Origin of the sequence: Winogradskyella psychrotolerans, assembly GCF_018860545.1 — a bacterium.
Lineage (GTDB): Bacteria > Bacteroidota > Bacteroidia > Flavobacteriales > Flavobacteriaceae > Winogradskyella > Winogradskyella psychrotolerans_A.
Window position 1 is genome coordinate 288358 of record NZ_JAHKPN010000011.1, and the last position, 115343, is coordinate 403700.

Here is a 115343-nt window from a genome sequence, read left to right on the forward strand (position 1 = left end):
TTCGTATAAATGAGAACGCATCGGTGCCATTCCTGCTCCACCACCAACGTATAACATTTCTGAGTCAGAGTCATTGATAAAGAACTCACCATACGGTCCTGAAATAGTCACTTTATCACCAACTTTCTGATTAAAAATATAAGACGAAGCTACACCTGGATTAACGTCCATCCAACCGCCTTTAGCGCGATCAAAAGGTGGTGTTGCCACACGTACGTTAAGCATGATTCGTCTTCCTTCAGCAGGATAAGAAGCCATAGAATACGCTCTTTCCACAAGTTCGTCGTTCTTCATCACTAAAGGCCACAAACCAAATTTTTCCCAGTCTGGTTTAAACTTATCTGGTTCACCTGGATGATCTTCAGGGTGAGCAGATACGTCCATATCTGCATATTTTATTTCACATGGTGGAATTTCAATTTGGATATAACCACCTGCTTTATAGTTCATGTCTTCAGGAATTTCAACAACAAATTCCTTAATAAATGTTGCTACGTTATAGTTAGAAACTACTGTTGCTTCCCATTTTTTAATACCAAAAACTTCTTCAGGAATAGTAATTTCCATATCCTGCTTCACTTTTACTTGGCAAGATAATCGTGCGCCATGTGCTAGTTCTTTTCTTGAAAAGTGCGGTGTTTCTGTAGGCAATGCTTCACCTCCACCTGATAACACGTGACATTCACATTGAATACACGTTCCACCTCCACCACAGGCCGATGGTAAGAATATTTTCTGGCTTCCTAATGTAGATAACAAAGTTCCTCCTGAATCAACTTCTATTTCACGTTCTCCATTAATAGTGATTTTTACTGGTCCTGATGGAGACAGTTTTTGTTTCACTACAAGTAAAAGCGCTACCAATAATAAAGTAACTACTAAAAACGCGACCACTGTAGTGATGACCGTTCCTATTGTGCTTGCTGCTAATACCATAATCCTTATTAATTTTTATCCGTATCGTTAGTTGTTTCCATAATGAGACTAGCTGTCTCATCCTTTGCATTATCGGTTGTAGTAGGCATTACCATACCAACAGTGTCTTTTTTAGTTTCTTCAGTCGCTTCTTCTTCACCTCCGGTTAGCATGCCACCAAAACTCATAAAACCAATGGCCATTAAGCCTGTAATTATAAATGTAATTCCCAACCCTCTCAACGGTGCTGGTACATTACTGTATCTAATTTTTTCTCTAATAGCTGCAATCGCTACAATGGCTAAAAACCATCCAATTCCTGAACCAATACCATAGTTAAGAGCTAAACCTAAGGTTTCTATTTCTCTTGATTGCATAAATAAAGACCCACCTAAAATCGCACAGTTTACTGCAATTAATGGTAAAAAAATACCGAGTGAATTATATAATGATGGAGAAAACTTCTCTACAATGATTTCAACTAACTGAACCATGGTTGCAATAGTCGCAATAAACATAATGAACGATAAGAAACCTAAGTCATAATCCGCATATTCAGGACCTAACCACGTTAAAGCTCCTTCTTGTAGTAGATATTGATCTAATAGCCAGTTTAAAGGTACTGTAATTGCTAATACAAAAATTACTGCAGCTCCTAAACCTACTGCTGTAGATACTTTTTTAGAGACAGCCAAGTAAGAACACATACCTAAGAAGTATGCAAAAACCATGTTGTCTACAAATATCGATTTGAAAAATAATTCTATATGTTCCATATATTTTGTTTTTAGTTGTTAGTCTTTAGTTGTTGGATATTGCTATCGACAAACAACTAGTAACTATAAACTAATTTAGTCTTCTATTAATTCTTTATTTCTACTACGTTGTACCCAAATAATTAAACCCACTACTATTAAGGCCATCGGAGGTAAAACCATAAATCCATTGTTTTCATAGCCAATAGCATATAATCCGGTTTTTTCTACAGAATCACCAAGGACTTTAAATCCAAATAAAGTTCCTGAACCTAATAACTCTCTAAAGAAACCAACGATTATAAGAATTAAACCATAACCTGCAGCATTACCAATACCATCTAAGAATGATTTCCATGGGCCATTACCTAAAGCAAACGCTTCAAATCGTCCCATAATAATACAGTTGGTAATAATTAAACCAATAAATACTGAAAGCTCTTTACTTAAACTATAAGCAAATGCTTTTAACACTTGATCTACTATAATTACTAAGGTTGCCACAACGATTAGTTGCACAATAATTCTAATTTTAGAAGGAATGATATTTCTCATTAAAGAGATAACGACGTTACCTACACTCAATACAAAGACTACAGAAATTGCCATTACAATTGAAGGCTTTAACTGTGCTGTAATCGCTAAAGCAGAACAAATACCTAATACCTGAATGGTAATTGGGTTATTATCCGCTAAAGGATCTAATATTAGTTTACTATCTTTTTTTGATAAAAGTCCCATACATTTATTAGTTTAATGTCTTAAAATAAGGCACGTACATTTTTAAATCTTTCTTAATCATTGCGGTTACACCATCACCTGTAATTGTTGCTCCTGCAATGGCATCTACTGCATTGTCGTCTTTCCTTTCGTTCTTAGGATCTGCATTCCCTTTAGCTACATTTATGCCTCCATAAACACCTGCATCATTCAATAAATGCTCTCCTGCGAAATCATCCATAAAGTAACGTTGCTTAATTTCTGCACCTAAACCAGGTGTTTCACCTGCGTGATCAAAAAAGACACCTTGTACTGTCATAGATTTATCAACTGCAACAAATCCCCAAATGGCATCCCATAATCCTTTACCTCTAATTGGAATAACATAGATTGGCTGACCATCTTTTTCACCTTCAAACAATGGTAATTTTCTTGTATAACTAGGATCTTTTGCTTTAGCTTCCTCTTTCTTAATGTCTATTAAATAAGCCTCAGAAACTTCAGAAACTTTAGTTCCTTCAATAACATATTGCTTAGTAATAGTACTGGTAAATTCGTCTTCTACTTTATCCGTAGAAATAAAAGCAACATCACTTGTACCTTCATTGGCATTAATACCCATGGCATACAATATATTCTGTTGTTTTTCAAAACGTTTATTAGCATCCACTAAAGGTTTTAAGCCTGAAGCAAGTCCTGCAAGTATAGATCCCACAACCACTACCATAACAATGGCAAAAATAATGGTATAACTATTTTTATCTGTATCGATTGCCATAATTTAAGCTGTTTTTATTTTTGCTCTTTTTAATCTTCCTTTCACATTGCCCTGCACCACATAATGATCTATGGTTGGTGCAAATACATTCATTAACAATATTGCTAACATGACTCCTTCTGGATATGCTGGGTTAAATACACGAATCATAATTGATACGAAACCAATTAAGAAACCATAAATCCATTTACCTTTGTTAGTTTGAGATGCTGTAACAGGATCCGTTGCCATATAAACAATACCAAATGCTATACCACCAATTAATAAATGATGCCAGAACTCAGTACTCATTAAACCGTAAAATTTACTTGTATCTGTAATCCATCCTGCAGCTACGACTAGGTTAAAAATATAACCCATTACTAACGCTCCTATCACAGAACTTAACATGATTCTCCAACTTCCTATTTTTGTGAAGATGAGGAATAAACCTCCTAGTAAAATTAATAGTGTCGATGTCTCTCCAATTGAACCAGGAATAAAGCCGAAAAACATATCCATAACCGAATAATCAACTCCATGCGACTGGGCTAAACTACCTAAAATAGTTTCACCAGAAATAGCATCAGCAGTTGAGCCATTTGCAATTTCTCTAGTTCTTTCTACAGCTCCTTCTACCCATACTTTATCACCACTCATCCATGTTGGATATGCGAAGAACAAGAATGCTCTAATGGTTAAGGCCGGATTTAGAATATTCATTCCTGTACCACCAAAAACTTCTTTACCGATAACAACACCGAAAACAACAGCAACCACTAACATCCATAATGGAATATCAATTGGTACAATTAATGGCACTAACATACCAGTTACTAAATAACCTTCTTCAACTTCGTGGCCTTTGATAACTGCGAATAAAAATTCAACACCTAAACCAACACCGTAAGAAATAGCTAGTATTGGAAGTACTTTCCAAAACCCTAAAGAAAAATTCTGTAAGGTCCAGAATTCACTACTAAAGAAACCGCTAGTTACAGCTTCAATTTCTCCTGCTGCTACATAATGCTGATAACCTGCATTAAACATACCGAAGATCAAACACGGAATTAAGGCCATAATGACCGTATTCATTGTTCGTTTTAAATCATCCGCTGCCTTAATATGTGTACCACCATGTGCGGTATCATTAGGCGTATAAAGAAAAGTATGTAAGGCGTTGAAGGCCGGAGCCATCTTGGTCCCTTTGTATTTTTCTCTTAAGCTATGTAAGTTTTGTTTTAAACCCATTATCTATTTTTTAACCGATTTCTTCTAACATTAAATCCAATCCTGCTCTAATAATTTGCTGATGTGGCTGTTTTGACACACATACAAATTCTGTTAAAGCAAAATCTTCAGGTGCCACTTCATACATACCCAAAGCTTCCATTTCATCAAGGTCTTTATACAAACAAGATTTTAAGATTTGCATTGGATAAATATCTAATGGAAACACTTGCTCATAGTTACCTGTAAGCACAAAATTTCTATGCTCACCATTCATATTAGTGCTTAGGTCGTATTTCTTATTTGGTGTCAACCATGAAAATGTTAAAGCTCTAGTGTTAGACACTTTATCAAAAACTGGTTTATTCCATCCAAATAATTCGTAATCATTACCTTCTGGAATTACAGAGATTACATTACTGTAATAATCTAAGTAACCATCGGGTTGAACACGTTTTCCAGACAATACATTTCCAGAAATAAAACGGTCGTTACTATCTCTTTCAACTCCATTATCGTAAACCATAGTTGAAATTTCAGAACCTAATTTTGTTCTAAAATAACGAGGCTTTTTAACCGAAGATCCTGCAAGCGCAATAATACGTTCCGCATTAAACTTCCCTGTTAAAAGCAATTCTCCGATAATTACTAAATCTTGAGCATTCACCGTCCAAACCGTTTCACCTTTATTAATAGGATCAACCTTATTAATTAAAGTCCCAACATTCCCTGACGGATGTGGCCCAGACACTTTATGAGTAATAGCGTTTTGTAAATTTGCTAAAGGTGAATTAGAATTTGCACCGACAGAAATATGAACACCACCCTCTGTACATTTAGACAAGGCTGTAACCGCAGCTTGCAATTCAGCTTCTTTACCTTTTAAAGTAAAATCTAAATCTGCAGCTAAAGGGGCACTTGCATAACCCGATATAAAAATAGCTTTTGGAGTTCTATCAGCTTTTGCAACAACATCGTAAGGACGTTGTTTAATAAATGCCCAACACCCTGAAGCCAACAAATGCGCTTTAGTTGTTTCAGCATCCGAAGCTAAATCAAACGTACCATGATCTACATAAGCTTGTTCTTTGTCTGCTGTTATTTTTATAGCGTCTATACGACGTCTTGGTCCACGCTGTACTTCAGTTATCTCACCAGAAACAGGTGAAACAAACTTCATTGCTTCGTTATCCTTATTGTAAAATAAAGTCTCACCCGCTTTAACACGCGTTCCTTCTTTAGCGACAAGTTTTGGAATAATACTGTGGAAATCCTCAGGTTTAATAGTATAGAAATTACTAACAATAGCATTCTCTAAAGTTTGCTCGGCTTCACCAACCAACTTTATATCTAAACCCTTTTTAATTTTGATGTCTTTTGACATATCTTTTAAAGATTAGTTATCTAAAAATCGGTGCAAATCTACAAATTAATGCTTAATTAAGGCTCAAAATAGAGCAACTTTTTTATTTGTAACCATTATAAATAACAAGCTTGTGTTAAGGCATAGATTTTGATTATCTTTATACGCTAAGATTCCGAACAAAATGAAAAACAGTTTTTTTACCTTTTTACTTCTTATACTAATTCCTACAATTCTTTTTTCTCAAGTCGCTGTAGAGCTAAACCCACCAGACTTCATAAAAACGATTACCTTTAAAAGTAACACCACCGAAGGCCAATTGCCGGTACTAAGTATAGGAGAATCTTTATCCTTAGAATTTGATGCTTTAACAGGTGATGAAGAAGACTTTTACTACGTTATTGAGCATTTTAATTTTGATTGGACCCCTTCAAACCTGGTAAAATCAGAATACCTCAGCGGCTTAGACAATCAACGAATATTAGACTATGAGAACTCTTTTAACACCTATCAAATTTATTCTCATTATAATTTAACCATCCCAAACACACAAACTAGAGGTTTGTTAAAAAGTGGAAATTATATGATTTCTATCTATGATGACTATGACGAACTTATGTTCAGCAGAAAATTCATGGTTTATGAAGACGGAGCTAACGTAGGAATTAGTATTAAACGCTCTAGAGACGTGAAAGTGATTGCAGAAAAACAGTCCGTGGATTTAGTTATCACAACGAACGGCACCAACTTAAACAATCCATTGGAGACTATTAAAACAGTTATTATTCAAAACAACAACCTGAATACCGCAATCACCAATCTTAAACCACAGTACACTTTGGGCAACGAACTTATTTATCGCTATGATACTGAATCTGCTTTTTGGGGAGGTAACGAATATCTATTTTTCGAAAATAAAGATGTTAGAGCTGCCAATGTTGGTGTGCAATTTATTGAATTAAAAGACTTATACCATAACTATTTATACACTAACATTGTTCGAAAAGATAGACCATACACTTACAATCCAGATATTAATGGAAATTTTTTAGTCACGGCAATTGACCGAGACAATCCAGATATTGAAGCGGATTACGTTATCGTTCACTTCTCATTACAACAAGATGAATTAAAAGATAAAAATATTCACATTTATGGTAATTTCAATTATTTCACTATCGAACCATTAACTCAGATGGTTTATATTCCTGAAAGCAAACGCTACGAAACAACCATGTTAATGAAGCAAGGGTTTTATAATTACAAATTTGTGGCAGTCGACAAAAAAACTGGTGAAATTGACGAAGGAGCTATAAGTGGCAATTTTTGGCAAACTGAAAACAATTACAAAGTACTAGTGTATTACAGGGATTTAGGTGCTCGTTATGACAGACTTATAGGATTTGGAGAAGCTTCTTCGGTAGACATTACGAATTAAACTATTACTATAATATCAAAATAGCAGTCTAAATTTATTATTTCTCAATTTAAAACAACTTAGTATTAGCGAACTGTTAAAAATTCCAACGGCTCACCGTAATTATAATGCTTCATTGAAAAATTATGTTATTTTAGCATAGACTAATTTCAAACTTATGGTACAACAAGTTACAAGCGGCATAAAAATCACTGTGGAAACCAATTTTGAAGGCACATTTTATAAAAATTATAAGGTGCACTTTGCTTTTGGTTATAAAGTAACTATTGAAAACCAAAGTAAAGATTCTGTTCAGTTAAATTCTAGACACTGGAAAATACTTGATGCCTTAAATAATGAAGAAATTATTGAAGGAGAAGGTGTTATCGGTAAAAAACCAGTTTTAAAGCCAGGTGAATCTCACACCTATAATTCTGGATGTTTACTAACATCTCCTTTTGGAGCTATGAGAGGGCATTACAATATGATTAACTTAACGAAGACCAATAAATTTAAAGTTTATATTCCTTCATTTAAGCTAAGCGCTCCTTTTGCTCTTAATTAAGACGTAAAACCTAAATGCTCTTCGCTTCGGCCTACTTTTCAAGCAACATCATCTCAGAATTTAATGAGCCTTGCACATAATCATAAATGGGTTCACCGCTACCTTGTAGATTCTTTACAATGTATAGCATAATTCATTACCGATATCATTTCCTAATATCCAACATATTTTCGTTTCTACTTTCAATAGGAATAATCGGAAGAATTTCAACGGTATGTCCTAAAATCATTATTTCTAATCTTCACACAACTATAACGTTTGAAGGAACAATTCTCTTATAAAAATTGTAACTTTACACTTTCAAAATTCAAACTAAAAAAAACAAATATATTATGGGAAAAGGATTCTTTAATGTACCTGTAGCGGTTAACGAACCAGTTATGTCTTACGCACCTGGCTCAGCAGAACGCAAAGCTGTTGCTGAAGCATACAAATCAATGTTTAACTCAAAGGTTGAAGTTCCTATGTACATAAATGGAAAAGACGTAAAAACTGGAAACACCAGAACAATGTCTCCTCCACACGATCATGCACACATTGTAGGCGAATATCATATAGCAGAAAAACAACATGTAGAGGACGCAATTTCTACAGCATTAGAAGCGCGTAAAACTTGGTCTCAATTACCATGGGAACAACGTGCTGGTATTTTCTTAAAAGCTGCTGAATTAATTGCGGGCCCTTATAGAGCGAAGATTAATGCAGCAACTATGATTGCACAGTCTAAAACAATTCACCAAGCTGAAATTGATGCGGCATGTGAGTTGATTGATTTCTTACGATTTAATGTTCAATTTATGACTGACATTTACATGGAACAACCCGAAAGCACAAGCGACGCTTGGAATCGCGTAGAATACAGACCGCTTGAAGGTTTCACCTATGCTGTTACTCCTTTTAACTTTACAGCGATTGCAGGAAATTTACCTGCATGTATGGCATTAATGGGTAATGTTGTGGTATGGAAACCTAGCGATAGCCAAGTGTACTCTGCTAAAGTAATTATGGATATTTTCAAAGAAGCTGGTGTTCCTGATGGTGTCATTAATGTTGTTTTTGGAGACCCAGTCATGATTACTGAAACGGTATTAGCAAGTCCTGATTTTTCTGGCTTACACTTTACAGGTTCTACATTCGTTTTTAAAGAATTATGGAAACAAATTGGAAATAACATTCACAACTACAAAACCTATCCAAAAATTGTTGGAGAAACAGGAGGAAAAGATTTCATTGTTGCTCACAAATCTGCAAACGCTAAACAAGTAGCCACTGCAATTTCTCGTGGCGCTTTTGAATTCCAAGGCCAAAAGTGTAGTGCTGCATCTAGAGCCTACATTCCAAGTAACTTGTGGGACGATGTTAAGAAATTCGTCATAGAAGACGTTAATTCTTTTAAGCAAGGTTCTCCTGAAGACATGAGCAACTTTGTTACTGCCGTAATTCATGAAGGCTCATTTGATAAATTAGCAAAATATATTGATGAAGCCAAAGCTGCTACTGACGCAGAGATTGTTGTTGGTGGAGGTTACGACAAATCTAAAGGTTATTTTATTGAACCAACAGTTATTGTTACGACCAACCCAAAATATGACACGATGTCTACAGAATTATTTGGTCCTGTAATAACCATTTACGTTTATGAAGAAGACAAATTTTCTGAAACATTAAAATTGATTGACGAAACTAGTGAATATGCATTAACAGGGGCAATTTTATCAACGTGTCGTTATGCTGTTGAAGAAGCTACAATAGCATTACAAAATTCAGCAGGGAACTTCTATATTAATGATAAACCAACTGGTGCTGTTGTAGGTCAGCAACCATTTGGTGGTGCAAGAGCATCTGGAACAAATGACAAGGCTGGTAGTGCCCAAAACTTAATGCGTTGGGTGTCTCCAAGATTAATTAAAGAAACCTTTGTAACTCCTGTGGATTACAGATACCCTTTCTTAGGCTAATCACTTATAATAAATTGAAATACAAATCCTTAGAAGCTGAATGCTTTTAAGGATTTTTTTTGCTTTTAATAGAAATAGTATTAAAAAAAAGAAATAGCTTGGGTAAAGTTTGTATCTTTTCGGGAAATTAACTCAAAATTAGCGACTTATGAAAAAACTTTACATTACTATTTTATTATGCTTCCCGTTTCTAAGTTTTGCCCAAACTTCTATAACTTCCGAAATTATTCCGGATTTATCAGATTATGGAGAATCTACAAATTATGCTGGCGAAGGTGAATATGAAATATTTTTAAGTCCAGATAACATTTTAGATAAACCTATTATTGTCGTTGATGGTTTTGACCCTGGAGACACCAGAGATATCACTGGATTATATGATTCATTAGACTATGTGGGAACGGAAGGAGATCAAAATTTAGCTGACCTACTAAGAACTGAAGGCTTTGACATTGTTTTTCTAAATTTCCCTACATATACAAGGGTAGCCGATGATATAACTATAGATGGAGGCGCAGATTTTATGGAACGTAATGCTATGGTTTTAATTGAACTTATAGAAACTATAAATGAAGACAAAGCTGGCAATAGCCCAGAACAAAATGTAATTATTGGCCCTAGTATGGGAGGAGTGATTGCAAGATATGCTTTAAATTATATGGAAGCGAATTCGTTAGATGCAGACACTAGACTTTATATCTCTTTTGACTCTCCGCATCTTGGAGCAAATGTCCCTATTGGTTTACAACATCAATTAAACTTTTTGGCTTATAATGAAACTAATGGCGTTACAGAGGTAGAACCTTTAATTAACGGCCTATTAAAATCCGCAGCTGCAAGACAGCTGTTAACGGATCATTTAGAAGCTCATTTGTCTGGATCCGATTTAGTATCCTTTGACCCAACACTTACGTTACCTGTCGCACACCCGTTTAGAAGCATCTTTGAAACGAATATTAACGCCTTAACCTCATCTGGGTTTCCAGAGATGACTAGAAACGTTTCCATAATTAATGGTAGTGGCACTAATGCCCCGTATTTCGCCATGGGAGATTCTGGACCTACGGTCACAAATAGTTATCCTGTAATTAGTACTACACTAAGCATTCCTGTATCTGTTTTCACAGCAAACGTCCTAATTGATGTTAATTTCACTCCAGAAGCCGGAACAACAAACACCGTAAGTAGTATTTCTATACAAGTATTTGGAGGGGAAATTGATGGCTCTACAGCAGAAAGTGAATCCTTTAGTCATTCTGATGGTGTTGATGCCGCTCCTGGTGGTCTATTTGATTTATCTGAAATTACCGATGTGCTAGGCGCTGATGCTGGTATAGCTAGCGACTTTGTAAATGCCATCGCTATAGATAAATTTAACTTTATTCCTTCTGTTAGTGCATTAGCTGTAGAGTTTCCAAATGATGAAATAAACTGGCATCATGCAATAGACTTAGGAAGTCCTAACCCAACGACCAATACACCATTCGCCAATACATTTACGCCAAATGAGAACGAACCTCACGTTCAACTGACCGAAGCAAATGTTGCTTTTGCGTTATACGAAATATTAAATCCACCTTTAAATATTTCTAATGCCGAAGTGATAACTATTCTATTAGAAAAAAATCCAATACAAAATGAACTCGTCTTACACTCTAATACACACAGTAATGCTAATATCACTATTATTGATGTTACTGGTAAAACAGTTTTTAACACCATAACAGCGTTAAATGATAGAACTACTATCCCTGTTGATTTAGCTACTGGTTTTTATATCTTAAATGTCACAACCGAGGACAACCAAAGATTTACGACTAAGCTTGTAGCACAATAATTACAACTTGTACTCAAACAAAAAAACCTCCTGTAAAGTAATTTACAGGATTTTTTTATTAATACATTTAAGTTCTATTATAACTCTTCAATAGTTTGAGTATCACCAAAACTAGCTGACCTTGCATTATAGACTCCGTTATTACCACCATTAGTAACAAAAGCAACAACTCTCATTTTAGAGGTATTAGTAACATTGCTAGGCACATCTGCTGTTATCGTTTGTGAGTATTCATTTTCTGCAAACACTTCCGCTGACGGTATACTACTACCTAATAAATCCGTAATTGATGCTCTTAACACGTTATCATGCTCAAAATTAGACAGCGTAGCTCCACCACCATAATAACTCGTGTAATTAGTTTGATCATGAAACAAATCGTCTTCTAATATATAAACAACAAGCTTAGGATTACTAACCGATAACGAACCGAACTTGATTTTCACATCAATTGAAATTGTAGTTCCATCCAACGTAGGTGTCAATGCTAAACCAACATCAGCATCCGTATCCGCCAAATCAACAATTTGACTTACATTACTAGGCTCTGGATAAGTCCATGTTGTCGTTCTATTTAGCATGGCTGTTGGATAACCTGATAAGCCAATCATATTCTCTAACGCAGAAGCTTCATAAGTATAAGGGTCATAATAACCACTAGATTGATCCGTAGTTACGCGGTGTATTGCAACAGTAACTGATTGATCCGTAGTCGCGTCTACTTGCTCAATACCATAAGATACTCTAGGACACCATCCACACCAAGTTCCTGTATAGTCTTCTATCAAAACATTGCGTTTAAATTTGGTTGGTAATTCTAACACTGTAACTTCTAAAGGCTCACTCGTTAAACCATTGTAAGTAGCTACAACACTTAACACACCTGCTGTTTGTGGCGTATAATTAATTCCACTTATACCAACACTATTTACAGATAGACTAGCCGAATTAGATACTACAGCACCTGTATCCGTAATGACGTTAAAAAATATAGCATCACCCACATAAACATCGCTGCTAGATTGTCTAGTTACTGTAATACTTGTAGCTTGTTCACCACCACCACCTGAATCATCACTACTATCACTACTGCAGCTTGTAAAAATTAATGTTAAGGCAAAGAATAAAGATTTAAAAAGGTAATTTGTTTTCATGAAGGATTTTTTTTTAATTCATTAGCGAATATAAACTAATTTTAATTTTTTGGTAGTATTATTGTAGGATTACTAATAAAAATAATTTATTCAAATGAAAAACAGCTTTATTTTATTAATATGTTTAATCATATTTAAATTCAGTGACGCTCAAGAATTACCGAATATCACATTAAAAAGTACTGATGACGAATCTGTCTCTATTCAAGAGTTAGCAAACACCGACACTATTAAAGTGTTTAGCTTTTGGGCGACTTGGTGTGTCCCATGCATTAACGAACTAGATGCAATTAGTGAAGTGTATGATGAATGGCAAGATGAAACTGATGTAGAAATTATAGCTATTTCTACTGACGATTCTAGAACTAAAAAACGTGTTATTCCACTAGTAAATGGAAAAGGGTGGGAGTATCAGATTTTACTTGACGATAACCAAGACCTCAAACGTGCTTTAAACATTGCAGTATTACCATATCTTATTGTTGTTAAAAATGGAGAAATCGTATATCAACATACGGGTTATACACCAGGAAGCGAGGACGCCCTCTTTGAAGTGATTAAAAAACACTCTAATTAACAACAAAAAACTACCAACCACTAGCTAAAACCACTACTATGAAAAGACTGATGTTACTATTAGTTTTTTGTCTATCAGGACAATTTATTTTTGCACAATTATTAGATAACTTAAGAATAGGATTTGAATCCAATTCGGCATGGTATAATGACGATAAAAAAACAGGATCTTTTTACGACAATGAAAATCAGGATGGCGATAAACACCTGCGCTTTAACAACTATCTAAAATTAGATTATACATTTTTAAAGAACTTTACGGCTACAGTTCAAATAGAATCTTATGAGCCTTTTGCATTAATTAACTACTCACCAAATTTTGAAGGTACCAATGTAGGTACGTATGCCTTAAACTATCGAAATTCTAAATTAAACATTACTGCAGGTCATTATTATGCACAATTTGGTAGTGGCTTAATCTTAAGAACCTGGGAAGACAGACAACTAGGTCTTAACAATGCTTTATTAGGTGGTAAAGTTGAATATAAACCAATAGAATTTGTTTCGTTAACAGGTTTATACGGTAAACAACGTTATGGTTTTGAAACATCGGAAGGTGAAATATTTGGTGCAAACGCTGAAGTTGATTTATCTACTATTATGAATTTTGAAACCTCATCTTTAAGCCTTGGGTTAAGTTATGTAGGACGAAAGGAGGCGATTGAACTAGAAGTTCCTGATTTTAATGAATTGACGAATGCGTTTTCAGGTCGGTTGGATTTTTCAGAAGGTAATTTTTACTCGAGTTTAGAATATGTTTCTAAAAGTGAAGATGCTATTGTTCAGTTAAGTCAGCTGTCTAATACTTTTGTCAAACCAGGAAATGCCATGCTATTAAATACTGGTTTTTCTAAAAAAGGCTTTGGCTTAGACGCGACATTTAGAAGACTCGAAAACATGACGTTTTATTCAGAACGCAAAAAAGATGGTAACCTTTTTCTAGAAAATATCGTTAACTATACTCCCGGTTTAACCAAACAACACGATTACTTATTAACTAATATTTTTGTGTATCAAGCGCAATCTCAAGTTTCATTTTTAGACCCAGGGATTTTAAAAGCTGGAGAAATCGGTGGTCAAATAGATCTATTTTATAAGATTAATAAAGACACACCTCTAGGAGGAAAATATGGCACAAAACTAGCATTCAATGTATCGTATTGGGCTGGCTTAAAAGGAGATTTTGATTATGGAAATCAAGACTATAGCACAGAAGTTTTCGGTTTTGGAAATAAATACTTCTCGGATATTAATTTTGAAATTCGAAAAAAATGGAGTTCAAAATGGAGCACTATATTTTACTACGTCAATCAGTACTACAATAAAAAAGAGATTGAAGGGAACTTTGGAGCTGACCCTATTAAAACTAATATTTTTGTAGCAGAAGCAACACACAAACTAGGAGGAGGAAAATCGTTTAGATTTGAAGCACAGAAATTATGGTCAGATTCCGAATCACATGATTGGACAGGCGGAACTTTAGAATTTAATTTAAACTCTAAATATTCATTCTATGTTAATGACATCTATAATAGTGGAGATGATGGTGACACATCAGAAACGCATTATTTTAATGTCGGTGGTAGTTACACAAAAGGTGCTACTCGGTTAGGATTAAATTATGGAAGACAGCGCGCCGGACTTATTTGTGTTGGTGGAGTTTGTCGTTATGCTGCTGAAGCAACAGGTGTTAGTGCTAACCTAACCATGTCTTTTTAGAAACCTTATACAAAAGTATTTTTCACCTGTCTTTTATTTAAATTTTAAAGGCAGGTAAATAACTTTCTTAGTTTCAAAGAATGCTTCTTCAAAATAGTCGGAAAGCAAGAATGCCTTAACATTTTTATATTGTTTTAATTCTTCAGTTAAATCACCTCCTTTTAAATATAAAATGCCATTTTTTAGCTCATTTTTTTGAGTTTTAGCAACCTTCCCTTTCACCCAAGTTGTAAATTCTGGCATCGTCGTCACTGCTCTACTTACAATAAAATCGAAAGTGTCATCAATGGCCTCTACTCTACTATGCGTTGTTTTCACATTAGTTAATTCCAAATCTTCAACGACAGCATTAATAACTTTTAGTTTTTTATTAATACTATCTACCAAATGAAACTGACATTCTGGAAATAAAATAGCCAAAGGCACCCCCGGAAATCCTCCACCTGTACCAACATCTAAAATTGAAGTTCCTGGAGCAAAATTGGTCACTTTTGCAATCCCCAAAGAATGTAAAACATGTCTTAAATACAACTCATCAATATCCTTACGAGAGATGACATTAATTTTACTATTCCAATCTTTATATAAGTCCTCCAAAGCTTCAAATTGTTGAATCTGAGTTTCAGTTAAATCTGGAAAGTATTTTAGAATGAGCTTCATGTTTTAAATTTTTACAAAAATACTTAAATTTAATCTTCATAATTAAACGTTAATCGATTAAGGCTGCTTTTTATTTATTAACTATCTTTGCATTGTTATAATGTTTTACAATCCCTGACGTTATAATTTTAAAAAACTGATTAAATGGCACAACAAACCGTCAAATTCTCTCGAACTGACTCTGCAAAGTTCTTTAGAACCCTTAACAAACGCGTTAATAATTACTTTAAAGACAACAACATTAAAAAAACAGGTAACTGGAAACTCTACACAAAAGCTATCGTAATGTTTACCCTATTACTAGGACCATTAGTAGTATTGCTTACAGTTGATAACATTCCTTCATGGGTTCAAATCATTTGCATGGTCGTTATTGGCATTGGAATAGCAGGTGTTGGTATGAATGTAATGCACGATGCTAACCATGGTTCTTTTTCTAGTAAAGCATGGGTAAATAAACTGATGGGAAGTAGCATTCACATCTTAGCGGGTAACGATTACAATTGGAAAGTACAGCACAATGTTTTACATCATACATATACTAATATTCAAGGTCACGATGAAGACATTGACGCCGGACGAATTATTCGTTTTTCAAAACATGCGAAATGGCTGAAAATCCATAAATATCAAAGATATTACGCCTTCTTATTATATGGATTACTAACTGTTAATTGGGCAATTACTACAGATTTTAAACAAACCTACCAATACCTTAAAAGAAAATTATCTTATGGTGACTTTCCTAATCCTGCAACACAATGGACCAAGTTAATTATTGGTAAAATTTTATATTATTCTATTTGGGTGGTTTTACCATTGGTTTTAGGCTACACTTGGTGGCAAGTATTAATTGGATTTTTCATTATGCATTATACCGCTGGTATAATTCTAAGTGTTGTTTTTCAATTAGCTCACGTTATGCCCAACACTGAAATGCCATTACCAGATGAAAATGGTACTATGAAAAACACTTGGGCAATCCATCAATTGTTTACAACGTCTAACTTTTCACCTAAAAGTTGGATTGTAGAGTTTTATACTGGTGGTCTAAACAGACAAGTTGAACATCATTTGTTTTCTAACATAAGCCATGTTCATTATAAAAACATTGCAAAAATTGTAAGAGAAACTGCTCATGAATTTAGTTTACCTTATAACGAATACAATACTATTTGGAAAGCTATTTCCGAACATTATCAACAATTAAAAGAGTTAGGTAGAAAGCCGAGTTTGGCTTAATACAATGTCTAGTTTAAAAACCACCAATTACAATGAATCAACTATCGGATAGAATTAATAATCTAGCCACATCAGCTACGCTGGCCATGGCAGCAAAAGCTAGAGAACTAAGAGCTGAAGGAAAAGATATTATTGGATTAAGTTTGGGTGAGCCAGACTTTAATACACCAGATTTTATAAAAGATGCTGCTATTGAAGCTATAAATCAAAACTACAATAGCTATACTCCTGTAGATGGCTATGTAGAATTGAAAGAAGCTATTATCAATAAGTTTAAGCGTGATAATAACCTCAGCTATACATTACCACAGATAGTCGTTTCAACTGGAGCAAAACAATCCTTGGCGAATATTGCCTCGGTAATGCTTAACGCTGGAGACGAAGTTATTTTACCTTGTCCGTATTGGGTAAGTTACAGTGATATTGTTAAGCTAAGCGATGGTATACCTGTAGAAGTTCAAACGTCTATAGATACCGACTTTAAAATGACAGCCGACCAACTAGAAGCTGCCATTACTCCAAAAACTAAAATGATTTGGTACAGTTCTCCTTGTAACCCAAGTGGATCTGTTTACAGTAAAGAAGAATTAAGAGCGTTAGCTGATGTACTTCAGAAGCATCCTAACATTTATGTTGTTTCTGATGAAATATACGAGCATATCAATTTTAAAGGAGGTCATTTTAGTATGGCTGAATTTGAAGACATGTATGATAGAACAATAACCGTAAACGGTGTGTCTAAAGCATTTGCCATGACAGGTTGGAGAATCGGTTATATCGGAGCACCAGATTGGATTGCAAGAGCTTGTAACAAAATGCAAGGTCAAATTACTAGTGGTGCCAATTGTATTGCACAACGTGCAGTAATTACGGCTTTAGAAGCAGAGCCATCTAGTATAAAATATATGGTTGATGAGTTTAAGGAAAGACGTAAACTCATCCTGAATTTATTAAGTGAAATTGAAGGCTTTAAAACGAACGAGCCAGAAGGAGCATTTTATGTATTCCCTAATGTATCTTCATACTTTGGAAAAACTATAAAAGGAAAAACAATAAATAATGCCTCTGATTTTTCTCTATTCTTACTGGAGGAAGCTTTAGTAGCCACTGTAACAGGTGAAGCTTTTGGTAATCCAGATTGTATTAGAATTTCTTATGCAGCGTCTCAAGAAGAAATTAAGGAAGCTATAAAACGTATTAAGACGGCTTTAAGTTAAATTATAATTGTCATATTTTTCATAAAAAAAGTTGCAACATTAATTGTTGCAACTTTTTTTGTGATTAATGTTTATTAGAAAAACCCTTACATTATAGAGATGTAATCTTAGAAATAATTTAAACTAAGAGCGCGAAACTAACAACAAATACCGATATTTTTAAAATCATAGATGTTCTATTTCCTAGTTTGCTTAACTGAGGAGATTTCGCACGCTGTTTAATACCAAATATGGATTTCTTACGGGCCTTTTTGAAATTATATTTTACAATACGTTTATACCTGGTATTCAGCAAGCCTCTAGAAGTGAAATGAACTTTTTTAGCACGTGCTATCTTATGTCCTAAACTTTGTTTAATTGCGGGTGTCATAAGCTGAATTTTAGAGGGATGAATTAAATAATATTCATTAAAAGTACAAAATTATTATTCAAATCCTTAAAAAAAATCTAAAAATTATCATTTTGACATTATAAACCTTAAATAATTTAAGTATTAGCATTTCCCAAAAACATCAAAAACTCAACGTCATTTATATTAAACTAGCTCCAGAATATCCAAAGCAAACTTCCAAGACATAAAAGTGACACACTAATCACTTTGCCCCATAGTATTTGATTTTCTTTTTTCAACTTTTGCCTTAACTGCTCTAAGTGTTCTGGAGTTGCTTTTGGAAAATTATATTCGGTTTTTCTTTGCTTATCATAACCGCCAAGAGTCTTTCTAAATCGTTTGGATTTATTAAGCATAATGACCTTATTACTTCTTAAGGTACTCATCATGGATTCTGCAAAGGGCATGAATTCTATTTTTTAATAATTAGACATTACAATGAAATTAACGCGATGATATAATCTGTCGCATAAATGAACACCCCTAAAAGCACAAAAAACAAAATCACCGTAAGTAAAATTACTTTTAGCATTCTAACGTCCCGTTCTTCTTTTAAACGCTTCCGAATAGCCTTTAACTGCTTAGTCGTAGCTTTAGGTAGATTATATTCCGTTTTAAGATTAGGATCATAACCACCAAGAACATTCTTAAACTTATCGCGTTGCGGCAACTGCCTTCTGTTATAGTTAATAACATTCATTGAGTTAGATGGCATAATTTCTAGGGTTTTAAATGAACAATATGGGATCAGATCAACCTATTTTTAAATATGTGATTTCAGTTTTAAAAGACACAACTTATGCATCAGATAAAAGTTCAGAGTGAGATAACTAACTCTATTCGAATACTAATTATTTGTAATTTGAGTATACCGAACCTTGGGTCTTAAAATGAGTTACCGCAATGGGTTCTGGTTCAAATTCTGATGTTTTATTGAATACTGATTTCATGATTGAAAATTTAATTGGTTATACAAATAAGACGTACAATCATTTCAAATGTTACAACCTGTAGATCAAATCTTAACCAAAATAAAACAGTAAAAACCACAGAAATAATAGTGAGAATATAGGCTAGCTCTGTTTGATAAAATCTTTAAAATAATTTAAGTATTAACGATTTTGTTTAACTAAAACATGTAAAAACAGCACCAAGCCAATTACTTTTAAGATAAGAATTAATGGACTAAAATTGAAGTCGTTTAGAAGAAGCAAAACAGAACTGGTAATTATAAATCCTGCAGCTAATAATTTGGTTTTATTAACACTCATAGACCAAGGCTTGTAATTACCGATTTCTCCAAAAGAAAGGAGTTAATAATATGAGAACCGTAAACAATTCCAATCGACCTATAAGCATTAAAAAAGACGCCCACCATTTTCCTAAAGGCGGTAAAGCAGCATAATTATTTACAGGTCCAAAGTCACCCAACGCAGGCCCAACATTTCCTAAACTAGATGCTGACAATCCGACGGCAGATGTAAAATCTATTTCAAACATAGAGAATACTAATGCTCCAACGATAAATGACAACATATAAAGAATAAAAAAGCCTAGCACATTAAATACAATATCTTTAGATACTGATCTTCCATTATATCGTACAGGTATAATAGCATTAGGATGTAAAGCGCGTTTAAATTCCAAAAAACTGTTTTTAATTAAAATTAATTGACGCATTACTTTTACACCACCCGAAGTACTACCAGCAGAACCACCTAAAAACATCATTCCAAAAAAGAAAACGGTTAAAAACGGGGTCCACAACGTATAATCTGCACTAATAAAACCTGTTGTTGTTATTACCGTTAATACTTGAAATAACGCATGTCTCAATGCACTTTCTGCCTCACCTAAAACCATGGGGTGCACAATAGTTGACTGCGATATGTCTGCTCTAAAATAGATTAAAACCGCAGAAATTAGAGTAAATATAATAATGAATTTAAAGTAGAGTGTAAACTCTTCATCTTTTAAAACCTTAGAAATTTTCCCTTTAAATAAATAGTAACTCAGCACAAAATTGGTACCAGCCAAAAACATGAAGAATATAATAATATACTGTATCGCAGGATTATCATTCCAATACGCTACACTTGCATTTTTAGTAGAAAATCCTCCGGTAGACACCGTACTTAACGCATGATTTATAGCATCGAAAAACGACATACCAGCAATCTGTAGTAAAATTGTTTCAGCAGCCGTATAACCCACATAAATAAGCCATAATCGTTTTGCTGTATCTGTAATTCTAGGATGTAATTTATCGGCACTTGGTCCTGGTGCTTCAGCCGCAAATAATTGCATACCTCCTACTCCAAGTAATGGTAAAATAGCAATCGCTAAAACAATAATTCCCATACCACCAATCCAATGCGTGGTACTTCTCCAGAACAATACTCCTTCCGGAATGACTTCAATATCATTTAAAATACTAGCACCAGTCGTCGTATAACCAGAAATCGTTTCAAAAAAGGCGTCCGTAAATGAAGGAATAGCTTCCGTAGCAAGATAGGGTAAAGTTCCTGTAAGAGACATCACAATCCATCCAAAGGCCACAACAATATAACCTTCGCGCTTATTCATTTCTTTGCGATGATCTTTTGTTCTGTACATCGCTAAGACTCCAATTAATAGTGTTACAAGACCCGCTAAAAAAAGTTGAAATGTGACACCATCTTTATAAATAAAACTTATTAACGTCGCAATAAGCATAAAACCACCATTAAACAATAATAGCAATCCAAAAAAGTGAAAGATAATTTTATAATTAAGTTTTATACGAGACATAATATCTATTATGAGAAAAATCGTTCTACTTCAGAAATAGATCGCGGTAAACAGCAAACCACTACCCTGTCTCCTGCTTCAATCTTAAAACTACCTAGCGGAATAGATCCTTGTCCTTCTCTTATGACACCTCCAATAATAGCAGATTTAGGAAATTTCACATCCTTTATAACCTTATTCGTTATCTTAGATTTAGGCTTAACCACGAATTCTAAAAGTTCCGCATTCATGTTGGTTAATTTTGTCATCGCAACCACCTCGCCTTTTCTAATGTATCTAAAAATATTATTTGCCGCTAATAATTTTTTATTGATCAACGTATCAATCCCTATAGATTGCGATAATTGATAATAATCCATATTTTCAACCAAAGCAATAGTTTTCTTCACCCCTTTTGATTTCGCCAATAAACAAGACATTATATTAGTTTCAGAATTACCTGTTACGGCAATAAAGGCATCCATATCCGAAATGTTTTCTTCATCAAGAATATCTACATTTCTACCATCACCACAGATAATTAAAGCATTAGGAATTTCTTCAGCTAAATCTTCTGCTTTACCTCTACGACTCTCTACCAATTTAACATTAAACTTACTTGAACACAAATCTTTAGCTGTTTGAAAACCAATTTGACTTCCTCCAAGAATCATAACGTTTTTAATGAGAACTTTAACCTTTCCTGATAATTTAAATAATTCTTCATCCCCATTTTTAGATGTTATAAAAACAACTTTATCTCCTTCTTTAAAAATAGTATCACCACGAGGTATTATAGTGTATTGTGTGCCTAAGCGTTGAATTGCAATAGGAATAAAATTCAATTCAGGATATATCTCTGCGGCTTCTTTAACTGTTTTATCTACAAAAGTTGCCGTTCTAGATAAGCGCAGACCTAACATGGTTAATGCACCTTCTTCAAACTCATAAGTATCGTTAAACCCATATTGATTTAATAATAATTCAATTTCTGAAGCCGCTAAGGATTCAGGTGAAATTAACTCATCAATTCCAAATTTCGAAAATCCAACGGTTTCTTTATTATCAATAAACTCGGTATTTGAAATACGTGCAATAGTACGTTTAGCACCTAACTGTTTTGCTAAAACGCAAGCTGTAATATTTGTAGTTTCAGAGGATGTAACGGCAATAAATAAAGCTGCAGTATCAATTCGTCCTTCTCTTAAAATGGAAATTGACGTAGCATCACCTTTAATAGTTCTAATATCCAAATGCTCGCCAGCATATGCTAAACTATCTTTTTTGGTATCTATTAAAGTAATTTCTTGAGATTCGTATGATAAAAGCTTCGCCAAATGAAATCCGACTTCACCTGCACCTGCGATAATAATTTTCATGTGTCAACATTTATTTATTTTTCAAAGGTCATACTTCGACTTCGCTTCGTATAAGCAAGCTGTTCGCAATTAATCATTTGATTGGCTGATAAAATCTTGAATATGCTCCCTTCATTGTATTTCCCTGAAATAAGCATACAAATATACTTATAAGTTACAAGTAATAAAGAGCCTATGGGATTTAAAGTTATATACACCTAAAAAAACAAAAATTCACAAGGCTCAAAAGGCGTATATTTTTAATGCGTATAACATCACAAATTTTTATTTTTAACTTTAAATACTTCCAACTTTAACTACTTATAACTTATCCATATATTTGCTAAAAATTTTTATGGCGGAAAAAGTAAACCCATACAAAGACAGTGACGCATCTAAAAAGAAACAGGTTACTCAAATGTTCGATACTATTTCTAATGAATACGATGGTTTAAACCGAGTAATTTCTTTTGGAATAGATGTAAAATGGCGCAATAAGGTTGTAGAAATGGTCGCCAAAACCAAACCTGAAAATATCTTAGACATTGCTACAGGGACAGGAGATTTAGCAATTAGCTTAACCTCTACAAACGCTAAAGAAATTATTGGTTTAGATATTAGCGATGGGATGTTAGAGGTTGGTCGAAAAAAAATTAACTCTAAAAACTTAGACGGCATTATTTCAATGGTGATTGGAGATTCTGAAGATTTACCTTTTGAAGACAACACTTTTGACGCTATCACCGTAGCCTTTGGAGTCCGAAATTTTGAGCATTTAGAAAAAGGACTTGCCGAAATTTTACGAGTGCTAAAACCAAATGGTATTTTTGTTATTCTTGAAACCTCCGTTCCTACAAATCCTATTTATAAAGCGGGTTATAACGTGCATACCAAACTGATTATGCCAACCATAGGAAAGCTCTTTTCTAAAGATAAAGTGGCTTATAATTATTTGAGCGAATCAGCTTCTTTGTTTCCTTATGGAGAAGCGTTAAACAATATTTTAAGAAAAATTGGGTTTATTAATGTCATAGACCTGCCACAAACCATGGGAGTGGCAACAATTTATTCAGCATCTAAAGCATAATATGAAGCATTTTTTTATCATTTTCGTCTTTTTATTCGCGTTCCAAAGCTCTTATGCTCAACTTTTTACAAAAGAAAAAGTTACAAATTCCGTAGATAATATAGATCAAAAGTTTTTGACTTGGGGTTATTTTATTGGCTTCAATCAATATGACTTTAATTTTGACTACAACGAAAATTTAAAAGATATTCTTGTTGAAAAAACGACTGGATTTCATTTAGGTCTTGTTGGAGACATGCGAATTAATAATTTCATGAATCTAAGACTTGAGCCTGGTGTATTTTTTACGACTCGAAATTTAGAATATAACGAAAGCTATTTTCAAGGCACAGAATATAATGATTCTGATTTGCTTAGAGAGGTAAAATCTACATATGTACACATTCCGCTTTTGTTAAAAATATCAACGAAACGTATTAATAATTTTAAACCGTTTATTGTTGGTGGTGTTTCTACAGCTTTAAATCTATCTAGCAATGAAGACAACCCAAATGACAATAGTTCTGGTGAGTTTAGAATGACTAAAAACACCTACTTCTATGAACTTGGATTTGGTATAGATTTTTATTTGCTATACTTTAAATTTACACCGTCTATACGTGGTGTTTTTGCTATGAATAATGAGATTATTCCAGATGTTGATCCCAATAGTCCGTGGACAGGAAACATCTCAAAAATGCAAACGCGAGGTGTATTTATTAATTTTACTTTTCAATAGTTCTTCTGCGAAATTCACTTAAAAGAATGGCAGTAGCATTAGCTACATTTAAGCTTTCCGTTTCTTTAATGGCACCAAACTGAGGAATGGTTATTTTACGAGACACTGTTTTCTCAATAGCTTCAGAAATCCCATTAGCTTCATTACCGAGAATTATAATGCCTTGCTCAGGTAAGGTTGCGCTATAGATGTTTTCACCTTCTAAAAAAGTTCCAAATATATCAATCCTAGTAAATTCTAAGTAATCGTATAAATCTACATATTGCACATTAACACGAGTTAAAGACCCCATCGTTGCTTGTACAACTTTAGCGTTATAGCAATCTACAGTATTTAAACTACACACTAAATCTTTAATGCCATACCAGTCACAAAGTCTAATTATAGTACCTAAATTTCCAGGATCTCTTACATCATCTAAAGCCACAATTAAACCATCATCTTGAGGGGGATTTCCCTTTGGAATCTCAAAAATTGCTAAGGCTGTATTCGGGTTTTTAAGTGCTGATATTTTTTTTAATTCAACTTCTGATATTTCAACTATTAAATCCTGAGGAGCATCAAATATGAGTTTTGTGGAATAGAGATTTTTTAAGGTATAATCTGACTTTAAGAATTCTGAAATTCCTTTTATACCTTCAACTATAAAAGAACGCTGCTGTTGGCGTCCTTTTTTTTGACTTAAACTTTTAATTAACTTTATTTGATTCTTTGATAACATTAAAATGTCTTTACATTTGTTAGATGAAACGCTTCATTATACAAAGTAAACCCTTTTTGATTTAATAACGTTTCGAAATTAAAGTGACTATACTATTTCTATAGAGGAAATGGTATTATTTTTGTTTCATTAAACATATTTTAATAATTCACCAAATTTAACTTTGCAACAGACCACTTTAACATCATTTAGTAACCAAAGTTACGTATCTCGCTTCACATTGCTTTTAGTAAGTGTAGCGATGCTAAGTTCTTGTAATGTTGTAAAACGTGTTAAAGATGGCGAACATCTTGTTATTAGTAATTCAATTATAGCTGATAGTGTTCATGTCTCTAACGAGCGGATTAATAATATCATCGATCAAAAAGTCAACTCTGGTATACGAAAATATTTTAGCACACCTTTAAAACTTCATATTTATAATTTAGCTAGACCAAACATCGATTCCATTTTGAATGCTAATATTTTAAGTGATTCGTCTAAAGTTAATCGAAACATCGCTATACTTTCTAAAAAACAATTTGATAAGCATATAGAAGCGCGACGTAATTTTAATGCGTGGTTAAAACGAACAGGTGAACCTCCAGTTATTTACGATGAAGATAAAACCATTAAAACGGCGAAAAATCTTCGAAAATACTATTATAGCAAAGGTTGGTTTAATAACAACGTTACTTACGACGTAGAAAAGGACAGTAATAAACTTGCTAAAGTAACCTACAAAGTCACAAAAAAGAAACCCTATATTTTAGATTCTTTAAGGCCGCTAATTAGTAGTAGTGCTATTGACTCTGTTTATCCAAAATTCATAAGTGCTACATTATTAAAAAAGGGAGAACAATATGATGAGCAAAATTATGAAAACGAGCGCGAACGCATTAACACGTATTTGCGAAATACTGGTTTTTATCATTTTGGACAAGATTATATTCGTTTTGAATTGGATACAACTAAAACCAACCACAAAGTACATACCGATTTAATTATTGCAAACCGAACCATTAGAGGTGATGATTCTACCACTACAGAACCTTTTAAAATCTATAAAATTAAGCAAGTCAATATTTACACCGACGACAATTTTGACAATCGCTTTAAAGTTATTACAGACACCGCAACCTACAAGGATATAAATCTTTATAGCAAGGAAAAGTTAAAGTTTAGACCTAAGGCATTAACAGATGCTGTTTTTATTAATAAGGGTGATCATTATAGTGATTTAGCTCGAAGTAGAACATCGCGTTACCTCAACGATTTACAAATGTTTCGTTATCCCAATATCGATTTTGTGGAAAATGAAGCCGATACAACCCTAACCGCAAATATATTTTTAGAGCCCAAAAAGAAATACAGTTTAAGTTTTGACCCTGAAATTAATACGAGTAACATTCAAACCATTGGATTTTCATTTAGTACAGGTTTAAAAATTAGAAATATATTTAGAGGTGCAGAAACCTTAGAGATTTCAGGAATTGCGGCAATTGGAGCATCTAAAACACGAAATGACTCTGAAGCCTCTTTTTTTGATATCAATGAATTTGGTGGAAACATACGTTTAACGATTCCGAGATTATTCAGTCCGTTTAATACCGATAAGATTATTCCTAAATACATGTCGCCTAGCACCATTATAAATGTATCGGCCACAAGCCAGCAAAATATTGGACTTGACAAACAAGCCATATCTGGTGTTTTTAGTTATAACTGGTTCCCTTCAAACACAGTAACAAATACCTTAGAATTGTTCAATGTCAATTTTGTAAAAAACCTAAATACGAGTAACTACTTTGGTGTATACACCAATTCCTTCTCTAGTCTGAACTCCATAGCACAAGACATCAATTATATTGATAGTGACGAGACTTTATATGATTCTAGCCTATCAAATTCTTACGCTCCAGCTGATACTTTTATCAATGATGTTTTAACTGGTAATACGAGTTTAACCTCTTCCGATGATGATTATTTAACCGTTAATACTATTGAAGAACGAAAAGAGCGTCTTACGGAGAATAACCTTATCATTTCTACGAGCTTTGATTACAAAAAAGACAAAAGAAAAAACATATTTGATAATGATTTCTCAGTTTTCAAATGGCGTGTTGAATTAGCTGGAAATCTATTATCAACAATTTCTAGTATTGCTGGTCTTTCAAAAAATGAAGATGACAACTATGATGTCTTCGGAGTGACTTTCTCTCAATATTTTAAAACCGAAATCGATTATATAAAGTATGTTGATTTAGGCAATAAGAATGTCTTGGCTTTGAGAAGTTATGCAGGTATTGCAATTCCATATGGCAACTCTAACAGTATTCCGTTTGCAGAGAGTTTCTTTGCTGGTGGACCCAATGACAATAGAGCATGGACAGCCTATAATTTAGGTCCAGGAAGTTCTAAATCGACCAACGAATTTAATGAAGCTAATTTTAAAATTCATTTAAGTGCAGAACAACGCTTTAGCTTGTTTGGTGCATTTCAAGGGGCCATTTTTGTTGATGCTGGCAACATTTGGAATGTTTTAGATAACGTTACGGACGACGATGCGACATTCACTAATTTCAATTCTTTAAAAGATATCGCAGTTGGTTCCGGATTTGGTATTCGTTATGATTTTGACTTCTTCGTGCTTCGCTTTGATATTGGTTTAAAAACCTATGACCCTTCACAAAGCGATAACAACCGATGGTTTAGAGACTACAACTTTAGAAATGCAGTTTATAATATTGGGATTAACTATCCGTTTTAATTTTTTATTACTTTTTATTTGACTCATGTTAGATACACTATCCGAGGATAGCCAGTTTATTTTCAAATTTATCACACCAACTGGACTATAACGTTTTCGACATTTTATAACCGATTAGACCATGTAAATTCTCAAAATTTACGTACTTTTGGTAACATAAATTATCAATTTTATAATTATGAGTCATAATATCAAACCTGGCGTTGCCACAGGAAAAGAAGTTCAAAATATTTTTAACCATGCTAAAGAAAATGGCTATGCTTTACCAGCAGTAAATGTCATTGGCTCTAACACAATTAACGCAGTTTTAGAAACCGCTAAAGCACTTAATGCACCAGTCATTATTCAATTCTCTAATGGAGGAGCGCAATTTAATGCCGGTAAGAGCTTAAGTAATGAAGATCAAAAAGCAGCTATTGCAGGATCTATTGCAGGCGCTAAGCATGTTCACCTTATGGCAGAAGCCTATGGTGTGCCTGTAATTTTACATACAGACCATTGTGCTAAAAAATTATTGCCTTGGATTGATGGTTTATTGGATGCAAGTGAGCAGCATTTTAAGGAAACAGGAAAATCACTTTATAGTTCTCACATGATTGATTTATCTGAAGAACCAATTGAAGAAAACATAGAAATCTGTAAAACATATCTTGAGCGTATGAGCAAAATGGGTATGACCTTAGAGATTGAATTAGGAATTACAGGTGGTGAAGAAGATGGTGTAGATAATACAGATGTAGATGATTCTAAATTATACACGCAACCGGAAGAAGTTGCTTATGCTTACGAAGAATTAAGTAAAGTAAGCGACCAATTTACCATTGCAGCTGCTTTTGGTAATGTACACGGAGTGTATAAACCAGGTAACGTAAAGTTAACACCAAAAATTTTAAAGAACTCTCAAGAGTTTTTATCTAAAAAACATAACCTACCTAACAATCATATTGATTTTGTGTTCCATGGTGGATCAGGTTCTACTGTAGAAGAAATTAAAGAAGCTATAGGATACGGAGTCATTAAAATGAATATTGATACTGATATGCAATATGCATTCTTAAGTGGTGTTAGAGATTATATACAAGATAATAAGGACTACTTGCAAACTCAAATAGGAAATCCAGATGGTGACGATGTACCAAACAAAAAGTACTACGATCCTCGCGTTTGGTTACGTAAAGGTGAAGATGCTTTTGTGGAAAGACTTAAAAAAGCATTCGAAGATTTAAATAATGTAAACACGTTATAAGTTTATTTTATTAAATATTTATAGACCCATTAAAACTCATAATCAGAGTTTTAATGGGTTTTTATTTGATTCATAAAACTCAAATATTGAGATACTTTTCTCTATTTTTGAGTTATATTTAATAAAATAGTAATTTTGTACGCTTTCTAATAGCAAAACAGAACTAACTAAAAAACGATTTGAGATCACATCAATAATCGCAAACCCTTCCTGAGTATTACAATGCATAGCGCTTATGCTGATTAGAACCAAAGCGACTAAGTAATAGTAGTCAAAGGATTAAAACAGCAACCTAATATGGCTTGGTTTAAAAGAAAAGATAAAGGTATTCATACTTCTACGGAAGAAAAAAAAGACACCCCTAAAGGACTTTGGTACAAATCTCCAACAGGTAAGATTATAGACACAAAAGAACTTGAACAAAATTTTTATGTAAGTCCAGAAGATGGTTATCACGTAAGAATTGGAAGCAACGAATATTTTCAAATTCTGTTTGATGATAATAAATTTAAGGAATTAGATGCCAATTTAACGTCAAAAGATCCTCTTAAATTTGAAGACACAAAAAAATATCCAGACCGTTTAAAAGCGGCACAAGCGAAAACAAAACTTAATGATGCCGTACGCACAGCTGTTGGAAAATCTAACGGACAAGATTTGGTGATTGCTTGTATGGATTTCAGTTTTATTGGAGGTTCAATGGGATCTGTTGTAGGAGAAAAAATAGCGCGCGCTGCAGACTATGCAATCAAGAAGAAAACTCCTTTAATGATTATTAGTAAATCTGGAGGTGCACGTATGATGGAGGCTGCATTATCATTAATGCAATTAGCTAAAACATCGGTAAAGTTAGCGCAAATGGCTGACGCTGGCATTCCTTATATCTCATTATGTACAGATCCAACTACAGGTGGTACCACAGCATCTTTTGCTATGCTTGGAGATATTAATATTGCAGAACCTGGAGCTTTAATTGGTTTTGCAGGACCTAGAATTGTTAGAGATACCACTGGTAAAGAATTGCCTGAAGGATTTCAAACTTCTGAATTTTTATTAGAGCATGGCTTCCTAGATTTCATTACACATCGTAAGGATTTAAAAAAACGTGTTAATTTATATATCGACTTGATAAAAAATCAACCGGTAAGAGCTTAAACAACAGTAGAAAAAGAGGTGTAAAAACCTCTTTTTTTTGCTTTAATGTATTAGAATTAAGATATTAATCAATTCTTATTATACCATATTTTCCACTGCATTTAAGGCACTTAAAAAATAAATAGAAAAGCAAGTTCCTTTATTTACTTTGCTTTCCACTTCTATTTTTCCACCTATACTTTCAATGTGGTTCTTCGTAATATACAAACCCACTCCTCTAGAGTCTGGATGTTCATGAAATGTACCATTCAAAGTAAACAACTTATTATAATTAGACTCTAAATCTATTCCTAAACCGTTATCTTTTACTTTAAGCACTACGAATTCATCTTTTGAACTACTTGAAAGTTCAATAGTTGCACGTCTTTCGTCTGATTTATATTTTATTGAATTGGTAAGAAAGTTGAGAATAATACTATCAATATACGCCTCAATTCCCATTATATAGCACCCTTTATCTACCTTATTTATAATTTCGCAGTTTTCCCTTTTTGCAATAGCACTAACATTATAAATAGAATTTTCGATATAATTATACAAGGACAGCTTGTTTAAAATATTGAATTTTTTAGGTTTATTTAACCGCATTAAATTAAGGTGATTTATAGTATCATCGAGATTACCTAAAGAATCCTTTAACATCTTATAATTCTCATTAGATGTTAAGGTCTCTTTTAATTCTTCTTCCAGAAATTCAGTGATAGAACATAAATTTCCAACATGTGTTCTAATATCATGAGTTGCAATATGAGCAAAATCTTTCAACGATTCATTTTGACCTTTAATTACATTCATTAAAAATTCCAAATGCCATGTCGCTGATTTTTGAGTTGAGATATCTGCTAATTGACTTATAAAATAGACAGGCTCATCATTTTCATCTCTCACCAATGACACGGATAACAGTGTCCAAACGACATAACCTTTTTTGTGAAAATATCGTTTTTCAATCTGATAGTTATCAATTTCACCATCTAATAATTGTTGCATATGAGCCAAATCAGACTCAATATCATCACGATGCGTAATATCTCTAAAATTCAGCTTATAAAGTTCTGCTTCCTCATACCCTAATAGATTCACAATGCTTTGATTGACCTTAATCCACACACCGTCTAGGCTTACAATAGAAATTCCTCCGTTAGCATTCTCAAAAATATTTTGAAACACTTTGTTCTTTAATCGCTTGAGATTTTTTGGCATGAGCTAACATTAAGTATTAAAAACAAAATTAAATTATACCATTAATTAGTTTAACTCAATAAATTATTAAGTTGCCATAATTACTTAAGTTCTAAAGATGGCTGTTGGAACAACTTGTAAAATACATTCAACTTAGGCCTTCTTAAAAAAGACTTTAAATGTGGTCCCTTCGTCCACTATACTCTCTACTTCAACTTTTCCACCTAAAGATTCAATCTGATTTTTAGTGATAAAAAGCCCAATACCAATAGCATCCTTATTACAATGAAAGGTGTTATACATCTGAAATAGTTTATCCCCAAATTTTTCCAAATCTATTCCTAATCCATTATCTTTAATTTTAAGCACTACAAAATCATTTTGACATTCAGAACTCAGTTCTATAATAGGTTTTCGCTTCTCAGATTTATATTTAATAGCATTCGTAATAAAATTGAGAATAATGCTATCCAAATACGCTGGTATACCTTTTATAAAAACCTCTTCATCAATAAGGTTATAAATAGTAGCCTCAGCATTCTGTGCTAAGGCGATAATATTGTATGTTGCCTTTTCTATATAATCATATAAATTCAGGGTTTCCATTTTAGAATCCTCAATTTCTCTAATTTTAGCAACTTCAGTTAAGTGAGATACGGTTTCTTGAAGATTACCGATGGCTTGTTTCAACAATTGGTAATTCTCATTCGCTTTCAAATTTGCATAATCCTCTTCTAAGAAATCAGTTAAAGACGCTAAATTCCCCGCATGAGATCTTAAATTATGAGTAACAATATTGGCAAACGATGTGAGTCTTTCGTTCTGTTCTTTAGCGACACTTAGCATTGTTAAAAATTTGTCTTCACTTTTCTTCCGATTGGTAATATCTGTAAATTGCCAAATCATGTGAGCTCTACCTTCCTTGAAATAAACTAATGACACAGAGATGAGCATCCAAAGGATAGAACCATTTTTATGAAAATAGCGCTGCTTTACACGATACTTGTTAATTTTACCGCTTATAAGATTTTCGAATTTCTCTGCATGAACACCAAGGTCTTGGGCATGAACAATATTATTAATGTCCATATTAAAGAGTTCCCATCTGGTATATCCAAAAATATCGCAGACGCTCTCATTAACTTTTAACCAATTTCCATCTAAATTTACAATAGCAATACCATTATAGGTATTATTAAAGGTGCGTTCTAAAACGTCGTAAGCGTTTGAGAAATTCCGTAAATGATTTGAAACTTTCATACCTAATTATTTTACAAGGGGTAATCTATTGAAAGCTATTTTAGTGTTAGGGAAATTTGTAGTTAGGACATAATTATATTCTTTAGGATATCAAAAAGTTACGAAAAAAATTTCAAATCACAAAAAAGTAGTATATTTGCCGCTCGAAAGAGAGGCTTTCGTGTACATAAAAATCATTTACAATAATATTAGCATGTATTTAGATCAAAAAGGAAAAGAGGAAATCTTTAAAAAACATGGTGGTGATGCAAAAAACACTGGTTCTGCAGAAGGACAGATTGCATTATTTACTGCAAGAATTAATCACTTAACTGAGCACTTAAAAAAGAATCGTAAAGATTTTAACACTGAGCGTTCATTAGTAAAGTTAGTAGGTAAAAGAAGAAGCTTACTAGATTACTTAACTAAGAAAGATATCTTAAGATATCGTGCGATAGTAAAAGAATTAGGATTAAGAAAATAATCTCAATATTAAGGCCACGCATTTAGCGTGGCTTTTTGTTTTTATATAACTCAAACGTAAGAGTAAAACAATCGTAAAAAAAATAGCAGAAAATCCTAAAGTGAAGTTTAGGATCCGCGGTTTTTCATTGGTCACAGACAACAACTACACACAACAACACAACGACCATTGTTTAATTAGAATTAAAAAATTTATGATTCCAAAAGTTTTTAGAGAGGTCATTGACCTTGGTGATGGTAGAGAAATTTCTATCGAAACCGGAAAATTAGCAAAACAGGCACATGGTTCTGTTGTTGTTCAGTCAGGAAAATGTATGTTATTATGTACAGTTGTTTCTAACTACGAACAAAAAGATGTAGACTTCCTTCCACTAACTGTAGATTACAGAGAAAAATTTGCTGCCGCTGGGCGTTATCCAGGTGGTTTCTTCAAAAGAGAAGCAAGACCTAGTGATGGAGAAGTATTAACAATGCGTTTAGTAGACCGTGTATTACGTCCATTATTTCCAAAAGATTACCATTCTGAAACTCAGGTAATGATTCAGTTAATGTCTCATGACCCAGAAGTTATGCCAGATGCAATGGCAGGTTTAGCCGCTTCGGCAGCGATTCAATTATCAGACTTCCCATTTGAATGTGCGATTTCTGAAGCTAGAGTTGGACGTATTAATGGTGAATTCATCATTAACCCAACATTAGCGCAATTAGAAGCGTCTGACATTGATATGATGATTGGTGCTTCTGCCGATTCTGTGATGATGGTAGAAGGTGAAATGGATGAGATTTCTGAAGAAGAAATGGCAGATGCTATTAAGTTTGCACACGAGCATATTAAAATACAATGTGCTGCGCAACTAAAATTAGCAGAGGCATTTGGCAAGAAACCGACGCGTGAATACCAACCAGAAAGAAAAGACGAAGATTTAGAGAAGAAAGTACATGACATGGCGTACGATAAAGTGTATGCTATTGCAAAAGCTGGATCTTCTAAGCATGAAAGAAGTGCTGCTTTTCAACAAATAAAAGAAGATATTAAAGCGACGTTTTCTGAAGAAGAATTAGCAGATTACGGAGGTTTAGTTTCTGACTATTACCGTAAAGCTGAAAAAGCAGCTATTAGAGATTTAACCTTAGATGAAGGTTTACGTTTAGATGGTCGTAAGACAGACGAAATTAGACCAATCTGGTGTGAGGTAGATTACTTACCATCAACACATGGGTCTTCAATCTTTACACGTGGAGAAACACAAGCTTTAGCAACGGTAACTTTAGGTACCTCTAGAGATGCTAACCAAATTGATATGCCATCTCAAGAAGGAGAAGAGCGTTTCTATTTACACTATAACTTCCCACCGTTTTGTACTGGTGAGGCAAGACCAATCCGTGGAACATCTCGTAGAGAAGTTGGTCATGGTAACTTAGCACAACGTGCCTTAAAAGGTATGATTCCTGCAGATTGTCCTTACACAGTACGTGTTGTTTCTGAAGTATTAGAATCTAATGGTTCATCGTCTATGGCAACAGTTTGTTCTGGTACGATGGCACTTATGGATGCTGGTGTGCAAATGAAAAAACCAGTTTCTGGTATTGCCATGGGGTTAATTTCTGATGCAGACTCTGGAAAATACGCTGTATTATCTGATATTTTAGGTGATGAAGATCACTTAGGTGATATGGACTTTAAAGTGACAGGTACTGCAGATGGTATTACCGCTTGCCAGATGGATATTAAAGTAAAAGGATTATCATACGAAATCCTTGTGAATGCTTTACAACAAGCACGTGCTGGTCGTTTACATATCTTAGAAAAATTAACTTCTACTATTGCTGAGCCAAATGTAGATGTTAAAGATCATGCACCTACAATGGTGACAAGACGTGTACCAAACGAATTCATTGGAGCCTTAATTGGACCTGGTGGAAAAGTAATTCAAGAAATGCAAAAGGAAACTGAGACCACTATCGTTATTAACGAAGATCCAGTGACTGAAGAAGGTATTGTTGAAATTATGGGTGTTGGTAAAACAGGTATCAATGCTGTAATGGCAAAAATTGATGCTATTTTATTTAAGCCAGAAGTTGGTAGCGTTTACGAAGTAAAAGTAATCAAGATGTTAGATTTTGGTGCTGTTGTTGAGTATATGGATGCACCAGGTAACGAAGTGTTATTACACGTATCTGAATTAGCTTGGGAACGTACAGAAAATGTATCCGATGTGGTAAACATGGGAGATGTTTTTGATGTGAAGTACTTCGGAATTGATTCTAGAACACGTAAAGAGAAAGTATCTCGTAAAGCATTGTTACCAAAACCAGAAGGTTATGTAGCAAGACCACCAAGAGATGATAAACGTTCTGGTGGACGTGATAACAATAGAGGAAGAGATAATCGCGGACGTGATAACAGACGTGATGATCGTAAGCCAAGACAAGATAAAAAGGAAGATTAATTTCTTTTCAAATCTTAATATATTAAAAAGCCTATCAACATTTGATAGGCTTTTTTTTATATCCTTATATTCAACACTTTATCGTAACCATTATCAATTCCATTACTTTAGAGCCATGTCTTCATAACTAAAAAATTGTATTGCTATTAAGTTTGCATATCATTTTAAGACTAAAGAAACATGTTAGCCAAAATAAGACTTCCGAAAAAATGATACTAACATAGTATTATAACCTTATCACTATTCCTATTTATGGCTTACGGACTTTACAAGGGAATTGGATTGATTGATAATTTCCCGAAATTTCAGTGTTTTAAACGGGGAAATTTAATAGGAAATGCTACACCGACTTTTGAAACTCCATCAATTGATGGTGGCGACGTCATTAGTGGATTAGTTTTATCAATAGTATTGTGGATTGGGATGACAATCTTACTCGTTGTTTTACTAATCATTTTAGAAGCTGTATTTTGGTTTTCGCTTTTTATACTATTAGCAATGTTGTATTGGATTTTTTTCAGAGCATTAAAATTCGTTTTTAATAAATCAAAAGACACAAAAGGGGAAATTGCAATTTCAGTAGTTTACGCCATAACCTACACTTTACTTTATGTTGGATGGATTTTCGGCATCGTATATTTGACTGAAATGATAAAATAACAATCACTTATTTAGTTATCCTACCCTATGAATTCATCATTGACTTCAGCGTTGGTTTATACCACCGAAACTAAATTTGTGAATGTTAAATAAAACTCAAAAAAAATCTAAATTGTAATATTAAACGTACATCTGTTTTAATCGATCACATCAAAAACTAAATGTATGACATCAAAATCAACCTCCTCAAAAAATAACATTTCAACCTCTAAAAATCGAACCAAAAAATTATCTAATCAATTTAACTTATTTCTTACTAGCACATCAATAACAGAAAATCCATATAACAAAATTGTTCTATTTAGTACGTTTTTACTTCTCATTTTAGGAGTCTATTTCCTCTCTGTTTTTTATAATGATTTTGAACAATTTAATGCCGACAAAATGAGTACTACCGTTGGCTACACTTTTATAGTTTTAGCGACAACACTTTTAGCTTTTAAAGCATTATTCTTCATTTACAAAGCCTATAATTATTTTAAATACAAGCCTATTGCTTCTGTTTCAGACCATGAATTACCAACGGTTACAGTTATTGTTCCTGCTTATAACGAGGGCAAGCAAGTTTATGACACCTTAGTAAGTTTAGATAATAGCAACTATCCAAAGCAAAAATTACAAATTATTTCTATCGATGATGGTAGTAAAGACGACACTTGGGAATGGATGCTTGATGCTAAAAAAATTCTAGGTGATCGGTTAGAAATTTACCAACAACCAGAAAACCAAGGGAAACGTCATGCCCTTTACCGTGGATTCAATTTAGGCACAGGTAATATTTATGTGACAGTAGATAGTGATTCTATCGTTACAGAAGATACATTAAGAAACTTAGTTAGCCCTTTTGTAAAAGATGACAACTGTGGTGCCGTCGCTGGAAACATAAGAGTGTTAAACAATAAAAAGGAAATGCTTCCAAAAATGCTTGACGTTAGTTTTGTATTGAGTTTTGAATTTGTACGTTCTGCAGAAAGCAATCTAAACTCCGTATTGTGTACACCAGGTGCATTGGCTGCGTATAGAAGTACCGCTGTACATCAATGTTTACCCCAATGGATTAACCAAACATTTATGGGGAAACCTTCCGATATCGGTGAAGACAGAGCTATGACTAATATGATCTTAAAACAAGGAAAGCACGTCTTGTTTCAGAAGAATGCTGTGGCTTTTACCAACGTACCCGATCAATATATGGGTCTATATAAAATGTTTATTCGTTGGGGAAGAAGTAATGTGAGAGAAAATCTAGAAATGGCAAAATATGTTTTTACGAACTTTAGAGCTAAAGGTAAATCTGGAACTAGAATCTTATTTATTAGTCAATTCGTAAAATTATTAATGAGTTACCCGCTATTAATTTCAATGTTGTTTTTCGTAGTTGTACATCCATTATTATTTTTAGGATCAACATTAGTTAGCATATTGATAGCATCCACATTTTCAGTTTTATTTTTTACAAGTCAATATAAAACCACGCAAGGCTTTTGGGCATACTCATACAGTATATTATTTACATTCGCTTTGTTTTGGATTACACCTTATGCGATTGCAACGGCGAGTAGAAGAGGATGGCTAACTCGCGAATTAGTTGAGGTATAATATAAAATCTTTTTAAAACAATATGAGCCTATGAAATTCTAATTTCATAGGCTTTTTATATTTAATTTTCCAATTTGTCACCGACAGTCTGTCACAATTACACTTTTAACTTTTTTTAGCAATTACGACATTACAAACAATTACCCTCTAAACATTTCAATTTCTTAACTATTTACATAAAAGCTTTAGGATATCAAAATTCTTTAAATCATAATTTCATTTTGGCACTATCGCATAGTAGTTGTGGTTATTAAGACAACTGACAGTTAACTTATTAACTAAATAAAATATGAAAGTACTAGTAATTGGAGCCGGAAACATGGGCTTTACCTATGCTGAAGGGATGGCTGAATCGCCACTAATCAGTAAACATAAATTAAGAATTTATGATACCGATCCAAAAAAAATAGAAAGCCTGAGTAAAGATTCTAGATTTATCGTTTATGATAATTTAGATGATTGTTTACCAAAAGCAGATATCGTTTTTATCGCGGTAAAACCCTATCATAGTGATGGGTTATTTCAACAAATGAAAACCATGATTAATGATAACCAAATTTTTGTATCCTTAATGGCTGGTGTCACTATTGACACTATTCAACAAAAATTAGACGTTAATAAAGTCATACGAACAATGCCTAATCTACCAGCACAAGTTGGTAAAGGAGTAACATCCTATACAGCATCCAAAACGGTTTCTAATGTAGAACTCATAATGGTTAGAAACCTATTAGATACCACGGGAACATCAATACATGTAAAAACTGAAAATTTCATTGATGCATCCACAGGGATTTCAGGTAGTGGACCAGCGTATGTTTTTTACTTCATGCAATCTATGTTAGAAGCTGCACAAAAAATGGGCTTTTCAGATTATGATTCCAAAATTTTAGTAAGTAGTACGTTTGAAGGTGCCATTGAGCTCTTCAATCAAAATAATATTTCACCAAAATCTTGGATAAATAAAGTAGCATCAAAAGGAGGTACAACCCAAGCCGCTATTGATTCTATGGATGATAATAACGTAAAACAGTTAATTCAGGATGCCGCTTATGCCGCTTTTGATCGTGCTGTAGAATTGGGTAAAGACAAATAAAATGATGAATACAGAGATAAAACGTGTGGTCGTAAAAGTAGGAACCAACGTATTAACAAATAAAGATAACAGAATTTTAGGACCAGTACTTCGCGAATTGGTAAGGCAAATATCTGTGCTATATGAAGAAGATATTATGGTTATTCTTGTGTCTTCTGGATCCGCAATGGCAGGCATGGAAATATTAGGTGAAACAACCATTAAAGACAAGTCGATAAGACGACAGGTCTACTCTTCTGTTGGGCAACCACGAATGATGAGACATTACTATAGTCTTTTTAATGACTACGGTATGAGATGCGCTCAAGTCTTAGCGACAAAACGCGATTTTGATATAGGTAAACACCGTGAAAATATGATAAATTGTTACGAAGGGTTACTCTCAGAAGGGGTCATTCCTATTGCTAATGAAGATGATGCCGTTTCATTGACCATGTCCATGTTTTCGGATAATGACGAATTAGCAAGTTTAGTTGCCGAACTGATAGATGCCGATCGATTAATTATTTTGTCTGATACGGACGGACTATATAATGGTCATCCAGATGATGATGATTCAAAACTATTAAACACTGTGGTCACCAATCAGAATGTAGAAAAATATGTTCAAGCTTCCGATAAGAAAGAAGGAGAAGGACGTGGTGGTATGGCTTCAAAATTAAAAATTGCGAAGGGAACCGCCAATAAAAACATTCCGACGTATATCGCCAATGGCAAAAGAGAAAATGTTATTGTAGATATCATAAATAATAAAAAAGTAGGAACTAAATTCATTAGTGCCTAAATAACTTTTAGTTAAAAACATACACATGAAACTTTTAAATACAGACATAAAAAACAACGTCTTAAAATCAATGCTTCAGATTTTAGATCGTGAACGAAACACTATTATTGAAGCCAATAAAAAAGACTTAAATGCTTTTAAAAAAGAAGACCAAGCCTTATATGACCGTCTTATTGTAAATGATAAAAAGGTAGATGAGATGATGGCAGCGGTAAAAGCTGTAATGCTTCAAGAGGACCCTGTTGGAAAAGAAATTTCTAACACAACCTTAAAGAACAAACTCAACATCGTTAATACAACGGCCCCTTTTGGTACCATTTTAATAATTTACGAATCACGACCAGATGTAACCATCGAAGCCGCCGTTTTAGCGTTTAAAGCCAATAATAAGATTTTATTAAAAGGCGGAAAAGAAGCTTTAAATAGTAACCTTATTTTAGAACAATGCTGGCATGAAGCTTTAGAAGACAACGGTCTGTCTAAAGATTGGATTAAACTACTACATTTAAAGCGCGAAGAAACTCAAGAATTTTTAAAAAACCCAACAGAGCCTCTAGATTTAATAGTTCCTCGTGGTGGTGAGCGACTCATTCATTTTGTAAAAACACATGCCACTTGTGCTGTCTTAGTCAGCGGACGCGGTAACAACTTTTTGTACGTATCTGAACACGCCGATTGGAGTAAAGCTGTAAATGTAATTATTAATGCAAAAACAGATAAAATATCTGGATGCAATGCTTTAGATAAAGTACTTATCAATAAAAATTTACCACAATACGAAACAAAATTAAACATGCTGCAGCAAAAATTAGAACAACATAAGGTTGAAATTCTAGTTGATAATAAGGTAGCTGATATTTTACCGCAAAATGAGACCATTTCAAATCATGACATATGGTATGAAGAATTTTTAGCTTTAAAATTACTTATTGGAGAAGTCGCGTCATTAGAGGACGCCATTGAGACTATAAATAAGTATTCTGGTAAGCATTCGGCATCCATTATTACGGAAGAAAAAGCAGAAGCTATGACTTTTATGCACAACGTGGATAGTGCTGCTGTATATCATAATGCATCTACCAGGTTTACCGATGGAGGTCAAATGGGAGTTGGCGCAGAGTTAGCCATTAGTACAGACAAATTACATCATCGCGGACCATTAGGATTAAACCAATTAGTCACTAACAAATATTATGTTTACGGAGATGGACAGGTTAGAGTATAGCTTTGAATAACCGATTCAGAAGCTACTCATTTTTAAATTAATAGCTGATAATTAGGATTTTACAATAAAATTTCTTATACTATAGGTTATGATTACACAAGACAAAATAAAATACGCGGAAGAACTAAGCAATTCAATATCTTATTTAGAAAATTTAGGATTTTCTAATATTAAGGCAGACCTAAAAGGTTATGAGACTCCTAAATCCTATCATAAAAAAGGAAGCGATATAGATGTAACACCAGATATTGTTGCTGAAAAAGAAGGACGTAAACATATATTTGACTTAAGTTTAAAATCTGAAAAGCCGAGATTATTAAAATCAAAATGGTTATTTTTAAATACCTTAAGTCAGATTAAAGCTTATCGGTTTAGGCTAATAACCATGAGAGGTCATTATAAATTTACCAATGACACTGTCGACTCTATAAATCTAGAAACTGTAAAACTTCTAAAGATTTAAAAAAAAATTTATTAGTATTGTGTAACATTTTATTGTTTTAGCACGTATAATAAAAGCAACCGTTGTTGTAAAATTGCACAAATCTTAAAATATAAATGAGACAGCTTAAAATTACCAAGCAGGTTACCAATAGGGAAACTGCATCATTAGATAAGTATTTACAAGAAATTGGTAAAGTAGATCTTATTACAGCCGACGAAGAGGTAGAATTAGCTCAACGTATCAAAGCTGGAGATCAACTTGCTTTAGAAAAGTTAACCAAAGCTAACCTGCGTTTTGTGGTATCTGTTGCAAAACAATATCAAAATCAAGGTTTAACCCTACCCGATTTAATTAATGAAGGTAATTTAGGATTAATAAAAGCTGCACAACGTTTTGATGAAACGCGTGGGTTTAAATTTATATCCTATGCGGTTTGGTGGATTCGTCAATCAATTCTGCAAGCCTTAGCTGAACAATCTCGTATTGTACGTTTACCATTAAATAAGATTGGTTCTATTAATAAAATCAATAAGACGTTTGCCTTTTTAGAGCAAAGTCATGAGCGCCCACCTTCTGCAGAAGAAATTGCAAAAGAATTAGACATGACGATTAACGATGTTAAGGAGTCTATGAAAAATTCTGGTCGTCACGTCAGTATGGATGCTCCTTTAGTAGAAGGTGAAGATTCTAACTTATATGATGTATTACGAAGTGGTGAATCACCAAATCCAGATAAAGATTTATTACACGAATCTTTAAGAACTGAAATAGAACGTGCTTTAGAAACATTAACACCGCGTGAAGCTGACGTGATTCGTTTGTATTTTGGATTAGCTAGTCAACACCCTATGACCCTAGAAGAAATAGGAGAAACGTTTGATTTAACTCGTGAACGTGTAAGACAGATAAAAGAAAAAGCAATTAGACGTTTAAAGCATACGTCTAGAAGTAAAATATTAAAAACATATTTAGGTTAGGTATTCGTCTTTTTAACGACCAACCTAAAGAAGGTAACAACAGTTACAAACATAACTGTTCGTTTTTTGATTGATGAAAGAACCCACGGCTGATTACCGTGGGTTCACTTTTTTTATGAATCACGGTTCTTAGCTAAAATTTCAACCATCCTCTTCACAATATTTCTACAAAACCCACTCGTACAAAAATCCATTTACTCCTAAAAGGAAGATATAATCCTGACTTTTTAAGTACCTTTGCCGAAACATTAAAAAAAGATATAAAATGGCTTCGAAATTAATTGCTCCATCAATGCTAGCTGCCGATTTTGGCAATCTTCAACGCGACACTGAAATGGTAAATAATAGCGATGCAGATTGGTTTCATATAGATGTGATGGACGGCCACTTTGTACCCAACATATCTTATGGCATGCCCGTTATTGCTGCGATAAAAAAACATGCAACAAAACCCTTAGACGTTCATTTAATGATTGAAAAACCAGAACGTTACATTGAAGAATTCGCGAAGGTAGGAGCTGATATTATTACGGTGCATTACGAATCTACGGTCCATTTACATAGAACTTTAAGACAAATTAAAGATGCCGGTTGCAAAGCTGGAATTGTTCTTAATATCACGACTCCACTAACTGTTTTAGAAGACATTTTACCTGAATGTTACATGATATTATTGATGTCTATAAACCCAGGGTTTGGTGGACAAAAATTTGAAGATATCACCTACAAACGTGTAAAAAACTTACGCAAAATGATAGACGAGCAAGGTCTAGATACACGCATTGAAATAGACGGAGGAGTTACCGATAAAAATATTCAGAAATTAGTAGCAGCAGGAGCGGACACGTTTGTTGCAGGCAGCCATGTTTTTAAAAGTAATAACCCAACAGCAACTATTACAACCTTAAAGGATTTAGCTAATTCATAAAACAGGGCATTGAGCACTTTTTATAGGTGGTTTAACATGTACTTAATTAAATCGGTAGTGGTAACAATGCCAACTAGGCGACCATGATCTACAACTGGTAACGCATGAAATTCCTTTTGAGCTAAAATTACTGCAACTTCCTTTATAGTCGTATCTGATTTTACGGTGACTACATTTTTAGCCATAACTTGCTCAATCGTAAACATATTATAAACTAAGGTTTCAATATTCGTTTCCGTCTCATCTACGGCATCAGCAAAGCTTATTCTGAGCAGATCGGTATAACTTAGCATACCAATAACAATCTTTCCTTTAACTACCGGAATATGTCTAATTTTATACCTTTTAAATAAAAGTTCAGCTGTCTCAAGTTCATCATCCTTCTTCAGCGTAATGATATTGGTAGACATAATGGTAGACACTGGCTCTATATTTTTCATGACTTCTATGTTTTATAATTCACTTTTAAAAGTAATTTATAAAACGTTCATAAAGTATGACAAATGTCACGAATAAAGCAAATAGAATAGGCGTTGTAGATTACTTTTGATTCCCATAACCGTAGTTATAGCCATAGTTGTAACCGTAACCATAAGATTTACTCGCTCCAACACTATTAATCACGTACGCCATGTTTTTTAATTTACCTGTTTCAGCGAGGTCTTTAGAGTACTTTAAAAGATTCTTGTCTGTATAGTTGGCTCTAGCTAAATACACTGTGGCATCCGCTAGTTGAGAAATTAGCATCGTATCGGTTACTAAAATAGTTGGAGCCGTATCAACTATAATATAGTCAAATTCCTCTTTAGCTTCTTCTATTAACTTAGTGAAACGACCATTAGTTAGAAGTTGTGCTGGATTGGGAGGAATACTTCCAGATAACATAATACTATGATTAGGATGCTTTTCAAAACCTTTGATTAAAGAATCTCTCCAGTCATAATTACCATCATGAAGATAATTAGATAAGCCTGGCTTGTGCTTGTCTTCATTAATACGATTATGAATCTGTGGGTTTCTTAAATCCGCACCGATTAAAAGTACTTTTTTGTTTATACTAGACAAGGCTAAAGATAAATTAAGACTAATAAATGTTTTTCCTTCACCTTTAATGGTTGATGTACAGTAAATCACCTTTGCTTTTCCATCGTCCCTAACCGGTAAAATAAAATCTACATTAGAACTTAAAATCCTGAAGGATTCAGCTAAAGCTGTTCGAGCATTAGGGTCATCAAAGATGTCTTCTTCTTTCGTTTTTACATCTGGAATTTCACCTATAATTGGTGTTTTTGAATTTATTTTAATGATATCCTCTTTACCATGCAACTTAGTATCTAGCATAAAGACGAGATATAATAGTCCAAACGGAATTAGCAATCCGCCTAAAATGGCGACAGCATAAATAACCTTAGACTTTGGAGAGATAGGTATAGATCCAGACAAAGCGTATTCAACCACCTTTATAGAAGGTTCTGTAATTGCTAAATTTATGGCGGCTTCTTCCCGTTTTTGTAATAATAAAAGATATAAACTCTCTTTAATATGTTGTTGACGATTAATAGCCCTCAGGAGTTTCTCTTTTTGTGGAATTTGAGATACTTTACCAATAAACCGTTGATTTCGAATATTGAGCTTCTGACTAGAGGCTTCTAATTGACTCACATACGATTTTAAAGATCTATTAATATTAGCCTTTAGGCTTTCTACTTGAGATACTGCTTGCTTTACCAAAGGGTTATTAACCCCCCCACTATTTAAAATCTTATCTCTATTAATTACGGCATTATTATACTCAGCAATAAGTATATTGATACTAGAATTATCAACACCAATATTAGAGGGTAATAAATCTGATTCCGAATTTTCATTTAAAGACGTTTCTAATAAACGAGATAATTCAAGTTGACTTTCTATTTGAAACACTTCTTGTTCAGACTTTGTCCGCTGTTCTAAACCCAATTCAGCATCGACAGTAATATCTACTAAATTATTGCGCTGTTTAAAATCTTGTCTATCAACTTCTATTGAATCTAACTCTTCTGCTAAAAACACAAAACGGCCATCAATAAAATCCAAGGTACGCTTAGATACCAACTGGCGATCACTAATACCATCTTTATCAAAGACATCCATCAATGTATTTAATATACTTTCAGAAAGTACTTTACTCTCTCCTTTGATACTCAACTTAAGCAAATCACTTTGCTCACCTATAGCTCCAATATTAATTTTAGACTTAAGATCTAGTGTAGCGCTTTTAACAGGAATAAATTGAACTATATATGATTTACCTATTATTAATTGCGTATAATCTGCAGTAAGTGACCTTATATTAAATGGTAAGTGATGCTCGGTATTAAAAGTACTAAACTCAGAAAAAGTCAATAATTCTTCTGTTCCTAAATTTATGACTTCAAAGCCTTTACTCTTAACATTAATCTTGTAAGATGAGCTTTCTTCGATACTATCAGGCTCTATAATCTGATGAAAATCTAAAGGTAAATTGTCTATCTGAGATGTGACAACAGTTCCATCCTCATAAAACCTTGTTGACAAATTTAATTCTCTAACAACGCGATCTATAATTAAATACGATGTTAGAATTTCACTCTCATTTTCTAAGTTAATGTTAGAACGATTGAAGACAAACGCCGAAGAAGGTAATTCTAAGCCCTCAGATTCATCTAAAATTTTAATCTTAGAACTTGTTTCATATATGCGATGGGAATACCGTAAGTACGTAAATGCACTTATTAAAGCAATTACTAACGCTAATGCAAACCAAGGCCAATAGCGTAGATAACGAAACACTTCCTGTTTTACATCTAAGTTGTTCTCCTCACCTTCTTTGTAGTTAATTAAATTATCCATATATCTATTATCGGGCCAGTAAAATCGTTATAGTTAAAGCTAAAGAGGCTATTGTAAGAACCGTCCCTATATTTCCAATGAATCCTGACTCTTTAACCTTAGTATCATTAGGGTTAACGACTATTAAATCATTAGGTTTAATATAATAAAACTCACTATTCATAAACTCGGCAGACGTCAAATCAATATGGGCTACTTTACGCATCCCATCGGCTTCTCTTGTAATTAAAACGTCATTTCTTTTTCCGTTTATTGTTAAATCCTTTGCATATCCTATTGCTTGTAAAATAGTCATATTTTGTTCCATATACTGAAAAGTACCAGGATTATTTACCTCACCCAATACTGTGACCTTAGCATTAATCAACCTCACATTTACGGTCGGATTAGACAAATGCCCACCAGAAATTAAACTGGCTTTTATAAATTCACTTAATTGTATAGTCGTCTTATTGAGCGTGGAAATCTCACCCAAAACCGGAAAATTAATGGTGTTATTAATGGATACCAAGTAGCCATCTAATTGAATTAATTCTACACTTTGTGATACTGCGCCTTGTAAAGCGTTTTTATTGTAAGGAATAGCTGCTTCCGGCACAACACTCTCCACCGTTATTTTTAATATATCATTGGGCTGAATTGTTGCATCTTGATAATTGATTGCATTTTGAGCTGCGCTATCTGCGTCTTGTAAATATAAAATATCTTTTTTCGACGCACAGGAACCTAAAAAGAGAAGACAAACTATAACAAAAAATTTTTCTAACATTGTTTAATTTTAAACGATCTGGCAAATATAAGGGCAATATCGCTAGCAACAAAGGATTAATTTACAACCTAATTAATTGTTATTTAGAGCCTCTGGCTTTTTATTATCTGACTTTAACCAATCATAGATAAAATAAAGAGAATACAAAATAGTACCCACAGCTAAAAGTATACAAAGTTGAACGTGGATTTCACAGTTTCTAAATAAATAGGTAGACACGATTAATAACGCATTTACAAAAACAATCATTGCCGTTGTCTGTTTGTGAGAAAATCCTAAAAATAAAAAGCGATGGTGTAAATGATTCTTATCTGCGGAAAAGGGACTTTTTTTATGGATGACTAAGCGAATAAAGAAGATTCTTAACGTATCTAACAATGGAAAAAACAAAAAGGACAAAACTAATATCGGCGATGAATTATGATAATTACTTGTTGCTGACATTTCAGAACTGCCAATAAAACGCACAGCAAAGACCCCAATTATAAACCCAATAATCATAGATCCCGTATCTCCCATAAACATTTTTTTGCGTTTCGAAAAGTTTAAGCGCAAGAATGGAATGAGAGCTCCTACTAACGCTGCTGCCAAGACCACCATACTAATATCCTTGTATCTAAAAAACACATAGCCAAAAGCCAAACACGCCATCAACGCTAATGAACCCGCTAAACCGTCTACACCATCAATAAGATTGAAAGCATTAATAACCAATACATATACAAATAGTGTAAACAGTACGGATAACGTATAAGGTAAAATGGTAATCCCCAAAATCCCTGACAATCCCAATATACGCGTATCTGTAAAAACTATTAATAATAATGCTGCAAGTAACTGGCCTGTAAATTTCTTAAGGGGTGATAATACTAAAATATCATCTTTAAGCCCTAAAAAAAATAGTATGGTTATACTACCTAAAACAAGTAACAAACTTTTAGTATCTAATAAAGCTCCTACAATAGTTATAGTAACAACAATACCCAAATAAATACCTATACCCCCTAAATTCGGTACACTTCCTGAGTGACTACTCCTTGAATCGGAGGTCGCAATTAAATTTTTTGCTTTGGCTACATTTAGAATAGCAGGATAACTCGTTGCCGAAACAATCAGTGCTACTAAAGCAGAGACTAAAGCCAACCAGCCGATATAGTTACTAGGATTAAAATTATCAAGAAGTTCTTTTACCATAAATTTGGGATTGTAGATAATTAAATGTCAAATTTGCAATAAAAATTACAAACCTATATGTCTTTATTGTTAAGGACGATTAAACCTCAGTTCTTTGATTTAAATTGTTTTAGCTTTGTAACATTTTTCAGAAAAATAGTTCCAAAACCTCCTATATCATTACCTCGAACAGCCTTCAAATCTTCCTTAGTTTTTTTTATAATATTCTTTATACTGTTATTACTAACTCCACCCACGCGCATCTTAATAATCGTTTTATTTAAGTAGAAAAACCTTAAGTCAGCTTGCTTAAAAATTCTTAAAATAAAGTCGTAATCGGCAGCGATTTTATAATTAATATTAAAGCTACCATAGGTGTCATAGATATGTTTTTTCAAAAATAAGGTCGGATGTGCAGGCATCCAGCCTTGTTTTAATAATTTTTTAGTAAAGGGTTGACTCACCCAATTACGAATAATCTTATCCGTATCATCAAAGGCTACATAATGTAAATCTCCGTAAACTCCATCCACCCCTTCTGTAGTAAATTGTTCAACGATATCAGCTATAATATTTGGATTCGCAAGAAAGTCATCAGAATGTACAAATCCAATTACATCTCCTGTAGCACGCTGAACTCCTTTATTGAGAGCGTCATAAATCCCTTGATCTGGTTCCGATTTAAAAACAACATTTGTATTGGATGTTGTTGCTTTCTTGATAACTTCAATTGTAGCATCTTTAGATCCACCATCTACAATGATATATTCAATATTAGAATAAGTTTGATTTAATACTGATGCCATACACACAGCTATGGTCTCAGCACTATTATATGTTGCTGTAATTATGGAAACTTTCATTGCCTATATGTTCGCTTTTAAACTAATAATACCTTTATCATTCTATTAGTAAACTTTATTATCATGCTTAAAATCAATGCAAATTTAACAATTAAATCTCCAATTTTAACATAATATTACAATATACTTAAACTAATGTTCGAAAACAAGTCTAATCCTAATGATCAGGGTTTTAAATAAATAAGACTAGAGTGTTATAACTTTATAACACTCTAGTCTTAATAATTAGTCTTTTGGTTGATTATGATTTTAATAAATTATCAAAATATTTAATAGTATGTCCTAGACCTTCTCGCAGTTGTACTTTTGGTTCCCATCCGTTCAACTCTTTATGTGCTAAACTGATATCTGGCTTACGCTGCATAGGGTCGTCTTGAGGCAAAGGCATATGGGTAATCTTAGACTTAGAATTGGTAAGATCAACCACTTCTTGTGCCAATTCTAACATGGTAAATTCTACTGGATTTCCAATATTCACAGGCCCTTTAAAACCATCTCTACTCCCCATCATGCGAATCGTTCCTTCAACCAAATCATCGACATACTGAAAACTTCTAGTTTGGGTTCCGTCTCCGTAAATAGTAATAGCATCACCTTTAAGCGCTTGAACTATAAAATTAGACACAACTCTACCATCTTGAGGATGCATTCTTGGTCCGTAGGTATTAAAAATTCTTATAATTTTGATATCAACCTCATTTTGATTGTGATAATCCATAAACAGCGTTTCCGCACATCGTTTACCTTCATCATAACACGATCTTAAGCCTATAGGATTAACATGTCCCCAATAACTCTCTGGTTGTGGGTGAACGTTAGGGTCACCATAAACCTCACTGGTAGAAGCTTGAAGTATTTTTGCATTTACACGTTTTGCTAAGCCTAACATGTTTATGGCTCCCATAACCGAAGTCTTTATCGTTTTTATGGGATTGTATTGATAATGTACTGGTGATGCTGGACAAGCCAAATTATAGATCTCATCAACTTCAATCATATACGGATTTATAATATCATGACGCACCAATTCAAAGTAATGATGATCCATTAAATGTTCTATATTGCCTTTAGAACCTGTGAAGTAATTGTCTAAACAAATAACTTCATTCCCTTCGTTTAGCAAGCGTTCACATAAATGTGAACCTACAAAACCTGCCCCTCCTGTAACTAATATTTTCTTCATTGGTTGGATTTTAATTCTTTGATTTTAGTTTGTATTTGTAAAAAATAATTGGCTTTATACTTGGCCAAATAATATCCTGATTTGCCGTCAAATATACCTAGTTTTATAAAATAAGAATAGAAAAAATAAACAAAAGGTAATAAACCTGTATTTATTAAATTATATTTTACTTTTTGTCGCTTCGTAAAACTCTCTAAATTATTTGCTTCTAAAGACATAAAACGTTTAGCTTCCCAAGAGGAGTAGGCATTATGTTTAGCGATATAATGTTCTAAACCTTTATAATCGTTGTGTATAATAGGACTTTTTATGTGCCCCGAACTTCCCTCAATAATCGGGTGTTCATGAATTTCCATATCTAAATGAGACCAACTATCTTCTTCTATTTTTTCATATTCACCACAACCTTTCTTAAACAAAGCCAACTTTTTCATTTTATCACCATACTTCAATTCATGGCCCATAAAAAAGTTATTATAGTTTAGCCAAAACGAATTGTGTGTAGTATTAGCGATGGTTGTTTTAAGTTCATCAATAAAGCTTAGTGTCAACATTTCATCTGCATCTAAAAATAACAACCAGTCATTTTTAAGCGCTACGTTTCTCAAGGTCCAGTTTCTTTTTTTAGGAAATTTACCGTTCCATTCAAAATTAACCAACTGGTGGTTGTGTGAACGCACAATTTCTGGAGTTTTATCAGTACTCATAGAATCTACTACAATAACTTCAGAAAAAGAAGTTAGCTTATCCAAACAATCCGGGAGATTCAGTTCTTCGTTTTTAACAGAGATAATTACGGTAACAGGAATTTTACTATCCATTAAGCTTTCTTTCTTTTATGAATTTTGCAGGATTGCCGCCTACAATAACCCAGGGTTCAATATTCTTATAAACTGATGCTGTTGCACCAACTACGGCACCCTCACCAATTTCAACCCCCATATTGATATATGCCCCAGCACCAACCCAAGCTTGATCTTTAATAATAATTGGTTTTGTAATTAATGGGTAGTCACTTTTCTGAACATCATGAGACGCGGTACACAAATACGATTTTTGAGATACAATGGCATGCGCTCCAATGACTATTTTATCAACATTATAGCAATCAACCTCTGGAGCCATACACGCGTGTTCTTTCATTTCTAAATTCCAAGGTGCATAGATTTTTACAGAAGAATACACTACAGCAGTTTTATGAACTTTAGCTCCAAAACCCCTTAGTAGAAAGAGTTTCCAGCTATTAGCAAAACGTCGCGGAAAAGGTTTTGCTAATAAAAACCAAACTATTGTCCATAGTAAGCGTTTTAGCTTGTTCAGGAAGCTAAACTTATTATTGTAGGTTGAAAGGTCTATAGTATTCAAAATCTAATCTAACTTTATAAAATCTGGTATCTCATTTGGGTTCAATAACCAATGGTACAAACTTAAGGTTTGGTTTGCAATATTACCCCAAGTAAATTTATTTTTTACCAAATTATAACCATTTTCACCATAACGAGTAAGATCGTATTCAGAATTTAGAACCTGTTTTATAATTTTTGTAGTATGCTCTAGATTGTGATTAATCTGAATACTCGCCTCATTTTCGAAACCTTCTGGAATATTACATTCTGGCGTCATCAATACCGGAAGTTTATAAGACCACGCTTCCAAGACCGACATGGGCAAACCTTCGCTATAAGACGGCAAAATAAAAGCATCCGCATGTAACAACTCTTTTTCCTTGGCCTCACCATACACTGGTCCAATAAATTTTACAAAATTGCTTAACTTATACTCCTTGCATTTTTCTTCAAGTGCTTCTTGATGCCCATTTTGAGACCATCCTGCAATTCTAAATTCCCAGTTAGACAATAAATGAGGTGCTGTTTCCTGAATATTCTTAAAAACCTCAAGACTAAACTCTAAGCCTTTTTTAGGGTGGACTCGACTAATAAAGAGCAATACTTTTTTGTCTTCAACCCCTTTAATATGGTGTTTTTGTTTGATTTCTAAATCCTCTGGTAAATAAATTCCATTAGGAATGATGGCTACAGGATTCTTTAGGCCTAAATTACGAATAGACTGGTATTCCGATTCACAAAGCGCATGGATACAATCTGCACCTTTAAGATTGGCATATTCAAACCAATGCCCTACAAGCTTCTTCTTTAGTTTAGAATTATTAATAGCCCAAGGATCTAACATGCCTCTTGGTGTAATAATGGTTTTGGTATGCGATTGTCTTTTTTGAGCTAATGCACAATGTGACGCATAAGTCCATATCCCCTGCTGATGTATAATATCTGGATTATTACTTTTTAAAACACCTTTTAAATCTTTAGAATAGGCAAAATTCTTAGGCCCTATGACGTTATAAATAGGCATTTTTAAGTCACCCCAAGACGCTAAGTCTTCTTCAGTGTATTCGTCGTTATGCGAAATGACACTTAGGTCCAAAGCATCATCTGCAGCTACAATACTTTTCGCTAAGCTTTTTACACTATTAAAAAGACCTCCCGCATTTCTCGAATTCGTACCAGTTAAAAGGGCTACTTTAGTCATTAATTTCTTTTCTGTATTTGATTAGTTTAGCTGGATTACCAGCATATATGGCCCAGTCTGGCACATCTTTAGTAACAATGCTACCAGAGCCAATAATGGAGTGACTTCCAATCTTAACACCTGGCAAAATAATAGTTCTGGTACCTATCCATACATCGTTTCCTATAATTACAGGTAACCTTGGAGGAGCTCCCTGCTGCGTCATTGGGATATCTGTTCTATCAAAATTATGACTACCGGAGAGTATGGACACTTCTGGCCCCATCATTACATCATCTCCTATGACGGTATCATTACCTATCCAAGCCCCTCTATTTAAAGATGAATTGTTGCCAATTTCAACATTAATACCACTTCCAAAATCAACATCGGCATGCACTTTAAAATAGCCTTTATAAGATTTAAATATGCGCTTACATAGAAAAGCTCTAAATCGCATGGCCAAACCACTACCAGGTAACGGAGTATCTATTAAATGCTTTGCTACAGTGTAATACATTAAAATAAAAACGCTCTTTTTAAATGAGATTTTTTGATTTTTTAAGACCCCTATAGACTCTTGACTTTTATCAGTTGTCATAATAATTCTTTTACTAATTTTTTTTCATATTCTCCATGAGTAAATTCTTCACTTCGTTTAAGAGCATTAAAGGCCATCGTTCTCCTCAAATCTTTATCGGCAATCATATTTTTTAAGCCCGTTGTCATTTCTGCAACCTCACCAGCTTTATAGATATAACCTTCCTGTCCACTTTTAATAACGGAACCAGACTCATTAGTTGTTAAAGTCGGTAATCCCCAACTTAATGCTTCTAAGCCAACCATAGCTAATCCTTCCAAGTAAGAAGGAAAGAAAAAGACATCTGCTGTTTTGTATTCTATATTTAACTTTTCTTTATTCAATTTCCCCAAAAATGTAATATTATCAGATTTATTAGCATTTAGCCAGTCTATGGCATCAGTCTCAATATTACCAATAACAAAAAATTCACAGTTTTCTTCAGAGCAGGCTTTGGCTACATTGATAAAATCATGAATACCTTTTCTAAATCCAGCATTTCCAACGAAAATGATTTTCAAAGGTTTTTCTGTTTCGAACTTAGAAGTAAGATTTGCCTCTCTTACAGCAAACTCAACCTTATTTTGGTAACCATAAGGTACTATAGTTAGCTTTTCTTTATCTGCGCCCGCTCTAATTAGCTCATCATAGACATATAAAGAAGGGGCTAATATCTTATTTGCAAGCGCCCATTCACTTTCTTCCCTTTCTTTAAGAATTTTTAAGGTGGGTAAAATGTGATCTATATGAATTCCAAATTCTTTTTTTAAATATTCAAAGGTTTCAATTTGGGCGCGCCTCGGAACTATACATTGTTCTAAAACCACGTAAACATTTTTAGTACGATTATTATTTATCCACTGCAGAGTTTCTATACATCCAGAATCATACCCATAAAAGGCATTGATTGCCTTATGTTGAGACAATAATCTAATCGCTTTTTTATTTAATAACCTGTACGCAAACAATAGTGATACATATTTCTTTTTTGCGGATAACTTTTTTAATAATAGCTTGAACATTAATCCTACATACCAAGAACTTTCAACTTTATCATAGTCAATACCTGTTCTATAAGACATATATGCTTTTTGTTCCTTTTTAAAATTAATAATGTCCAAAAGTTTACTAAAGTTCGACTTTCTATCGTAATAAGCATCCGTATTTAGATATAGCAGTGCATCCGATTCATCCAATATTTTGGCGACGTCATATTGACGCCTAGAGGTTAGTACTGATAGTAGATATTTTTTATTCATTTTTCGTTACTAATTAAAATTTACTCATGTACATATTTTATTATTTACAGCTATTTAATTTAATTTTCATATCAATACTTTAATTAAGGTAACAAATAAATTAAAAATATAAACTCTAAAAAAACTATTCTACCTAAGATTTAGTTTAAAGAACTAATTTTAGTTAACAACACCTATCTTCTTCAAAAAAAACTTAAAGAGAACAAGGTACCATATAATCTTTAATACAGGTCTTAATCCGCTATGAGATGATAATACCAAAGCAATTAATAAAAACACATATGTAAGAACTAATATAAATTGATTTTGATTCAATGCATTCCTTTCGAAATAAGAAAATAAATATCCTATACAAAAAACTAATACAACCCCGAAATAATTCATAACGTAGTATATTTCGGCAAGTGCAGGTGTAGTAATTCCGTAATCAACACCTATCATATCCTTTAAGTCTTTACCTATGGGATATGGTTTCATAATGAATTGAGGAAAGGGATTTAAATTATATAATAATTTGAAAAGCAACGAAAATGACGTTTCCTGATCATTATGCTTGTCATCAACCTTAACTGTAAAACTTGGGAGTGCATCAATCGAAGCAAAAACAGGCTTAAATTCCTCTTTAAAAATTGTACGACTTTGATCATCAAATTTAGGTTGAAACACGGCATAAATATAATTAGCAACACCGCCTTTATAATATTTTCTTTGTGTAAAACCTATGAAAGACAAATACATAGATATAGTGAATAATAAAATGAATTTTGATAATTTAATTTTTTTATTAATCAGATAATCTGCAATAGGGATAAGCATGAAAAAAATCCCAGAACCTCTGCTGAATTCATACCAGAAAGTAATGGATGCTGCAGCTCCTATACAATATAACAAAACTTTAGATTTAGGCTTCAAGACAATACCTGTTGCTGCATACAAAATTATTATAGGAAATATAATAGTACTTGCAACCATTAACGTACTAACAACAACAGGGCTGAAAGCAAATAACATATTATTCCAATCACCTCTATCATATATACTAAATAATGCATTTTGAATACCACCTAAGATAACTAAAGTAAAAATTAGTGTAAATATTAAAACCAAATATAAAATCCTATTACTAAATAAATTAATACTAAAATCGATAGATGAGTTTAATCTAAATTTCTCCTTCTTTAAATTAAAACCAATAAAAAAGGCTAGAATCGAAAGTAATGCAAATGTCAGACCTACCTCAATATTATAACTTCTTAATATATTTGATTCATATTTATGACCTTTTAATATGCTCTCAAAATAACTAGCGAAATATTGCAAAAATATTATTAACGGTCCTATAAATGAAAATGAAAAATATTTAAGTTTTCTTTTCTTTTTACTATAAAAAAAAACAAATATTAAGAAGGCCAATGATATATAAAAATAATCCTGCACGTTTATTTGGTTTTAATAGGTGTAACTAGAAATTCATAAAAAAATCTATTTGTTACGATTAAGTAATTATTCATAGCTGACCCCAACAATGTTGCAGTATCGTTTAAGAAATTTAAACATTTTAACATATCATTCTAACTAAATGCAAAAAAAAAGCTAGAATCAAAACAATAATTAATAATCCCAATTTCATACTTCTATTTTTTCAGGGATTTAATTTTATCAGCAACTGTAAAATAATACTGTTTATGAAATAATCTTAGCATAATCACAAAGAACAACAGACCAATTACTGATGTTATAACTAACTTTATAACAAGTAAAAGCTTTGTTGATCCATCAATTATATATTCTGCCAAAAAATGAGATCCATAAAACGCAATAAGGCTAAACCCTAAGAGCATATTGGTCTTTAAAAATAATGAAAGCAAGTTAATTTCATAGTTCTTTAAGGATTTGTACAATTGATAAAACGATATCACAAAATAATAGATGGATACTCCGTAAGCGATACCCAAAGCTTTGTAAAAATAAGCTAAAGGAAATAATAAGGCGACCATCACGACTAATGAGATGGCAGCTATTCTTGCCAGTTTATCAAATTCTCCATTGAGTTTAAGTGGCACCACCCATTGTGAAGAAAGGATTCTAAAAAACATCCCTAATGATAGAATTTGTATTAAATTAACTATAGAAAACCATTTTTCACTTAAGAATAGATGCACCAAATACTCCGCACAAAAAAATTGCCAACTTGTTAAAATGGCACCAAAAATAGAAAGTACAATAATTAATGTTTGTAATTTTAAACCTAATTCAATATTTGTAAGTTTAATTTTATTTAACGTAGGAAATATCACCGAGGGTAAATTAGCCGCCAACAAACCAATCGCTTGAACCGCAATCGTGAAGGCCATAAAATATAAACCGACCTCTGCTTGCGTTGCAAAGAAACCAAGAATAATATAATCAATTTGGAAAGACGTTCTACTCGCTAAGGCAAAATAGAAGCCATACAGACTGTCATTAAAGAGTATGCGCCACTTTCTTAAATGCAATTTAAAATTAAATTGAATATTTGTTTTATAATAGAGGTACAGACAGTTTATAATAGCGACGAATAAAACAGGATACACAAAACTATACACACCAAAATCTAATAGTGCTAGCAAAATAATGCCCACTTGAATGGATAATAATTCAACAACCTTAATCTGTGCTAAGAACTTAAATTCCAGATTAATTCTCAACTTTGAATTAGGAAGAATAGACAAGGCTTGAAAGGGTAAACTGAAAGATAAAATAAGTACTAAGAGAGATATTTCAAGATCATTTGTAAAATAGCCGTAGAGCCAACCAATAAGCAAACTGATGACGAACGCTATTATGGACACAAAAAGGGTTAATGACTTAGCCGTTTCATACCAAAGCCCAAAAGCCTTACCTCTTCTGATTAAAACATCCTGAATTCCAAACTGTTGCGTTATAAATGTAATATTAGTAATCGCAGTGACTAAGGCTACTTTACCAAAGACTTCTGGCATTAGAATAAGTGCTAAAAGAATTTGGCTAAAAAAAGAAATCACTTTTAGCGAAACCGTTTGTAGCATCATCCAAAAAGAACCTGAAATTATACTTTTTGTAGAATCACTTACCATGCACTTTTGCTTCTTATTGTAGTTATTATGTTAACTGTAAAATTTTAATAAAATACTGAACGTTTTTTACGCGCCAGAATGTATTATGTTAGATTTGTTGTATCCATTTTAAAATTAAAGTATTCAATATCTTCTTTAAACACTTCACTGACAATAGCGAATGATTCATCGCAATAAAACTCTTGATACTTTTTCTTATCTCTCTGTTTACCTATATGAGGCATTTCATCTACTTTTAAATTATATTTATCTTTAAAACGCTTGAAATCTTCATTAAGGTTTTCGAATCTTAAAATATTATCGACCACAATTTCACCTTTCTTATTTCTTAAATAATCTAGTTGTGTTCTTTTATGGGCTAAATCATTATGATCTCGACCTTCCGTAGTGTAATACGTTTTAACGAAATCTTTAAAAGAGAGATCACCACCCATATGTAAATACGATGATACCGCTCTATCATAGGAATTTCTAACGATAGCAACTTTAATAGCATTCTCCATGGTATTCTGGCCTAATAAACCTAACAATTCAATTTCGGTATAGGTTAAATGTTGCAAGGCAATACTTATATCAAAAGTTCCCCAAAGACGTGACAAACTATTTTTATCTCTCGTTTGAGTTAACATATATTTTGAAGCTCTATTAAAAAATGATCGCCATTTATATTTTTGACTTTCACTTTTTGAAATCATACCCACCGCGACTTCAAATGATTTACCAGCACATTTCGGTATATGAACAAATAATGTATTTAATTTTTTAGAATATGGCATAATGTCTTATATATAATTCACTTTTTAAGATTTGAAGAACAACAACATCCTCTGCTTAATTTAACATTCTACAAACCATTAGATTAAGATGTATGTCCTAAATTTTCAATAACCTCTAATATACGTTCAGTAGCCTTCCCATCCCAAAACTGAGGGACAGCACTGTCTTTATACCTGTTTTGGTCTATAGTTTCTATATGTTCCATTATTTCGGCGATATCAAAATCTAATAAGGTATTGGAACCTTCTGTAATTGTAATCGGACGCTCTGTATTTGGCCGTAGTGTTAAACATGGTTTTAGTTTAAAGGTGGTTTCTTCTTGTATACCTCCACTATCAGTTAAGACCATTTTGCAATGGTGAATTAGATTTTGAAAACTAAAGTAATCTAAAGGTCCAGTGATGACCAATTGCTTTAAATTGTCAAAATCAGCCTTTAAATCAAACTTTGTAATGTTGTTTAAAGTTCTTGGATGCATCGGAAAAACAACTGTATGCTTCTGAGTTATCGCCTTAAGCAAAGTATACAATTGTTCTAAGCCTTCCTTATGATCTACTGTTGCAGGTCTATGTATGGTCATTAGAATAAATGCATTCGCTACTAACTCATAATCCTCTATAACAGATTGAGATTTTATAGCATCTTCAAAAGCTACCAAAGTATCAATCATAGTATTTCCAACAAAATGAATCTGATTTTGTGGTTTACCTTCTTTAATTAAATTATCGATACCGCTTTGTTCGGTTACAAAGAAATAATCAGTAATCTCATCAACTAATAATCGATTAATTTCTTCTGGCATGGTTCTATCGCAGCTCCTTAGTCCACTCTCTAAATGTCCTAAAGGAATCCCCATCTTATTTGCGGTTATGGCAGCTGCTAGAGTAGAATTGACGTCTCCTGGAACAAGAATAAGATGTGGTTGAAACGTATTTATAACTTCTTCTAACCTAATCATAATTTCACCAATTTGATTATTGGCAGAATTCCTTGGAATATTTAAAGAAAAATCGGGATAAATATCTAGTTGTCTAAAAAAATCGTCAGCCATCGCCTTATCAAAATGCTGGCCTGTATGCACAATTTTTATATCAAACTTCGTTTTAAACTTTTCCTCAGCAACTTTCTTAAACCGCGTTACTTTGATGTAGTTTGGTCTGGTACCTACAACTATTAATAATCGAATCATTTATTTTTTATTGTTTCTCTAATTTTTTTTTAATTAGATATACCGTTACGGATTGCATTATGACTTAAGTTCTATTTGTATTGCCTGGCCTTAACTTTTTAACTTTGGTACACTTACTTCACCAAAAACCAATGGTTTAATAACTCCTCTCTGTTATATAACATAGTTTTTTTAGTGTCCCAATCTATAACATCGAAGCCAGCGTGTTCGCAAATCGCTTGACCTGCTGCTGTATCCCATTCCATGGTTGGTGCAAATCTAGGGTAACAGTCGGCTTGTCCTTCTGCTACCATACATAATTTTAATGAGCTGCCCTTAGATATTAATTTTACGTCACCATGTTTTTGGCGCATTTCATTAACATAGTCTTCTGTTTCAGGAGACATATGAGAACGACTTGCCACAACAGTGAACGTTTTATCTGCTCTCTCTAATGGTAATTTTTGGCCTTGTTGTACTAAAGCATCTACATTATAATCTTCAAGATTTACTTTCGCTTTAAAAGCTCCCATTTCTGAAGTTGAAAAATATAAATCGTTTAAAACCGGGACATAAATCACTCCAATAACCGTTTTCTGATTTTCAATCAACGCAATATTTACTGTAAACTCTCCATTGCGCTTTATAAACTCTTTTGTTCCATCAATGGGATCTACGATCCATAATTGATTCCAATCTTTACGTTCGGCATACGGCATGGCTTTTCCTTCTTCAGAGAGCACAGGAATATCTGTTGCGCTTAGGTGCTCCATAATAACATTATGTGATGCCACATCGGCTTTGGTTAACGGTGAGTTATCCCCTTTAATTTCTACTCCAAAATCATCGGAATTATAGATGTCAAGAATTACTTTACCGGCTTCAAGCGCTGCGGCGATACTTTCATGTAGTAATTCAGTGAGGCGGTGATTCGCTAGATTGGAGCTTTTATTATTCATTTTACTTACTTAGTTTTTTTATTAAAGCCTGTTTTAAACGGTATAGCATTTTTCTAATGGTAATGATATTGTCTTGTAATGCATTATCGAACGCTATATACCAAATTCGTTCTGCTATGACTAACTGCGTTTCTATTTCCGCCAGTGATCCCGATGCTATATTTAAAAATCGAATCAAATCCTTTGTAGAACCTCTACTCGATCCCTCAGCTATATTTGAAGGCAACGAAACAGCTGCTCTTCTAAGTTGAGAGGTTAATCCAACGTTTTCAGATGCAGGAAAACCCTTCGTACGTTTATAAATATCCTCTACTAAATTTAAACCTAATTTATAAACTTCTAAATCTTTATGAGTCATTTTTAAAATTTTAAAATTCCTATTCTAAAGATTCACCGCATCACCCCATCACCGCATCACTGCATCACCGCATCACTGCATCACTGCATCATCATTAAATAATCATCCCAGCACCAATAGTTTCATTGGTTTGTTCATCGATAATAATAATACTTCCCGTTTGGCGGTTCTTTTTATAAGCGTCAAAAAAGATAGGTTTCGCCGTTCTAATTGAAAGTCGAGCAATATCATTCATTTCTACCTTATCGATACCTTCAATACGATGTAAGGTATTAATATCAATCTTATATTTTAATTCTTTAATCATCCCAACCGTTTCATTAGTTGTGTGCTTAATCACCACTTTAGTACGTGCTTGCATTGGAGTTGTACTCATCCAAGATACTAAGACTTCTAAATCCTGACCAATTTGAGGGACGTTATTTTCACGAACAATCATATCGCCACGGCTATTATCAATTTCATCCTCTAAGGTCATCGTCACAGACATCGGCGCAAAAGCTTCTGCTATTTCTTCTCCATTAAGTTCAATGGTTTTAATAGTCGTCACAAAACCAGAAGGCAGTGATTTCACCTTATCTCCAGGCTTAAAAATACCTCCATCTATACGACCAGCAAAACCGCGATAATCTTGGTAATCTAAAGTATGTGGACGAATAACAGATTGAATTGGGAAACGGCAGTCTACCAAATTATGATCGCTTGAAATATGAACCGTTTCTAAATGATACATTAACGTGCTGCCATCATACCAATCCATATTCTCCGATCGATTTACTACATTATCTCCATTTAAAGCTGAGATTGGAATAAACTGAATATCCTTAATATCTAATTTAGACGAAAACGCTTTAAAGTCTGCCACAATATTAGTGTACACCTCTTCACTATAATCCACTAAATCCATTTTATTCACACAAACAATAGCATGTGGTATACGTAACAACGAAGCAATAAATGCATGACGGTGCGTTTGCTCTAACATCCCTTTACGCGCATCAACAAGGATAATCGCTAAGTTAGCCGTAGACGCTCCAGTCACCATATTTCGGGTATACTGAATATGTCCTGGTGTATCTGCAATGATAAATTTACGTTTTGGTGTGGCGAAATAACGATACGCAACATCTATGGTAATGCCTTGCTCTCGTTCAGATTTTAAACCATCCGTCAATAAAGATAAATCTACATAATCAAAACCTTTACTTTTACTAGACGCTTCAACCGCATCTAACTGATCTTGAAAAATTGACTTACTATCGTAAAGCAAACGCCCTATTAATGTACTCTTTCCATCATCTACACTTCCCGCTGTTGTAAAACGTAATAATTCTATATCTTGATAATCCATTTTTAATCCGTGTTAGTTGTTAGTTGTCAGCCTTTAGTTCTCTAATCGTATTTATTTCGATTTCTAAAGTCTCAACCTAATTTCTATTTGTTTTTTTAAAAGTAACCTTGTTTTTTACGATCTTCCATTGCTGTTTCAGCGCGCTTATCATCAGCACGACCTCCACGTTCGGTTGTACGCGTTGTTGCAATTTCTTCTATGATTTTATCTAAATCATCTGCGGTAGACTCAACAGCACCAGTAATTGGCATATCACCACAAGTTCGGTATCGCACCGTCATAGTCTCAACAGCTTCACCTTCTTTTAATGTTATAAATTCAGAATTTGCTAAAATCACACCATCTCTAACCACACAATCCCGTTGGTGAGAGAAATACAATGATGGTAATTCTATATTTTCTAATTTAATATATTCCCAAACGTCCATTTCTGTCCAATTAGAAATTGGAAACACTCTAAAATGTTCTCCATAGTTTTTGCGACCATTGAATAAGTTCCATAATTCTGGTCTTTGGTTTTTTGGATCCCATTGTCCAAACTCATCTCGATGTGAAAAGAAACGTTCTTTTGCTCGTGCTTTTTCTTCATCACGTCTTGCACCACCCATGGCTGCATCAACTTTGTGTTCTTCCAATGTATCTAAAAGAGACACAATCTGAAGGGAATTACGAGAGGCATCAGCACCTGTTTCTTCCTTCGCACGACCTTTATCAATTGCTTCTTGAACTGAACCAACTATAAGTGTCACACCTAATTTTTCAACTAATTCATCTCTAAACGCAATCGTTTCAGGAAAATTATGACCCGTATCAATATGAATTAATGGAAACGGTATCTTTGCTGGAAAGAAAGCTTTCTTCGCCAAATGGGTTAATAAGATTGAATCTTTTCCTCCTGAAAATAGTAATACTGGGTTTTCAAATTGCGCAGCAATCTCTCTAATTACAAAGATGGCTTCAGATTCTAATTCTCTTAGGTGATTAATAATATAATTGCTCATTATTCAATTTTTAATTTTTCAACAATAACGTCTAATATAGTTTTTACCGATGCTTCTATCGGTTGATCATCTGTAATAATTTCAATATCGGGTTGGATTGGCGCTTCGTAAGGTGCCGAAATTCCAGTCATATTTTTTATTTCTCCTGCGCGCGCTTTTTTATACAAGCCTTTTACATCTCTACGTTCACATTCTTCTAGAGAGGTATTGATATAGATTTCAATAAAGTTTTCCGCACCAACAATCGTCTTAATATTTTCTCTATCCTTAATATATGGGGAAACAAAAGCCGCCAAAGTGACTATACCTGCATTGACCATTAAGTTACCAACTTCTGCTATTCTTCTAATATTTTCGGTACGATCTTCTGGAGCAAAACTAAGGTCTTTATTTATACCCTGCCTAATATTATCCCCATCTAAACTAAAGGTGGAAATGCCTTTTTTATAAAGCTCCATTTCTACCAAATTAGCAAGCGTAGATTTTCCAGACCCAGATAACCCAGTAAACCATAGAAGAAATGAGCGATGACCGTGGTGTTTTTCCCGATCCATTTTACTAATTTTATAATCGTGCCTAACCGTGTTTAAGCTCATAGTTCTTTAGATTTTTTCAATTGGTTTAATCGTTTTCTTCTATTTCTTTTGTCCAATCCAAAATCAATACGGTACCAGAGTTTCTCATGTCCAAAATACAATACCATTTTTGTAAGCACCTCAGCACCTCCAATTTTTAAACCCGTTAAAGGGTTTCCTGTAACGATCCATCCTAAAACAAAAGTATCAATTGTTCCGACAGCACGCCATGAAAACGTCTTTAAAATATGACGCTTGTTAGACGATTCTATTTTCGATTTAAACCAAGCCCGCTCATGTAAGTAATAAAGAACCATCTTAGTGATAAGTTCCATAAACGCTATCTGCGAACCTAGTTTAACATTTCCAGATATAAACCACGACAACAGGAAAGTATCCAATGTCCCTATAATACGCCAAGTAATAGTTTTAGCAAAATGTCGTTTACTGAATTTCAAACTATTATAGTTTTAATGTTTTATAATCCTCTTGATGCGATTGAAACCAATGATAAGCATCCTCAATACCTTTTTCTAAAGAGTACTTAGGCTCCCAACCTAAAGCTCTTAATTTAGAACTATCCATTAATTTTCTTGGTGTTCCGTCTGGCTTTGTACTATCCCAAACTATTGAACCTTTATGCCCTACAATTTTTTGTATCGTTTCCGCTAAGGTCTTAATAGTAACATCTGTACCTGTGCCCACATTATACAAATGCTCTGGCAGTACATTATTTACAGCAAATAAAACCGCTTGAGCCAAATCGTCAACATGTAAAAACTCGCGCATCGGTGTTCCGCTACCCCAAAGTCCAACAGGACTACTAGTGTCCTTTGCTTCGTGAAATTTACGAATCATAGCAGGCATAACATGAGAACTCTCTAAATCAAAATTATCATGAGGCCCATATAAATTGGTGGGCATTAAGCTTACAAAATCTTTCCCAAATTGCTTTCTTATGGCTTCACAAGCTTTAACTCCCGCAATTTTTGCGATAGCATACCACTCATTAGTAGGCTCTAAACTATCCGTTAAGAGATACTCTTCCTTTAAGGGTTGTGGTGCAAATTTTGGATAGATACAAGAACTCCCCAAAAAAATAAATTTCTTAACATCTAAATGATGAGCGGCATCAATTAGATTATTTTGTATTTGTAGGTTTTCCATTAAAAATGGATAAGGAAAATTGTTGTTCGCTAAAATCCCTCCTACTTTGGCTGCCGCATCAATGATGATATCTGGTTGTTCAGCTGCAATAAATGCGTTAACCGCCTGCTGATTTCTTAAATCGAGCTCAGCACTTGTTCTACCAATTAAATTAGTATACCCTTGGGCTGTTAAGGCCCTCCAGATTGCAGATCCTACCATACCTCTATGGCCTGCGATGTATATTTTTGAAGTCGTAGCCATAGTATTACTCAAAATAGTTCATGGTTGTATAACCGCCTTTTTCAAGATACTGTTGTTGTTTCATCAGTTTTATATCGCTCTGCATCATATCCTTTACTAAATCATTTAAATCGTACTGACACTCCCAGCCTAATTTTTCTTTAGCTTTTGAAGCATCACCAATTAACAACTCAACCTCAGTTGGTCTAAAGTAACGTGGATCTACAGCTAAGACCTCTTTACCAATTTCTAATTGATAATCTGGATTATTACATTTAGTAACGTAAGCTTTTTCATGTTCACCTTCTCCTTTAAACTCAAGCTCTACACCAACTTCTGCAAAACTCATATGTACAAAATCTCGAATTCTTGTCGTTTTACCAGTGGCAATCACCCAGTCTTCAGCTTCTTCAGCTTGAAGTATCATCCACATCATACGCACATAATCCTTAGCGTGTCCCCAATCTCGTTGTGCATCCAAATTACCTAAGTAAAATTTATCTTGTAACCCTAAAGCGATACGAGACACCGCTCTTGTAATTTTTCTGGTCACAAACGTCTCCCCTCTAATTGGAGATTCATGGTTAAATAAAATCCCATTACAAGCATACATATCATAAGCCTCACGATAGTTCACAGTAATCCAATAGGCATACATTTTTGCTACAGCATATGGTGAACGCGGGTAAAACGGTGTGGTTTCAGATTGTGGTACTTCCTGAACTTTACCATATAATTCTGATGTTGATGCTTGATAAATACGTGTTTTTTTCTCTAAACCTAATAAGCGAACCGCATCTAAAATACGTAAGGTACCCAAACCATCTGCGTTCCCAGTATATTCAGGAATCTCAAAAGACACTGCCACATGACTCATAGCCGCTAGGTTATAAATCTCATCAGGTTGAATTTCTTTAATTAAACGAATCAGATTCGTACTATCCGTCATATCACCATAATGCAAAAAGAAATTTTTATGATCGACATGCGGATCTTGATATAAATGATCTATTCTATCGGTATTAAATAAGGAAGAACGACGCTTTAAACCATGAACCTCATAGCCTTTTTTCAATAAAAACTCACTTAAATAGGCACCGTCTTGGCCCGTAACTCCTGTTATAAATGCAACTTTACTCATACAAAACAAACTAAACCTTTGTGGTTTATTAATTTAAATTTGCCACAAATTTAAAAGAAATCAAGCATTATACTAGTTTATATTAAAGAATTAAAGAAAATGATTATTTAAAACCTTTAACTTATTAAATACTTTTAACACCTAAAGTGAACGAAAAAACAGACAAACACAACACCACAAAAAAAATTAGATACGACAATCAATACCATCTCGCTTATATTTCTGCTCCCCTTTACAGCGACCGTCATTAAAACAAGACTTAAAGATTCTATATTTCACTACAGAATTCAATGAACTCTTACCCGCAGATTATGAGTTGACCATGCCTATTCAGATTTTTACGTATTGAAACATTTATGTTATGCACAAAACATTTTACAAAATTGGTTAAACTTAACTAAAACAAACTAAGTTACTGACAACCCGTAAGTTAAGCGTAAATAACTCAAATCCTTAATGTAAGGTTAATCGTTTCGTAATACTTAAATTTTATTGTTAAAAAAATCTTTCACTATATTTGCAACCCCCTATATCTACAGTACTTATGGCTTATTTTGGCATTTTAACTTTTAACAACATTTTATATAGTTGTACAGTTGTAATTTGTAAGTATTTTCTTGAAAATATTCTATTTACAACCTACATTTCACCCTAAAAATTAAAACAAATTAACACATGAAACACATTTACTTATTATTAATTACTCTTTTTATTGGGAGTATTGGATATTCTCAAACTACAGTATCCTATGATTTTTCTGACGGAGGGGCTGAAAGTGGACTCAATGAATCATCGCCTGGAATTACAGTAGATTCAAATATTGGTTTTGGTAGTTTCAAAAACTCTGGAACATCTAATCCAGGAATATATAGTAATCAGTTACGTCTTTATCAAAACGACACTCAAGGAGGGTCTATAAAGATTTACGCCAACAACGGTGTTACCATAACCGATGTTACAATCTATGCATCAAGTAGAACAGGTCCTGCTGAATATACTGTAGACGGAGGCAGTGCTACAGCAATTACTATTAGTGGAGGTGCGTATACTATGAGTTCGCTAGGGGGAATATCCACTATTGAACTAACACAAAAAGATAGTAATTCTAGTAATCGAATTTACATCGACAGTTTTGATGTAACATACTCCTCCCCTTCAACTTGTACTTCCCCTACCAGTGAAGCTACAGCTTTTTCAGCATCTAGTATTACAACAGATGCCGCGACGATATCTTGGACAAGAGGTACCGATGGTGACAATGTAATTGTTATTATGAAAGAAGGATCTGCCGTTGATTTTAGTCCTGAAAGCGAAACCTCTTATCCTGATAATGCCAACTTTTCATCTGGAACTGAACTAGGAACAGGAAACTATGTTGTTTATAATGGTTCTGGCACATCAGTAGACGTTACAGAATTATCATCTAACACAACTTACTATATTGCTATCTACGAATATAATGACACAGATACGTGTTATATGAGCACGGCTTTAACTGATAATTTTACTACACTAATAAGTACAACTGTTGAATTCAATGGAAGTACGGCATCTGTTTCTGAAGGTGTAGGCACTTATGAATTAGAATTCACCATAGCTAATGAAGATGCCGTAAATGATACGACGTTTGATGTAGTTCTGACAGGTGGAGATGGTGACGCTACAGATATAGATGGTTATACTACTCAAACGGTAACATTTCCTGGAGGGTCTGCTGCAGACCAAGTAGTTATATTAACGGTAACTGATGATACTGATTTAGAAACCGATGAAACCTTAACCTTTGAAATACAAAATGTATCAGGTGGCGATAATGCAGTTGCAGGTTTAAATAGCACATTTACACTTACTATTACTAATAACGATGTAGCGCCTCCAATTGCATTACCTTATAGTGAAGATTTTTCTGATTGTGGCGCTGTAGAATGGACTGCATTTGATGAAGCCGGAGGTAACTCATGGACTTGTGGTAGTGATGAGTATGCTATGAATGGCTATGGGAGTACAAACGTTGATTGGTTAATTTCAGATTTCTCAATAGATTTTGATGCGTATGCATCAGTAAACATTGATGTCACCACTCAAGAACGTTATGGCGACACAACTAATACACCAGGTGAATTTGAATTACTATATTCTATAGATTACACAGGTGGCGATCCAACAACGGCAACATGGACAGCAATTACGTTTGACCCAAATAACACAGCTAGTTCCGGCACTCTATCTACAGCTTCTGTTACTTCTGTAGATGCTTCAAGCATTACAGGCACAGCGTATTTAGCATTTAAATATGATATGAATTTTGGAAGTGGAGCTGAAGATTGGCGCGTACAAAATATTGATATATATGAAGTTTTATCATCGACTACCGTTGAATTTGTTAGCTCTAGTGCCACAGTTGGGGAAGATGTAGGAACCTATGATTTAGAATTTTCTATTAGTAATGAAGACGCTACAAATGACACAACGTTTGACGTGGTATTAGTTACTGGAGATACTGCAGATATAGATGGTTATACGACTCAAACGGTAACCTTTGCTGCGGGTACTAGCACAAATCAAACCGTAACTATAACTGTAACGGATGATCTTATTGATGAAGGCGATGAAACCTTAACATTTGAAATACAGAACGTAGCAGGCGGTAACTCTGCTGCTGTTGGTTTTGCAAGTTCATTTGACTTAACTATTTCAGTTAGCGACACACCAATACCTGCTGCAGGATGGCAAATTACTTCTGAAAACACGGCTTTTGTTATTGATTTTGATACCACAGTAACAGATGTAAATAATGGTGCTTTTGACGGTTCTGGTTTTACTGATACTCCTGCGAGTGGTCAATTAGATTCTGATGCATGGGAAGCAACAGGAATGTCTGATGGTTCTCTAAGCTATGGCGGTTCTCAAACCTCAGGTGATTATATAAAAGGATCAAGTACAGGAGGTGTTAGTAGTGGTGGTTTTTATGCCTTTGACACAGGTAGTAGTAATAGTAGCTTAGGATTTCAAGCTACTGGTAGTGACTTTACACCAGGAACGATTACGTTGAGAGCTCAAAACCAAACAGGAACTACGGTTACAACAGCTGATCTAGCATACTTAATATATGTTTATAATGACCAGGGACGATCAACTACGTTCGACTTCTCTTACAGTACAGATGATTTAAGCTATACCGATGTTGCAGCTTCAAATTTAACAAGTGATGCAACCGCTGATGGTAGTCTTATTTGGGTTTCTAACTCAAAAGCTACAAGCATTACAGGTTTATCTATTGCAGATGGGGAGTACTTATATTTACGTTGGTCTACAGCCGACAATGGAGGTAGCGGAAGTAGAGATGAATTTGCTTTAGATGATATTAGCTTAAGTTTTAATCCAATACCACCCGTAACCTATACCTACAACGGCACATGGTCTCCAAGCGATCCAAATGGCACAGCTACTGCTAATGATGACATCATAATCACTTCTGGTAACGCAACGATTACAGCAAATACAACTGCAAATTCCGTGACCGTTAACCCAGGAGCCGCAATCACAGTAGATGACATTGCAACGCTAAACGCTACCAACGGTTTAGTTTTAGAATCGACATCGTCTAGTTTTTCGAGTTTAATATTAAATGGTACAATTACAGGTACCATTACTTACGAGCGTTTTGCTAATGCCTTTAACGGTAGTGCTGCTGGAGGTAACGACCTTATTACCCCTCCACTTTCAGGGCAATCTTGGTCAGACTTTTTAACTACTGGTACTAACAGTACCGATCTATTAGATAATGGAGCCACATCACCTACAACCTATGCTTTTGCACCGTTTGATAAATCGGCAAGTGCTTACGTTAACTATACCGATGCTACGTCTGCTACATTAGACAGTGGTACGGGCTACAGAGTTGCTACGGATTCAGGAGCAAATTTAACATTTACGGGTTCTGCAGCAGACGATACTGTTATTATAGGCATTGAGAATTCAGGCTCTAGTTATGCCTCATGGAATCTTATTGGAAATCCTTATCCGTCATATTTAGATATGGAAGCCTTTTTAGAGTATGCAAGTATTCCAGAGCAACGAAATATTGATATTATTGGTGATGCTACTGGTATTTACGGTTACGATGGCACTAGCAATGTTTGGGCAACCTATACACTTGCCAACGCAAACGAAGTGTTAATTGCTCCAGGACAAGGGTTCTTTGTATCCTCTGATTCTGCTAGTTCTAACTTGTACTTTACAACAGATATGAGAACAACAGGTACATCTGATGACTTCATTACCGGCCGAAACGCTAATGTCTTAACGTATTTAAAACTTAAAGCTAGCACATTAAACAACAGTTATAGTACTGATTTCTATTTCAACACAAACTCTAGTTTAGGTTTAGATTTAGGTTACGATGCTAAAATCTGGGGAGGAACAGCTCCTTCATTCGCTTTATACTCGCATTTAGTGGAAGACAATACAGGCCTACCTATTGCTTTACAGTCTTTAAACACTACGGATTTAAGTGACGTATCAATTCCTTTAGGGGTTAACGCCAACCAAGGTGAGCAATTAACCTTTAGCATCGCAGATTCTACATTAGGAAGTGATGTTAATGTTTATTTAGATGATAACGTATTAAATACATCAACCTTATTAAATACTGGAGATTATGTAATAACGCCTAATGCAGATTTATCTGGAACAGGAAGGTTCTACCTTAGAGCTACCGTGACGACATTATCTACAATAGATAATAACTTTGATCATTTAAATATATACACTAATAAAGCAGCTAAAACTATTGTTATTGCTGGTCAGTTAGTAGAATCTACAACAGCTTCTGTGTATGATGTTCAAGGACGTTTAGTCGTTTCAACCTTATTAGAAACTACAAACAGAACTCAAACTATAGACGTGAGTCAATTAAATGATGGTGTATATGTTGTAAAACTGCATAATGCAGCTCAAAATAAAACTCAAAAAGTGATTATTAGATAATACGCTTTAATATATAAATTAAAAGAGGCTTGCTTAATACGCAAGCCTCTTTTTTTTTTTAGATTGACCAAAAGGTCTAAATTATTGATAATTAACATATTTAGACCACTCTAAATATGAATATTACATTCTAAACAAATTTTTGACTCTGTTTTTTAGCAATCTCATAAGTCACGAGTAGAACTCGAAATACCGGGTTTTAACAATATCCCATCTTTTTAACATAATTTTAATTGAAAGTTCAATATTTTTCTATATTTGCTGTTCAGCTATCCAAGAACCCCTTCTATTTCTTGTTTATCTAAGCGCCAAATTCTACTTTTTTATTTTATTTCTATTTTGTTAATAATGGTATTAATCATCAACTGATACATTATTTATGAAAAAAATTACGTTATTTATTTTAGCCTTAGGAACCATTTTTGCAGGATTCTCCCAAGTAACACAAAATTTTAGTGCAACAGGACAAGATGATGGCCCCACAGTCATCACCATCAACAATACCGATGTTACAGTCAACGGAGGAAATCCTATTACGTTGATTACCTTAAATAACTTTAGCGGTGTTACTTCTTCTTATGGAAGTAATTATTGTGGTGATTGGTACAGTTTTGATTTGTCAGTTACAGGAGGTACTTCTGACGGTCTGTCTCTAACGGCATCATGTTCTGAAGATTTTGAAGGACTAGATGTAACAAACTTTACTACCCTTGAATTTTCTTCTAATGACGAGGATAATTATACAGATAGTATCACTATCGATGTAGAATTATCTGTAACTTTTACAGCTATTACTCCACCCAATTGTGATTCAAGCTTAACATCTTCAACGGCTGATTTTCCTATCGACGGAACATTAACATGGTCTGCAGCAACCGGAATCCCTACAGGTTATAAAATTACGATGGGTTCTACTACGGGAGGAACTGACATAGCCAACAATGTAGATTTAGGAACTACAATATCCTACACACCAACAGGTTTAGCATATAGCACTACGTATTATACAACGATTACACCTTACAATGCCAATGGTGATGCTACCGGCTGTACTGAACAATCATTTTTAGTTGAAGACGCACCACCTGCAGGTACAGATTGTGCTAACCCGTTAGATGTAGGCACTCTTCCGTACACAGCTATCGCTCAAACGACTGCTGGTTTTGGTGATGATTATTCAGGATCACCAGGTAGCACTGGTTGTACTACGACTAGTGCTTATTTAAATGGGGATGACATTGTTTATTCATATACTTCGGATGAAGATGGCTCAATTGATGTTGATTTAACTAATATCACAGATACTTACACAGGCATATTTATCTATAGTGATTGTGCTGACATTGGCACCACTTGCGCGACAGGAGATTTCAATAACTACTCTAGTGGCACTTTAGATTTAAATATTACTAACTTCCCTGTTTTAAATGGGACAACATACTACATCGTAGTTTCTACTTGGGCATCTCCACAAGACACAACCTACGACCTCTCTGTAACTAAAGGTGCAACTTGCTTACCAGTAACCGGACTAACAATAGACAGTTTTACAGCCGAAGAAGTACAAGTGAGTTGGACGGCGAGTTCTTCTGGCGAGAGTAATTGGGAAGTTTTAGTTCAAGCCGATGGCACAGGGTCACCTACATCTGGAACTGCATCAGCAACTAATCCATACACAGAAAGCGGCTTAACTGAACTCACGGCATACGAAGTCTACGTAAGAGCAGATTGTGGTGGTGGAGATTATGGTGACTGGGTTGGCCCTGTAGATTTTACAACTTCAGCCTTATGTCCTGATGTATCTGATATAACTATTGATAGTTTCACTGCTGATTCGGTAACCGTTAGCTGGACTAATGGCGGAACAGAAGACGATTGGGAAGTTTTAGTGCAAGCAGATGGTACAGGATCTCCTGCATCTGGAACTGCAACAACAACTAATCCATATACTGAAGCAGGCTTAACTGAATTAACAGCTTACGAAGTCTATGTAAGAGCGGATTGTAATGATGCTAGTAATGGCTATAGTGAATGGGTTGGCCCTATAGATTTTACAACTACAGCCTTATGCCCTGATGTATCTGATATAACTATTGATAGTTTCACTGCTGAATCGGTAACTGTTAGCTGGACTAATGGCGGAACTGAAGACGATTGGGAAGTTTTAGTTCAAGCAGATGGTACAGGATCTCCTACTTCCGGAACTGCAACAGCAACTAATCCATATACTGAAAGCGGCTTAACTGGAAATACAGCTTACGAAGTCTATATTAGAGCAAACTGTAGTGATGCCATTAATGGGTATAGTGAATGGGTAGGACCTATTGATTTTACGACAGCATGTGCTGCAATTGTTCCAGACTATACGGCGGACATGTCAACAAATGTACCTGATACATGTTGGAACGAAGCTGGAGATGGTGAAGTGGCTACTGGTCCTGCAGGACTTGGGTCTTCTGCATGGGATGATGGAAACACATATACTCAGGGCTCTAGTAATGCCATTAATATATATGGTACAACTGCTCAAAGAGAATGGTTACTATCTCCTACTTTTAATTTATCAACAGGTGGCCCTTACCAATTAGAAGTAAATGTTGCTGTTTCAAACTGGAATGATGGCTTTACTGCTGATGCAATGGGAGCTGATGATGAAGTACAACTATTATCAAGCACTGATGGCGGCACAACTTGGGTAAACCTTACTACTTGGAATACTGGAAATGAGCCTACACTTGAAGGAACAGACTACACAGAAGATTTAACATCGTATTCTGGTGACGTGCAATTCGCTATTTGGGCATCAAATGGAACTACATCTGGTACAGATTATGATTTTCATGTTGGAAAATTTGTAGTAAGAGCAATTCCTACATGCCCTGACCTTACCGGTTTAACAATAGACAGTTTTGCTGCTGAAACCGCTGAGATTAGCTGGACCGCTGGCGGCTCTGAAACCGATTGGGAAGTTTTAGTTCAAGCCGATGGTACTGGTTCACCAGAATTGGGAACTCCTTCTACTACATCTAGTAACCCGTATAGTGCAACAGGATTAACCGAACTAACCGCTTATGAAGTTTACGTAAGAGCTGATTGCGGTGGTACATATGGCGCATGGCTAGGCCCTGTTGATTTTACAACTACAGCCTTATGTCCTGATGTAACTGATATAACTATTGATAGTTTCACTGCGGATTCGGTAACCGTTAGCTGGACTAATGGCGGATCTGAAGACGATTGGGAAGTTTTAGTTCAAGCAGATGGTACAGGATCTCCTACTTCCGGAACTGCAACTACAACTAATCCTTATACTGAAAGCGGCTTAACTGGAAATACCGCTTACGAAGTTTATGTTAGAGCAGACTGTAGTGATGCCATTAATGGGTATAGTGAATGGGTAGGCCCTATTGATTTTACGACAGCATGTGCAACTTATACACCTGACTACACAGAAGATTTCACTACATTCTTAGATGCGTGCTGGAACGAAGCTACTGGCGGAGATTTAACTGCCGGACCATCGACATTGGATACTGGTGCGTGGACTGCAGATGGGTTTGCTAATAGTGGAGCAACAGGTGCCGCGAGAATTAATTACTTTGGTGCGGGACCTGATGTTGACTGGTTATTATCTCCAACCTTCGACTTATCCGCTGATGGCTATGAATTAGTATTTGATAGTTCTATTGTAGATTGGAACGGAACGGCATTAACAGACACTTTTAATACTGGTGATACTGTACAATTGGTATATTCTACAGACGGTACAAACTGGCTTGTGCTGTATGATTTAATTACAAATACGCCCGCTGCGGCTGGAGAAACTATTATAGTGGATCTTACAGGAATTACGTCAAGTACTGTTCAATTTGCAATTTTCACAGATGACGACACAACCAATACGAGTGGAAGAGATCTTGATATTTTTATAGATAATTTTACTGTGAGAACACCTTGGACTTGTACTCAAGCAGTTATAGATGGTGTGCCAACAGTAAATGAAGATTGCGGAGCAGGCACCTTTACTATTGATATAGATTTTACAGCTGTAGGTGATGCAACAGGTATAACAGATGGAACAGATACATTTGCTATTTCTGGAACTAGTGTAATCGCTGGACCATATACTATTGGTACAATTGTAAACTTAGAGGTTATACACGCTGAAGGAACTTGTGACTTTACAATTACAGGTGACTTTACAGATAACTGTCCGCCAGCAAACGATGATTTTTCTAATGCCATTGCCATCAGTTGTGGTGATACAGTGTTTGGTAACACAGCGGAAGCAACTCTTGATGAAGATGATGCACCAGATGGACCTAATTCTGACATGGATGCACCCAACCTATGGTATTCATTTTATGGAACAGGTCAAGATATATTGTTAGACACTTGTTTGGACGGTACTTATTATGATACTGAAATATTAGTATATGCAGGAACTTCAGGTAATTTATCTTATGTAGCTGAAGGCTATGATGACTGTACTGGTACAAACTCTAACTGGCTGGCTCAAGCAACATTCACAGCCGAAGCTGGTATACAATATTGGATTTCAGTAGGTGGTTATAACTCTTCAAGTACTGGTCTATTTGAGATGTCAATAACATGCACAGGCACTGAATCATTTGTTTATGATGGTGGTACTTGGATTCCAAGTAACCCAGTAGGAACAACAACACTTAACGATATCGTAATTTTCGCTGGTGATGCTGTCATGACTGGTGATACAGATTGTAACTCATTTACGATATTACCTGGAGCAGGAGTAACCATTCCTACAGGTGCTACGGTTACCACAGCTGTTGCTATGACCTTAGAATCGTCTTCAACTAGCTACTCAAGTTTAATACTTGATGGAACAGTAAGTGGTACTATAAATTACAAACGTCATGTAAATAGCAATGCTTCAGGAAGCACAGGAGATAATGACTTAATATCTGCACCGTTAACTGGTCAAGCATTTAATACTTTTGTCACCGAAAATCCAAATATTTATAATAATGGGACATTATATGCATTTGGTCCTTTTGAAAAAGTGACCAATAGTTACGTCACTTGGGCTGGCACAGAAACATCTACACTCAATGCTGGTGTTGGTTATAGAGCAGCTTCATCTGATAATGATACGTTTACATTTACAGGAGTTGCAAATTCTGGCACTGTACCTATTACGATAGAAAGTAGTGGAGCTTCATATGCAGATTGGAACCTCGTTGGAAATCCTTACCCATCTTATATAACCTTAGCAGATTTCTTAGCTGAGAATAACAGTTTATTTTCAGATTCAACTAGTGGTGTTTACGGGTATGATGGTAATGCTTCCGATGGATGGGAAATTTGGAACCAAGCCTATTCTGATGCAAATGATAATGCATTAATTACTCCAGGTCAAGGTTTCTTTGTGTCCTCAAAAAATGCAACAGGCACTCTCAACTTTACAAACCCTATGCGTTCCACAGGTACAACTGACGATTTCATCGTTGGTAGAAGTAATAATAATAATATTTCTTACCTAAGGTTAAAAGCAACGAATAGCACCAAGGCTTATCATACTGATTTTTATTTTAATGATTCTGCAACTTTAGGGCTCGATCCAGGATACGATTCTGGTATTTTTGGTTCAGCGGGTGAGTTTACACTTTACTCACATTTAGTAGAAGATAATACTGGTAAAGCTATAGGGGTTCAGACTATAAACAATACAAACCTTGGCTCTGAAGTCATAATTCCGTTAGGAGTAAATGCAACACAAGGCCAACAGCTAACGTTTACTATTGCTGAATCTACACTTTCAAGTAGTGTCAATCTATACTTAGAAGATAACGTAGCTAATACATCTACCCTATTAAACAGTAATGATTATGTCTTAACACCAAACACGGACTTAAATGGAACCGGTCGTTTCTATCTACGCTTCTCAAATAGCACATTATCTACATTAGATAACACCTTAGATTTGTTAAGTATATACAGTAATAAGAGTGATAAAACAATAGTGATCTCAGGTCAGTTAACGGAAGGAACAACAGCTAAGATTTATGATATTCAAGGCCGAGTTGTAATGACATCACTTTTAGAGAACACGAGCCGGACACAATCCATAAACGTGAGCAAATTAAATGCAGGAGTTTATGTTGTACAACTTAGTAATGGATCACAAAATAAAACTCAAAAAGTGATTATCCATTAAAAACAAATAGAATTACCATTAGGTTAGAAATCACACCATAAAACTAGTGTGATTTCTAACTTTATAGTGTATATTAACAGCATATTTAAGAGTATAATATATAAGGTGCAAGCTTTATTACTATAAGAACACAACCGATATCCGTTTATATGAAATAAAGTAGAAATGTCACGGTATACTTTTTAAAATTAAATCGATGTCATTTGACCGAGAACACTATTATTTCATAGAGTATATTTGAATTAAATATAAACCTTTTCGTATTATTACTTTTTTAAATAGATAATTTTATTATTTTTGAACTTAAATTTAGGGCAAGAGCCATGAAGAAAGAAAACAATTCAGACAAAATCACTCGTAAAGAAGCTATTTCTAAAATGGGTAAATATGCTGCAATAACTGCAGTAGGAACATTCGTGATCCTAAATCCACTTAAATCCCAAGCTCAATCACCACCAAGTCCAGGAGGTCCAGTTTTCCCAGGATTAGAAGACTAGGGATACTAATCTATTGTGAATACAAATTTATTACCAACCCACTCTAGGTTACTTGGTGAACACTGGGTATTATGGTATGATATTTCCAATAGTTATAGTGTTGTTACCAAAGAATTTAAATTCGTTTTAGAAGCCTATTTTAAAGCTAAAACTAAAGCTGAGTTTTTTAATATACTTAGCTCGGATTTTGATGATACTGATATTGATAAACTTCATCAGCGCATATCCGATTATTTACAGCAATGTAATATCTTAAGTACCTTACCAATTCTAAAACCAACTATTTTAGAGGTAACTAAAAGACGTGTTCTAAAGAAATATAAGTTTAAGGATAAAACGATTCAGGTCTATTTTAGTTCCGAATCAGTTTCAAAAATTATTCATCCAGCACTTGCTCAATATTATAATACGACAAGTAATGTTGTAGATGTCACCTTTGATATTCACTTAAAGGATGAATTCCTATATTTATTTAAAGATGAAGAATTAATCTCTTGCGTTCCAATGCAGGAGTATCATAAAACACAAGGTAAATTTATAATGTTACTCCTTTGTGCTTTACATGATAAAGAAGAAGGGGATTGGATAGGAACTTTACATGGTTCAACAATCACTGATGGAAACTCTTCTATTTTATTTGTTGGTAAATCTGGCAAGGGAAAAAGTACACTGTGCGCATTATTAGCACAAAACGGACTTGACTTATTAGCAGATGATGTCTCCCCTTTACTGTCTGAAGATCAACATCTATACTACAATCCATCCGCCATATCTATTAAAGCAGGTGCTTTTAATCTATTAAAACCAATTGTAACTAATTTTAATAAATTACCTATAGTAGAGTTCAACAAAACAAAAGGCCAACTCAAGTATATACCATCTCTTAAGCCCAAAAAAGAGCACTATCCTTGTGGCGCGATTGTTTCAGTTAATTATCAAGCTGAATCAGAAACCAAACTTGAACAAATTTCAGCTAAACTGATTCTAGAAACACTAATTGAAGATTCTTGGTTATCACCAAAATCAAAACATGCGGAACAATTTTTAAATTGGTTAGAGACGAAACAACTTTATCAAATAACTTATAGTAATACCAATAGCGTAACTTCAGAAATCAAAAAATTATTTAAACTTCACCAAAACGCTTAATAATAACTTACCTTAGGCACGAGTTTAAACTAATGAATATTATACAATTAACACATCTTCACATTGCAGCTATCTTAAGTTTTGAAACTTCTAAAGAGGCATTAGAAACCACAATTAATGACCCTAAATTTGATTGGGACATTATGGTTATTGAGGCTAGTAAGCATTTAGTATTACCAACGCTATACTGTAGGCTAAAAGCCAAAGAACTACTCCATATCTTACCAAAAGATTTAGTTGTTTATTTGAAAGAAATAACCACTATTAACAGACAGAGAAATCTAAGGCTACTACAACAAGTTAATTCTATTACTCATATTTTAAATAAACATAATATCTCTCATGTATTTTTAAAAGGTTCAGCCCTACTTGCTTCAGGCCATTATCTTGACAAAGGAGAACGAATGATTGGAGATATTGATATTTTAATAGAAAAAAAAGACCTAAGTAAGACATTTGACATTCTAAAAAACTCAGGATACTCTAAAACTATAGGTTTTGCGTACACAGAAAAAGACCATAGACACCTAGACCGTTTAATATCAGACCAAGAGTTAGCAGCTATAGAGCTCCATTCAGATTTATTTCACAAAAAAAATAGATCAATACTAACTATGGATAATATCCTTAAATCAAAACGTATTATAAATAATATTGCCATACCAAATACGAAATATTTCAGTCTACACATCATGCTGAATTGGCAATTAAATGACCGAGGTCACTATTACAATACAATAAGTTTAAAATCTATTTATGATTTCATAATTTTAAACTCTGACAAATCCCAAGAGTCCATAAAAAGCATAATGTCCTTAAAATATGGTCAATCTTATTTAGCACTAGCGTCCTACTATTTTCAAGATTATTCTAATATCACTTGCAATCGGTACATGAGCTACAGAATAGGAATACATAAACTCTTATCCAAATACAAATGGTTGAATATTTTGGTGTATTTTCTTAAATATAATACTAATTATATTGGAAATCGATTATATCTAATAGCGACTAACAAGAGTTATAGGAAACATCTTATTCAAAAAAAAATCAAGTTGATTCGTTGATTATAAATGTTCTATTTTTGATTTTTAATTCTCGAATTAAAAATACTTAGCTTTTATCTCTATTCATCAAGAAGTGCAATTTTAATTTTATAACAAATACCAATATAAAAACGAACAAGAAAATGCGTTAAATACTGATTTTAAGTCCTTATTTGTTTTTTTTAACAAAAATTATAATAACTTTACACCTATATTTGTTTTATATAACAGAAAGATTACCTTTGACAAAAACCTATCATAGTATGAAGAAAATACTTTTACTAGCATTAATAATAACTTTTAGTTTATCCTCTTATGCCCAAAGGTATGATTGGTCTCTGAGTGTAGGATTTAACGCTATCAATAGTTTAGGGACTCAATCCCCAATTAATAGTCCAGATGAATGGAGTTTTAAAAATCCATTTTCAGTTGCTGCTGAGTTTGGTTGGGCTGATAATTTTGCTATTGAACAATCTATAACTTTTAACGGCTTTGACGAAGACTCTCGTGTTGATTTCGGTGATTTAGAAGAAACATACACGTATATCTCTTTTGACACTAATGCAAAGTATTATTTTAGAGAATTACTTTTTGGACGCAGTAGAAACACAGATTGGTTTGACATATATGCAAGCGCAGGTGTAGGTTTCTTTCATATCGACGAAACAAATATTTCTGCAAACTTAGGTGGTGGTGTTTTATTTTGGTTAAACAGAAACAGAACTTTTGGACTAAGAGCACAAACAATTGCCAAATTAGCTTTTAACAACTCGGAAAGTGGTTATGACAATAATCATTACCAATATCACTTACAAGCTGTATTTAGGTTATAATAAAGTTTACCCCATAAAAAAAGGCTCACAATTATTTGTGAGCCTTTTTTATGTATTGAAAGAAACTTAAACCATCTATATTAAACTTATGAGATGATACTTTCTCATTTTAGAGTTTATCGCAAAACCCTCAATTTGAAATTGTGATAAGCTAATATTAGGATGCATGACTTTAAGATACCACGCGTCGATTCAAATAGATTATAAAATTAATTTAGATGCTTATGTTTACTTCTTATACCCATTTAATACTTAGTAAACTTAAAATTAAGCATCTGTTTTATTAGAGTATAGAGTTTTGGGAATTGAGATTTAAACGCTAGAGGCGTTTCAATAAAATTTTCTAACAATACAGCGAAAAACTCATAGTGATTGGTATAAGCATACTCCCTAAAGTATTTTGAAGCAATTAAATCTTGTCGCACGGATTCATTTTCCTGCAAATACGCGGTTAACTTTTGAAATCCTTTATTAAAAATTAAACTACTGATGTCATTTTTTCGAGACGCATTGAGATGTATGGCATGCCCAAATTCGTGAATGCCTAAATTGAGGTTATCATCACCTATTTGATATCCTTGTAAAAAATGTTCCCAAGAAAAGACAATAGTCTTTAACCGTGGGTTTACCTCACCTTTATGATACATATTATTAATTTGAGAATAATAAGCATTGGGGTAAATGATAACCGTTTCTACAATATCTAACTCATAAGTTTTAAATCCAAAACATAGCATAGTTGCAGTAGCTGCAATCATAACTTTCATCTGCTCGGTCACTTCGAGATTCTCTCTACCTATAAATTCATTAGTTTCAATGAATTCAGAAACCCTATGTTCAAATTGACGTTGATGCTTATAGGGCAGTCTTCGGAAAAAAGTATGCTCATTTTTTAAAATTTCTCTTTGTCTCGGAGATAAATTGTTAAGCTTAAAAAAACGATATATAAACAATGGTTTGTTAAATATTGAAGCGTAGTAAAATTGAAAAATCTTCATGAGCCGGTATATTATAAAAAGTACTATTATAACAATGCCAATAGGAATTACATAATTTGAAATTAATTCCATTTCAAAGATTTCTTGTTCTGTTTTTGATACCATTAATAAAACCATCTATTACTTGTGAACTCAAAATTGCGCTTCAAAACACGGACTCCAGTCATTAAAATGTAAATCATTCTTAAATATAACAGAACATATCTATTCAAGATATTAAGAACCCATTTTATTTTAAAAACAATAGAATTGATATTTGAGAATATTAATTTTTATAGTCGCAAAAAGACTAAAACAACAACAAACATATAGTATCGTATAATTCAATTTTTACTGCATTTAGAATTTGAAACTCATCAAACAATAAGCTCTTTATTACTCCAAAAAAAAAAGTAAGCATGGTTATACACCTATACTTACTTTTCTAATATTAATTTTCTACTTTTTTATAAAGTCTATGGAAAAATCCCTCGTTGTATGTATGCTTTTTCTATGCGTTTAATTGCAATACAAAAGGCAGCGGTTCTCATATCTACACCTTCACTTTCAGAATAGTCATGAACTTTATCAAAAGAAACTTTTAGCTTTTTACGTAACTTATCTAAAACTTCTTCTAGATGCCAAATCTCACCACTTCTATTTTGCAACCACTCATAATAACTTCCAATTACACCACCCGAATTACATAAAATATCTGGTATAATGACGATACCTCTTTCAAGTAAGATATTCTCACCCTCAACATTTGTAGGACCATTAGCGCCTTCTGCAATTAGTTTTGCTTTTATTTTTGACGCATTCTTTTTAGTAATTTGATTTCCTAATGCTGCAGGAATACAAATATCACAATCTATGGCAAAGAATTCACTTTTTTCAACAGGCGAACAATCTGGATAATTGATAATCGTACCTTTATTTTCATGGTTATACTTAAAAAGTGCTTCAACATTTAAGCCGTCTTGATTTTCAATACCTCCCTGAGCATCTTGAACACCTACCAATTTAGCACCATCTTTTTCTAAAAAATGTGATGCCCAATATCCAACATTACCAAAACCTTGGACAATAAACTTTTTACCGTTTAAATCCATATCATTGTTATCTGCCCAAAATTTAATAGTTAAATAAACACCAAACCCTGTAGCTCTATCTCTACCTTCTAGTCCTCCACTGCCGTCTGGCTTCCCGGTAACAACATGCTGATTTGCGGAACGTTGCGCTGGTGGCCTAGAACTCATATAGGTATCAGCAATCCAAGCCATTGTTTGACTGTTAGTATTAACATCTGGCGCCGGAATATCGTGTTCTGGGCCAATATTATCCGCTAAAGCATAAGTAAAACGTCTTGTAATACGTTCTAATTCTGATTCCGAATATAACGCTGGATCAATCTTAATTCCACCTTTTGCGCCACCATAAGGCAAACCCGCTAAAGATGTTTTCCATGTCATCCACATGGCCAAGGCTCTGGCTGCATCCAAATCTACCGTAGCGTGGTAACGTAAGCCACCTTTATACGGTCCTAAGGCACCATTGTGTTGTACTCGGTAACCCGTAAAAACTTCAACATCTCCGTTGTCCATTTTCACAGGAAAGTTGACTAAAATCTCATTATTAGTGATACTCAGTATTTTCCGAATATTAGGATGAAGGTTAATATGATTGGCAGCACTATTAAACTGCTCCATCACATTATCCATCATACCTTTTAAAGGCACTTTTTTAACTTTTGGTTTTAAGTCTTTTTTTGAATTTCCCATTTATATGCGTTATTTTTTTGAATATTATATTTTTGAACCGCAAAAATAACACTTTCAATAATATAAAGGGATTATATTATCAAATAACTAAATTAGATTCTAAACAAATATTCTTTCTTTGAAAATCTTTACCGTACACTAAATAAAAATGAAAGACTCTAACCGATCTATACAAAACAAAAAGCACTATAATGAAAACACCGATTGGTACAAAGTCATTAAAACTTAGTTCTAATTCAATTTTTTAGCCCTCAGTTTGCAGCATCGTATATAAGTGGTGTAAGTAATTTTAGATCCCTTCTATTTTATGAAATTTTAATGCAAAGCTGAGCGACTTACTAGACTGTTGATCAACAAGTGTTTTTAAGAACTAATATACCACCTGTCTAGTCATTAATTGTAGTGCTTCTATTGTTTTATAATAATGGTTAAGATAAATTAACACCTAAAAAATGTCACTTAAAAAACTTATAGCTAACTAAAAATCAAAAAAATATACAATCATTTTTTGAAATTCACTTTAGATTCTCTATTTGAATAAATAGAAAAGTTTCAAGGTCTTTTTATGAAAAAAATAATTTGTCATGAAATAGTAAAAAAAACATTTTTACTTCGTAGATTTTAGACGATTTGTATTTTCTAGTTTCCACTTTTAAAACATCTAAAACCAAGTCCTTGATAAGGTTGGTATACTGTTTTTTCTTTTTTTCCTAAAATCTCAACGTTTTCATGATGCAATATTTGATTAACAAAGTTTATAACCTGCAGGAGACACAGAATTGCACGCTTTAAAAATCTATAGATTTATAAAAAATTCAAGAATATTATGTCATAATATTTTTAACTCGTATATCCTACTAAACTTTATCTAAATATTTTAATACCTATAGAATTCCTAGTATATTTGTTTTTTTAGTCAAAACTATATGCTCATAGCTATACTCTCAGGTTTTTTATTTTCTTTTTTTATGGTGTTTGTCGGCAAATATATGAAAGGCAAATTAGCCTTTTTATCTGCCTTGATTCCTTTGGGTCTTTTTATATATTTTTTGCAGTTTGCAGGACGTATTTCAAATGGTGAAATCATAAGTCAAACCTATGCGTGGGTACCTTCACTTGGTATTGATTTTGGATTAACTCTAGATGGACTTTCGCTCATTTTCTGTTTAATGATCACCGGTATAGGCTTCCTTGTCTTTGCCTACACCGCAGCTTATCTTAAAGGCCACCATTACTTAGATCGTTTTTATGGTTATTTAGGAATTTTTATGGCAGCAATGCTAGGCGTGGTACTCTCAGATAATGTTATTTCTTTATTTACATTTTGGGAGCTTACAAGTATTAGTTCTTTTTTCTTAATCGGCTTTAACAACAATGAGGAGGCTTCGAGAAAATCTGCAGTTTTGGCTCTGGCAATCACTGGTATGGGGGGATTGTTATTATTTGCAGGAGTTGTAATTTTAGGTAATGTTGTAGGTACTTACAGTATTTCGGAAATGTTGAGTTCCAAGGAATTCATTGCCAATAGCCCGCAATACACCTTAATTGTTGCTTTAATTTTTGGTGCAGCATTTACGAAATCTGCACAATTTCCTTTTCATTTTTGGCTTCCGGGCGCAATGAAAGCACCTACACCAGTTTCTACATATCTGCATTCTGCAACCATGGTAAAAGCAGGGGTGTACTTGTTAATGCGTTTTACCCCTATTTTGGGCAGTACGGAATTTTGGAATTCTACTTTAATTATTGTGGGAAGTATTACAATGCTTTATGCGGCAATTCATACACTTTTTAGAACTGATTTAAAAGGGATTTTAGCTTATTCTACCATTTCAGCTCTTGGTATTTTAGTCTTTCTAATCGGGCTTGGAACAGAAGCGGCACTTTTAGCAGCTTGTGTCTTTATTCTAGTCCATGCGTTATATAAAGCCACATTGTTCCTAATCACCGGAATTATTGATCATGAAACCGGAACCAGGGATGTCACCGTACTTTCTGGTCTAAGAAAAGTACTTTTCCCAGTTGCTATTGCTGGCTTTTTAGCTGCAATTTCCAATGCTGGTATTCCTCCAAGTTTTGGTTTTTTAGGAAAAGATTTAATTTATGAAGCCACTTTGCATTTTGGCAATTCTGCTATTTTATTGACCGTTTTAGCCATTATCACCAATATTTTATTACTATATGCTGGCTTTTTAGCTGGAATAAAACCCTTCACAGGAAAACTTCCCCATACGTTTTCTAAAGTACATTTACCCAGTTTTTTAATGTGGACACCTCCATTGATTCTTGCAATTTTAGGAATTTTAATTGGGGTTTTTCCATCCATAATTCAAGGTAGCTTAATTCAACCTGCTGTTAACGCCTTAGGAGAAACCGGTAGTGCGGTAGAATTAAAATTATGGCATGGTTTCAATACTATTCTAGCCTTAAGTGCCACAACTATTGGCATTGGTTTGCTATTTTATTTTTTTATAAAACCTTCTGTAAAAATTGAAGCTGCCATAAAAAAACTTGAATATCTATCCCCAAAAACTATGATAGAAGGATTCGGGATTGCTTTCGGGCATTTCTCAAAAATCTGGACCACTTTTTTTCAAAACGGTTTCTTAAGGCACTATGTTTCCACCATTATTCTATTTTTGGTACTGGTTATGGGATACACCTTGATAAATAATACAAATTATGTATTGAATTTTAGTTCTTTGACTCAACTAACCATATATGAAGTAATTACTGTGATTATAATGATTGGAGGTATTTTATATACGGTATTCTCAAAATCCCGTTTGGCTGCTGTTGCGGCAATGGGAGTTGTGGGTTTAACCATCAGTTTGATATTTGTATATTATAGTGCGCCAGACCTTGCTATGACACAGTTTGCAATTGATACACTTACGGTTATTTTATTTGTACTGGTACTGTACAGGCTTCCAAAATATTTAAAATTATCCAATTATAAATCAAGAATTAAAGATGGTATTTTATCCATTACTTTTGGGACATTAATTACAATTCTTGCCTTAGAAGTATTGAACGAGCCTCAAAACTCAGAGATTTCTGAATTTTATGCAGCTAACGCTTATCTTCTTGCAAAAGGAAAAAATGTTGTAAATGTTATTTTGGTGGACTTCAGAGGAATTGACACTTTTATGGAAATTACTGTTTTAACCATTGCCGCCATTGGAGTGTTCGGGCTTTTAAAGTTAAGATTGACCACGAAAGATAGAGCAATTGTAAAAGATAAAAATAAAATATAAACTCATAACACCTTGAAATCAATAATTTTAAAAACCGCATCTAATTACCTACTGCCACTTTTGTTGCTGTTTTCCTTATTTATATTGTTAAGAGGTCATTATTTGCCCGGAGGTGGTTTTGTAGGTGGTCTTATAGCATCCATAGCATTTGTTTTACATGCATTCGCAAATGGACTACAAACCACCAAACACTTATTACGTATTCACCCTGGATTTTTAATGCCTATAGGGCTATCAGTGGCATTTTTAGCTGGAATATCCCCTATGTTTCTTAGCGGATTACCTTTTATGACAGGTATTTGGTTTCCCGAACCTATAAGTGTTGTAGGTATGATTGGGTCCGCCTTGTTTTTTGATATTGGTGTCTATTTGGTGGTCATAGGAATATCGTTAACTATAATTTTTACTATAACAGAATCCAAATAAACTATGGAGTTATTATTAGCTATACTTATTGGTCTGCTTTATGCCGCAGGATTATATATGATGCTGCGCAGAAGTTTGGTAAAGCTCATTATTGGCTTAATACTATTAGGAAATGGTGCAAATTTGTTAATCTTTCTATTGGGGAGAATTACAAAGGGACTTCCTCCCATTATACCAGAAGAATCTAGCGTATTTACATCTGCTTATGCCGATCCTGTTCCTCAAGCTCTAATATTAACGGCAATCGTAATTAGTTTTGGTTTGCAGTCTTTTGCAATAATACTCGTTAAAAGAGCCTATAAAGTAGTGAAAACAGACGATTTAGATCAAATGAATTCAACAGACCGATAATAATGATGGCACAAATAGTTTTCTTACCAATTATTGTACAGTTGCTTTTAGCAATTAGTCTTCTTTTTAGCTGGAAATGGATAAAATGGCAAAAAATTATAAGTAACGTTGGTAGCGTTTTAAGCTTGGTAATAGCTATTTGGTTATTTTCAACAACTTGGACAGAAGGTACACTTACTGTACAAGCAGGAAACTGGCAAGCTCCTTTCGGTATTAGTTTTGTATCCGACACCTTTGCTGCTACTTTAGTGCTCCTTACAGCAATAAGTGGCATGGCTGTTTCTTTTTTTTCAGTAGGTACCATAATGCCAGCACGATTAAAATTTGGATTCCTACCCATTTTTCATTTTTTGTTGTTGGGATTAAATGGGGCTTTTCTTACCGGAGATATTTTTAACTTGTATGTTTGGTTTGAAATCATCATAATCAGCTCTTTCGTTTTAATAACCCTTGGTGGTGAAAAAACACAAATCGAAGGTGCCATAAAATATTTTACGCTCAATATTTTTGCATCTGTTATTTTTTTAACAGCCATTGCCGTTTTGTATGGTTTAACGGGTTCACTAAATATGGCCGATTTAGCATTAAAAGTTGCAGAGATCCAAAATAGAGGATTGGTAGAAGTTACTGCTATTTTATTTTTAATAGGTTTTGGGATAAAAGCCGCCTTATTTCCACTATATTTTTGGTTACCCGCTTCTTATCACACTCCTCCTCCTGCAGTTTCCGCTATTTTTGGAGGCTTGTTAACTAAAGTCGGTGTTTATGCCCTTATTAGAGTGTTTACCTTAATTTTTGTAGGAGATGTTTTTTTGGGAAATATTATTTTAGTCTTAGCGGGTTTAACTTTATTTAGCGGTGCTTTAGGTGCATTGACCCAGAATAATATTTCAAAAGTTTTTTCATACCTTATTATATGCCATATAGGATACATGATTCTCGGCTTAGGTATGTACACCGAAATGGCTATAACTGGAGTGGTTTTTTACCTTATACACGATATTATTGCTAAAACCAACCTCTTTATGATTGGCGGATTAATATACAGAATTACAGGAACTTATAGTATGCGAGATTCAGGAGGTTTGTATGCTAAATACCCGCTTATATCATTACTAATTATCATTCCTTTTTTCTCTTTGGTTGGAGTCCCTCCTCTTTCTGGATTCTGGGCAAAATTAACATTGATATCAGAAAGTTTTAAATCCGGAAATTACTGGCTAATTGCAGCCATTTTATTTGCTACATTTATTACCCTATTTGTGATAGCAAGAATATGGGCTGAAGTTTTTTGGAAAGAAAGCAAACCATTGCCTAAATTACAAAATTTTAGGTATTTTGAGAAATTGAAACTTGAAAAGAAAATACTTATCGTTGGTCCTATAGTTTTTCTTACACTAATATCCTTATATATAGGTTTTGGAGCAGAATATATCCAACGCCTTGCAACAAGGGTTGCCAACGAGTTAATGGATAATCAACAATATATTCAGGCGGTGTTGGGAGTCAATACCACAAATTAAGAAAAATATAAACCAATAATGAAAGGTAAATTTTTAAGCAATATTCTTTTAACCTTTGTCTGGGTTGCCTTAACAGGAAGCTTCGCTTTTCTGAACTTTTTGTTTGGTTTTGCAATCGCTTTTGTCATTTTATGGGTTATAAACATAAAGAGAGAAGACACAAAATACTTTAAAATTGTACCTAAAATAATTGCATTCTTTTTTTTCTTTTCATACGAACTTATTAAAGCAAATATTCAAGTAGCATATGATGTCATTACCCCAAAATTTTACATGACTCCTGGCATTGTAAAAGTACCTCTCGATGTTAAAACGGATATAGGAATAACCCTTTTGGCAAATTTAATTTCGCTGACACCCGGCACTTTAAGTTTAGATGTTTCTGATGACAAAAAAGTGCTGTATGTACATTCTATGTATATTTCAGATAAAGAAAAATTTATAAAGAGCATTAAAAAAGGGTTTGAAGCACGATTATTAGAAATTTTGAGATGACACTATACGACTATTTATATTATTTACTTCTGCCAATTCTAGCTATATCGATATTATTGCTTTTTATTCGGTTTTTAATTGGACCAAGCATTGTCGATAGGGTTATTGCATTAGATTTATTGATCACTACAAGTGTAGGAATTATAACGGTATATAGTATTGTATATGATCAGCCCACATTTTTAGATATTGCAATGATTTTAGCATTGATTGCATTTTTAGGAACGGTCGCGTTCTCTTACTATTTAGAAAAAAGAAACAAAAATGAGTGATATATTAGTAGGTATTTTAGCAACCTTTGGGACCGTGTTTGTACTTCTAGCCGCAGTTGGCTTAGTACGTATGCCAGACACCTATTTAAGGATTTCAGTGACCACAAAAGCTGCAACCTTGGGAATAGGGCTGATATTGATTGCCGCTGCCGTTTATTTTAATGACTTATCTATTACTTCAAGAGTGCTCGCCATTATATTATTTATTGTACTTACTGCTCCTATTGCTGCGCATCTTATAGGTAGAGCTTCTTATTTTATTGGAATTAAATTATGGGATAAATCGATTATGGACGATCTTAAAGGAAAATATAAAAAAAGAACGCATGAATTGTCTAGTGAAGACGATGATGACAGCTCTAATAATGAGGATCAACCTAACAAATAAAGTTTAGCAGGAAATAAAGCAAAATTCAAATGCTTGGTTGGGTTTACAATGCCGACATCTCATTTCGCTATATAAGTCTCTAAATGGCAAATTTGACTAATCTAAAGTTTCTACTGTGGTAAGCAAGAGGAAAATACCACTAAAACTTTCAATTCCATAAATTTTTGAAATGGTGATAGAAATTATTCTTAATCATATAAGTTGAATTTTTTTAATATAAGATAGCTTCAAAGTCACTTTCAACTTTATAATTACTCAACCTAATTAGGCATCATAATAACTATTTATACTTGAACCTTCAATATGATTTAAAAATAAGCAGTTTTTTTTCTATTAAAACCCCTATTATTTCAGTTTTACTATTTAAATATGCAACACTATAAATTAATAGAATTAACATAAAAAACACCTTCATCTTGTATAGTTACATTATTTGTTTCTACGTCTCAAAAAAGCGTCAATAGAAAACTTACCTGGTCCTGTCAGTAAAATAGTGATATAACCTATTCCATAAAGCAACGCTTTTTCCATTACACCAAAACCATCTGAAATATGTACAATGAATACAGCGACCAACATCGTAATTATTAATGGCACTAATACCCATCGAGTTAATAAACCTAAAGCTAAAAGCATACTACAAATAACTTCAGCAAAAACAGCCATCGCGAGTGATGGTACTGCACCAATGCCAAAAGGATCTGCAAATTGAATGTCTTCTCCACTAAAAAGCTTTTCCCACTTTCCTATTCCGTGACCGAAACACATCCCCAATCCTAAAAATACTCTTAAAATTAATAATCCAATATCGCTAAGCCTACTATTGGTATAATGACTTGTTCTCATGTTTAATATGTTTTTAAGTTTACAAAGAAACAGATTCTGCTTTAAATTAAAGCGGAATCTGTTTTCTTATGTCTTCATTTTATACTAATACCATACGCAATAAATTATAAGAACGGAGACCATAATTTCACCATTTTTTCCCATAAGTGAATATACTTTGGTCTATTGAGCCAATCTTCCGCATTAATTTTCTGAGAGACTTTTAAATCTTTTTCAAACGCATTGGTGAGTTGTTTGGCGATAATTTCACTGTAAACCATGGCATTCACTTCAAAATTAAGATCAAAACTTCTATAATCCATATTGGCTGAACCTACAATTGCTAAATCACCATCTATAACTATCGTTTTCGCATGAACAAATCCCTTGTGGTATTTATAAATTTTTGCACCATACTGAAGTAATTCCGTATAGTAAGCACTAGCTGCAGCATTTACCATTTTAGAGTCTGAAATCCCCGGAATAATTAGTTTTACATCAACCCCACTTTGTATCGCAATAATCAACGCATCTATTAAACTTTCGCCTGGTATAAAATAAGGGGTCGTAATATAAATACTTTGCTTCGCTGAACTTATCGCTTCTAACAATGAATAGAAAATAACTGGTTGTGTACTATCTGGACCTGAAGCAGCTATTTGAACAACATCCTTTTCTATGGAGCCTTGTTTTGTATGATCTGGAAAATAAACTTCTGAAAACGCCATAGGTTTAATGCTACAAAAATTCCAATCACAAAGAAATAAATACTGTAAACTAGCTGTTGCCTGGCCTTTAATTTGCAAATGTGTGTCTCTCCAAAATAAATGGTTTTCTTTCTGTAAATCGTTTCGGTATCTATCACTGATATTAATACCACCAATGAAACTAACCGAACCATCAACAATTACAATCTTCCTATGATTTCTATAATTGAGTCGGTTAGCCAGTGCGTACCATTTAATTTTATAGAATGGTGCTGTTTGCACGCCTGCATCGTTTAATTTTTTTATGAACGACTTTCCTAAACTATGACTTCCAAAGTCATCATACAAAAAACGGACCTCTACACCTTCATTTGCTTTTTTTATTAAAAGTTCAGCAACGTCATTTCCGGTAATATCATTCTCATAAATATAGTACTCAATGTGAATGTGAGACATCGCATTTTCAATTGCTTCTAATAACGCTGGAAACTTTTCTTCCCCATTTACCAATACTGTTACATCGTTATTTGCCGTAAGTGGGCTACTACTAGAACGACGAATATATTCGATTAAGTTTTTATGTCTGTCTGCAATTATCCCAGAATTATGTATCAATTCAGAATACGCATGCAGCCTATTTCTGATGTCTTCGCGAATTGGTTCATCTAAATTGAGTTTTTTACTGTATAGTTTTCGCTTTCGGTAATTAATTCCAAACGAAAAATAAAAAAACATACCAATAAAAGGAACAAAAATAGTGAATAAGATGTACGCCAAGGTTTTTGTACTACTCCGCGTATCATGCAATACTCTTAAAACAACAAAGATCACTAAAAGTATGTAAGCAATTTCCCCGAGTAAAATCCAATTCATAGTTCAATTCATTTGTGCTTTGTTAAGTTAAGATTATTTATTCAGCTATTAAATACCAATACGTACAACTTTTACATTTGTAGGATTAAATTCTTCAGAGTTCCCGACATTTATAATAAACAACATCGGTTTTATTTGTTCTAGATTTTAAGAAATCTTTAAAATCCATTTTATATAATTATCGATTTAAAAATTAAATTAACCCAAAAAGGCAAACTACACAATTTTAATTTATTATTTGATTGGGTAACCCTATCTTTGCCAATTAATTCATTTTAAAATTACCACTATGAAAGTTCGTGAGTATTTTATTCTAATTTCCACAATAGTAGTTTTAGCGATTGTTGGGATAGCGTTTTTATGGCAACCTATTTTATGGGTATTCCTACTTGTGGGTCCGCTTGTAATTATGGGACTTTTCGATATTTTTCAAACCTCCCATACCATAAGACGAAATTTCCCATTAATAGGACGGTTTAGATATATTTTAGAGTCTATACGTCCAGAGATTATGCAGTATTTTGTTGAAACCGATACTGAAGGCCGACCGCTTAATCGTATTTTACGATCTTTAATTTATAGACGTGCTAAAGGAGAAAATGACACGGAACCTTTTGGGACACAAATGGACCTTTACCATTCTGGTTACGAGTGGTTAGAGCATTCTATGTACGCAAAAACTAACCCAAAAAACATTGGTGAAGTTCCTCGTTTAATCATTGGCGGAAAAGACTGTAAGCAACCCTATTCTTCAAGTTTATTGAATATTTCCGCGATGAGTTTTGGATCTCTAAGTAATAATGCTGTTTTAGCATTAAACAAAGGTGCCAAAATGGGAAAATTTGCGCATAACACAGGGGAAGGAGCTATTAGTGATTATCATTTAGAGCATGGTGGCGATTTAATTTGGCAAATAGGAACCGGTTATTTTGGATGTAGAAATGACGATGGTACGTTTAACGAAGTTACCTTTAGAGAAAATGCTTTGAGACCTGAGGTTAAGATGATTGAGATTAAATTATCTCAAGGTGCAAAACCGGGTCATGGTGGTATCTTACCAGCGTCAAAAAACACCGAAGAAATTGCACGTATCAGACACGTAAAACCTGGAATTGCGGTACACTCGCCTCCATCACACTCTGCATTTTCTGACCCAATTCAGTTTATGTACTTTATAAAAAAGCTCAGAGATCTTTCCGAGGGAAAACCAATTGGTTTTAAGTTATGTCTAGGTAGAAAACAAGAATTTATGGATTTTTGTGAAGCTATGATTTACACAAAAATTCTACCCGATTTTATCACCGTAGATGGTGGTGAAGGTGGAACTGGAGCTGCTCCTGTAGAATTTTCTAACTCCATGGGAATGCCTTTACGTGAAGGCTTAATTTTTGTCCATGACACCTTAGTTGGATTCAACTTACGAAAAGATATTAAAGTCATTGTTGCTGGTAAAATCATTACAGGTTTCCACATGGCAAGAGCATTAGCTTTAGGTGCAGATGGCTGCAATAGCGCACGTGCCATGATGCTTTCAATTGGCTGTATACAAGCATTACAATGTAATACTAATACGTGCCCTGTTGGTGTTGCTACACAAAATCCATCTCTGGTAAAAGGATTAGTAGTTGAAGATAAAGCACCACGAGCAAAACGCTATCACGAAGCTACAATTCATAGTTTCCTTGAGCTTGTTGCTGCAGCAGGACTTAATAGTCCGGCTGAATTAACACGCGATCATATCAGCAAGAGGGTTGGGCTTTATGACGTAAAAACATATCACGATATTTACCCACCAATTGAAGAAGGTTCGTTGTTAAACATTGATACGATACCTCAAGACTACCAAAAGTTTTTTCAATTGACACGTATTATGAAGTAATATAAAGACTTCTTATCTTTTTTAAGCTGTTAATTTTCAATACACTGAAAATTAACAGCTTTTATTTTTATCTGAATTGTTAGGCTTAAAAAAATGCCCTTCCCATTCAAATCGTATCTTTGTCTCTAACTATAAAATCACTAATCCCATTTTAGCTATAATCTCAAAACATGCTAAAGAATTATTAGAATTCTTTAAAAGCACTAGCTTTTCTAAAGCCATTTTAATTGGTATTGCGGTTACTGTGCCAATAGTTTTGGGTATCGCAACTGACCAATTTGAAATTGGACTTGCCCTATGCTTTGGTTCATTTTGGTGCTCACCAAGTGATGTTAGTGGTCGCTTAAAGCACAAGCAAGTTGGAATTCTGTTTTCGGCCATTTTAGTTGTAATAATTAGTTTTATTGGTGGCTACCTCAACATTTCAAATTACTTACTGTTCCCAATATTAGGATTTTTAACGTTTAGTATTGCTTTTATTTCCATCTATGGTTTTAGAGCCTCACTGATTAGTTTTTCAGGGTTATTGGCTTTGGTATTAAGTTTTGCACATACCTCCGAAAACTTAGAAGTCTATCAATATGCATTATTAATAGGTGTTGGTGGTATTTGGTACTTATTGCTCTCTACCTTATGGTTTAAAATTAATCCAAAAGCTCAAACCGAAGAAGCATTACATCAAACCTTTATACGTACAGCCGATTTCTTAGACATCAGAAGACAGCTTATTGGTGAACAACCGAACAGAGAAGATTTGCAAACGCAACTCATGACCTTACAAAGTGAATTAAATGAACACCACCAAACCTTGCGTGAAATCTTAATTTTATCGCGAAAAAGCTCAGGGAAATCGAACTATCAAAGTAGACGCTTATTAGTATTTGTCCAGTTAGTAGAAATTCTAGAAACGGCAGTGGCAAATCCTGTGAATTACACTAAAATGGATGTCCTTTTTGAAAAACATCCAGAATTTAAAAAAGATTTTCAGCAGTTAATAACTGAATTCTCACTTCAATTACGTTGTATAGCTCACAACATTAATAATTCGAAGTTATTTCCATCCAATAAAGTGCTTTCTGACGCTCTTAAAACACTTGAAAACAACATCCTAAAATTCAAAAACGAAGATCACCTTGAAGATTATGAACGCTATTTAATGCTTCAAAATTTATTAGATTATCAAAAAAAACAATTTGAGAAAATAAATAAGATCAAATGGCTATTGGGTAATCCCGAATTATCATCAGACGATTATATCAAAAATGATAAACTAAAGCGCTTTATCAATTCTCAAGATTACAATCCTAAATTAATCCTTAGAAACCTCAGCTTTAGGTCTACTATTTTTAAGCATTCGTTACGATTGGCGGTTGCCGTAATGTTAGGTTATGGCATTGGCTTGTTTTTCGACTTTCAAAATCCGTATTGGATTATACTTACGGTCATTGTGATAATGCGGCCAAGTTACGGACTTACAAAAACGCGCTCACAAGACCGAATAATTGGCACATTGATAGGAGCTGTTTTAGCTGCAGGCTTAGTATTCATTATTAACGACCCCTACATTTATGGTATATTAGGGATACTATCATTAGTTGTTGCATTTTCTATGGTGCAGAAAAACTATAAAGCCTCAGCAACCTTTATTACGCTCAGTGTCATCTTCATTTATGCCATACTACAACCCGATATTTTAAAGGTCATTCAATTTAGAGTCATCGATACGCTAATTGGTGCCGCACTGTCTTATACTACAATGCGTTGGCTTTGGCCGGCTTGGTCCTTTATGGAAATTGGAGACAATATTAAAGATAGTTTAAAAGCCAATACAGCCTTTTTTAAATCTATTTGTACCTATTACCAGAAAAAAGGGAGTGTCCCAACAAGTTTAAAAGTAAATAGAAAAGAAGCCTTTCTGCATATGTCTAATTTAAGTTCTGCGTTTCAGCGAATGGCTCAAGAACCAGAATCTAAACAAAACCATGTAGACGATATTTATGAGCTTGTTGTACTTAACCATACGTTTTTATCGTCGTTAGCCTCTTTAAATACTTTTATTCAAAATCATGTAACGACTGAGGCTTCTGAGGATTTCAGACTCATTACAGAGAAAATTACTGATAACCTAAACAAAGTCTGCGCGCAATTAAAAACAATAAATTTTAAAGACTCTCAAATTAGTGATGCCGTTTTCACACCTGAACCTTTTAATTTTCCTATTAATCGAATGACTAATGATGCTATTTCGCAATATGACAGTGAACATTCACACAAAGAAGCACATTTAATTTGGGAACAATTGTATTGGCTGTTTAGCCTCAGCGAAAAAATGTTGAAATTAACAGCTAAATTCAAAAATGACTAATCACGTTTGAATCAACTTTGAGTTGATGATAAAAAAAACCTTCTTTCACAATTCAATTTTGAAAGAAGGTTTTCATTTCTAACCTAATTTATTTAAGCTGCACTACTTGTTTGTCCTTTTCCAACAACACCGACTTAACTTTTGTTCCCAAAAGCCCACTTATCTTTTCTTGCCATTTTTGACCTAGAGCAATTTCATTATTTAAAGTCATTTCATCGTCATTATTATAAAGTACTAAGTTGGTGACATCTTTTAAATTTTGATGTACAAATGATAATTGAATAGAATCAATAACGTGGTAGCCCTTCGTTTTATCTTTAGTGCGTTTCGTTTCTTTAATAAACTTACAAGACGCTATAGCTTTCAAATTAACAGTCTGTACAAAAGCGGAATCCTCTGTTTCTTTATAAAAAAATAAATTTTCTCCGGTGGTATCCAAACCTAAGGCAAAGTTACTGTGTACCTCTACTTCACTTAATTTACAGTTGTGTTGTGCAGCTTCATCTTGAAGTGCATTGCGTAATTTTCGTTTTCTTTTTTTGCTTCCGTTTATAAATAAGACAAACGGTAAAATAACGATTGCGATTATAACCGCATCGATAATAAATAATCCTGTTCCCATGATATTTGAGTTTTATGATAATAATGTAACGTGTAAAAATTGATACGGCATTTAAAGCCATAAACAGACATCATTTTAAATGATGCGTTATACCATTTCTTGTTAGAAATTGTAGAAAATAAAAATGGTTTTACACTTATTTTACCAAAAAGAGTGAAATGGAAAAAGAATTTCCCTTAAATGAATTTGAATAACATTACGATGTTCTGCTATAACAAATTGCGAACGTAGAAGTGAAATTAGATAATTGCCACGACTTAAAAGACCAGCATTTAATACAGAAATTTCTTCTGATGGTGAAGGTTCTAAATTATTCGTAGATACAATACTCAGTTGTTCCTTTTGAACATCAAAATATTGACGATGTGTTGGTGACAAAGCGTACACTTCACCTTCGGTGTCAACAACCACCTGTTCAGTAGCGCTATTTAATAATTGAAAGTCGTTAGCATGCACAGAAGTAGCAAAGCCAACAACAATTAAAATAATATTAAAAAGCGTTTTAAACATTGTCTATTTAAGAATATCCTACAAATTAAATCTATAATAAGGTAATCTACTACAAAATGAATGTTAAATTATTTTGAATTACAATCTGTGTAATCTAATTCTAAATGAAATAGCTATTGTTCAAAATAAAACAAAGATTAAAGGATTGCTGCGCATCCCTTAAAGCTCCGCTTTGAAAATAGTTTCAACAAAAAAACGCTCAAGCGAGCTTGCAATAGCTCTTATTCATTACAAAACAGAGCTTTAAAGGATTGCTGCGCATCCCTTAAAGCTCCGCTTTGAAAATAGTGTCAACAAAAAAACGCTCAAGCGAGCTTGGCGTTTTTTCTTTTGAAACTATTTATTCGTGACCGCGAAGGGATTCGAACCCCCAACCCTCAGAGCCGAAATCTGATATTCTATCCAGTTGAACTACGCAGCCATATTCCTATATAAACAGGAATCTATTATTATCTTAGGACAATTTAGCCTTAACAATATTAGAAATTGTTTTACCATCGGCTTGTCCTGCTAATTTTCCGCTGACAATACCCATTACTTTACCCATATCTTTCATGCCTTCAGCACCTGTTGCAGCTATTGCCTTCATCACCTCAACTGTAATGTCTTCCTCAGAAAGTTGTGCTGGTAAAAACTGACTAATTATTTCTGCTTGTGCTAGTTCTGGTTCTGCCAAATCATTACGATTTTGCTCCAAAAATATGGCTGCACTGTCTTTACGTTGCTTTACCATTTTTGATAAGATCTTTATTTCCTCATCTTCAGAAATCTCTTCTTTTGATCCCGTTGCAGTTTGTGCTAACAATATTTCTGATTTTACTGCTCGTAAAGCAGCCAAAGCTGTCTGATTCTTTTCTTTCATTGCTGCTTTCATAGCAGTCATTATGTCTACTTGTAAACTCATAATCTTGTTGCTTTAAATAAGACTGCGAAGATAGTAAAAGTTCCTCTTAGCTTACAAAAGAATAACAGATACCTTTAAAAATTTTATGAAACAAAAAGCCCAAAAAGTTAGTACTACTTTTTGGGCTAGTCTTTAGTGATAAATCACAATAAATTCAACTCGCTATTAATCTACATTATCGTGTAAGAATGAATTATTACTTCTTAATTGAATATCGTCGTTCTCATCTGTTCCAACAGACATTCTAGACGCTTTTGTTTCAGATGAATGTTGTGCATCCTCTAAATTAACACCTTGTCTTTTGTAAGCTGGTACTTTTTCGATTTCATTTATTTTAGCATCATTAAACTTATAATTGAAATCTTTCATTCTTTTTCGACGCTCATCAGCTCGAGCTATAAGCATTTCAGAGATTGGACTGTTCATAGGGTCTATCTCTTCTTCTGGCGATACTTTACTATCCTCCATAGGAATTGTTTTCTTTTCGAAAACAATATCTTCCTTTACTTCTGCTTTTTCCTTTTTTGTATTAATAGAAGAGTGAAATGGCTCAAAATCATCTAAGGCATATCGTTTTTCACCTTGCTCATTAACTTCAGTTACAGCTATAATTTCTACAGGCTCATTAACATCAATATCCTTTACATCTTCATCCAAACTAAAGAACATTTTGCCTTCTTCAGCTTTCGGCTCTTCCTCTTTTTCAGGCTCCTTATTTGCAATTGGCAAATCGAATGAAAATGTGATTTGCTCTTCATGAACCTCTTCTATTGGTTCTGCTTTATTGACTATTGGCGTAATAACAAAGTCTTCAGGTTCAATTGTAGCTTCTGGCTTTGTATCTAAAACTTCATCATAAACTACATTCATGTTTTTTAAGAAGTCTGTAGTAGCAATTAAGTTTGTTCCATTAGAATCTTCAGCTTTTGGCTCTTCTTCAACGTCTTCTTCAATTAGTGTATGACGAACAACTGGTGCTTCTTTTTCTTTTTCCAAAACGATATCTGGAGTGATAATAGCAGGCTCCTTTTCTTTAGTGCCGCTATCATTAGTTTCACCTAAAGCATGAATTACTTTTTTAGTCTCCGTATTAGAAATTTCATTTTGTTGATCTAAGTCAAATCCTGTAGCGATAATCGTTACAGAAATAGATTCTTGTAAATCTTCATCTTCACCAACACCCATAATTATATTGGCTCCAAATCCGGCTTCAGTTTGAATATGATCGTTAATTTCACCGATCTCATCAATAGTAATTTCTTGAGAACCTGAAACGATTAGCAACAATACGTTTTTAGCTCCTGTAATTTTATTATCATTGAGTAATGGTGAATCTAAAGCGCTCATAATAGCTTCTTGCGCTCTTGTTTGGCCAGAAGCAGTGGCAGATCCCATAATGGCTGTTCCACTATTACTTAATACCGTTTTCGCATCACGTAAATCAATATTCTGAGTATAGTGATGTGTTATAACTTCCGCAATCCCTCGTGATGCTGTTGATAACACCTCATCTGCTTTAGAGAAACCAGCTTTAAATCCAAGATTCCCATAAACTTCACGAAGTTTATTATTATTAATTACCACTAACGAATCTACATGAGAACGTAATTTTTCGATACCGCGTTGGGCTTGTGCATTACGCATTTTACCTTCAAACTGAAACGGCATCGTTACAATTCCAACAGTAAGAATATCAAGTTCCTTCGCCATTTTTGCGATGACTGGTGCTGCTCCTGTTCCTGTACCACCACCCATTCCGGCAGTAATAAACACCATCTTTGTATTGGTATCTAACATTCTACGAATGTCTTCTAAACTTTCTACAGCGGCTTCTTCTCCTACATCTGGATTCGCTCCTGCACCTAACCCTTCGGTTAAATTAACGCCTAATTGTATTTTATTTGGAACACCACTATTTTGAAGTGCTTGTGAATCTGTATTACAGATTACAAAATCGACTCCTTTTATTCCTTGTTGAAACATGTGATTGATGGCATTACTACCACCTCCACCGACACCAATGACTTTGATGACGTTTGATTGATGTTTTGGCAAATCAAATGAAATGTTTCCAAATTCGTTGCTACTACTCATATATTATGGATTAACTATTATTCTTTTCTTTATAAGTAGGGCCAACTCAAAAGCTGTCCCTACAGTTTTAACTTATTATTTTCTATTCGGCATTATCCAAAAAATCCTTAACACGCTCCGTTAATTTATCTAAAAACGAACGGCGTTCTTTTACAGGCTCTGGTGCCACGACTTCTGGTTCTGACTCTTGCAATTCTTCTGCTTCATTTTCAATGACTATCTCTTCTTCAATAGCCTCAACTTTTTTACGCTCCTGACGTTTTAAACCATCCATGACCAACCCTACTGCTGTAGCGTATAACGGACTTGCAATATCCTCATCACTATCTCCTGCTAAATGCTCATTTGGATAGCCAATTCTGGTATCCATTCCCGTGATATATTCTACTAATTGCTTTAAATGCTTTAATTGAGAGCCTCCACCGGTTAAAACGATACCTCCAATGAGTTTTTTCTTTTGCTCTTCGTGACCGTAATTTTTTATTTCAACATAAACTTGTTCAATGATCTCCACAACTCTGGCGTGAATGATTTTAGACAAATTCTTTAAGGTGATTTCCTTTGGCTCTCTTCCTCTTAACCCAGGAATTGATACAATTTCATTATCCTTATTTTCTCCTGGCCATGCGGATCCAAACTTTACTTTTAAAAGTTCGGCTTGTTTTTCAATAATTGAACACCCTTCCTTTATATCTTCCGTAATGACACCTCCACCAAAAGGAATGACTGCCGTATGACGAATAATACCATCTTTAAAAACGGCTAAATCCGTGGTCCCACCACCTATATCAATCAAAGCAACACCAGCTTCTTTCTCTTCTCTACTCAACACTGCATTAGCAGATGCTAAAGGTTCTAAAGTGATACCTTCTAAATTTAAACCTGCACTTTTTATACAACGACCAACATTTCTAATCGATGATACCTGACCTACGACAACGTGAAAATTCGCTTCTAAACGACCTCCATACATACCAATTGGCTCTGTAATTTCAGCCTGACCATCGATCTTGAATTCTTGAGGTAGTACATGAATAATCTCTTCACCTGGAAGCATTACCAATTTATGCACCTGATTGATTAAACGATCAATATCTTCTTCATCGATAACCATATCCGAATTTGGGCGCGTGATATAATCACTATGTTGCAAACTTCGAATATGCTGACCGGCAATACCAACGGTTACATCTTCAATTTTCTCACCTGATGCCGCTTCAGCTTCTTGAACAGCTTGTTGAATGGATTGAATCGTCTGTGTAATATTATTAACCACACCACGATGCACTCCCATACTTTTAGCTTTGCCTAAACCTAAAATTTCAACTTTATCGTACTCGTTTTTACGACCAATCATGGCCACAATTTTTGTGGTTCCTATATCTAGACCTACCGAAATGTTTTGTTTGTCCATAGTTTACTTTTTGGTGCAAATAACTTGTTTGTCAAATTTTAAATTCACTAATGCATAATGATCTAAAATTTGGTCTTTAAAAGCCTTTTGATAAAATGCCTTAAAATTGTTTATCTTCTTATCGAGTTGTTTTAAAGTTCCTAAATGAACCGTAAAATCACTTTTTCTAATTTTAAAATCAATGGTATCATCGTCGTTCTGACGAATCTCAATGACATGTTTCTTTAAAAAATCATCTTCATCTACAGCTTTTGCAAATTTAAAGACTTTTTCGAGGTTATTTTTGTTAATATTTCCGGTAACAAGTGGCACTCTTGCAGCGTAATTATGAGACAGAGGCATATATCCACCTTCATCATCGATATAATACGACACTTTTGTGTTCACTCTTGCAATAGGTTTTTTTTGTTCAATTTCAGCCGAAAGCGCCCCATTTACTGACATGAACACCTCCGCTTCCTTGATCATTGGATTAGATTTCAGGGCAGATTCTAATTTATTCAAATCTATAATTTCTTTGGATTGCTGCGAAACAGGTTCTTGATTTACTATTAACAATTTACTAACATTCACATCTGTAATAAATAATTTGTTTTCGCCTAAAAATGTGATGTTTGGCCCACTAACTTTTCGTGTCTTATTTCTTTGATTTGAAAACGCGAACAAAAAGCCCACCAAAACAATTAATCCTATGATTTTAATATAGTTGAAATTAATTTTTGACATAAAACGCTTCTTTTATATGTTTAACTTCAGCTCCAATATCTCCTGCTCCAATAGTCAATACAATTTGGGCATTAGATTTTTTTATTTCATCAATTAAATGTGATTTTTGAATTATTTTTTTATTCGGATTTTTAATCTTTTCTAACAACCATTTTGACGTTACTCCTTCTATCGGTAATTCTCTTGCAGGATAGATATCCAATAGCAATAATTCATCGAATTTAGAAAGACTTTCTGCAAACTCATTTACAAAATCTCTGGTTCTACTGAATAAATGCGGTTGAAAAATAGCCAATACCTTTTTACCGGGATACATCTCCCTAACCGCTTGATGTACAGCATTTATTTCTTCGGGGTGATGAGCATAATCATCTATAAATACTAAATCCTCCGTTCTAATGTGATAGGTAAATCTACGTTTCACTCCTTTGTACGTTTCCAGTCCTGTCATCAAATCAGCATACGTACACCCATATTCTACAGCCATTGCTATAGCGATAATAGCATTCGATAAATTGTGTCGTCCTGGCAAACTAAATTTAAAGCCTTTTTGAATACCTTTTGGTGTTTTCACATCAAAGACGTAGCTCCCATTTTCAATAGAAATATTTTGCGCACTATAATCGGCATCATCTTCTATGCCGTAAGTGATTCCCTTTAATGGCAGTCCATTTTTAACAAATAACTTCCCACTTGGTTTTATACATTCTGAAAAATCCTTAAAGGTTTTCACTAACTCTTCCGCATTGCCATAAATATCTAAATGGTCGGCATCCATAGAAGTAATACAAGCTAAATCTGGCGATAAGGTTAAAAATGACCGGTCAAATTCATCAGCTTCAACCACTGTAACATCTGTTCCGTTGATAATTAAATTAGAATTATAATTCTCACTTATGCCTCCTAAAAAAGCTGTAACAGGCACATTACACACATTCAACAAATGTCCTAAAATACTCGTTGTCGTTGTTTTACCATGTGTTCCCGCAATCGCTAAACAAATGGTTTGCTTTGTGATTTCTCCTAAAACTGCAGAACGCTTTAAAACATTAAAATCATTTGCTTTAAAATAATCGAATTCTGAATGCCCCTTTGGAATCGCAGGTGTATAAACAACAAGTGTGTTTTCAGGGTTTAAAAATGCACTTGAAACTTTTTCAATATTATCTTCAAAATGAATATTTACCCCTAAATCTTCAAGCGAATTCGTGATGTCCGTTGGCGTTTTATCATAACCAGCCACTTGCTTACCATTAGCCACAAAATAACGCGCAATCGCACTCATTCCGATGCCACCGATGCCAATAAAATAAACGTTATTTAGGTTATCGAAATTCATTTATTATTTATTAAGTTTTCAACTTCATCAACAATAGCATTAGTAGCATTAACCAAAGCCAAAGCTTGTATATTTTTACTTAATTCTTTTCGTTTGTCTTCGTTAGATATTAAATCGGAAAATTCAGTTTGAAAATCAGCATCTAAATCTTTTTCTCTAATTAAAATCGCAGCATTTTTATCCGCTACGGATTGAGCATTTTTAGTTTGATGATCTTCCGCCACATTTGGTGATGGCACAAAAATCACCGGTTTTCCTACAATACACAATTCTGAAACTGATATCGCTCCGGCTCTAGAAATGATGACATCCGCTGCAGCATAAGCTAAATCCATTTGGTTTAAAAATGCGTGTACTTGTATATTCTGCAGTTCATTATATTGCTTATACTGATCGTAATACAATTTTCCGCATTGCCAAACCACTTGAACATCTCGCTCTTCAAAAAACGCAATATTCGCCTCTATAAGCTGATTGATACGTCTCGCTCCCAAACTCCCACCTAAAACTAATAGTGTTTGCTTATTATGTTTTAACTTAAAAGCATCCTTGCCTTCAATATTTTTATCCTTAACCTCTAACAAATCCTTTCGAATTGGATTTCCTGTGAGTCTAATTTTGTCTTTCGGAAAAAACTTATCCAAACCCTCATAAGCCACACAGATTGTATTCACTTTTTTCGCGAGTAACTTATTCGTAATACCAGGAAACGAATTCTGCTCCTGTATTAAGCTCGGCACTCCTTTTGACGAAGCTACATGCAATAACGGTCCACTTGCGAATCCCCCTGTTCCAATTACAACATCTGGCTTAAATGTATTTACAATTTTACGCGAGCGCAATAAACTACTTACCAACTTCAATGGGAATGCCAAATTTCTTAAAGTTAATTTGCGTTGAATTCCAGAAATCCATAACCCTTCAATCTCATAACCAGCTTGCGGCACTTTGTCCATTTCCATGCGGTCCGAAGCTCCAACAAATAAAAATTTAGCATCAGGATAGCGCAACTTTAACTCGTCTGCAATCGCAACCGCAGGATAAATATGTCCTCCGGTTCCTCCTCCTGATAATATAAATTTATATGGTTTCAAATTTTAAATTTTCTGTTTTTTAATATTATTGTTTCTATTTCTAAATCGCTTCACTCAAAATAGCCAACGGATTATCTTCAGCATCTTCTTGCTCTTTTAATTCCTCCCGTTTTGCACTCACACTCAATATTATTCCTATCGACAAACAGGTCATCCAAATTGAAGTTCCACCACTACTTATTAAGGGTAGCGTTTGCCCAGTAACCGGAAATAATTCCACAGCAACAGCCATATTAATTAATGCCTGAAAAACGATAGGCAAGCCAACACCTAATACCAATAATTTTCCAAATATCGTGTCTGATTTATGACTCACTACCACAATCCTAAACAACAACCACATATATAACACTAATAAGAACACACCTCCAAACAAGCCGTATTCTTCAATGATAATGGCAAAAATAAAATCGGAGGACGACTGCGGTAAAAAGTTCTTCTGTACACTTTTACCTGGTCCTAGCGGAGTTATTCCTGTCGCAATTGCAATTTTCGCTTTTTCTATTTGATAATCTGCTTCCGTATCTTCTCCATTAGAGAAATTCTCAATTCTATTTATCCATGTATCCACCCTATTCGGCATCGCATCTGGAAATGCTTTTGCCACCAAAATAAACATCGTGAGCGCCAACAACCCTGTACCTACAATAATTAGTAGATACTTAATTGGATAACCTCCAATAAATGCCAACATCATAATCATCGTAAATATGATGGCTGTTGTAGAAAAATTAGCAGGTAATATGAGGATTAAAATTAGAAACACTGGTATCCAAAGGGGCAATAATGAATCTTTAAAGCTCACCTCTTCATCTTTAATTTTTGACAAGTAACGTGCTACATAAACCATCAATACCACAGCAGCTAAAGTTGATGTTTGAAAAGACATATTCACAATCGGAATCTGAATCCAACGACTCGCATTTGCACCAGCAATAGTTGTTCCCTGAAGCATTGTAACCAACAACAACACAAACACAATAGGAATCATAACCATAGATAAGCCACGAAAATATTTATAAGGCACTTTATGAACTCCGAACATAATAACAAAGCCTAAAAGCAGATGCATAAAGTGTTTTATAAAAAAAGAAAATGTATTGGTATTTCCGCTATTTGCCAAATTACTAGCAGCACTATAAACAGGCATAAACGAAAATATAGCCAACAGCGCCACTATAGCCCAAATAGCTTTATCTCCTTTTATTTGTTTGAATATATTTTGCATACTACAGACCCTTTGTCTTCCTGACATTTCCCCATAAGGGGAAAATTTAATTAGTTATTAGATACTTTTATTTACTCATTCATTTTTTTGCAACACACTGCGAATTGCTCCTTAAGTCACATTACGCCTCAACAGTTTCTTCCCTTCGGGAAGAGTAAGATGGGCTTTCTACAAATTTCTAACAGCATTCTTAAATTGACGCCCTCTATCTTCATAATTCTCGAATAAATCGAAACTCGCACAAGCAGGTGACAACAACACATTATCGCCAGCATCGGCCAGCTTATAAGCTATCTTCACAGCTTCACTCATGTATTGTGTTTCAATAATCACATCTACCATATTACCAAAAGACTCCATAAGTTTTGCATTATCTACACCTAAGCAAATAATAGCCTTAACTTTTTCGTTCACAAATGGAAATAACTCCCTGTACTCATTACCTTTATCCACTCCGCCAACAATCCAGACCGTAGGTGCATCCATACTTTCTAATGCGAAATAGGTTGCATTGACATTCGTTGCTTTTGAGTCGTTAATATATTGCACTTTATTAATTTTTAAAACATGCTCTAAACGATGCTCCACACCTTGAAAGTTCTCTAAACTCTCACGTATAGTTTGTTTTCTAATTTTAAGTAAATGCGCAACAGTAGAAGCTGCCATTGCATTTTTCACGTTGTGTTTTCCTTCTAATGCTAATTTATTTGTAGGCATAGTTATTTTAGTGTTATCTATTGTTATTATTATGTTGTTGTTGTCTAAATATGCACCTTGCTCGATAACGTTTGTTAAAGAAAAAGGTAATTTTTTGGATTGAATTTGATGCGTTTTTATGTATTCTAAAATGACTTCATCATCAGCATCATATATGAAATAATCGTCTTCTGTCTGATTTTCTACTACTCTAAATTTTGAAGCGATATAGTTTTCAAACTTATAATCGTATCTGTCTAAATGGTCTGGTGTGATATTAGTCAACACCGCAATTTTAGGCTTGAAATCTATAATATCATCCAATTGAAAACTGCTAATCTCCAACACATAATTATCATGATTTCTCTCTAAAATTTGCTTTGCAAAACTATCTCCAATATTACCTGCCAATCCAACATCTAACTCTTGTTTTAAAATATGATGTGTTAGTGATGCTGTTGTGGTTTTCCCATTACTTCCTGTAATAGCGACCAAAGTTGCATCCGTAAATTTTGAAGCCAATTCAATTTCAGAAACCACTGTAATTCCAGCCTCTCGAATTTGTTTAACCAAAGCCACTTTATCTGGAATACCAGGACTTTTCATGACAATGTCTGCGTTCAGAATTTTTGATTCTGTATGCTGCTCATCTTCAAATTCAATCTCATTATTTAAAAGAACGTCTTTATACTTGTCTTTAATCTTTCCTTTGTCTGATACAAATACATCGTATCCTTTTGCTTTTCCTAAAAGCGCTGTTCCTACTCCACTTTCTCCACCTCCAAGAATAACTAATCGAAGCCCCTTCCTAAATCCTTCCCCAAACGGGAAGGACTTCTCACTCTGCTGATTACTTTCCTTGTCCTTCATTTAATCCTTTTTGTCATTCCTGCGAAGGCAGGAATCTACTTTATTACTACTCTTATTGTGGATTCCTGCCTTCGCAGGAATGACAAGCTCTTTTATCTTATCTTCAAGGTTACTATCGTTATAATAGCAAGTAGAATTCCTACAATCCAAAAACGCGTAACTATCTTACTTTCGTGATATCCTGATTTTTGATAGTGATGATGTAAAGGCGACATTTTAAATATGCGTCGACCTTCACCAAACTTCTTTCTTGTGTATTTGAAATAGCTAACCTGTAAAATGACTGATAAATTCTCTGCTAAAAATATACCGCAGAGTATAGGAATCAACCATTCTTTTCTAACTGCTATAGCAATTACCGCAATGATTCCTCCAATAGTAAGACTTCCTGTGTCACCCATAAATACCTGTGCCGGATAGGTGTTATACCATAAAAATCCAATTAATGCTCCGACAAATGCCGCAATGTAAATTGTGATTTCTTCCGCTCTTGGGATGTACATAATATCTAAGTACCCTGAAAACACAATATTACTAGACACCCATGCAAAAATCCCCAGCGTTAATACAATTATAGCAGATGTACCTGCGGCTAGCCCATCGATGCCGTCCGTGAGATTTGCACCATTTGATACGGCTGTAATTATAATTATACTAACCAAAATAAATACGAGCCATGTGTATTTCTCTAAACCCGGACTTATCCATGTGATTAAATCTGAATAATCAAACTCATTATCTTTTAAAAATGGAATCGTCGTTTTTGTTGACTTCTCTTCAGCTTTAAACAGTTTTGTTGCTTGCACGTCTGGATTTGCAGCACGTAATTCATTTTGCTGTGCTATTGGCAATTTCTCTTTTATCGTTACATCATTATTAAAAAATAATGTTGCACCAACTATAATTCCTAATCCGACCTGACCAAGAACTTTAAATCTCCCTTTTAGACCGTCTTTATCATTTTTGAATTTTTTAATATAATCATCAATAAACCCAATAGTCCCCATCCAAAGTGTAGTCACTATTAACAAGATGATATAGATGTTTTCAAGCTTTGCCAATAACAACACAGGAATAAGTGTCGCAAGAATTATGATAATCCCACCCATCGTTGGTGTTCCTGCTTTTTCAACTTGTCCTTCCAATCCTAAATCACGAATCGTTTCACCAACTTGTTGCTTTTGTAAAAAACGAATAATGCGTTTACCAAAAATTGTAGAAATTAACAATGACAATATAATAGCTACAGCCGCTCTAAAGGTGATAAACCCAAAAAGTGACGCTCCAGGAAATTGGAACTCTTGCTCTAGATATTCGAATAGATAATACAGCATTATTAGTTGTTATTTATTTTATTTTTAATACCTACAAGGTTTTTGAAACCTTGCAGGAAATATTATTTCTGTAATTGTTTTAAATACTCTTGAACGATTTTATAATCATCAAAATCAAAGCGTTGACCTTTAATTTCTTGATATGTTTCATGGCCTTTTCCGGCAATAAGAATAATATCATTTTCTCCTGCCATTTGACAAGCCGTTTTAATGGCTTGCTTCCTATCGGTTATAGACAACGTTTTTTTAAAATTTTGTGGCCCCACTCCTTTTTCCATCTCTTCAATGATGGTTTCCGGAACTTCATTTCTTGGATTATCACTTGTCAAAATCACTTTAGTACTTAAAACAGAAGCGATATGCGCCATTTTTGGTCGTTTTGTTTTATCTCTATTACCTCCACAACCAACAACCGTAATCAATTCTTCATTTTTAGTCCTGATATCGTTTATGGTTTGCAATACATTTTTTAATGCATCTGGTGTATGTGCATAATCTACAATGGCGGTAATTTTCCCTTCTGAAATAAAATATTGAAAGCGTCCTGCCACATTTTCGAGCTCACTTATCAATCTCAAAATTTCAACGTTACCTAAACCTAAAAGCTCAGCAGTTCCATATATGGCGAGAATATTATAAGCGTTAAAACTGCCTATTAATCGTGTCCATAATTCACTTTCATTCAACTTTAATAATAATCCGCTGAATTCATTCTCTAAAATTTGAGCTCTGTAATCGGCATAATTCTTTAAAGCATACGTATATTTTTTGGCTCCGGTATTTTGAAACATCACCAAACCATTTTTGTCATCTATATTAGTTAACGCAAAGGCGTCTTTTGGCAATTGATCAAAAAATCGCTTCTTAACATCTCTATACTCCGCAAACGTGTCGTGATAATCTAAATGGTCATGCGATAGGTTTGTGAAAATGCCACCTTCAAACTTTAAGCCTTCTGTTCGGCTTTGATGAATACCATGAGAGCTCACTTCCATGAAACAAAACTCCACACCTTCATTATTCATTAATTGCAAATACTTATTGATGGTCAATGAATCTGGAGTTGTATGCGTAGCCTTATATGTCGTATTATCTACCATAATTTTGACTGTAGACAACAATCCAACTTTATAGCCTGCTTTTTTAAACAACTGATACAACAAACTAGACACTGTGGTTTTCCCATTAGTACCTGTAACACCAACAAGCTTTAGATTTTCGGAAGGGTGACCATAGAAATTAGCTGCCATATAAGCCATAGCCTGATTAGAATTAGCCACTTCTATATACGCAATTCCTTCTTCGAGATTTTCTGGAAGCACCTCACAAATAATAGCTGTCGCACCATCTTTAATCGCTTTGTCTATATAGTTATGACCATCAGTAATCGCACCCGAAATTGCTACAAAAACGTCATTAACTTCTATTTTCCGCGAATCGAATTCAATTTTACTCACCGGAATACTCGTGCTGCCAACGACTGCATTTATAGTAACCTTATATAATATGTCTTTTAATACCATCATGAGGCTTCTAAAACAATGGTTTGATTCGTTTGTAATTTTTGATGCTTCTCAACAGACTGCTTTTTTATAGTACCATTTCCGTTTAATTTCACTCTAACGTCAATCTGTAAATTTTCCAACAATGCAATAGCGTCCATAGCTGGCATCCCAACAACACTTGGCATTAACTCTTTATATTTTCGAGCGTTTTCAAAGTAACTTTCAAAATCCGCGTTCACTAAATTATCATTGAAGTTCAATGTTTCAAGCTCATCTATAATTGGAGTGTCTGTATAGATTTTTTGAGCAATTCTTTTAAATACTGGACCAGTAACATCTGCTCCGTAATAACCAACTTTGGTACTTGGCTTATGAATCACCACAATGCATGAGTATTTTGGATTATCCGCAGGAAAATAACCTGCAAATGAAGACACGTATTTTCGCTCTTTTTTCCATTCTTCTGTATTTGCGTAATCCGTTCTAGCCGTACCGGTCTTACCAGCCATTGAAAATGTTTCTGAATACATACGTTGTCCCGTACCACGCATGACAACATTCTTTAATATATCTCGAATTTCATTCAAGGTTTTATCTGAGCAAATTTTTTCAACAAGCACTTCTTTTTCAAACACTTCAATTTCCTTATCAAACGACTTAACCGATTTTAAAAAACGTGGCTTAATTAATTCCCCATCATTAGCAATAGCATTATAAAACGCCAGTGTTTGCAATGGAGTCATTTCAAGATTATAGCCATATGCCATAGAAGGCAACGCATTCCGACTCCAGTTAGATGCCCCTGGTTTTGGAATATCTGGCACTCCTTCTCCAATAATAGCGACACCTAAAGTTTTATCAAGTCTCCAAGAACTCAACCTATTTAAAAATTTTTCTGGCTGTTTTGAGTAATGTTCATCAATAATGGTTGCCATACCAATATTAGAAGACACCTCTAAAGCTCTTGCCGCAGAAATCTCACCATAACCAGGACCAGAGTCCGTAATTACACGACCATAAAGCGACTTCCTCCCCTTTTTAGTATCCACAACTGTTGACGTATCAATAACCTTATCTTCCAACGCTGCCATTAAAGCCATCACTTTAAATGTAGAACCTGGCTCATGACTTTCTCCAACCGCATAATTTAGGCGCTCGTAATACTTCCCGTTTCGATTTCTTCCTAGGTTAGAAATTGCTTTTATCTCACCCGTTTTTACATCCATCACCACCACACAACCATGATCGGCTTCGTAGATTTCTAACTGCTTAAGCAAAGAATGGTGGGCTATATCTTGAATATTGACATCTATAGTCGTATAAACATCATAACCATCCTGAGGTTCAACTTGATCGAAATCTGCTATGGGCTTCCATTGTCCATTACCAATTTTTTGTTTTAAACGTTTCCCGTTTTTACCTTGCAAGTACTTCACCCCAAAAGCCCCATCAATCCCAGGCCTTGTAATATCTCCGTTTTCATCTGTTCTCTCATAACCTATGGTACGCTCTGCAATACCACCCATTGGATGCTCACGTCTAGTCGTTTGCTCTACAATTAAACCACCTTTAATAGCCCCAAGATTTAACAAAGGAAAATTTCGCATTCGGATATAATCAGAATAACTAATATTCCGAGCTAAAAGGAAATATCTATTTTTATGTTGTCTAGCTTTTCTAATGACATTCTTATAATAAGATGCCGGCTTTCCCTTATAAGCATGAAGTGAATCCGCCAATTCATTAATATATTTTTCAAATGTGGCGTCTTTCGCCTGAATGGCATCAATTCTAATATCATACTTAGGAATTGAGGTTGCTAGCAAACTACCATCAGCAGAATACACATTCCCACGGTTTGCAGGAATTGGAAAATCTTTAGTCGTACTCTTTTCCGCAAGTGCTCTATACTCATCACCTTGGATAAACTGAATACTCACCAATTTAAACACCACAGCCAAGGCGAATACAAACATGCAGCCTGCTACGAAGTACAATCTGTGTAATATGTTTTTTTCTGTTATTGCCAAAGCTTATTAATGTTACTGTTGTGTTTTTTTTTACTCGATAATCGAGATTTAAATTTTTCTATAGGCTCGCTCCAACCCTATCTTAAGTTTTTACTCTGTATGTGTCACCGATTTCGATGACTTTACTATTATTTTTGTTGGTGGGTTTAAGGAAATCTCAATTCCTTTTTCTTTCATCTCAGCCTCTACAAAAGATTCTTTTTTTAGTTGCATCAGCTTCCCTCTCTTATCTACAAATGCTGAACGAAATTCCTTTACCTCATTAGTCAACTTTGCTATTTGATAAACTTTTTGATCGGCACTATGAGAACTTGCAATCATTATAATTGCCAGAAATGAAATAAAAATGATGATACGCCAATTTTTAAACGAATCATCACTGATTAGAAACCTACCTCTTAATATGCCGTATATGTTTTTTTTCATATTTTTTTAGCAATCCTAAGTTTCGCACTCCTAGCCCTATTGTTTTGTTTTATTTCTTCCTTGGAAGGCACAATTAAACCTCCCACCTTTTTTAATGGCACTTCAAAATTGCCAAACACATCACGTTCTGGCTCACCTTCAAACAACCCATTTCTGATGAAACGCTTTACTAACCTATCTTCTAAAGAATGATAGGATATAAAACTCAAACGACCGTCTTGCTTTAGAACCTCTGGCATTTGAAGTAGTAATTCTTTTAAAACTTCAATTTCTTGATTCACCTCAATTCGGATGGCTTGATATATTTGAGCCAACACTTTATTCTCTTTTTGATGATTCAAAAACTGCTTCAAAACAGACTTTAATTGTTCGCTTGTTTTAATTTCTGCATTTTTTCGTTCTTCAACAATCACTCTTGCCATTGCAGGTGCATTTCGCAATTCACCATATTGAAACAAAACAGCTCTTAGTTGTTCTTCATCATAATTATTAATGACCTCAAAAGCTGAAAGCTTACTATCTTGATTCATCCGCATATCTAAATCCGCCTCGAAACGCGTAGAAAAACCACGCTCCGCAACATCAAACTGATGCGACGACACTCCAAAATCAGCTAAAACACCATCAACTTCTTTTGCTCCATAAAATCTCAAGAAGCGTTTTACAAATCGAAAATTCTCATTGATTAACACAAAGCGATCGTCATCAATTGTATTTGCCAACGCATCTTTATCTTGATCAAAAGCATATAGTTTTCCATTTGGCCCTAATCTTGATAAAATTTCACGACTATGACCTCCTCCACCAAAAGTGACATCTACATAAACACCATCTGGTTTAATCGCTAAACCATCTACGGTTTCTTTAAGTAATACTGCATTATGATAATCCATCGTTGTCATCGTCTTGTCCCATTACTTCTTCGGCCAAATCCGCAAAATCTGAAGCCGCATCATCAATAGCTTGTTCGTATTTATCTTTATCCCAAATTTCAAGAATATTAACAGCAGACGCCAAAACCACCTCTTTCTTAACACCCGAAAAACCAATTAAATCTTTCGGAATTAACAAACGCCCCGTACTATCTACCTCTACAATTTTAACTCCAGCCGTAAAGCGTCGTATAAAATCATTATTCTTCTTCTTAAAGCGGTTCAACTTATTAATCTTCTCCATCATCTTGTTCCATTCAGACATTGGATACAATTCCAAACATGGCTGAAAAACGGCACGCTTTAAAACAAAACCATCTTGCAAAGCCGACGACAACTGCTTTTTAAGCACAGCAGGTATCATTAGCCTTCCTTTGGCATCAGCTTTACATTCGTATGTTCCTA

At 34.1% G+C, this 115343-nt stretch carries 95 protein-coding genes, 1 tRNA gene and 1 pseudogene (2 of these 97 only partly in view); 38 read left to right on the forward strand and 59 right to left on the reverse strand.

Features of this window, described 5'->3' with window-relative positions:
* From nqrF to KO515_RS04775, 6 genes are all read right to left on the reverse strand, one after another.
* A protein-coding gene (nqrF, locus tag KO515_RS04750) for an NADH:ubiquinone reductase (Na(+)-transporting) subunit F (RefSeq protein WP_215935230.1) crosses the window boundary here: on the reverse strand, window positions 1-936 show its 5' portion. It extends 378 nt beyond the left edge of the window; the window shows 936 of its 1314 coding nt (coding positions 1-936); its start codon is at window positions 934-936; the stop codon falls past the left edge of the window.
* An 8-nt stretch (window positions 937-944) separates the two neighbouring features.
* The gene (gene nqrE / locus KO515_RS04755) at window positions 945-1691 is read right to left on the reverse strand and encodes an NADH:ubiquinone reductase (Na(+)-transporting) subunit E (RefSeq protein ID WP_215935231.1); all 747 of its coding nucleotides are present in this window, start codon (window positions 1689-1691) and stop codon (window positions 945-947) included.
* 75 nt (window positions 1692-1766) lie between these two features.
* A complete protein-coding gene (locus tag KO515_RS04760) occupies window positions 1767-2411 on the reverse strand; it encodes an NADH:ubiquinone reductase (Na(+)-transporting) subunit D (protein WP_092444712.1) in 645 nt (214 codons plus the stop codon).
* A 7-nt stretch (window positions 2412-2418) separates the two neighbouring features.
* Window positions 2419-3168 (reverse strand): Na(+)-translocating NADH-quinone reductase subunit C, encoded by a 750-nt coding sequence (locus KO515_RS04765; protein WP_215935232.1) that lies wholly within the window; start codon window positions 3166-3168, stop codon window positions 2419-2421.
* A gap of 3 nt (window positions 3169-3171) precedes the next feature.
* The gene (locus KO515_RS04770; RefSeq protein WP_215935233.1) at window positions 3172-4398 is read right to left on the reverse strand and encodes an NADH:ubiquinone reductase (Na(+)-transporting) subunit B; all 1227 of its coding nucleotides are present in this window, start codon (window positions 4396-4398) and stop codon (window positions 3172-3174) included.
* A 10-nt stretch (window positions 4399-4408) separates the two neighbouring features.
* Window positions 4409-5761: a Na(+)-translocating NADH-quinone reductase subunit A gene (locus KO515_RS04775; RefSeq protein ID WP_215935234.1), complete on the reverse strand. Its 1353-nt coding sequence runs from the start codon at window positions 5759-5761 to the stop codon at window positions 4409-4411.
* Window positions 5762-5924: 163 nt separating this feature from the next.
* Between KO515_RS04775 and KO515_RS04780 the strand changes: the two genes are divergently transcribed.
* The 4 genes from KO515_RS04780 to KO515_RS04795 all read left to right on the forward strand — a co-directional run bounded on the left by KO515_RS04780 (window position 5925) and on the right by KO515_RS04795 (window position 11517).
* Window positions 5925-7178 carry a DUF5103 domain-containing protein gene (locus KO515_RS04780; protein ID WP_215935235.1) on the forward strand — a complete coding sequence of 418 codons (1254 nt, stop codon included), beginning with the start codon at window positions 5925-5927 and terminating at the stop codon, window positions 7176-7178.
* A 157-nt stretch (window positions 7179-7335) separates the two neighbouring features.
* On the forward strand, window positions 7336-7722 hold the full coding sequence (apaG, locus tag KO515_RS04785; RefSeq protein WP_215935236.1) for a Co2+/Mg2+ efflux protein ApaG: 387 nt from the start codon (window positions 7336-7338) through the stop codon (window positions 7720-7722).
* Window positions 7723-8054: 332 nt separating this feature from the next.
* On the forward strand, window positions 8055-9680 hold the full coding sequence (gene pruA, locus KO515_RS04790) for an L-glutamate gamma-semialdehyde dehydrogenase (RefSeq protein WP_215935237.1): 1626 nt from the start codon (window positions 8055-8057) through the stop codon (window positions 9678-9680).
* A 148-nt stretch (window positions 9681-9828) separates the two neighbouring features.
* A complete protein-coding gene (locus KO515_RS04795) occupies window positions 9829-11517 on the forward strand; it encodes a T9SS type A sorting domain-containing protein (protein ID WP_215935238.1) in 1689 nt (562 codons plus the stop codon).
* 77 nt (window positions 11518-11594) lie between these two features.
* On the opposite strand, the gene KO515_RS04800 is transcribed toward KO515_RS04795, so the two are convergent.
* Window positions 11595-12671 (reverse strand): Omp28-related outer membrane protein, encoded by a 1077-nt coding sequence (locus KO515_RS04800; RefSeq protein WP_215935239.1) that lies wholly within the window; start codon window positions 12669-12671, stop codon window positions 11595-11597.
* A 94-nt stretch (window positions 12672-12765) separates the two neighbouring features.
* On the opposite strand from KO515_RS04800, the gene KO515_RS04805 reads away from it, so the two are divergent.
* Both KO515_RS04805 and KO515_RS04810 read left to right on the forward strand, forming a co-directional pair.
* Window positions 12766-13248: a TlpA family protein disulfide reductase gene (locus KO515_RS04805; RefSeq protein WP_215935240.1), complete on the forward strand. Its 483-nt coding sequence runs from the start codon at window positions 12766-12768 to the stop codon at window positions 13246-13248.
* Between the two features lie 38 nt (window positions 13249-13286).
* Window positions 13287-14966 carry a DUF6029 family protein gene (locus KO515_RS04810; RefSeq protein WP_215935241.1) on the forward strand — a complete coding sequence of 560 codons (1680 nt, stop codon included), beginning with the start codon at window positions 13287-13289 and terminating at the stop codon, window positions 14964-14966.
* 33 nt (window positions 14967-14999) lie between these two features.
* On the opposite strand, the gene rsmG is transcribed toward KO515_RS04810, so the two are convergent.
* Window positions 15000-15626, reverse strand: coding sequence for a 16S rRNA (guanine(527)-N(7))-methyltransferase RsmG (gene rsmG / locus KO515_RS04815; RefSeq protein ID WP_215935242.1), 627 nt, complete (start codon window positions 15624-15626; stop codon window positions 15000-15002).
* A 144-nt stretch (window positions 15627-15770) separates the two neighbouring features.
* On the opposite strand from rsmG, the gene KO515_RS04820 reads away from it, so the two are divergent.
* Both KO515_RS04820 and KO515_RS04825 read left to right on the forward strand, forming a co-directional pair.
* Window positions 15771-16868, forward strand: coding sequence for a fatty acid desaturase family protein (locus KO515_RS04820; protein ID WP_215935243.1), 1098 nt, complete (start codon window positions 15771-15773; stop codon window positions 16866-16868).
* A gap of 32 nt (window positions 16869-16900) precedes the next feature.
* Window positions 16901-18085, forward strand: coding sequence for a pyridoxal phosphate-dependent aminotransferase (locus tag KO515_RS04825; protein WP_215935244.1), 1185 nt, complete (start codon window positions 16901-16903; stop codon window positions 18083-18085).
* A gap of 540 nt (window positions 18086-18625) precedes the next feature.
* Here KO515_RS04825 and KO515_RS04830 read toward each other — a convergent pair.
* The 4 genes from KO515_RS04830 to trkA all read right to left on the reverse strand — a co-directional run bounded on the left by KO515_RS04830 (window position 18626) and on the right by trkA (window position 22624).
* Complete coding sequence (locus KO515_RS04830; RefSeq protein ID WP_215935245.1) at window positions 18626-18883, reverse strand: hypothetical protein; 258 nt, start codon at window positions 18881-18883, stop codon at window positions 18626-18628.
* 26 nt (window positions 18884-18909) lie between these two features.
* Window positions 18910-19191 (reverse strand): hypothetical protein, encoded by a 282-nt coding sequence (locus tag KO515_RS04835; RefSeq protein ID WP_215935246.1) that lies wholly within the window; start codon window positions 19189-19191, stop codon window positions 18910-18912.
* A gap of 572 nt (window positions 19192-19763) precedes the next feature.
* Window positions 19764-21266: a TrkH family potassium uptake protein gene (locus KO515_RS04840; protein WP_215935247.1), complete on the reverse strand. Its 1503-nt coding sequence runs from the start codon at window positions 21264-21266 to the stop codon at window positions 19764-19766.
* Window positions 21267-21274: 8 nt separating this feature from the next.
* Window positions 21275-22624: a Trk system potassium transporter TrkA gene (gene trkA, locus KO515_RS04845; RefSeq protein ID WP_215935248.1), complete on the reverse strand. Its 1350-nt coding sequence runs from the start codon at window positions 22622-22624 to the stop codon at window positions 21275-21277.
* 334 nt (window positions 22625-22958) lie between these two features.
* Between trkA and ubiE the strand changes: the two genes are divergently transcribed.
* On the forward strand, window positions 22959-23690 hold the full coding sequence (ubiE, locus tag KO515_RS04850; protein ID WP_215935249.1) for a bifunctional demethylmenaquinone methyltransferase/2-methoxy-6-polyprenyl-1,4-benzoquinol methylase UbiE: 732 nt from the start codon (window positions 22959-22961) through the stop codon (window positions 23688-23690).
* Between the two features lies 1 nt (window position 23691).
* Complete coding sequence (locus tag KO515_RS04855) at window positions 23692-24408, forward strand: porin family protein (protein ID WP_215935250.1); 717 nt, start codon at window positions 23692-23694, stop codon at window positions 24406-24408.
* Here the strand turns inward: KO515_RS04855 and KO515_RS04860 are convergent.
* Entirely contained in the window at window positions 24395-25129 is a 735-nt protein-coding gene (locus KO515_RS04860) for a TrmH family RNA methyltransferase (RefSeq protein WP_215935251.1), read from the reverse strand. The two genes, KO515_RS04855 and KO515_RS04860, sit on opposite strands and share 14 nt — an antisense overlap.
* 163 nt (window positions 25130-25292) lie before the next feature.
* Here KO515_RS04860 and KO515_RS04865 point away from each other — a divergent pair, with 163 nt between their 5' ends.
* The 3 genes from KO515_RS04865 to accD all read left to right on the forward strand — a co-directional run bounded on the left by KO515_RS04865 (window position 25293) and on the right by accD (window position 30279).
* On the forward strand, window positions 25293-27878 hold the full coding sequence (locus tag KO515_RS04865) for a BamA/TamA family outer membrane protein (RefSeq protein ID WP_354668265.1): 2586 nt from the start codon (window positions 25293-25295) through the stop codon (window positions 27876-27878).
* A gap of 178 nt (window positions 27879-28056) precedes the next feature.
* The gene (gene fbaA / locus KO515_RS04870; RefSeq protein WP_215935252.1) at window positions 28057-29124 is read left to right on the forward strand and encodes a class II fructose-bisphosphate aldolase; all 1068 of its coding nucleotides are present in this window, start codon (window positions 28057-28059) and stop codon (window positions 29122-29124) included.
* Between the two features lie 297 nt (window positions 29125-29421).
* Window positions 29422-30279 carry an acetyl-CoA carboxylase, carboxyltransferase subunit beta gene (gene accD / locus KO515_RS04875; protein ID WP_215935253.1) on the forward strand — a complete coding sequence of 286 codons (858 nt, stop codon included), beginning with the start codon at window positions 29422-29424 and terminating at the stop codon, window positions 30277-30279.
* 78 nt (window positions 30280-30357) lie between these two features.
* Here the strand turns inward: accD and KO515_RS04880 are convergent, their stop codons facing one another.
* On the reverse strand, window positions 30358-31482 hold the full coding sequence (locus tag KO515_RS04880; protein WP_215935254.1) for a sensor histidine kinase: 1125 nt from the start codon (window positions 31480-31482) through the stop codon (window positions 30358-30360).
* Between the two features lie 132 nt (window positions 31483-31614).
* Window positions 31615-32721, reverse strand: coding sequence for a sensor histidine kinase (locus KO515_RS04885; protein ID WP_215935255.1), 1107 nt, complete (start codon window positions 32719-32721; stop codon window positions 31615-31617).
* Window positions 32722-32914: 193 nt separating this feature from the next.
* Between KO515_RS04885 and rpsO the strand changes: the two genes are divergently transcribed.
* From rpsO to rpe, 10 genes are all read left to right on the forward strand, one after another.
* Window positions 32915-33184, forward strand: a complete 270-nt coding sequence (gene rpsO / locus KO515_RS04890; protein ID WP_215935256.1) for a 30S ribosomal protein S15 — start codon at window positions 32915-32917, stop codon at window positions 33182-33184.
* 193 nt (window positions 33185-33377) lie between these two features.
* The gene (locus KO515_RS04895) at window positions 33378-35633 is read left to right on the forward strand and encodes a polyribonucleotide nucleotidyltransferase (RefSeq protein ID WP_215935257.1); all 2256 of its coding nucleotides are present in this window, start codon (window positions 33378-33380) and stop codon (window positions 35631-35633) included.
* 252 nt (window positions 35634-35885) lie between these two features.
* Entirely contained in the window at window positions 35886-36293 is a 408-nt protein-coding gene (locus KO515_RS04900; RefSeq protein WP_215935258.1) for a hypothetical protein, read from the forward strand.
* Between the two features lie 165 nt (window positions 36294-36458).
* Entirely contained in the window at window positions 36459-37892 is a 1434-nt protein-coding gene (locus KO515_RS04905) for a glycosyltransferase (protein WP_215935259.1), read from the forward strand.
* A 289-nt stretch (window positions 37893-38181) separates the two neighbouring features.
* Window positions 38182-38988 carry a pyrroline-5-carboxylate reductase gene (gene proC, locus KO515_RS04910; RefSeq protein ID WP_215935260.1) on the forward strand — a complete coding sequence of 269 codons (807 nt, stop codon included), beginning with the start codon at window positions 38182-38184 and terminating at the stop codon, window positions 38986-38988.
* Between the two features lie 4 nt (window positions 38989-38992).
* On the forward strand, window positions 38993-39772 hold the full coding sequence (proB, locus tag KO515_RS04915) for a glutamate 5-kinase (RefSeq protein ID WP_215935552.1): 780 nt from the start codon (window positions 38993-38995) through the stop codon (window positions 39770-39772).
* 25 nt (window positions 39773-39797) lie between these two features.
* Entirely contained in the window at window positions 39798-40997 is a 1200-nt protein-coding gene (locus KO515_RS04920) for a glutamate-5-semialdehyde dehydrogenase (RefSeq protein WP_215935261.1), read from the forward strand.
* A gap of 88 nt (window positions 40998-41085) precedes the next feature.
* The gene (locus KO515_RS04925) at window positions 41086-41460 is read left to right on the forward strand and encodes a hypothetical protein (RefSeq protein ID WP_215935262.1); all 375 of its coding nucleotides are present in this window, start codon (window positions 41086-41088) and stop codon (window positions 41458-41460) included.
* 95 nt (window positions 41461-41555) lie between these two features.
* Window positions 41556-42419, forward strand: coding sequence for a sigma-70 family RNA polymerase sigma factor (locus KO515_RS04930; protein WP_215935263.1), 864 nt, complete (start codon window positions 41556-41558; stop codon window positions 42417-42419).
* 265 nt (window positions 42420-42684) lie between these two features.
* A complete protein-coding gene (rpe, locus tag KO515_RS04935) occupies window positions 42685-43347 on the forward strand; it encodes a ribulose-phosphate 3-epimerase (RefSeq protein ID WP_215935264.1) in 663 nt (220 codons plus the stop codon).
* Window positions 43348-43367: 20 nt separating this feature from the next.
* Here rpe and KO515_RS04940 read toward each other — a convergent pair whose 3' ends face one another.
* From KO515_RS04940 to gmd, 23 genes and pseudogenes are all read right to left on the reverse strand, one after another.
* Complete coding sequence (locus KO515_RS04940) at window positions 43368-43787, reverse strand: CBS domain-containing protein (protein WP_215935265.1); 420 nt, start codon at window positions 43785-43787, stop codon at window positions 43368-43370.
* A 100-nt stretch (window positions 43788-43887) separates the two neighbouring features.
* Window positions 43888-46218 (reverse strand): GumC family protein, encoded by a 2331-nt coding sequence (locus KO515_RS04945; protein ID WP_215935266.1) that lies wholly within the window; start codon window positions 46216-46218, stop codon window positions 43888-43890.
* A 7-nt stretch (window positions 46219-46225) separates the two neighbouring features.
* The gene (locus tag KO515_RS04950; RefSeq protein WP_215935267.1) at window positions 46226-46987 is read right to left on the reverse strand and encodes a polysaccharide biosynthesis/export family protein; all 762 of its coding nucleotides are present in this window, start codon (window positions 46985-46987) and stop codon (window positions 46226-46228) included.
* Between the two features lie 72 nt (window positions 46988-47059).
* The gene (locus tag KO515_RS04955; RefSeq protein WP_215935268.1) at window positions 47060-48181 is read right to left on the reverse strand and encodes an MraY family glycosyltransferase; all 1122 of its coding nucleotides are present in this window, start codon (window positions 48179-48181) and stop codon (window positions 47060-47062) included.
* Window positions 48182-48267: 86 nt separating this feature from the next.
* A complete protein-coding gene (locus KO515_RS04960) occupies window positions 48268-49023 on the reverse strand; it encodes a glycosyltransferase family 2 protein (protein ID WP_215935269.1) in 756 nt (251 codons plus the stop codon).
* A gap of 241 nt (window positions 49024-49264) precedes the next feature.
* Window positions 49265-50206: a UDP-glucuronic acid decarboxylase family protein gene (locus KO515_RS04965; protein ID WP_215935270.1), complete on the reverse strand. Its 942-nt coding sequence runs from the start codon at window positions 50204-50206 to the stop codon at window positions 49265-49267.
* Window positions 50203-51027: a glycosyltransferase family 2 protein gene (locus tag KO515_RS04970; protein WP_215935271.1), complete on the reverse strand. Its 825-nt coding sequence runs from the start codon at window positions 51025-51027 to the stop codon at window positions 50203-50205. Before KO515_RS04970 ends, KO515_RS04965 begins: the two co-directional genes overlap by 4 nt.
* Window positions 51020-51571, reverse strand: a complete 552-nt coding sequence (locus KO515_RS04975) for a putative colanic acid biosynthesis acetyltransferase (RefSeq protein WP_215935272.1) — start codon at window positions 51569-51571, stop codon at window positions 51020-51022. The genes KO515_RS04970 and KO515_RS04975 overlap by 8 nt, the downstream gene beginning before the upstream one ends.
* A 3-nt stretch (window positions 51572-51574) precedes the next feature.
* Window positions 51575-52753: a glycosyltransferase gene (locus KO515_RS04980; protein WP_215935273.1), complete on the reverse strand. Its 1179-nt coding sequence runs from the start codon at window positions 52751-52753 to the stop codon at window positions 51575-51577.
* A gap of 10 nt (window positions 52754-52763) precedes the next feature.
* Window positions 52764-52922, reverse strand: a pseudogene (locus KO515_RS18960) (DapH/DapD/GlmU-related protein); the annotation flags it as partial.
* 407 nt (window positions 52923-53329) lie between these two features.
* Window positions 53330-54571, reverse strand: a complete 1242-nt coding sequence (locus tag KO515_RS04990; protein ID WP_215935275.1) for a glycosyltransferase family 4 protein — start codon at window positions 54569-54571, stop codon at window positions 53330-53332.
* A 159-nt stretch (window positions 54572-54730) separates the two neighbouring features.
* The gene (locus KO515_RS04995; protein WP_215935276.1) at window positions 54731-56008 is read right to left on the reverse strand and encodes an O-antigen polymerase; all 1278 of its coding nucleotides are present in this window, start codon (window positions 56006-56008) and stop codon (window positions 54731-54733) included.
* Between the two features lie 197 nt (window positions 56009-56205).
* The gene (locus tag KO515_RS05000) at window positions 56206-57666 is read right to left on the reverse strand and encodes an oligosaccharide flippase family protein (RefSeq protein ID WP_215935277.1); all 1461 of its coding nucleotides are present in this window, start codon (window positions 57664-57666) and stop codon (window positions 56206-56208) included.
* Window positions 57667-57749: 83 nt separating this feature from the next.
* A complete protein-coding gene (locus tag KO515_RS05005; RefSeq protein ID WP_215935278.1) occupies window positions 57750-58442 on the reverse strand; it encodes a sulfotransferase family 2 domain-containing protein in 693 nt (230 codons plus the stop codon).
* Window positions 58443-58525: 83 nt separating this feature from the next.
* Window positions 58526-59632, reverse strand: a complete 1107-nt coding sequence (wecB, locus tag KO515_RS05010) for a non-hydrolyzing UDP-N-acetylglucosamine 2-epimerase (RefSeq protein ID WP_215935279.1) — start codon at window positions 59630-59632, stop codon at window positions 58526-58528.
* A 113-nt stretch (window positions 59633-59745) separates the two neighbouring features.
* A complete protein-coding gene (cysQ, locus tag KO515_RS05015; RefSeq protein WP_215935280.1) occupies window positions 59746-60570 on the reverse strand; it encodes a 3'(2'),5'-bisphosphate nucleotidase CysQ in 825 nt (274 codons plus the stop codon).
* Between the two features lies 1 nt (window position 60571).
* Window positions 60572-60928, reverse strand: coding sequence for a four helix bundle protein (locus KO515_RS05020; protein ID WP_215935281.1), 357 nt, complete (start codon window positions 60926-60928; stop codon window positions 60572-60574).
* A gap of 94 nt (window positions 60929-61022) precedes the next feature.
* The gene (locus tag KO515_RS05025; RefSeq protein WP_215935282.1) at window positions 61023-62279 is read right to left on the reverse strand and encodes a sulfate adenylyltransferase subunit 1; all 1257 of its coding nucleotides are present in this window, start codon (window positions 62277-62279) and stop codon (window positions 61023-61025) included.
* Between the two features lie 95 nt (window positions 62280-62374).
* Window positions 62375-63280 (reverse strand): sulfate adenylyltransferase subunit CysD, encoded by a 906-nt coding sequence (cysD, locus tag KO515_RS05030; RefSeq protein ID WP_215935283.1) that lies wholly within the window; start codon window positions 63278-63280, stop codon window positions 62375-62377.
* Window positions 63280-63876 (reverse strand): adenylyl-sulfate kinase, encoded by a 597-nt coding sequence (gene cysC, locus KO515_RS05035; RefSeq protein ID WP_215935284.1) that lies wholly within the window; start codon window positions 63874-63876, stop codon window positions 63280-63282. The genes cysD and cysC overlap by 1 nt, the downstream gene beginning before the upstream one ends.
* Window positions 63873-64313 (reverse strand): DUF2061 domain-containing protein, encoded by a 441-nt coding sequence (locus KO515_RS05040; protein WP_215935285.1) that lies wholly within the window; start codon window positions 64311-64313, stop codon window positions 63873-63875. Before KO515_RS05040 ends, cysC begins: the two co-directional genes overlap by 4 nt.
* Before the next feature lie 4 nt (window positions 64314-64317).
* On the reverse strand, window positions 64318-65265 hold the full coding sequence (locus KO515_RS05045; protein WP_215935286.1) for a GDP-L-fucose synthase family protein: 948 nt from the start codon (window positions 65263-65265) through the stop codon (window positions 64318-64320).
* 4 nt (window positions 65266-65269) lie between these two features.
* Complete coding sequence (gmd, locus tag KO515_RS05050; protein ID WP_215935287.1) at window positions 65270-66385, reverse strand: GDP-mannose 4,6-dehydratase; 1116 nt, start codon at window positions 66383-66385, stop codon at window positions 65270-65272.
* Window positions 66386-67060: 675 nt separating this feature from the next.
* On the opposite strand from gmd, the gene KO515_RS05055 reads away from it, so the two are divergent.
* From KO515_RS05055 to KO515_RS05080, 6 genes are all read left to right on the forward strand, one after another.
* The gene (locus tag KO515_RS05055) at window positions 67061-71374 is read left to right on the forward strand and encodes a beta strand repeat-containing protein (RefSeq protein ID WP_215935288.1); all 4314 of its coding nucleotides are present in this window, start codon (window positions 67061-67063) and stop codon (window positions 71372-71374) included.
* A 379-nt stretch (window positions 71375-71753) separates the two neighbouring features.
* Entirely contained in the window at window positions 71754-77570 is a 5817-nt protein-coding gene (locus KO515_RS05060; RefSeq protein ID WP_215935289.1) for a fibronectin type III domain-containing protein, read from the forward strand.
* A gap of 323 nt (window positions 77571-77893) precedes the next feature.
* The gene (locus KO515_RS05065; RefSeq protein ID WP_215935290.1) at window positions 77894-78067 is read left to right on the forward strand and encodes a hypothetical protein; all 174 of its coding nucleotides are present in this window, start codon (window positions 77894-77896) and stop codon (window positions 78065-78067) included.
* Between the two features lie 15 nt (window positions 78068-78082).
* Window positions 78083-79216: a hypothetical protein gene (locus KO515_RS05070; RefSeq protein ID WP_215935291.1), complete on the forward strand. Its 1134-nt coding sequence runs from the start codon at window positions 78083-78085 to the stop codon at window positions 79214-79216.
* A 32-nt stretch (window positions 79217-79248) separates the two neighbouring features.
* Window positions 79249-80283, forward strand: coding sequence for a nucleotidyltransferase family protein (locus tag KO515_RS05075; RefSeq protein ID WP_215935292.1), 1035 nt, complete (start codon window positions 79249-79251; stop codon window positions 80281-80283).
* Window positions 80284-80525: 242 nt separating this feature from the next.
* Complete coding sequence (locus KO515_RS05080; RefSeq protein ID WP_215935293.1) at window positions 80526-81095, forward strand: outer membrane beta-barrel protein; 570 nt, start codon at window positions 80526-80528, stop codon at window positions 81093-81095.
* 245 nt (window positions 81096-81340) lie between these two features.
* Here the strand turns inward: KO515_RS05080 and KO515_RS05085 are convergent, their stop codons facing one another.
* Window positions 81341-82093: a zinc-dependent peptidase gene (locus tag KO515_RS05085; protein ID WP_252723780.1), complete on the reverse strand. Its 753-nt coding sequence runs from the start codon at window positions 82091-82093 to the stop codon at window positions 81341-81343.
* A gap of 455 nt (window positions 82094-82548) precedes the next feature.
* The gene (locus KO515_RS05090; RefSeq protein WP_215935295.1) at window positions 82549-83853 is read right to left on the reverse strand and encodes a Glu/Leu/Phe/Val family dehydrogenase; all 1305 of its coding nucleotides are present in this window, start codon (window positions 83851-83853) and stop codon (window positions 82549-82551) included.
* A 926-nt stretch (window positions 83854-84779) separates the two neighbouring features.
* Between KO515_RS05090 and KO515_RS05095 the strand changes: the two genes are divergently transcribed.
* The 7 genes from KO515_RS05095 to mnhG are packed head-to-tail and all read left to right on the forward strand — an operon-like array spanning window position 84780 to window position 90565.
* A complete protein-coding gene (locus tag KO515_RS05095; protein WP_215935296.1) occupies window positions 84780-87110 on the forward strand; it encodes a putative monovalent cation/H+ antiporter subunit A in 2331 nt (776 codons plus the stop codon).
* A gap of 12 nt (window positions 87111-87122) precedes the next feature.
* On the forward strand, window positions 87123-87536 hold the full coding sequence (locus KO515_RS05100) for a Na+/H+ antiporter subunit B (protein WP_179318063.1): 414 nt from the start codon (window positions 87123-87125) through the stop codon (window positions 87534-87536).
* A 3-nt stretch (window positions 87537-87539) separates the two neighbouring features.
* Window positions 87540-87887 (forward strand): Na+/H+ antiporter subunit C, encoded by a 348-nt coding sequence (locus KO515_RS05105; protein ID WP_178983450.1) that lies wholly within the window; start codon window positions 87540-87542, stop codon window positions 87885-87887.
* Window positions 87888-87889: 2 nt separating this feature from the next.
* Window positions 87890-89410 (forward strand): proton-conducting transporter transmembrane domain-containing protein, encoded by a 1521-nt coding sequence (locus KO515_RS05110; protein WP_215935297.1) that lies wholly within the window; start codon window positions 87890-87892, stop codon window positions 89408-89410.
* A gap of 18 nt (window positions 89411-89428) precedes the next feature.
* On the forward strand, window positions 89429-89905 hold the full coding sequence (locus tag KO515_RS05115) for a Na+/H+ antiporter subunit E (RefSeq protein ID WP_215935298.1): 477 nt from the start codon (window positions 89429-89431) through the stop codon (window positions 89903-89905).
* Window positions 89902-90177, forward strand: coding sequence for a cation:proton antiporter (locus KO515_RS05120; protein ID WP_215935299.1), 276 nt, complete (start codon window positions 89902-89904; stop codon window positions 90175-90177). Before KO515_RS05115 ends, KO515_RS05120 begins: the two co-directional genes overlap by 4 nt.
* Window positions 90170-90565, forward strand: coding sequence for a monovalent cation/H(+) antiporter subunit G (gene mnhG / locus KO515_RS05125; RefSeq protein WP_215935300.1), 396 nt, complete (start codon window positions 90170-90172; stop codon window positions 90563-90565). The genes KO515_RS05120 and mnhG overlap by 8 nt, the downstream gene beginning before the upstream one ends.
* Before the next feature lie 429 nt (window positions 90566-90994).
* On the opposite strand, the gene KO515_RS05130 is transcribed toward mnhG, so the two are convergent.
* Both KO515_RS05130 and cls read right to left on the reverse strand, forming a co-directional pair.
* Window positions 90995-91411 carry a DoxX family protein gene (locus KO515_RS05130; protein ID WP_215935301.1) on the reverse strand — a complete coding sequence of 139 codons (417 nt, stop codon included), beginning with the start codon at window positions 91409-91411 and terminating at the stop codon, window positions 90995-90997.
* 104 nt (window positions 91412-91515) lie between these two features.
* Window positions 91516-92970 (reverse strand): cardiolipin synthase, encoded by a 1455-nt coding sequence (gene cls, locus KO515_RS05135; RefSeq protein ID WP_215935302.1) that lies wholly within the window; start codon window positions 92968-92970, stop codon window positions 91516-91518.
* A gap of 289 nt (window positions 92971-93259) precedes the next feature.
* Between cls and KO515_RS05140 the strand changes: the two genes are divergently transcribed.
* Together KO515_RS05140 and KO515_RS05145 are read left to right on the forward strand one after the other, a co-directional pair.
* Window positions 93260-94849 carry an FMN-binding glutamate synthase family protein gene (locus tag KO515_RS05140; RefSeq protein ID WP_215935303.1) on the forward strand — a complete coding sequence of 530 codons (1590 nt, stop codon included), beginning with the start codon at window positions 93260-93262 and terminating at the stop codon, window positions 94847-94849.
* 76 nt (window positions 94850-94925) lie between these two features.
* Window positions 94926-97214 carry an FUSC family protein gene (locus tag KO515_RS05145; RefSeq protein WP_252723781.1) on the forward strand — a complete coding sequence of 763 codons (2289 nt, stop codon included), beginning with the start codon at window positions 94926-94928 and terminating at the stop codon, window positions 97212-97214.
* An 88-nt stretch (window positions 97215-97302) separates the two neighbouring features.
* Here the strand turns inward: KO515_RS05145 and KO515_RS05150 are convergent, their stop codons facing one another.
* The 17 genes from KO515_RS05150 to mraZ all read right to left on the reverse strand — a co-directional run.
* Complete coding sequence (locus KO515_RS05150; protein ID WP_215935304.1) at window positions 97303-97836, reverse strand: hypothetical protein; 534 nt, start codon at window positions 97834-97836, stop codon at window positions 97303-97305.
* 141 nt (window positions 97837-97977) lie between these two features.
* Complete coding sequence (locus KO515_RS05155) at window positions 97978-98346, reverse strand: hypothetical protein (protein ID WP_215935305.1); 369 nt, start codon at window positions 98344-98346, stop codon at window positions 97978-97980.
* A gap of 347 nt (window positions 98347-98693) precedes the next feature.
* Window positions 98694-98767: transfer RNA gene (locus KO515_RS05160), tRNA-Arg, on the reverse strand.
* A 33-nt stretch (window positions 98768-98800) separates the two neighbouring features.
* A complete protein-coding gene (locus KO515_RS05165) occupies window positions 98801-99250 on the reverse strand; it encodes a GatB/YqeY domain-containing protein (RefSeq protein ID WP_215935306.1) in 450 nt (149 codons plus the stop codon).
* 165 nt (window positions 99251-99415) lie between these two features.
* Window positions 99416-101344, reverse strand: coding sequence for a cell division protein FtsZ (gene ftsZ / locus KO515_RS05170; protein WP_215935307.1), 1929 nt, complete (start codon window positions 101342-101344; stop codon window positions 99416-99418).
* Window positions 101345-101426: 82 nt separating this feature from the next.
* Entirely contained in the window at window positions 101427-102758 is a 1332-nt protein-coding gene (ftsA, locus tag KO515_RS05175) for a cell division protein FtsA (protein ID WP_215935308.1), read from the reverse strand.
* 3 nt (window positions 102759-102761) lie between these two features.
* The gene (locus tag KO515_RS05180) at window positions 102762-103484 is read right to left on the reverse strand and encodes a cell division protein FtsQ/DivIB (RefSeq protein ID WP_215935309.1); all 723 of its coding nucleotides are present in this window, start codon (window positions 103482-103484) and stop codon (window positions 102762-102764) included.
* Window positions 103471-104823, reverse strand: coding sequence for a UDP-N-acetylmuramate--L-alanine ligase (gene murC, locus KO515_RS05185; RefSeq protein WP_215935310.1), 1353 nt, complete (start codon window positions 104821-104823; stop codon window positions 103471-103473). Before murC ends, KO515_RS05180 begins: the two co-directional genes overlap by 14 nt.
* Window positions 104820-105917, reverse strand: a complete 1098-nt coding sequence (gene murG / locus KO515_RS05190) for an undecaprenyldiphospho-muramoylpentapeptide beta-N-acetylglucosaminyltransferase (protein ID WP_215935311.1) — start codon at window positions 105915-105917, stop codon at window positions 104820-104822. Before murG ends, murC begins: the two co-directional genes overlap by 4 nt.
* Before the next feature lie 40 nt (window positions 105918-105957).
* A complete protein-coding gene (locus tag KO515_RS05195) occupies window positions 105958-107145 on the reverse strand; it encodes an FtsW/RodA/SpoVE family cell cycle protein (protein ID WP_215935312.1) in 1188 nt (395 codons plus the stop codon).
* Window positions 107146-107313: 168 nt separating this feature from the next.
* A complete protein-coding gene (murD, locus tag KO515_RS05200) occupies window positions 107314-108711 on the reverse strand; it encodes a UDP-N-acetylmuramoyl-L-alanine--D-glutamate ligase (protein WP_215935313.1) in 1398 nt (465 codons plus the stop codon).
* Window positions 108712-108803: 92 nt separating this feature from the next.
* Window positions 108804-110045, reverse strand: a complete 1242-nt coding sequence (gene mraY / locus KO515_RS05205) for a phospho-N-acetylmuramoyl-pentapeptide-transferase (protein ID WP_215935314.1) — start codon at window positions 110043-110045, stop codon at window positions 108804-108806.
* Window positions 110046-110107: 62 nt separating this feature from the next.
* The gene (locus KO515_RS05210) at window positions 110108-111571 is read right to left on the reverse strand and encodes a UDP-N-acetylmuramoyl-L-alanyl-D-glutamate--2,6-diaminopimelate ligase (RefSeq protein ID WP_215935315.1); all 1464 of its coding nucleotides are present in this window, start codon (window positions 111569-111571) and stop codon (window positions 110108-110110) included.
* Window positions 111568-113526 (reverse strand): penicillin-binding protein, encoded by a 1959-nt coding sequence (locus KO515_RS05215; protein WP_215935554.1) that lies wholly within the window; start codon window positions 113524-113526, stop codon window positions 111568-111570. The genes KO515_RS05210 and KO515_RS05215 overlap by 4 nt, the downstream gene beginning before the upstream one ends.
* 144 nt (window positions 113527-113670) lie before the next feature.
* Window positions 113671-114006: an FtsL-like putative cell division protein gene (locus KO515_RS05220; RefSeq protein ID WP_215935316.1), complete on the reverse strand. Its 336-nt coding sequence runs from the start codon at window positions 114004-114006 to the stop codon at window positions 113671-113673.
* Window positions 114003-114899, reverse strand: a complete 897-nt coding sequence (gene rsmH / locus KO515_RS05225; protein WP_215935317.1) for a 16S rRNA (cytosine(1402)-N(4))-methyltransferase RsmH — start codon at window positions 114897-114899, stop codon at window positions 114003-114005. Before rsmH ends, KO515_RS05220 begins: the two co-directional genes overlap by 4 nt.
* Window positions 114886-115343 carry the 3' portion of a division/cell wall cluster transcriptional repressor MraZ gene (gene mraZ / locus KO515_RS05230; RefSeq protein ID WP_215935318.1) on the reverse strand. 13 nt of this gene lie beyond the right edge of the window, so only the last 458 of its 471 coding nucleotides appear in the window; its start codon lies off the right edge, out of view; it ends in the stop codon at window positions 114886-114888. Before mraZ ends, rsmH begins: the two co-directional genes overlap by 14 nt.

What these genes read in the sequence shown, in the direction of transcription:
- KO515_RS05020 (WP_215935281.1), bottom strand. Translation starts at nt 60,928, where the DNA reads ATGACTCATAAAGATTTAGAAGTTTATAAATTAGGTTTAAATTTAGTA.
- KO515_RS04775 (WP_215935234.1), bottom strand. Translation starts at nt 5,761, where the DNA reads ATGTCAAAAGACATCAAAATTAAAAAGGGTTTAGATATAAAGTTGGTT.
- KO515_RS05180 (WP_215935309.1), bottom strand. Translation starts at nt 103,484, where the DNA reads ATGTCAAAAATTAATTTCAACTATATTAAAATCATAGGATTAATTGTT.
- KO515_RS05140 (WP_215935303.1), top strand. Translation starts at nt 93,260, where the DNA reads ATGAAAGTTCGTGAGTATTTTATTCTAATTTCCACAATAGTAGTTTTA.
- KO515_RS04830 (WP_215935245.1), bottom strand. Translation starts at nt 18,883, where the DNA reads ATGCCCTTTGCAGAATCCATGATGAGTACCTTAAGAAGTAATAAGGTC.
- KO515_RS04880 (WP_215935254.1), bottom strand. Translation starts at nt 31,482, where the DNA reads ATGCCAAAAAATCTCAAGCGATTAAAGAACAAAGTGTTTCAAAATATT.
- accD (WP_215935253.1), top strand. Translation starts at nt 29,422, where the DNA reads ATGGCTTGGTTTAAAAGAAAAGATAAAGGTATTCATACTTCTACGGAA.
- KO515_RS05095 (WP_215935296.1), top strand. Translation starts at nt 84,780, where the DNA reads ATGCTCATAGCTATACTCTCAGGTTTTTTATTTTCTTTTTTTATGGTG.
- proC (WP_215935260.1), top strand. Translation starts at nt 38,182, where the DNA reads ATGAAAGTACTAGTAATTGGAGCCGGAAACATGGGCTTTACCTATGCT.
- KO515_RS04925 (WP_215935262.1), top strand. Translation starts at nt 41,086, where the DNA reads ATGATTACACAAGACAAAATAAAATACGCGGAAGAACTAAGCAATTCA.
- KO515_RS05150 (WP_215935304.1), bottom strand. Translation starts at nt 97,836, where the DNA reads ATGGGAACAGGATTATTTATTATCGATGCGGTTATAATCGCAATCGTT.
- KO515_RS04980 (WP_215935273.1), bottom strand. Translation starts at nt 52,753, where the DNA reads ATGACTAAAGTAGCCCTTTTAACTGGTACGAATTCGAGAAATGCGGGA.
- KO515_RS04900 (WP_215935258.1), top strand. Translation starts at nt 35,886, where the DNA reads ATGGCTTACGGACTTTACAAGGGAATTGGATTGATTGATAATTTCCCG.
- nqrE (WP_215935231.1), bottom strand. Translation starts at nt 1,691, where the DNA reads ATGGAACATATAGAATTATTTTTCAAATCGATATTTGTAGACAACATG.
- KO515_RS04760 (WP_092444712.1), bottom strand. Translation starts at nt 2,411, where the DNA reads ATGGGACTTTTATCAAAAAAAGATAGTAAACTAATATTAGATCCTTTA.
- KO515_RS04955 (WP_215935268.1), bottom strand. Translation starts at nt 48,181, where the DNA reads ATGGTAAAAGAACTTCTTGATAATTTTAATCCTAGTAACTATATCGGC.
- KO515_RS05060 (WP_215935289.1), top strand. Translation starts at nt 71,754, where the DNA reads ATGAAAAAAATTACGTTATTTATTTTAGCCTTAGGAACCATTTTTGCA.
- mraY (WP_215935314.1), bottom strand. Translation starts at nt 110,045, where the DNA reads ATGCTGTATTATCTATTCGAATATCTAGAGCAAGAGTTCCAATTTCCT.
- KO515_RS05195 (WP_215935312.1), bottom strand. Translation starts at nt 107,145, where the DNA reads ATGCAAAATATATTCAAACAAATAAAAGGAGATAAAGCTATTTGGGCT.
- KO515_RS04855 (WP_215935250.1), top strand. Translation starts at nt 23,692, where the DNA reads ATGAAGCATTTTTTTATCATTTTCGTCTTTTTATTCGCGTTCCAAAGC.
- KO515_RS04965 (WP_215935270.1), bottom strand. Translation starts at nt 50,206, where the DNA reads ATGAAGAAAATATTAGTTACAGGAGGGGCAGGTTTTGTAGGTTCACAT.
- KO515_RS04800 (WP_215935239.1), bottom strand. Translation starts at nt 12,671, where the DNA reads ATGAAAACAAATTACCTTTTTAAATCTTTATTCTTTGCCTTAACATTA.
- KO515_RS04950 (WP_215935267.1), bottom strand. Translation starts at nt 46,987, where the DNA reads ATGTTAGAAAAATTTTTTGTTATAGTTTGTCTTCTCTTTTTAGGTTCC.
- KO515_RS05215 (WP_215935554.1), bottom strand. Translation starts at nt 113,526, where the DNA reads ATGTTTGTATTCGCCTTGGCTGTGGTGTTTAAATTGGTGAGTATTCAG.
- KO515_RS05085 (WP_252723780.1), bottom strand. Translation starts at nt 82,093, where the DNA reads ATGAAGATTTTTCAATTTTACTACGCTTCAATATTTAACAAACCATTG.
- KO515_RS05055 (WP_215935288.1), top strand. Translation starts at nt 67,061, where the DNA reads ATGAAACACATTTACTTATTATTAATTACTCTTTTTATTGGGAGTATT.
- fbaA (WP_215935252.1), top strand. Translation starts at nt 28,057, where the DNA reads ATGAGTCATAATATCAAACCTGGCGTTGCCACAGGAAAAGAAGTTCAA.
- KO515_RS05090 (WP_215935295.1), bottom strand. Translation starts at nt 83,853, where the DNA reads ATGGGAAATTCAAAAAAAGACTTAAAACCAAAAGTTAAAAAAGTGCCT.
- KO515_RS05110 (WP_215935297.1), top strand. Translation starts at nt 87,890, where the DNA reads ATGATGGCACAAATAGTTTTCTTACCAATTATTGTACAGTTGCTTTTA.
- mnhG (WP_215935300.1), top strand. Translation starts at nt 90,170, where the DNA reads ATGAGTGATATATTAGTAGGTATTTTAGCAACCTTTGGGACCGTGTTT.
- KO515_RS04805 (WP_215935240.1), top strand. Translation starts at nt 12,766, where the DNA reads ATGAAAAACAGCTTTATTTTATTAATATGTTTAATCATATTTAAATTC.
- rpsO (WP_215935256.1), top strand. Translation starts at nt 32,915, where the DNA reads ATGTATTTAGATCAAAAAGGAAAAGAGGAAATCTTTAAAAAACATGGT.
- ubiE (WP_215935249.1), top strand. Translation starts at nt 22,959, where the DNA reads ATGGCGGAAAAAGTAAACCCATACAAAGACAGTGACGCATCTAAAAAG.
- KO515_RS05065 (WP_215935290.1), top strand. Translation starts at nt 77,894, where the DNA reads ATGAAGAAAGAAAACAATTCAGACAAAATCACTCGTAAAGAAGCTATT.
- KO515_RS04940 (WP_215935265.1), bottom strand. Translation starts at nt 43,787, where the DNA reads ATGAAAAATATAGAGCCAGTGTCTACCATTATGTCTACCAATATCATT.
- KO515_RS04945 (WP_215935266.1), bottom strand. Translation starts at nt 46,218, where the DNA reads ATGGATAATTTAATTAACTACAAAGAAGGTGAGGAGAACAACTTAGAT.
- cls (WP_215935302.1), bottom strand. Translation starts at nt 92,970, where the DNA reads ATGAATTGGATTTTACTCGGGGAAATTGCTTACATACTTTTAGTGATC.
- rsmG (WP_215935242.1), bottom strand. Translation starts at nt 15,626, where the DNA reads ATGAAGCTCATTCTAAAATACTTTCCAGATTTAACTGAAACTCAGATT.
- KO515_RS05120 (WP_215935299.1), top strand. Translation starts at nt 89,902, where the DNA reads ATGACACTATACGACTATTTATATTATTTACTTCTGCCAATTCTAGCT.
- cysD (WP_215935283.1), bottom strand. Translation starts at nt 63,280, where the DNA reads ATGAGCAATTATATTATTAATCACCTAAGAGAATTAGAATCTGAAGCC.
- KO515_RS04990 (WP_215935275.1), bottom strand. Translation starts at nt 54,571, where the DNA reads ATGAATAAAAAATATCTACTATCAGTACTAACCTCTAGGCGTCAATAT.
- KO515_RS05165 (WP_215935306.1), bottom strand. Translation starts at nt 99,250, where the DNA reads ATGAGTTTACAAGTAGACATAATGACTGCTATGAAAGCAGCAATGAAA.
- proB (WP_215935552.1), top strand. Translation starts at nt 38,993, where the DNA reads ATGAATACAGAGATAAAACGTGTGGTCGTAAAAGTAGGAACCAACGTA.
- KO515_RS05080 (WP_215935293.1), top strand. Translation starts at nt 80,526, where the DNA reads ATGAAGAAAATACTTTTACTAGCATTAATAATAACTTTTAGTTTATCC.
- KO515_RS04770 (WP_215935233.1), bottom strand. Translation starts at nt 4,398, where the DNA reads ATGGGTTTAAAACAAAACTTACATAGCTTAAGAGAAAAATACAAAGGG.
- KO515_RS04860 (WP_215935251.1), bottom strand. Translation starts at nt 25,129, where the DNA reads ATGTTATCAAAGAATCAAATAAAGTTAATTAAAAGTTTAAGTCAAAAA.
- trkA (WP_215935248.1), bottom strand. Translation starts at nt 22,624, where the DNA reads ATGAAAATTATTATCGCAGGTGCAGGTGAAGTCGGATTTCATTTGGCG.
- KO515_RS05220 (WP_215935316.1), bottom strand. Translation starts at nt 114,006, where the DNA reads ATGAAAAAAAACATATACGGCATATTAAGAGGTAGGTTTCTAATCAGT.
- KO515_RS04780 (WP_215935235.1), top strand. Translation starts at nt 5,925, where the DNA reads ATGAAAAACAGTTTTTTTACCTTTTTACTTCTTATACTAATTCCTACA.
- rsmH (WP_215935317.1), bottom strand. Translation starts at nt 114,899, where the DNA reads ATGGATTATCATAATGCAGTATTACTTAAAGAAACCGTAGATGGTTTA.
- KO515_RS04810 (WP_215935241.1), top strand. Translation starts at nt 13,287, where the DNA reads ATGAAAAGACTGATGTTACTATTAGTTTTTTGTCTATCAGGACAATTT.
- murD (WP_215935313.1), bottom strand. Translation starts at nt 108,711, where the DNA reads ATGAAGGACAAGGAAAGTAATCAGCAGAGTGAGAAGTCCTTCCCGTTT.
- KO515_RS04905 (WP_215935259.1), top strand. Translation starts at nt 36,459, where the DNA reads ATGACATCAAAATCAACCTCCTCAAAAAATAACATTTCAACCTCTAAA.
- pruA (WP_215935237.1), top strand. Translation starts at nt 8,055, where the DNA reads ATGGGAAAAGGATTCTTTAATGTACCTGTAGCGGTTAACGAACCAGTT.
- cysQ (WP_215935280.1), bottom strand. Translation starts at nt 60,570, where the DNA reads ATGAATAATAAAAGCTCCAATCTAGCGAATCACCGCCTCACTGAATTA.
- ftsZ (WP_215935307.1), bottom strand. Translation starts at nt 101,344, where the DNA reads ATGAGTAGTAGCAACGAATTTGGAAACATTTCATTTGATTTGCCAAAA.
- apaG (WP_215935236.1), top strand. Translation starts at nt 7,336, where the DNA reads ATGGTACAACAAGTTACAAGCGGCATAAAAATCACTGTGGAAACCAAT.
- wecB (WP_215935279.1), bottom strand. Translation starts at nt 59,632, where the DNA reads ATGATTCGATTATTAATAGTTGTAGGTACCAGACCAAACTACATCAAA.
- KO515_RS05075 (WP_215935292.1), top strand. Translation starts at nt 79,249, where the DNA reads ATGAATATTATACAATTAACACATCTTCACATTGCAGCTATCTTAAGT.
- KO515_RS04895 (WP_215935257.1), top strand. Translation starts at nt 33,378, where the DNA reads ATGATTCCAAAAGTTTTTAGAGAGGTCATTGACCTTGGTGATGGTAGA.
- gmd (WP_215935287.1), bottom strand. Translation starts at nt 66,385, where the DNA reads ATGAGTAAAGTTGCATTTATAACAGGAGTTACGGGCCAAGACGGTGCC.
- KO515_RS04920 (WP_215935261.1), top strand. Translation starts at nt 39,798, where the DNA reads ATGAAACTTTTAAATACAGACATAAAAAACAACGTCTTAAAATCAATG.
- KO515_RS05130 (WP_215935301.1), bottom strand. Translation starts at nt 91,411, where the DNA reads ATGAGAACAAGTCATTATACCAATAGTAGGCTTAGCGATATTGGATTA.
- cysC (WP_215935284.1), bottom strand. Translation starts at nt 63,876, where the DNA reads ATGAGCTTAAACACGGTTAGGCACGATTATAAAATTAGTAAAATGGAT.
- KO515_RS05045 (WP_215935286.1), bottom strand. Translation starts at nt 65,265, where the DNA reads ATGGCTACGACTTCAAAAATATACATCGCAGGCCATAGAGGTATGGTA.
- KO515_RS04825 (WP_215935244.1), top strand. Translation starts at nt 16,901, where the DNA reads ATGAATCAACTATCGGATAGAATTAATAATCTAGCCACATCAGCTACG.
- KO515_RS04970 (WP_215935271.1), bottom strand. Translation starts at nt 51,027, where the DNA reads ATGGATAGTAAAATTCCTGTTACCGTAATTATCTCTGTTAAAAACGAA.
- KO515_RS05005 (WP_215935278.1), bottom strand. Translation starts at nt 58,442, where the DNA reads ATGCCATATTCTAAAAAATTAAATACATTATTTGTTCATATACCGAAA.
- KO515_RS04765 (WP_215935232.1), bottom strand. Translation starts at nt 3,168, where the DNA reads ATGGCAATCGATACAGATAAAAATAGTTATACCATTATTTTTGCCATT.
- KO515_RS05155 (WP_215935305.1), bottom strand. Translation starts at nt 98,346, where the DNA reads ATGTTTAAAACGCTTTTTAATATTATTTTAATTGTTGTTGGCTTTGCT.
- KO515_RS05115 (WP_215935298.1), top strand. Translation starts at nt 89,429, where the DNA reads ATGAAAGGTAAATTTTTAAGCAATATTCTTTTAACCTTTGTCTGGGTT.
- KO515_RS04840 (WP_215935247.1), bottom strand. Translation starts at nt 21,266, where the DNA reads ATGTCTCGTATAAAACTTAATTATAAAATTATCTTTCACTTTTTTGGA.
- KO515_RS04930 (WP_215935263.1), top strand. Translation starts at nt 41,556, where the DNA reads ATGAGACAGCTTAAAATTACCAAGCAGGTTACCAATAGGGAAACTGCA.
- murC (WP_215935310.1), bottom strand. Translation starts at nt 104,823, where the DNA reads ATGAATTTCGATAACCTAAATAACGTTTATTTTATTGGCATCGGTGGC.
- ftsA (WP_215935308.1), bottom strand. Translation starts at nt 102,758, where the DNA reads ATGGACAAACAAAACATTTCGGTAGGTCTAGATATAGGAACCACAAAA.
- KO515_RS04795 (WP_215935238.1), top strand. Translation starts at nt 9,829, where the DNA reads ATGAAAAAACTTTACATTACTATTTTATTATGCTTCCCGTTTCTAAGT.
- KO515_RS04835 (WP_215935246.1), bottom strand. Translation starts at nt 19,191, where the DNA reads ATGCCATCTAACTCAATGAATGTTATTAACTATAACAGAAGGCAGTTG.
- KO515_RS04885 (WP_215935255.1), bottom strand. Translation starts at nt 32,721, where the DNA reads ATGAAAGTTTCAAATCATTTACGGAATTTCTCAAACGCTTACGACGTT.
- KO515_RS04820 (WP_215935243.1), top strand. Translation starts at nt 15,771, where the DNA reads ATGGCACAACAAACCGTCAAATTCTCTCGAACTGACTCTGCAAAGTTC.
- KO515_RS05000 (WP_215935277.1), bottom strand. Translation starts at nt 57,666, where the DNA reads ATGGTAAGTGATTCTACAAAAAGTATAATTTCAGGTTCTTTTTGGATG.
- KO515_RS05210 (WP_215935315.1), bottom strand. Translation starts at nt 111,571, where the DNA reads ATGATGGTATTAAAAGACATATTATATAAGGTTACTATAAATGCAGTC.
- KO515_RS05025 (WP_215935282.1), bottom strand. Translation starts at nt 62,279, where the DNA reads ATGGATTATCAAGATATAGAATTATTACGTTTTACAACAGCGGGAAGT.
- KO515_RS05105 (WP_178983450.1), top strand. Translation starts at nt 87,540, where the DNA reads ATGGAGTTATTATTAGCTATACTTATTGGTCTGCTTTATGCCGCAGGA.
- KO515_RS04960 (WP_215935269.1), bottom strand. Translation starts at nt 49,023, where the DNA reads ATGAAAGTTTCCATAATTACAGCAACATATAATAGTGCTGAGACCATA.
- rpe (WP_215935264.1), top strand. Translation starts at nt 42,685, where the DNA reads ATGGCTTCGAAATTAATTGCTCCATCAATGCTAGCTGCCGATTTTGGC.